The following is a 115,343-nucleotide window of genomic DNA, read 5'->3' on the forward strand; positions in this document are numbered from 1 at the left end:
TGAATTCTTCATTGTATCGTTGCCGTTGTTCTCCCACTCGCGGACACCTCTTCTTTTTCGTTACGTCTATTATTAGGCGTTCCTTAACGCTGTGTCCACTTTTTATTCTAGTTACATCCTGTCCGCTTGCGGCCTAAAATCCCTTCAAATGCCACAATAGCGGAACCTTAGTCCGTCAAAAATGAGGTAGCAGCACGATGCCGATTTGCATTCAAATCCTAGTTGAACTTGTAAGAAACACCCGTTAAGCTTTCTGAAATATTCCATAGCCGGTTTGAAATATCGGCAGCGTATAATTTATTAATGATCTCGTCACTCTTAGGGTAGCCTCTCCTGCCGCCTCTCCCATCTGGACCAATATACTCCCCGCCCTTGATTGACGATTCTGTAGCAGCATACAAGGTAGGCAAGGCCCCCATATGGGCTGGCTGACTTAATAATCCTGTAAGCATACGCATGAATGTGTTGGCCTGTTTTCCTGAACCGAAGGAAAATAAGTTCGTATTCGATATTCCAGGATGACAGGCTACGCTTACGGCATCTACGTGATTGGAAAGAAACTTGTTTTGAAGCTCTTTGGCGAACATGAGATTGGCCAGCTTGCTTTGTCCATAAAATTTTATAGCGCTATATCCCTTGGAACCGTCTAAATTGTCAAAATGGATAGCAGCGTTATGAGCAGCTATACTGCTTACGGTAACTACTCTCGAATTTGGGGTAGAAATAAGCTTTGGCAAAAGCAGGCCCGTCAGGGCAAAATGGCCCAAATGGTTTCCGCCAAACTGTGATTCAAAGCCATCCTTGGTCAAACGATGCGGAGGAATCATAATTCCAGCATTATTGATAAGAATAGATAAGGTGTCGTATTGATTCATAAAATCGGATGCGAACACCTTGATGCTATTCAAATCACCAAGGTCAAGCTGCATCGGTGACACATGTGCACCCGGGTAGACCGACTTTATTTTGCCAGCAGCCACGCTTCCCTTCTCCATGTTCCGAACAGCTAGTATAACCTTTGCCTTTCTTTCAGCTAGTGCTGCTGCTGTTTCAAAACCCAGCCCGCTATTCGCGCCTGTAATAATGACTACTTGATCTGACACATCTGTAATGTTGTCTTTGGTCCAAACAACGCTCATTTTAAATGCACTCCCTTTGGTATCAAATAGCAGAAAATGACTCGATTGGGTCAAGGTGAAACGGCTTTCGCCGTCCTCTGGCGGCGCGGCACGTTTCATTTCGAGAAATATAGAGAAAGGATGGGAAAATCGTATCCTTTCCTATATTTTGAAAATTGAAGTCATCCTAATGAAATTATAAGCACAGTTGGTGTTGTGAACATGTCCTATGTCTATTACAATATAATATGTTCTCTAATATGTTCTCAACTTAGTTACAGAAAGGAATTTGGCAATGAACAACCCTTCCAACTATCAGGTCTTATTGTATTATAAATTTGTTGCGATTCCCGAGGCGGAGCAATTCGCAGCCGAACATTTGGCTTACTGCAAGGAGTTAAACGTGCGCGGCCGGATTCTTATTGCGGACGAGGGCATCAATGGCACAGTTTCCGGAACGATTGAGCAAACGGAGCAATATATGCGTGACCTGCGCTCCAATCCGTTATTTGCCGATATCGTATTTAAGATCGATGAAGCCGATCAGCATGCTTTTCCAAAAATGTTCGTCCGTTACAAAAAGGAGCTCGTTACTCTCCGCTACGACAAACCGCTTGATCCCAATACGCTAACCGGCACGCATCTGTCTCCTAAAGAGTTCCATGACTATTTGCAAAGGGAAGACGTTATTGTGCTTGATGGCCGAAGCGATTACGAATACGATCTTGGACATTTCCGCAATGCGATCAGGCCTGATCTTAAAACCTTCAAGGAATTTCCAGAATGGCTTCGTGAAAATATGGCGGATATGAAAGACAAGCCGATCATTACTTACTGTACTGGCGGTATCCGCTGCGAGAAGCTGACTGGCGTCATGCTAAGCGAAGGCTTCAAGGATGTCTATCAGCTCGATGGCGGCATTGTCACCTATGGCAAAGACGAGGAAGTTCAAGGAAAGCTTTTCGACGGCAAATGTTATGTGTTCGATGAGCGGATTTCGGTGACCATTAACCGCACGGATGAAGCTGTCGTCGTCGGAAAATGCTATCACTGTGAAGCGCCAGCGGAAACCTACATCAACTGCGCGGATGATACCTGCCACCGTCAGCATATTGTATGCCCGGACTGCGAGGAAACCCATCACGGCTTCTGTTCTATGGAATGCGAGGAGCATGTGACAAGCGTTTAATTGGTTTTAGTTATGATTAAAAAAACTCTCTTTCAATTGCTATTAAAAGCAAATGAATGAGAGTTTTTTATTGATGCAGCACAGAGATACGCGCCCTGGAAGGCGTTGATGCAAGCGAAGCAACAGATTTTCAAGGAACGGTTCAAAGCGCTGTTCTCCATCTGGCCATATTCTGGTCGGATGGAAAGCGTTGACGACATGGCATAGATAGGTTGATAGCGTATTTGCAGTGCGTTCAAATAAAACCCGATATGGATGTTTCTCCCATAACATGCTATCCTATAGTAGCTTATTGATAAGCAAGTTCCTTACACGAAGGGAGATGATTTTAATGGCGACGACTTATATGGTGGTTTCGTCCTAAAACAGAATAGAAGGCATACATGAAAAAAGCGGGAAGAATGCCCGTATTATTTGGTATGCCATCTAAAGTAACCTTTCGTGAATATTGCTGTTTGCGGGATACGATGAAGGTCGTATCTTTTCTATGTCCTGATGCCGCGCGACAGCAGCTTCTTTAGAGGCTGCTTGTCCGCGGCATTTTGCGTCCAAAAAAACAACATTATGAGGAGCTAACAAAAAAACATGATTGATTTAGAAACCTATGGATATACAAAAATAGAAGAAATTCCAGGCGGGAGAGTTATGTTGCCCAGCAGCATGAGAACAAGTTTGTCCAAGACAAAACGAGCTATCGACAAGAGGGCTCAAAACAAATCGATCGCCATGTGGAGCAAGCAAACGAAAAAAACGGGAGCGTGAAGAAATGAATATCAAACTCGAAACGCTGAACTATGCTTTAAGCCAATTGTTCAAAACGAATATCATCTCCGCCGAATGCCAAACCGTGCCGTTACATGGCGGGACTGTGGGAGCTGTGTACCAGGTAACAGGGATAGCCGTAACTGCTGATGGAAAGAAATTGCCGTACCGTATTGTTCTAAAAATTCAGAAGAAATGGGAGCGTTACGGCGATCCTAGTTCATGGCGTCGGGAATTTGATCTCTATGCTTCTGATTTGGGAGCGACGTTCTCGGATTCCTTTCGCTGGCCGATATGTTATCACGCCGAAATCAATGACGATGAAAATGAATTCCAACTGTGGTTGGAATATGTAGACGGCGTGTCCGGCCTAGACTTGACCGGTGATATGTATGAACAGGCCGCGCTGGAATTAGGACGCTATCAAGGCAAGCTTTATGCGGAGCAGCCAGCCGTGCTTCAGAGTCTGACCAACCTGAGCCATGCTGATTTGATGAAAAATACGTATCTGCATTACAGGTCATGGCCTGTCGTCTACAATTATATACGCTCGGAGGACTGCGAATTTCCGATGCACGTGCGGGAAATGCTCATTGAAATTGATGAGAACGCAGATGAAATATTCACCCGTATTGAAAAATTGCCCCTCGTGCTATGCCACCGGGACTTCTGGGTAACCAACCTGATCTGTGCAGAAGGAAAAATAATTCTCCTAGACTGGGATACTAGCGGATGGGGCTACCTGGGCGAGGATCTTGCAAGCCTGATTGCGGATGAGGCGGATATTGATCATATGGTCGAATACTACCAGCGATGTGTCCCCGCGTATTACAAAGGATTTTCGGAATATGGAGATGTATCTCCTATCGCCGTTAATTGCGTCTACGAGTTGATCCTTCTCGTATTCGGGTACAGGCTTGTGGAGTGGTATCTCCACGCAGAGGACGATGACAAGAAGACGCAGCTTCTCCATACGCTCCAAAAAATCTATGAAATAAAAACCATTTCTGCACAGGGGTGACTTTATCCTCGTCCTTATATGAGTAAGCTATTCGAACACTATATCTAGCGATTATAAAAAAAGAACTCCGAAAACCCTCAAATGTAGAGGGATTTCGGAGTTTCTTTTCATTATTCCCATTCGATCGTAGCTGGCGGTTTCGACGTAACGTCATAGACGATACGGTTAACGTTGTCCACTTCGTTTACGATACGTACCGAAATTTTCTCAAGCACATCCCAAGGAATACGAGCCCAGTCCGCTGTCATTCCGTCAATTGACGTAACGGCGCGGATACCTACGGTGTAGGAATACGTGCGGGCATCGCCCATAACGCCTACGCTCTTCATGTTCGGAAGCGCAGTGAAGTATTGCCAAATTTCACGGTCAAGGCCAGCCTTGGCAATTTCATCGCGGAGAATCGCATCTGACTCGCGTACGATCGTCAGCTTCTCTTCGGTTACTTCGCCAAGCACGCGAATCGCAAGACCCGGACCTGGGAATGGCTGACGCCATACGATGGCATCTGGCAAGCCGCACTCGGAACCGACTTTACGAACCTCATCCTTGAACAGCGCTTTAAGCGGCTCTACAAGCTTGAACTTAATGTCGTCCGGCAGGCCGCCGACATTGTGGTGGGACTTGATCGTTTGGGCTGTAGCAGTACCGCTCTCAACGATATCCGTATACAGCGTGCCTTGCGCCAAAAATTCAAAGTCATCGAATTTATCCGACTCTTCTTGGAAAACGTAAATGAACTCGTTGCCGATAATTTTACGTTTTTGTTCCGGGTCGTCAACGCCCGCAAGCTTGCTCATGAAACGCTCTTGTGCATCGATTTTGACCACTTTCATATCGAATTTGCCCACGAACGTTTCCATAACGCCTTCTGCTTCGCCCTTGCGGAGCAAGCCGTGGTCAATAAACATACAAGTAAGCTGATCGCCGATCGCCTTGTGCAGCAAAATCGCAACAACGGAGGAATCTACACCGCCGGAAAGGGCGCATAGCACCTTCTTGTCGCCAACCTGGTCGCGAATATCGCGGATTGTATCCTCGATAAATGTCTCCATCGACCAATTGCCGTCACAATCGCAAATGTTATAGAGGAAGTTGCGAATCATTTCATTGCCGAATACAGAGTGACGAACTTCCGGATGGAATTGCACTGCATAGAAGTGCTTGTCCGGGTTGCTCATTGCCGCAATTGGAGCATGCTCCGTGCTTGCGTCAACGTTGAAGCCTGCTGGCGGCTCTACTACGAGGTCGCTGTGGCTCATCCATACGGTCTGGCGAGCGTCGAGGCCTTGCGTCAAACGGCTGTCCGGCGTAAAATCAACCTCTGCTTTACCGTATTCCCGTTTGCCTGCGCGCTCTACTTTGCCTTGCAATTGATGCGACATCAGCTGCATGCCGTAACAAATGCCAAAGATCGGAACTCCCAGATCGTAGATTGCCGGGTCAACAAGCGGCGAGTTCGTTTCGTATACGCTAGCTGGACCTCCTGAGAATACAATCCCTTTCGGCTGAATTTCACGAATGCGCTCAACCGATGTATTAAATGGCAGCAACTCGCTGTATACGCCCAAATCACGAATGCGGCGTGCGATTAGCTGGTTGTATTGTCCTCCGAAGTCCAGAACAATGATGATTTCATTTGGCTTGTTCATTACCGAGCCTCCCTCAATTAATGTAGTAATTATATATAAGGCGCTTTGAGCGAGTCAAGGCTGAGTGACGATAATCCACTTTTTTTAAAGGAGATACGCCTCATATGGATAAAATAGGAATTTAAATGCCATTAAAAAGGACCTTCCATGCCGGAAGGCCACCCTTTAAACATTTTGCGTTGCTTTAAGATTTAACGAGCGCCTTGAGCACATCGTCCAGCTTCATGCTATCAGCTGTTGGACCATTCAGCATCCAATGTCTCGCTGATACTTTGTGCACATTCCCTTTTTTAACCGCAGGAATTTCCTGCCACACTTTCATTTTCTCGATTTCATCCAATTCAGCCAAAGCCATCTGGGCTTCCTCCTCCGAATCAAACGATCCGCCAACCGTCACAAATAAATGGTCAGCCGTTAATTCGGGCAGCTTCTCCAGCGACTCGCCTACTCCCCAAATGCCCTCTTCTTCCTTCTGCTCCAATTCCGCGACAGATGCATCCATAGCCAAACCAACATCCTTGTAGACAAGGCTTGTATAGACGAACGCCGGGAAAAAGACTTGCACATCGCTTTGGGACGGGCGAATAAACGCGACGGAATGGTTGGCGCCTACAGCCTTCGCAACGGCTTCTTTCGTTTGCTCCAGCTTCTCATTGTACGCATCAATGACCGCCTGGGCTTGCTCCTCCCGATCAATGGCTTTGCCGATAGCTGCTATGGATGTTTTCCAGTCACCGCGGTCGTAAACGATCGTTGGAGCAATTTTGCTCAATTTTTCATAGCTTTCTTTATCGGTCGGCAGCAAATGCGCCATAATCAAATCTGGCTTCGCATCCAAAATAGCTTCGTAGTTCAAGCTGTCTGGCGTGTAGATGGCCGGAATATTTCTCTCTTGCAGCGTTTCATATAAATATTGGCCCTTCATCGCCTGTGCCTGCACAATAGGTGCGTCCAAAGCCAACAAAATATCCTCTAGGCCGCTTACCGCAATTCGCTGCGGGTTAACCGGAATTTCCGTCTCGCCCAACATATGCTGCACAACCTTGGTTTGCGATGCCTGCTGCACCGCGCTGTTTTCCCCCGTTGCCGCCGCTTCTGCCGTTATGGAGCGATCATTTACCGCTGCGGAGCCTGCACAGCCGCTGAACAATAGAGCCATGCAGAGCAGCATAACAGCAGCCACCGACAACTTTAATTCCTTATACATCGTTAAATCTCCCTCTCCAACTAGTTGATAACTATTATCACTGTAATTGTAGCTTTGCGTTGGATGGGGGACAATGGCTTGCCCTGAACGATGGAATGGATTATTCTGAACTGATTTGCCGCTTGCGGCTCGGGAGCGGAAGCGAAGCGGCGGCAGCCCGGTATGCTTTTTGAACACTCGGCTAAAATAATACACATCCGGATACCCGATGCTCGCCGCAATTTCCTGCAGCGTAGCTTGCGTCTCCGAAAGCAGGTGGCTGGCATGATCCATGCGGACTTTAATCAAATAGTCGTTCGGCGTCGTTGCCAACTGTTTTTTGAATAAACGCGACAAATAGCTGGCGCTGCATCCTAGCAGTCCGGCCAAACCTTCAACCGATATCGGCTCCGGGTAGTTGTTTTCAATATAGCGCATGGCTTGCCGCACCAGATCCGGCACAATTGGAGCAATTTCCTGATCTGAAAGCTGGCCCATCAGCTCATGCACAAACTGATAAAGCTGACCCTTAGCACCCAGCCTGTCCAGCATGCTTAGCTTGCCCCAGCTTTCTTCCATTTTCCGCACAATCGCATGTATCGCAAGCGGGTTTTGAGGAGCAAAGCCATATTGGATTTGAAACGGGTTGCTATGCTCCATGAGCTGCTGAAGCTTTCGATTGCCTTGCCCCGCCAGATTCCCTTTATAAAAGATCATATCGTATTCAAGTACATCCGCCGAAGGAATAATGTTTAAGCACATCCCCTTGCCGCCATGCAGAAGATGAAAGCGCTGGGCGGCATAATTCGTCCCATCCAGCGTCACCTGCGCTCGTCCGCGCGTTACCCATATGAAAACGCTGGATGGCAGTAGATAGCCGCGCAGCTCTTCATTTTTCCCCAGAGCTATATGCCGGATATCAAGCACTTTAACCGTCGCTTCATGCCACAGCAGCAGTTGGTCATTCCAATTTATACGACTCATTCGATTCACATCCCGTTACAGATAAACGTTATCTGTCCTATCAAACACCATTTTATTATATTTGAAAATGGTTCTCATCACTAGCTTTTTTGTCTGTGCGTCGTTTGAGCTTAAGGAGCACGCGGGATGCATGGGATTGGTGGGGACTGGCAGGATTGGATAGGAAAAAAAGAAGCAAGCAGCCGCATGGTTAGTGGACTGCTTGCTTCTTTGGGATGCGGAGCAAGCTGGTGAAGCTTAGCTTGCCCCTGGATGGTTATGTGCGCCGCGCGGAATGCCTGCGGACACATAATAGGGCGGCCGCTGCCGACAGCTCCTCCGGCAGCGGCGCTTGCCAGGCACGCCGCTGCTCATAGCGGGCGGCGTCATCCCATGTGACGAAGCGCTGCAAGGCTTCGGCCTGGGAGGGAGGCAGCAGAGCGGCTTGCGCTGCTGCGTATTGCCTTGCTGTTTGCTGCGGCTGCCTTTTGGCTACGCAGCGGTCCAACTGTGGCCAGATTGCCGCCGATACTGCGGCAAACTGCTTTTGGACGCCGCCGCTGCCCCGGGCCGGCGTCCCGCCGCGGGAGGCGGCGCTGTAGCGGCGCAGCGCCAGCCACAGGCGCAGCCGCCTGCGCTGCGCCGCAGCGCAGAGCACGGCTGCCAGCGCCAGCGCAGCCGCGCCTGCGGCGCCTTTAGCGGCGGGCGTCGCCCCCGCCGCTGCCTCGGCGGCGCCAAGCGCCGCACGCGCAAGGGCATCCGCCCCTTGCGCGAGAGCTGTGGCGGCCTGCTCAGCCGCCGCCACAGCCAGCGCTTGCGCGCGCTGCCCCATCGGGCGCGCAGCGGCGCTGGCAAACGCACCGGCGGCCCCTTCGCCGCCTGCCGCCGCACTGCCGGCTGTGCCGGCCAAGCCCGCGAGCGCTGCTCCCGCGGCTGTCCCTTCGCCGCCATACCCCGGCGTCGGATCAAAGGGCACCCACCCAGCGCCTGGGAAGTACACCTCCACCCAGGCATGGGCGTCCTTGCCCTTTACTTCATAAGCGGTCAGCTTCACGCCTGCATGTGCCGCATCATTTCGTGCATCCGGCTGCTCCGCGGACACGGCTCCGGGCGCAAAGCCTTTCACCCATCTAGCCGGAATGCCTTGTGTACGAAGCATAATGACCATTGCACTGGAGAAATGCACGCAATACCCTTCATGCTGCTTAAACAAAAAATCGTCCACGAAATCTGCTCCTGCCTCAGGAACCGCACTATTTTCAGCAGAATAAGTGTAGCTGCTTCGCAAATAAGCTTCAACCGCCTTCACCTGATCATAGCGGCTTGTTACTCCGCCTCCCGATACCTCTGCTGCCAGTGCAGCAACACGGCTCGGCAGCGATTCCGGCAGCTGCAAATATTCGGCCAGCGCTTCCTTCTCTCCCGCTTGAATACCGCCACTGCGCAAGGCAGCTTCATCCATCACGGGAAGCAGCGTCTGGACAGTGTACTGGTCTATAAGTACCTTATCCGAAGGAGCGTACAGCGTGCCCGTCGCTTCATTTTTCAAATAAGTGTTCAGCTTGCTTCTTGGCTGCGAAGAGGTTAAATCCAGCAAAGTGCCAGAGGTTCCGCCCATAAAAAGAGGGAAGCCGCGCTCCGCCTGTTTAAGCAGCACCGTCTGAACGACGATTCGATCCGGGCTGACGGTTGTCTCCGCACCTGTCCCTTGGCTTTTTATATCCCTCTCTTTGCCAGTCTCTGTATCTTTCTCTGTATCTTTCTCTATACCTTTCTCTGTATCTATCACTGTCTCTGCAACTGCCTCCGATTCTACCTCTGCAAGGGCTTCTACCGCCTCTACCTCCACACTTCCCTCTCCACTAGCGGACGCAATCCGTTCCCCGCCATTTTGAATGGGCAGCAGCACCGTACGCTGCTCCGTTTCCTGCCAGCCTTTACCGGTATAAAAAGCTTTCGTCTCCCCGCGCCAATACGTGCGAACAGGAGACAGACCCGTAAAAACAAGCCGTTCATCCTGCTTTAGGGGAGCGCCTAATGTGCTGTCATCAAATCCATAGCCTGTGGAAGCGTAGCTTCCGCTCGCGCCAGCCGAGACCAGCGCAGCCTTCGGATTGCCGTGCTCCAAACCAAGCACATACTGCTCCAGACTTGCAGTTAGCGGCTTTGTCCAAGCTGCGGGGCTATTTGCGGCGGATTTTCCTCCAGAGAATAGAAGTCCGGCGCCCAGGCACAGCCCCACAACGATGAAAGCAGAAGCCGACCAGCGATAAGAAGCCGTCTGCGCCTCCTCCTTGCTTTCTTCTCCCTGCAGCGTTCTCATGCGTGCAAACATGACAATCGCGCCAAGCAGCAGGCCTTCCGCCGTCACACGCAGCAGCGCATTCAGCACATCCATGCCAAGCCATGCATGCAGTAAAATCAAATACCCTGCTGTTATGCCGGCCAAAGCCAGCCCCAGCTGGCGCAGCCAAATTAAAGCCTGCAGCGCAGGCACAAGCAGCGCAAAGCCGGTAAACAGAAGCAGCGCCTGCAGCTCTGTTGACATCCCCCACGCTACTGCTCCTATGCTGAACAGCCCGCCAGCTTCCTCGGCAAAGCGGCTGGCAAAACCAGCTGCCCATTCCAGCGGTCCCACATCTGGGCCTCTGTAAAGACGCATCAAGCCTGTAATGCCGATGGCGGAATAAACGACAAGCATGATATACCAAGGTGCTCGCAGTAAGCCCGCTATAGCAATACAGCCTACAAATACAATTAGAGGCTGAGCCACATCAATATAATAACGGCTGCCAGCCTCCGACCATGGAAGCATCCACTCGGCAAGCAAGCCAAGCAGCAGCAAGCTCGTCCATAGGCGGTAGCCGAATGCCGGCTCCCCTTGCGCATTAAATATCGCCATAACGAATCCTTCCCTTCGTTAATTGCGGCTGTTCATTCATCCGCTCCGGATACGTCAGCCAATATGTGCGGACACCGAAGCTCTCCAGCCATTTCTGCTGCTCGCGCATCGCAAAAGAAGGCGTGCTTTGCTTGATCAGCATATACAGCAGCACTTGGCAGCCCTGCTCCGCCGCCCGCGAGGCCAGCTGCCCCCAGCTTGCGCTATTGCGCCAATCGGCGGTAAAACAGCGCAATATGCCTCCTCTAGGCATCTGGTCAAGCTCGCCAATTACCCTTGCAACAAATCGGCCATGCTGTACCAGCTTCAGCCGTGCGAGCTGTTCCAGCAGCTCTTGCATACTTGCGGCTGCGCTGTTGTCCTCGTATGCACCCGGTTCCATCCATACATTTCCCTCCGTGTTAGCCGAGCTTCCCGCTTCGCTAGACTGCTGCTCATTCGCTTCCGCTCCCAAAAGCTTTCCTGAGCCGCCAGCTTGCTGTGCTGACAACGAAGGCTGTATGGATTCCGTCTTCACACACGCATCGGTGGCACCATCGTCTAGAACCGCCTGGCCAGCAATGAGCTGCACCCGATTTCCCGCTAAATAATCCTGCTCCAGCACGCCGGCAGCCCACCCGGCGCAGGCATCAAAAAACCTTTCGTCACCATCATAAGCGCTCACCGTGTTATCAATGGCCAAAAGCACCAATGGGCGATGAAGCGCTGTGCCATGCTCCTTCGTGTGCAGCCCCCGCCCGCGCGCGGCGGCCTTCCAATTGACATGGCGCAGCGAATCCCCATCCCGGTACGGCCGCATCTCAGGACCAATTCCTCCCTGTCTGCCGGAATGCTGGCCTTCAGACGGCTCACGCCCTGATCCCGCCTCCTGAGCATCCATCTTGCCCGGATGCAGCCTAATGATAGTCGCTAAGCCGCTTCCCCGAAGCGCCGCCGCACCCGGAGCTGCTACAGCCTCCGGCAATGCGGGAACCGCAAGCAGCCCGCTGCGGCAAGCAAAGGTTCGGCTAACAGCCGTTAATCCTAAATAATCGCTTACCGTAACGGTAACCGCCTCAAAGCTATGTTCCCCGCGCCGAATAAGCTGCGCCCGATAGCTAAGCGCGAGTCTCGTTGCGAAATGAAGCTGTGCCGCATAGCGATAAGAAACTCGCTCCTGCTTTGCCGTACTCCCATTGACCATCGTATCTTCAAGCGCCAGCCAAATGAACGGAATAGGGAAAGCGCGGCCCAGCATCAGCTGCACCTCAACCTCTCCCCCATCGCGAATTGTGCCTTCGTCAAGCTGGCGGCGCACCTCCATGCCTCGCATAGCAAGCCAAGGCAATCCGGCACTTAGCAGCATGATGCAGCCAAGCACTGCGAACATAAACCACTCCACCGCCATTCCCCGCTGAATGACAGCAGCAAGAGCAGCGCACCATCCCGATAGCAGGAGCAGCCAGCCTCCCCACCTTATCCGGCCCAGCCTCTGCTGTCCCAACTCCTGCTCCGCTTCTGCCTCACGCTCAGTACCCGCCGCTTTCGCTTGCCATTCTCCAGCATCCGCTTGCCCTATTTTCACTGCCTCGTTATCCGCAATGGAAACCGCCATTAGCGCCGCCCTCCCGCCGCTTGCGGCAGCACGGCTGCAGGAAGCGGTGTAGTGCGCAGCAGCTGCTCTACGAGCTGTGCTGCTGTCATCCGAAGAGGTGCCCCCGGATATACCTCCAGCCGATGTGCAAGCACGGCTTCGCCTGTCGCCAGCAAATCATCCGGCAGCACATAACCTCTGCCTTCCAAATATGCAGAGGCCTGTGCCGCTCGCAGCCAATCCCTGCCGGCACGCGGGCTCATCGCCAGCGACAGCTCTGGCATTTTCCGCGAAGCGTCTGCCACTTGAACCATATATTCAATCAGGCCAGGATGCACATGAGCCAGCCGCACTTCCCGCTGCATCCGCAGCCATTCCTCCGGCATGACCACTGGCCTGATTTTATGAGGCTCCTGCCGCTGCCCATCGGCATACTGCTCCAGCAACTGCTTCTCAAACTGCGGCTCGGGATATCCAATGGACAGCCGCATCATAAAACGGTCCAGCTGCGCTTCCGGCAGCCTGCTCGTCCCTTCAAAACGCAGCGGATTTTGCGTAGCAATCAGCATAAACGGCGACGGGAGCGGCCTCGTCTCCCCATCCACCGTAATACGCCGCTCCTCCATCGCTTCAAGCAATGCGGACTGGGTGCGGGCGGAGGCGCGGTTGATTTCATCCGCCAGCACGACATTGCCCATAATCGGGCCTGTTACATACTTTAGCTCGCCTCGAGCCGCATCCCACACCGCTCCGCCCAGCACATCCGACGGCAGCATGTCCGACGTAAACTGAATGCGCTTGAACTCCCCGCCAATGACGCGGGCGCACGCTTCTGCAAGCACGGTTTTGCCGACTCCCGGCTTATCCTCCAGCAGCACATGCCCACCCGCCAGCAGCGCGGTGAACATTTGCTTTACCAGCTCCCGCTTGCCTAGCAGAACGCCTTCCACACGCTGGAGCATGCGATGAATAAGCATCTGCGGCAGCTCCTGCCATACATCCGTCTCCTCTTGCCGAGCGGTAGATTGGTATTTTGAATGAATCATCATTAGACAACCTGCCTTCCTCTCAAGCGTAAACGGCTGATGCCCTCCTCTGGCGGCTAAGCTACCGTTTCGCGGGTGAAATATAAGCCATTTATAAGTGTGTAACTTATAAATGCTTTTATTTTTAAAAATAAAATCTTCTCTAGCATTTATTCTCGCCATGCTTCTCTCGATTTAGACCTGTTTCAAGGCGGATAGATTGACTTTTCCGCTGACCATCCCTTGCACGGCAGCGATTCTAGCATTATCAGCTGTCATTTGGACGACACAAAACCTATTAAATTTTCCCATAAATGCAAAAGGAAATATCCCGTTTATAGAGAAATAGTAAAGCAGGCTCTAAACGGCTGAACAAGGTAACAAGACGGCAGTGAATGGGCGGCGGTTTAGGAAGTGTAAGCGTTTCACGTACGGATATTGATTGAAATATAGGAAAGTATGTGATTTGTTCATACTTTCTCTATATTTCTACGCGAAACGGAAGCTTTGCCGCCAAAGGGTGGCGACAGCCGTTTACGATCGAATGGAAAATAGTCCAGCACAGGAGGGATTAGAATGAACGTTTTGAAGGAGGTAGTCCTTACAGAGCGGGAAGCTTTTCACGTCGTAGGACTACAATGGGAAGGCACCTTTGCCGAAGCAGCAGCAGGCGGAATTAAGGAAATTCAGAAGCAATTCCAACAGCGTGTGACGGAAATCAACCATGTGCGGGAGCGCAATAAGCTGCTCGGGCTTTCTTTTCACACGACAAGCACAGGCTTTACTCATTATGCGGCGGTTCAGGCAGAAGCAGTAGGCTGTGTGCCCGAAGGCATGTACAGTCTCTCTATTCCCAGTCTGACCTATGCCACATACGATCATCAGGCGAACGAAAACATAGAGGCTTCCTACGAATACGTATATAACTGGATCAGACAAAACGGACATAGGCCACTTTCGGATGGCTTGACGCATTTGGAATTTTATCCAATGAGCCGTGACCCTTATGCACCGAACCCGGAATTCACCATCCTCATCCCGCTTGCAGAATAAGCTATCATTCATCCATATTCCTAGAAAAAAAGAGAAGGAACCGACCTGCGCAGCGCCACAGTGTCCGGTTCCTTCTCTTTGCATGCTGGAAGAGGCTCCCGCTCGAGCTAGAAAGCTGATATCCTCCCTATAGCAAGGAGGCTTGTTACTTCTGTTCAGCAAGCTGAACATATTGATAAAGACGGGAGCTATGAAGGAGCAATTGCTGCTCCTCACCGCCTCCCAGCACCATTTTGCGCCCTTCGCTGGCCACTTGCTTCAACAGCGTAGACAGAAAGTCCATCTGCAATCGGGCAGCTTCCTCCGCTTCGCGCTCCAGCCATTCGATATCCTTCAAGGCAAGCTGCGCGGTCCCACGAAGCAGCAGCTCCTCAAACCAGCTGCGCAGCCGCTGCAATCCATCGTAAACCTGCTCCAAAGCCATTCCACTGCTCCTTTTTCCACCTGCTTATTGGCCCTACATATCCAGCTTTAAGCTAATCAACTTCGTATTGTGCAAAAAGCTGATCGGATAAGCCTGGCCGCCCTCTATTCGCACAAATGCATAAAACTGTTCAAGCGACGCAGCGCCGTATCCGGCTTCCAGACGTTTGACGGTCTTTTCCCAGTCCGCTTGATAAGGAAGGATCAGCTCCAACTGTTCGCCTGTTTCATCCTCTACTTCGAGTAAGAGGCTCTGCGAGCTTTTATCGAACCGATTCCCTATGATCCGCGCCAGCTTAATTAAAACAAGCCGTTCCTTTGCGTCTGAAAATAATGCTGGTTCCCCCGCTCCAACACGCCGTAAAGCGGGCAAATCCGAGGCGAGCTGCCCCACATTAAGCTCGTTAATGGATCGACGGGCAACGAGAGTAAGGTTAGCCCCTTCGCCTGAGGATAATCTGCGCTCCTCGTTCACTTTAATGTGCTCGAACACCAGCTCTTCTCCTGCAAACTGGCGCATCGTCAAGCTCGCAAGCCAAGGCGAATAGCTGGCATAATGCTTGGCAAATGAAAAATCATTGCCTTCATAATACACAGCGCGCGCGTCACTATAGGTGTACATCTGCCCATCATCGAGCCCGTACATATAATAAGTGATGCCCCTAAAGCCTGAACGTGTCTCCCACGGCTCGGCGCCAAGACCGTATAGGCGCAGCTTCGGCAGCTCATAATATTTGCTGCGAAAAGTCCCGATAAGCTGCTCCTTCTGAGCAGCAGGAAGCGTCTCCCGTTCGAGCAGCTCCAGAGCAAGATACAGCTTGGTGACGCGATCCAGCAGCTCTATCATCGAAAATCGGACATGCCGGTTGAAAAACAGCTCGAGCTCGCCCTGAATGCCGCGCAAGCCGCGCTCCACGTCCGGCAGTTGGCCACTGCGTGCTGTGACAGCGAGCGTTTCCAGTTGTGCCATATACGACTGGGGTAGACGGGCAAGTCCCGTCCGCAGCATCGCAGTAAGCAGCTCTTTGCATTCCCTTACGGTATCGGGCGAAAAAGCGACCTTATACACTTTGCCGCGCAGCGCTTCCAGATCATCCAGTCCCTTTGAAGCTCGGTAACGCAAGAGGGCTTCCAGCTTTAACAGCTCTCCGGCCCTCTCCTTTATTTTGCAAAGCGCCTTAGCCGGGTTTGCTTCCTCAGTGAACGAAACCTCAGCACCTTGGAGCTTGAGACAGACCGTAAGAAGCGCATTTTGTGTCACTTCCAGCTCTTCCGGGTAGCGCAGCCGAAACAGCACTTCTTCCACAAGGGATACATTAAACGGCTTGATCAGCGGTGAAAGCTCGGCAGCCAGCAGCCAATTAAAGCGTTCCGCAGTGCTGCCTAGCTGTTGCATGCTGCCTTCTAACTCTCCTTCCTCGTGTGCAGAAGAAGTAGTAGTAGGCAGCTGCTGTGCGTAAAACAAAATGGCTATCAGCACATGCTTGCATAAGCTTTCTGATGGACACGTACATTTCCAATTTGTCAGCGTATTTTCCAATATGCAGATCGTTCCATCATTCAACTCACAGCTGACGGATGATTCTCCCCAAGCATATTTGACATCAGTGCCTTTGCTGATATCTTTTAACGCCCGATTATATAAGCCCTTGTTCGAATGCCGAACCAAATAATCCTCGGTGCATAGCTTGGCAAACTGCCCAAAGCTCGTCTCAAATGCGGCAGCTGACATGCTAGCGTCCTGATGCCCGCAAAATATCATAGATCGTCTCACTGAATACACGACCTGGAATTTTGCCTAAAGCTAGAGCCGGAATATCACTGTAGTAGCTGTATTGGCCTTTTTCATTCGCATGGAATTGCAGCAGCTCCAGCGTAATGTCCTCCAAGCCTTCGTAATAGGTGATGCTAGTCCCGCTAAAGCGCAGCTCGGCAAGCCAATCCCCGTAGTCCTTATACAGCTCGCTATACCAGCCGCCATCCTGGGCTGACCCTTTGTACCAGCCATATTTCTCAAGCGCCTTAGGGAACGCTGTAGGCGAAAGCTCTGATCTCGGCAAATCCTCATATACTGTGCTTTGCTGATTTTCTTCTTCCACGAGATGGATTTGACGATTCAACTGCTCAAATGGCTGCTTGATTTCATAATCGTCCAGCTGTGATTTCCAGCCCTCAAGCGCTTCCTGATCCAGCTCAAGCGGATGAACCAAGCCGACCTTGGCTCCATCAGCAAGCTCGTATTCATCTTCATCTACCGTATTAAAGGTGCCATCCTCCATATAACGGAACGTGTCTGTAAGACTGCCTTGTTCATACACGCCCCAGATGAGGCCCACAGCAAACTTCTGCATGACGATATTGCCCACGAACAGCGCCGTCCATTCTTCGGCGGACCATAGCCGCTGTTTAGACAACGATTCTTCCAGTCGCTGCGCTTGGATACCGACCATCGTTTTCAAATCTTTTTTGAGCAAATTGAAATCAGCCTTCGCTTTCGCAGCCAGCTCCGCATCATCCTTTTGCCCCGGCGCAGGCAAGCTTTTGAGCGGTTTGCCTGTTTCTTCATTGATGACGATAACCTCCAGACTCCGGTTCACCTTCACCTGGAAGGTGCGCTCGCCATAGCTGAATTGCTGAGCACCCTTATCATCAAAGCCAAGCGACGTGACCAGGCGGTCTTCGAGCTGCTCTGGCGTAAGTCCTTGATTTTCCGCTGCCAGCTGCAGCGCCTCCTCAGCCGCGCCCTTTACCTGGCGGTTTTTGACGGTTCGCTTGATTTTGTCAATGGCCATTAATGCGGCAGGCTCGCTTAAATAAGATAAAGCCTTGACCGCTTCCGCCGCCATTGCGCCGCGGCTATTTTCCGTCCATTCCTTAATTTGCGGAGCTAAAATTTGTATCAGCCTGCGATCACCGAACAATGCGCCTACATACAGCACCCATTTTTCCTTCGCAGGCGCTTCGCTTTGAATCCACAGCTGAATGAGCTCCGCTGCGAAATTTGAAAGCGAATCGCTGTTTACATAAGAACGCAGCTCGTTCAAGCGCTCATTCGGAGCCGTCGTATGATCCATCGATTGAAGCATCAAATACGACTTGATTCGGTCATCTATTTGCTGCCCCTCCAAATCCAGCAAGGCTGGCAAATCATTTACGGACAGCCAGCTGAGGCGGGCCGTTTTTTTGGCATCCGCTTGATCTGCAAGCGCTGCGTGCGCATGAACTGGGCTTAAATCAGCCGTATCCAGCAAAATTTGAATAAGCGTGCGCCAGTCCTCCGATTTTTCCGTTTCCAGCAATTGCTGGTATGCCGCCTTGCTGCCTGTTACGCTGCGCAGGGAGTTTAGTACCAGCTCTTTAATCGCTGCTTTTTTCTCGGTGCGATAAAGGGTTAAATATAATGTTTCGTCAGGCACTCGGCTGAATTCAGCCAGCGCAGCTCCGCTTGCCTTTTTCGATGAATCCAGCAGCCCCGCACGGATTGCTTCCGTCAGCTGTTCAAGGGTCAAAGCATCGCGATCCTCAAAGGCAATTTCAAGCACCGTCAGCCGAGAATCCGTAGGTAAATTCTTATATTGCTTCAATGAATCCGTTAAATTATTTCTAATAATGGATCGATATTCGCTTTGCGGCATCGAACGGTAGTAATAATCTCTCATGCCATTAAGCATCAGCAAGCCCGAAAGCAGACGCTCACGGCTCACCTCAGGATCTTCACCATAAAGCTCCAGCAGCTTTTGTCCGCTAAACGAATAGGAATGGTACATTTCCGACACGAGAGTCAGTGCATCGCATTCCGGTCGTGTAATCAAAATGGCCAGCCGCCTTATATAAGGCGAATCGGGAGGCAAGAAGCTTACAGCTACAAGCAGGCTTTTGCGTTTGCTGTCCCGGTTCCTTGGGTCAAACAACGAGCGATTCGTTTCATCCTTCCAGTAATCCTCGAAGGAAGTTTCCCCTTCCAAATAACGGGCGAGAAACAGACCATGACGTCCTCCCTCCGATTGTCCCCTTAATACAGCGAATACCGCTTGCGTAAGCGTGCCGGCTTCATCTGACAATGCAATCCCGCCATCTGTGAGCACCTTATGCAAATAAGCTTTGTAATACGCCGAACGTAAAATTTCATAAGCACGCAAAGCTTGATCCGGCACACTAAGCACATAGCTTTGCAGCGCGCTCCACGGCACCATATAGCTATTCAGCTCTCCGCTTAGCCGTTCAATTAACTCATAAGGCTCCTGGAAAGGAACGATGCCCTCCAGCAGCTCGTCCGGCTTTTTGGCGCGTCTGTCGAGGGCAAGCAAATGCTGGCGGACCTCAAGCGGATATACTTCATGCAGCGTTCTGACTGCATCAAGCAGCGCTAAGCCTACATCCCCCGGCTCGTCCAGAAACAGCTGCTTGCCGCCTTTAACGTTAATGACATATAACAAAGCGCTATGAATCTGGGTCAATGTCCGATTAAATTCGATGCGGGAAACTTCTCCGGTCTCCTGTGCTTGGAGATCAGGATAATGTGCCGCAATCGTTTTTTCGCGTTGGCTCGTTATAAAATCCGCGTTCAGCTCCCGAACAGAATAATTTTCCTTTGCTTTGAACGGGTACGCGATGATCGGCTTCACCGCAGCATTCAGCAGCTCGCGAAGCTGCTCCGTATTTTCGGCCAATACCGCTTGCAATATTTCCGGAAACTCGCTCGCGAGTCTTTGGCTGTTAAATTGATGGGGCGATGTAGGATCAAGCAGGGAATACAGCTTTAGAAGCAGCAGCGTATTAATAATAACGCCTGTATCTCCAGCATCCTTTTTGCCAAAATTGCATTTGCTAACCCTGCTTTTCAGCTCATCCATAATCGCCTTATCTCCGGCAAATTTATGTATTTTCTCCATTCGTGGCAGCAGCGACTGCAAGCGCTGGCTTCCCGCTTTGCTTTTTCCTGCCAGCCCTAAAGCATAATGCCCGTCGCCCAAGCAGATCGCGAGGCTGTATCCCTGCCAATAATAGCTTCGGCTAGCATTGAGTCCCATTCGCAGCATGAGTGCACCCGCACGAAAAAACACATCGCTGTCATCCTTCTTCGCAAGCTTCTCAAATAGATCCATCGAACGGTAGGCATATTGCATGGAATCAGGCAGCAAATCCGGGAATTGCTCTGTTCTGCCCATTACATAATCGATAATGATTGCGCTGCGGTCCGTATTCTTCGAATACTCCTGAGAGAGTGCTTCTCCAAACTTTTCAACCAAGGCTTCAACTTCACGGTTTTCCGTTATCATTTTCCGAGTCCTCCCAAAAATTAAGTTATAATATCGCCGATCCAGTCGGCTAGCTCATTTGGTGTAATCGCCGCAACATGAGCCCCCATATTGGTGAGCGTCTGCGCCGCATGTTTGTTATAAACAGAGTCCCCGTTAAAATCGAGTGCGGTCAGCACCAGCAGCTTGCAGCCTGCGTCCAAAATATCTTTGCAAGCCTTATACATATGTTGAATCGGGTAGCCTTCCTCCAGATCGCTGACCAAAATGTAAATCGTTTTGCCAGGGTTTTCAATCAGCGTCTCGCCATAGCGCAGCGCTTTGGCAATATGCGTACCGCCGCCTAGCTGAACGTTCATGAGCAGATCCACGGGGTCCTCCAGCCTGCTCGTCAAATCAACAACCTGGGTATCAAAAATAAACAAGTGCGTGCGCAGCGCATTCAGCTTGTAAAAAATGCTCGCCATCACCGCGCTGTAAATGACCGAGTCCAGCATGCTCCCGCTCTCATCCACGCCAATAATAATGTTCCATTTGTTATGCGGCTGCACATTGCCGTCAAAGTAAAGACGGTCGATCACAAATCTGCCTTTTGTGCGATCATAGTTTTTTAAATTTCGAGAAATGGTTTTCTTAAAATTTAAATTGCGCAGCGACTTCACAGAGCTGCTGGTGTAACGGCTGCGTTTGCCGAGTATGCTCGCTTTCGCCTGCGATTCGAGCTTCTGCCGCAAATCCTCCACTACTGCACGAACAATTTCCTTCGCGCTTCTTAACACATCGCCCTTCATCCGACCTTTGAATTGCAGGATGTTCTTGAGCAGATTCATGTTAGGCTCAAGCGATTGAAGCAGCTTCTTATCCGTCAGAAGCTCGGTCAGCCCATAACGGTCCAGCGCCTGCTTCTCCAATATTTCCACCGTCTGCTTCGGAAACAGCTCCCGCACTTTATGCAGCCACTTGGGAACGGTAAGCTCTGAGGCTCCCCGCCCTGCTGATCTTCTGTAGCCCTGCTCCTCGCCATATTCGCGATCGTACAAAAAGCCAAGCAGCTCATCCATTTCCGTATATGAAAAATGTTCGGGCGAATAGCCTTCGGCTTCGCTTAAGCCTTCCTCGGCAGCCTCCCCAAGGATGAGCCGCCAGCGATTTAAAGCTTCGGCCGATGTACGGCTGCCTGTAGCAGGGGGAGCAATCGGGGCTTGTCCCATCTCACCATGCTCATGCTCACTTCGCTCATTCTGCCTGTTCAAATCAGCTTCCATGCGGCAAACTCCTTCCGAATGGCTTCATCCAGCGCCTTGGCTTGTATAAGCGTCTGCTCGTCGATGGGCGGACGCTCCAGCTCTTCCGGCTCTGCTTGATGCCGTTTAGCGACCCGCTCTGCAATTAGCGACGTCTCCATTGGCGTAAAATAGGTGAACGCAAGCCGCAGCTCCGGCACCATCGCAATAAAATCATCAGGAGGAAGCTCCTCGATTAAATAATTCAATTCGCCCAGCAGCAGATCATCGTACAAAAAAGCATCGCGCGCGATTTCAAACATCCCTTGCAAATATTTTGCCGTCTGCTTGGCCTGCTCCGGCGTTCCGCGAACGTAGCTTCTGGCGCGCTTGACCATCTCTTCACGCGTCCTGTCACCAAGCCCTGCTAATATAGCCATCACCACTCCCTCCAATTGCGGAGAGAGCTTCCGGTCTGACAGCAGCTCGCTCAAATGCCCTCTGAACGTATCATTCTGAAAATGCGCTTCAGACGACTCCGACAGCATCGCCAGCAGCTTAAGCCCTTGTATAATCGCTGGATGCTCATCCGAATGGATGGCTGCAAGCCCCAGCAGCTTATCTACCGCATTGTTATAAGCTTCCGCTACGAGCAGCGGCAGTTGTTCGTCTGCCGCAAGTCCCAGCAGTCTGCCATGCTTGCGCAAACGATTTAATACCGTAAGCGTTTGGCACAGCGACAGAAAATTTCCGTCCTTGCGCAAAGCGGCCTGCACCTGCTCATATAACCGCCTCGCTGTATCCTGCAAGCCCATAAGAAGAGCCTGCAGCAGCGCATTCGCGATTTCGCCGCTATGATGATCGGGAAGCTCCTGTATCCGTTCCCCGATTTTGCGTGCTGCCGCCTCCTTGAGCGTTCCTCCATACAGCGAGTTTTCGATTAATCTCGCCTCAATGCGGGACGAATACGCGTAGACCCAAGTTTCACGAACGAGATTCATATGCCGATAGGCGACCCAATCTGGTCCAGACTCCCGTATTGCAAAATCTGGAACGAGGAAGCTCGCGCATTGCAGCAGTTGGCTAAGCAGACGATGCTCCGCCTTGGCGTACAGATCAAGCACCTTCTTGTGCTTGCCGGTCGTCTTAATCTGAAGCCCTGACGCAGAGCAGCGATTCTTAAAATCTTCAACAATTGGCACCGTAAACGGATTGGGAGCGACAATGCCGATTTTATCCCCTGTCAGAAGCAAGCGCAGCTCCTCAAGCGGCTTGTCCGTTGCAAGCGTGCTCTCCCCCTTCACGAAGGAGGAGAGCACGGCGTCCAGAAGCTCGTACACCCCGCCTTCCCTTTTGCCCCGAAGCACCGCAAGCCCTTGAATCATGCTGTATGCCTCAATCGCATCGCTCGTCGAAACCTCCTCTTGGCCTTTGCGCAGCTTGCGCATCAGCTCGGATAACAAGGAGAGCGCTGTCTGGTTATAGGGCTCTGTTTTATGCTGCAGAAGCTTATTCCAAATAAGCTCATAATAGTTCACATAAGGCATCCCGCTCGCATATCCATTCAAGCGATCCGCTTCTTCGAACGTGTAGACCATCGGATACAGCTGCTGTTGGACGGTTCCACCTTTTTTCCCCTGCTGCTCCTTATGCTGTTCTTCCCTCGCAGGCTTGTCTGCTTGGGCAGCTTCCAGCAGGCCGTACGTATGAAAGCCGCCAGTAATCACTAGAACACGCTTATGCTTAGACACAGCTTGCTTGATGCACTCTCTCATATACGCCTCTCTCGCCATATCTCCGGAGGCATGAAGCTGTTCCTCCGAATAGCACATACGAGATAACGCACAGTAAGTAAATACATTCCGTACAAAAGCTTCCGTCGTAGCTGCTTGCCCTTCGATTTCGAACAGCTTTTCCCACAGCTCATCAAAGCTGCGGCAGTTCATTTTACGGCATAAACGATTAATAAAATCGGAGCTGGCAAGCAAGGTTTCATCCTGGATGGACGTCTCCTGTTTTTCAGCTTTGGTTCTCGATTCATGACTAAAATCCAGATCAATAAACGCCGCCGGTATGCCAAGATGCGCCGCTTCCTTCATGGCCACATACTCCGGAGAATAACTTAACAGAGGATAATAGCAAGCCGATCTTCCGCCCTGTTCATCCTCGTAAGTGCAATACAAACTGACGGGCGTCTCCGTCGCCTCATCCGCAAGCACCGGAATGAGCGGAGTGCCGCTCGTTGGCCCTTCGATCAAAACAATGTCCGGCTTATATTGCTTCATCACCTTCAACAGATGAAAGGAACAAGCTGGACTATGGTGGCGAATGGGAAAATAAACGGTGCCGCTGCTCAGGTTAAACACCTGCTGATCAAATAAGGACGGCAGATCCTTGTCAGCCTCGCCCGTTAACCAATCCATTTTCTTTCCTCGTAATAGTCCTTCCATATCACATCTTCCTTGGAGCGTTCTTTGACGACCTTGGAGAAGTAGGTTTTCAGGATGGACAAATCCTTCTCATTTTCCTTGGCAATCGTTCCGAGCATATTTTGCACGAGCCGATCAAGCGAAATCGATTTATTTTCATAATAATAGGAGGTCATCGCGCTTTGAACATAGACAGAAACAGCTTCTGCCGTGCTCATGGAGGCTGCGGGGATGTCGATTTTGTAGCCTTCGCGCGTAATGCCGGAGCGGAGCTCCATAAATGTCGTCGCCAGCAGCTCGACCACATTCAGGTCAATTTCCGCGTCAACGCCACTATGCATAAGCAGGCTTCGGGCTTGATTTTTAATAATTTCCGCTTCCATCTTCATGCTGCTGACAGGCTTAATCGTCTCGAAATTGAATCGGCGCTTCAAGGCACCGCTCATTTCGTTGACGCCTTTGTCGCGAATATTCGCCGTTGCTATAACGTTAAAACCCGGCTTCGCAAATAATACGCCGCCGTCCAGCTCAGGAATATTCATCACCTTGTCGCTCAAAATGCTAATTAAACTGTCCTGCGCTTCCGCTGGGCAGCGCGTAATCTCTTCAAAGCGGGTCATAATGCCCTGTTTCATTCCATTATATAAAGGCGCTGGCACAAGCGCGGCCTCAGATGGGCCTTTGTCCAGTAGCATCGCATAATTCCACGAGTATTTGATCATATCCTCCGTCGTCCCGGCTGTGCCCTGAATCGTATTCAGGCTCGTCCCCGATATGGCCGCCGACAACAGCTCACTGAGCATCGTCTTCGCTGTGCCTGGATCTCCAACGAGCATTAAGCCCCGGTTGCCTGCCAAAGTGACAACGGCCCGTTCGATCAGCACATCATTTCCGTAAAATTTGCGGGTAATGGCGACTTCTTTGCCGTCCACGACAGCCGGCTTGTCTCTGCCAATTATAAAGTCACGCACATAGGCCGGAGACAGCAGCCACTCGGGCGGACGCTTTCCGGTATCCTCTTCACGCAGCGCCCGCAGCTCTGCTTCAAATAACATCTCAGCCGGCGGCTTGATCATATCCATCATTGTGATCTCCCTTTCGCAAAAACAGATCATATGTTCTTATTTTTTTATAATACCATAGCACACGCCGTTCTTTCAAAATATTGGACAAAAATGGTTGTTTCGAACCATTCATTTAGCACCATCGGTCTACATTTTCCGCTATAAAATAGGTCTCATCTTTGATAATATTTTGGGATTATATGTATTTGTAGTTGGGAGGGGCTGTAGCTTACGAACATTTCATTTATTTGTCTATGGGGAATTAACGTGGTTGAAAGCTTGTTTGATTCGGCAAAATGGAATGACCGCCCTCGCCCTGCCGGAAACGCTCAAGCGAGCGGCGGCCATCCCAAACTTCAAAATTACTGTTCTGCCGCCAGCTTATGCACCTGCTGCAGCAGCTTTGTCATATCCATGCCGGCGTGGTTGCCGAGCAAAATAACCGTCATTCCGCTATCCAAATTACGCAGCATTCCTGTTGCATAGCCACTACCGCTGCCATTATGGAAAACGCCCTTCTCGCCGTTCAAGTTAATTGCAATCCAGCCGTAACCGTAATTTTTATCCGAATGCGGCGTGTACATCGCTTCAAGCGACTGCTCGCTTACGACCTTGCCTGCCCGAAGCGCCTGATCCCATTTGAGCAAATCATCGACGGTCGAATACAGCGTTCCCGTTCCCGACTGCGATACATAATACGGCGCTGCGGCCCACTCGTTATTTTTTTGCAAAATATAGCCCTGAATGGTCGGGCTTTCAGGCGTAGCCGTCCCTGAATTTTTCATGCCCAGCGGAGTGAGAAAATGCTCGCTCACATAGTCGGCGTAGCTTTCGCCAGACAATTGCTCCAATATATAGGCCAGCAGTACATAGCCGTTGTTGCTGTATAAATAAGTCGTGCCTGGCTCATATTTCAGCTGCTTCGTCCGAAGCTCCGCAATCGTCTGCTCGATGGTAACGTCGCCGCTTCGTGTAAATTCAGATGGAAGCCCTGACGTATGCGACAGCAGCATATGAATAGTTATATCATCGCCGCGGGGAATACCCGTTACGAATTTGGACACCGGATCGGTTAGGCTCAGCTTCCCTTGCTCGACCAATTGCATAATCGATGCCGCTGTGAATGATTTTGTAATGGAAGCGATACGGGACTTGGCATCCGGACGATTCAATGTATTCGTTCCAGAAAAGCCATAGCCTTTACGAAGCAGCACCGCCCCGTCCTTCGCTACAAGCGCCATGCCCGAGAAGGCTGCTTCCTTCAAATAAGCGTCAATGGCTGCATCTTCTTTTCCATACTTCGTTACTGCATCCGTCTGAATCCGGATCGTCAGAAGCTCCTTCGTCTGTGAAAGCTGCAGCGATGCTTTGAGCGCATCCGTTACTGAACGCAGCGGAAGCATGAGTGTGCCTTTTATGTTTAGAGAAGGCGCGGACATGTTCATGACCAGCCCGTCCACCGTTACTACGGATGTTCCCGCCTGATGGACAATGACGTCTCCGTTCACTTTAATCGTTGCGGTTTGCGTCTTCCCATCCCATTCGATATTGCCCGCCGCTGCCTTGCCCGCTTCGCGAAGCGGCACGAATGTGGTGCCGTCCTTAATAAGCGGCTGTACGTTCCATGCCACCGCCTTGCCATTCACCTCGACTGCGATCGACTTGCTGCTTGCCGGCTGCACTGCCTCTACCTGGCTGCTTGGTTGTGCGGCCGCCGCTGCACTGCCAGCACCAGCAAACGCTGATACGGCAGCGATTCCGATCAGTGCACTACGCGCCACTGTGTGCCCGTTAAACCATCCTGCTATCTTCTTTCCTCTTATGCCTGTCATTTCATGCCAACTCCTTCTTCTCATTCACTTACGCTTACAGCTAAACCTATTCGTTAGCCAAGCCTGCAATCCGTTCAACAATCCTTCCTCTATTATAGACGCAGCAAATGGGAAAATGTAGCGGCGCCATAAATGAACAAAGGCGCGCAGGCAGGTTTAAGCTCCTGCTGCGCGCCACTTACTCTAGCGCTATATGATATATATAATAATAGGCCGATTTTATTAAGGCTCCTTCAGAGCCTCCACAACCTGCTCCACATGCCCCTTAACCTTTACCTTGCGCCATTCGCGGGCGAGCTTGCCTTCAGCGTCGATAAGAAAGGTCGAGCGTACGACACCCATATATTCCTTGCCATACAGCTTCTTAAGCTGCCAAACGCCGAACAGCTCGCATACTTCATGCTCCTCATCCGCGAGCAGCAGAAACGGCAGCTCCTTCTTCGCAATAAACTTCTCATGCGACTTCACGCTGTCAGGGCTAATCCCGATGACAACGGCGTCGCGGTCAACCATCCCTGGATAGGCATCGCGAAAATCGCAAGCCTGATCGGTGCAGGTGGGCGTATTATCCTTCGGATAAAAATAAAGCACAACCTTTTTCCCCGAGTAATCGCTAAGGCTCACCTGCGTCCCATCCGATGCCGGAAGCTTAAAATCCGGCACCGCTTGTCCCACTACTATCGTAGACATGTATTCAACCTCCGCTTCCCATTTCTATATGTATGTAGAACTATGAACATTACTTCGTGTATTGGACACTCTTGACTTACATTGAAACGGCGAGGAATAGTTCCTCGCCGCATTTAAACAACTATTCATTACGAACCAGCACCGCGATAACGCTTCACGCCATGGTTCCACAGCAGCAGGCCGAGCGTGAAGAACACGAGGCCTACGACCGGTGTCAGCAGCGCGAGCTGGGACAGGTCATCCGCTTTCTTTTCGAGGAAATACGAAGCGGGAATGACGCCGACGAATGCGAAGGGCAGCAGCCAGGTCAGCACGAAACGAATCATTTTATTATAAATGTTAACCGGGTAACGCCCATAGTTTTGAATATTGTACATGAGCGGCACAATGCCGGTCGGAGCATCCGAGTAGAAGGATATCGCCGACAAGGCCGTATAAATGCCCGCATACACGAGCACGGCCCCAATAACGAATACCGCCAGAAGCACAATATCCATGACATGGAACGGCAATCCCAGCTCTCCCCAGCATACGAACATAATAATTGCGCCGACGACGGAGCCAATAAGGGAAGGCGGATCGACATTTTCGAGCAGCACCTGAAACAAATTATGTGCCGGACGTGTCAAAATCCGGTCCATTTCCCCTTTAACAATATACCGCTCGCTGAAATTCCAGATGCTGAAGAAGGTGCTGAAAATGCCATATGGAATCATAAAGAAGCCATAGACGAACACGACCTCAGCCTCCGACCAGCCGCCAAGCGATGGCGTATGGCGAAAAACAATTAAAATAAAGATCAGGTTCATGAACTGGAACATCATATCGGACAAAATCTCGATCCAGAAATCCATCCGGTAGGTCAGCCGCGTCTTCGCGTAGTTTTTAATATATTCCCAAAATAATTGTGCGTACAGCATGCCTGACTTAACCTCCTTGCACGAACAGACGCTTGCGCGCTGCCCGCCATGTGAACCAGATTGGCACAAGCAGCACGACGAACCATACTACTTGCAGGCCAAACACGCCAGCTATTTCGCTGCCCGGCGTCCTGCCTGTGAATACAGAGCTCGGCAAATACGTGATGGCCTGAAACGGCAGCCATTTCATAATCGCTGCGAGCCAGCCTGGGAAAAAGGCAATCGGCACGACAACGCCGGAAAATAAATCGACCATTACGCGTTTCATCCGCATCATGCCCTCGTTATTTTCAACGAAGAAGGCAAACAGCCCCGTTAAAATGTTAATTTGTGAATTAATGAGAAAGCTGAACAGCAGCATAACTAAATAAATCATCCATGTCATCGGATCGGTCGGCAGTGTCACCGGAAAAATCAGGCAGACGATGATCATGCCCGGAATCATGAACAGCAGCAGGCGGAATAAGCCTTCGCCGAAGCCCTGCATCATTTTCACGAGCAAATAGGAATACGGCCTTGTCATTTGGGTAGCGACGCTGCCGTCCCTAATGTCATTGGCTATTTCACGATCGAGATTGTTAAAATAAAACGCCCTCGCCATCCACGATACGGCGACATACGTCGTCATCTGGGCGACGGTAAAGCCCGCCAGCTCCTGCTGCTCCCCGAAAATCGCTTTCCACAAAAAATAATACGCCCCGATGTTAATCGCATAAATAACGATACCACTGTAATAATTAACGCGGTATGCCAGCATCGTAATAAAACGGATGCGAATAAAATCCAGATAAGCGCCCATCATGAGACCGTCGTCTCCTTAAGCGCTGCCTGCTGCTCTGATTCTGTGCTAGCCGAGCCGGAGCGGTAAATTTCACGAACGATTTCATCCGTGTTCGTCTCCACAATTTTAATGTCCTGAATCGCAGCACCGCCTACGACTTTGGACAAGGCATCAGATACATTGATCGCATGCGGCAGCCACATTGTTGCCGTCAAATCATTGTCCATTTTCCACGTCACATCAAGATCGCCAGTAAGCGCTTGAAGCGTCGCCAGCTTCGTCTGCGAACTGAACTCAAAGTGAATTTCGCGTCCCTTGCTCCAGCGGTTTTTCAAGTCCTCCAGCCCGCCGTCATAGATAATGCGCCCATCATCGAGCATAATGACACGTGAGCACAGCGCTTCAATGTCTTGCAAATCATGGGTCGTGAGCAAAATCGTCGTGCCTTCCTCACGGTTCAAATCCTTCAGAAATTCGCGAATTTCTGTTTTCACAATAATATCCAGCCCGATCGTCGGCTCATCCAAAAATAAAATCGACGGATTATGCAGCAGTGAAGCGACAAGCTCGCAGCGCATCCGCTGGCCGAGGCTCAGCTTGCGGACAGGACGGTTGAGCAAATCGCCAAGATCAAGCCGCTCAATCAAATTGTTCAGCCGCTTGCGGAAATCGGCCTCCGATACACGGTACACTTTACGCAGCAGCTGGAACGACTCAATAACCCCGATATCCCACCATAGCTGCGAACGCTGTCCGAACACAACTCCGATTTCAGCGACAAACTTTTCGCGGTCCTTGTAGGGAACATAACCATTGACACGCAAATCGCCGGAGGTTGGCACTAAAATGCCGGTCAGCATTTTAATGGTTGTCGATTTGCCTGCGCCATTTTCACCGATATAGCCGCAGATCTCGCCTTGCGGGATTTGAAAGGAAATATCCTTTACGGCTGTAACCTCCGTATACTCGCGTTTGAACAGGTCTTTCAGCGCCCCGGACAGCCCTTCCCGGTTTTTCTGTACATTAAACTGCTTGCGCAGATCCTTAACATCTATTGCCAGCATTTGTTCGTCTAGCTCCTCTCCGTTAATACGGTCGACATTCCCCGGGAAATTATGCTAATCCCCCGTTTGCAAAAAGAGCGATGATTCACGGTCATCACACTTCATTATCCTATATTCTGATAAAACTTGCTTCCGTATGTCCTTCCGAATTATAATTTTACAATATGTAATCATACAGCAGATGGCAGGGCACGTAAATGCTATTAGAGAAACGTTTTACAATGGCAGTCAAGGGGAATGAATGGAAGACGGGGTACTGTGAAATTTTGAAAGGGGCATTACTAGCATAATGGAAAAACGGCCGAAGAAAGCTAAGCTATCAAAAACGTGGAAATGGATTCTGACAATTGTCCTTATTCTGCTGGGAATCGGTATTGCTTATGCAGGTTACTGGATTTATGGCGTTTATAATGCTACGTCGGATTTCAATAAACCTAAAGAGGAATCAAGATTTTCCAATTTTGAGGACACTGGACTCGAAGCACCTAAATGGGAAGGAACGGAGCGCGTCAACATTTTGCTGCTGGGCGGTGATGCTCGCGGTATGGATGAAGGACAAATTCCGCGTTCAGACTCTATGCTTGTTCTTTCCATAGATCCGACTACTAAGAAGGCACATCTCTTGTCGATACTCCGCGATACTTATGTCCCAATTGAAGGACATGGACGGGGAAGAATTAATACAGCTATTACACTAGGCAAGCCCGAGCTGGCAATGAAGACGGTCAGCGATTTGCTGGGACTGAACATTCAGTATTATGTTTATACCGACTTCGAAGGCTTTAAGCAATTAATTGATACATTGGGCGGCATCACGATCGATGTCGAGAAGGATATGCGTTATACCGACAATGCCGACGGCAACCGTTACGATATTGATTTGAAAAAGGGCGTCCAGCTGCTGGATGGCGATAAAGCGCTGCAATATGTACGCTTCCGCCACGATGCGATGAGCGACTTTACACGTACGGAGCGCCAGCGCAAGTTTCTGCAGGCTCTTGCCAAGGAGATGCAATCGGGCTGGAATATTCTCAAAATGAAGGAAATATTGGAGAATGTCTCTCCTTATATTGAGACGAATTTGACCGTCACCGATATGCTCAAGCTCGGACAGCTTGGCGTTGACTCCCATGTCGCTGGCACCGCTCAGGTTCCGCCGATGGATATGATTACGGATGAAGATGTTGGCGGCGCTTCTGTACTTGGCGTACGCAATGAGGACGAGCTTAAGTCCTATGTGGACACGCTGCTGGAAAGCGACGATACGCTTGCTTCGCCTGAGGGTTCACCTGGCGCTGATGGCGCTGATGCCAGCAGCAATCCTGAAGCATCGGCTACACCGTCACCGTAAGCCAAACCAAGCGCTTCGCAGCAACCGACAATTGAATAGAGTCAGTAGCATGTATTATTGCTGAAACTGGAAGTTCGCTGCTTGAATAAGCAGCAGATTGATGTTTGTCGTCCTCATTCCGAGTGGAATGAGGACGTTTTGATGTTAGATATTTAGGCTGGCAATCTCGCTTTATAAGCGGGATGCTGCACCATTTTTCAAGGGGGAATTATTGTTATGACGATTCACAGACCACGCTCCGAGGCGCTATATGCCGAAGCGCTTGAGCATATTGTAGGCGGCGTCAACAGCCCTTCACGTTCGTTCAAAGGTGTTGGCGGCGGCGCACCCGTCTTTATGAAGCGTGCCGAGGGCGCTTATTTCTGGGATGTCGACGACAATCGCTATATCGATTATTTGGCGGCTTACGGCCCCATTATTACGGGACATGCCCATCCGCATATTACCGAAGCGATCGTCCGCGCCGCGCAAAATGGCGTTTTGTACGGCACACCGACCGAGCTTGAGGTTCAATTGGCACGCATGCTCAAGGATGCGATTCCCTCTATGGATAAAGTGCGATTCGTCAATTCCGGCACCGAGGCGGTTATGACAACCATTCGCGTGGCACGGGCTTACACGAAACGCAGCAAAATTATTAAATTCGCCGGCTGCTACCACGGCCATTCCGATCTGGTGCTCGTCGCAGCAGGCTCTGGTCCTTCCACGCTTGGCATACCGGACAGCGCTGGCGTTCCGATTAGCATTGCCCAAGAAGTCATTACGGTGCCTTTCAACGATATTCCAGCCTTGAAGCAGGCGCTTGAACGGTTCGGCCACGAGACGGCTGCCGTTATGGTAGAGCCTATTGTCGGCAACTTTGGCATGGTGATGCCGCATGAAGGCTATTTAGAGCAGCTGTGTGCTTTGACGCGTGAGGCTGGAGCACTTGTCATTTATGATGAGGTCATTAGCGCATTCCGTTTCCATTACGGCTCCTCGCAAACGTTTGCTGCCTTCCCTGATCAAGCTGCCATTGAGCCGGACCTTACAGCGCTTGGCAAAATTATCGGGGGCGGACTCCCCATTGGCGCGTACGGCGGACGCCGCAGCATCATGGAGCAAGTCGCGCCGCTCGGCCCTGCTTATCAGGCTGGAACGATGGCGGGCAACCCTGCCTCTATTTCCGCAGGCATCGCCTGTCTGGAAGTTTTGAAGACGCCTAGTATTTATGAGCGTATGGATCGGCTTGCTGGTCAGCTTGCAGGAGGACTTAAGGCAGCAGCAGACAAACATGGCTTCGTGCTTACGATTAACCAAATTCGCGGATCGTTTTCGGCCCATTTTTGCAATCATCCGGTTACGAATTATGATGAAGCGCAGGATACGGACGGCGAGCTGTTTGGCCGCTTCTTTAAGCTGATGCTCGATCAGGGCATTAATTTGGCCCCATCCAAGTATGAAGCGTGGTTTCTGACCATCGCCCATACTGATGAAGATATCAATGCGACCATTGAAGCGGCGGAGCACGCTTTCAGTAAGCTTTAGGAGAGGTCAGCCCGATGCCTTCTGTAATAGAAAGGGACATGTTGATGAATCCATATTTGGAATTTGACCGTGCCGCTTGGTCGGCGCTCCGTGATCATACCCCTCTGCCGCTCACGGAGGAGGAACTGAATGAGCTGAAGGGCCTCAATGACCAAGTATCGCTTGAAGAGGTTGAGGCGATTTATTTGCCGCTTACCCATCTGCTGAACCTGCATATCGAAGCTGCTGAGCGGCTAAAGCAGGCTTCGGCTGCATTTTTGCATATGGAGGCGCCTAAAGTGCCGTTTGTGCTCGGCATTGCAGGCAGCGTAGCCGTAGGCAAAAGCACGACGGCGCGGCTGCTGCAGCGGCTGCTTTCCCGTCATGGGAATGGCCGCAAGGTCGATCTCGTTACGACAGACGGCTTCCTCTACCCCAAACGGGTACTGGAGGAACGCGGGCTAATGAAGCGCAAAGGGTTTCCTGAAAGCTATGCCGTCAAGACGCTGATGGACTTTATGGGGCAAATTAAATCGGGAAATCCCCGCGTGAAAGCGCCGATCTATTCTCATCTGACCTATGACATTATTCCCGGGCAATATCAGTTTGTCGAACAGCCGGATGTGCTGATTGTCGAAGGAATTAACGTTTTGCAGGTTAGCAAAGAAGCGCACTCTTTTGTAAGCGATTTTTTCGACTTCTCGATTTTTGTCGATGCGCCAGAAACGTTCATAGAGCGCTGGTATGTCGAACGATTTTTGATGCTGCGGCATACCGCTTTTAAGAACAAGGACTCCTACTTCCATCGCTATGCAAGCCTCACTGATGAAGAGGCTGTTGAGACGGCAGCAACGATTTGGAAAGAAATCAATGCCGTCAATTTGTACGACAATATTTTGCCGACGAAACGGCGGGCGATGCTGATTTTAGAAAAGGATGCCCAGCACCGCATTCAGCAAATCCAGCTGCGGAATTAACTCAGCGCAGCTGCCAGCGCCCTTTTGGATGAATGGCTGACATAGCAAAGCTGCCCTCCCTGATAAGAGGGCAGCTTTATTTTCTATTTTTGAATATAAAGGAGGCATCGTTATGGGCTGGGAATATGGCATAAAGACCACAAACCCTTCGATCCTGCCTGAGCTTGTGGTACGTCTGGCTGATGCTATTCATGTAACGGAACCATACAGGCTTGAGCGTTATGAGAACAGCTTCGCCCTGCTTCAGGATGATTCTTCATGGCCAAAAATACTGCAGGTATCGATAGAAACAGCAGCTGGAACCGAAGATATGACCGATGGTGAGGCTTATGTTTACTGTCTATTTCATATCCGCGGCGAGCTTGCGGCTGGCTGGTTGAAACACATGGAGCGGGAAATAGAAGCTCAGCGATATGCTGGCAGGCTGGAGTGGTTCGAGCTCTAAAGGTTAATATATTGCATTACTCGTTTTTGCCCAATAATCAATATCATAGTGTATTTCATCTACGGAAGAGCGTAGCGGCATCCCACTTATTGAGGATATCGAACTGCATTTCTTAGAGCTGCCGAAGCTGGATGATCGTGCAGTGCCCGCTCTACATGGCGGACTAGTCAATTGGCTGCTTTTTCTAAAGGGTACGCATAAATTCAATTGGGAGGTGCTTACTATGAACGAGCCTGTATTAAAGAAGGCTATGACTACATTAGAATTTCTTAGTCAGGATGCTGAGGCTCGCAGATTATATAAGACAGGCAAAAATCCCTTCATGATGAGGCATCTATGATTGAGGGAGCGCTTGCCGAAGGTAAGGCACGTGGAGAGGCACGTAGAGAGGCACGTGGAGTCCTTCAAGGCGAGCAAAAAAAAGCGCTCGAAGTTGCCCAGAAGCTTTTAGCACTCGGCATTGAAATTTCGATTATTGCAGAGGCCTCTGGTTTGTCTGAAGCTGAAATTATTTCGCTTAAGAAACAACAGTAATACGGTAGCACAAACGATGTGGTATTGCCTGATATCACATTGCTCTATATAAGACATTGAGAAAATGTTTGGATGCCATTAGCGCAGCAGCAAAGAAGCAGCCCTCAGAAGGCTGCTTCTTTGCTGCTGCGCTATAGATCGCTGCGCACTTATTTAAACAGATGACTGACCACATCCTCAGCCTGCTCTGCTCCTTGCTACTCCGTCGCCTCAGCATCCGCCAACGCCTTCAAAAACGGCTCATGCATAAGCCCATTTGAAGCCGCCACATTTCGGACGCCGAGGTGATAGCCTTTGCCCTGTGTATCTGTAACGATGCCGCCTGACTCCTGTACAAGCAAGGAGCCTGCCGCCAAATCCCAGCTGTTCAGCCCGATTTCCCAGAAGCCAGTCAGGCGGCCTGCTGCCACATAAGCCATATGGAGCGCAGCCGAGCCCGATGAGCGAAGATTGCGCACCTGCGGCGCAAGCGCCTGAATGCCCTTCAAATTCAGCGGCAGCGCATACAGATGGTCTGCCGGGAAGCCTGTCGCGATCAAGCTGCTGCTGAGCGTATCTTCCTTCGACACCTGCATCCGCTTGCCGGATACATAGGCTCCTTTGCCTTTCTCGGCAAGGAACAACTCGTCCTTCATCGGGTCATACACGACCCCGACGATGACCTCTCCTTTATAAGCAAGCGCAATCGATACGACGAAAAACGGAAAGCCATGGACGAAATTCGTTGTCCCATCAATCGGATCGACAATCCATAAATATTCCGCCTCGCTCTGATCGGCGAGCGCCTGTGCTGAAGCCTCAGGCCCGGGCTCAACCCCTTCCTCACCCAAAAACGAGTGATGAGGAAAATGAGTCAGAACAAGCTTCTTAATCAGCTGCTCCGAGCCTTTATCTACTTCCGTTACTAAATCATGAGAAGAATATTTCATATCCAGTCTATTATAGTTTCCTAGTTTCGTCTTGATCCATTCGCCCGCTTTGGCCGCGCAATTTATCGCAACCGCAGTGAAGCTTTTGCCGCTTACAACTGAAGGTTCACGCTGATCACTCACGGTGCATCACCCAACTCTCTTTAATAAGTTTAACTATTAACATTATCTATTATTACGCTTATAAATCAATATGCGTTCCTGTCTTTTTGCTAGATTCTAAAAATGGCTATAGCTGCCTAATACCTTCATAGACCAATTGGCAGGCCAGAACGAGCAGGGTAACCCTTAGCAGCCATAACAGCCCATTGCCGCTCATCTTGTTTGCAACATAGGCCCCAAGCTTTCCGCCAACCCATGCGCCCGGAATAAGCGCCAGCAAAATCCACCAGTTGATTTCCCCCAGCCATACATGCGTGGCACTGCCCAATATCGAGGATAAAAAAATGACAAACATCGACGTAGCAGTTGCCGCATGCGGCGGAAAACGGAATAACAGCACCATTAGCGGTACGAACAAGGAGCCACCGCCAATGCCAAACAAACCGGAAATGATCCCTACACCAAACCCAATTACAAGCATCGGCCAAATGGCATAGCCATACGTATGCTGCTCGCCAGCTGAATCCACCATCGTCCGCTGCACCGGCCACTCCCGCGCAACCGGTTTCAAATAATTTCGCACAATCAATAAAGCAGATATAAGCAGCATAAAAATGCCAAAGGACAAATTAAAGGCGGCGCCTTTCAAAAGCCCTGTCATAGCCGCACCCAGCATCGCAGCCGGACCGCTTGTCGTAAACAGCAGCCAGGCGCTGCGGTAATCGACGATTTTGCGCTTCGCATAGGATAGCGTCGAGGCAAGCGCCGTTACAATAAGCATCGTAAGCGAGGTGCCTACCGCTGTGCCATGGTCGATTGGCGCGCCCATGAGCGAAGGCCCCAAATACATAAGCGCGGGCACTATAATAATGCCGCCGCCCAGGCCGACAATACTTCCGAACATCGCTGCTGCCATCCCTAATAATACGAGTGCAATCCATTCAAACAAGGGAGTCACCGCCTTCTGTTCAATCATGATGCGTTACATGTTCCCCTACACCATCACTTTTCATTCCTAGTAGAAGAGCACCGTCAACGATAGCTGACGGTGCTGCATGCTTTTGAAAATCTTATAGCTCGGTTACCTCAATACTGCCGCCGTCCACAATCCGAACGCCTTCGCCTCTAGCCGCCAATATGCGGAAATCATCCATAAGCGCCAGCAGCGCTTTATCCTTGAGCTTCGCTTCGAGCATGCAGTCAAGCTGCGGCGTCACCGCCGCCACCTTCCGCAAAAACAACAGCAGCTCGCCTGCATTCAAATAGTCGGCATGACTGCGCGGATTCGGACCTTCCTTCGGACTGGAAAAATGGATTTTGGGCGGCAGGCTCATTTTTTCCGCACCGTCCGCAGCCTCTGCCGCTTCGCTATTAAGCCGCTGCTCTTCAAGCAGCCACGTTTCAGCAATTTGCGGCCAAAGGCTGCTGCACAGCTTGTCCAAGGAGACGCCGCCATCATTCACTTGATGGTGATGCACATCAAGCACCATCGGCACTTCCACGGCCTGAGCCGCCTCCAGCGTCTCCACTGCATTGAACGTCTTATCGTCGTTCTCCAGCGTTACGCGGTGCCGATAGCGCTCTGGGAGCGCATGAAACTGCCGGATAAAGCGTGCACCTGCGACCATCTTGTCGCCATATGCACCGCCAATATGTATGTTGCACTTGACTGACTCCGGCAGTCCCATCGCCTCTAGCATGCGGACATGATATTCCATGTCCCGTTTGGAGCTTTCCAGCACCTCGGGCCTTGGCGTGCTGAATACGCAAAAATGGTCGGGGTGAAACGAAACCCTCAGCCGATTATTTTGCACAAACAGACCAATTTCACGAAAAGCTTCACGCAGCGCCGGATACGCATCCCAATCTGCTACATCCTGATGGGTCGCCAGCGGAATCAGCTTTGAGGAAAAGCGATACATCTGAATATCGCTCGCCTTGGCATGCTTCAAAATCCGCAGCGTACTGTGCAAATTGTCCTCGGCGATCCGCTCCAGCTTGCGCAGAGCCGCTTCGCGGTCACCAAGCTTCGTAAAATTTGCAAACGTCATCGTCCGCGATGGCGAAGCATTTTCCAGCAGCATGCTCATGGCTACGAACCCGAATCTAACCAGCATCCGCTATTCACGCTCGCCAAAAAACATTTCGTAAGCTAGTGCAGTCTGCACTTTAGCTTCTTCCTCAGTCAGCTTTCTCACAAGCTCCATCTCCACTTCAGTCACTTCTTCGCCTTGAAAATTAATTTCAGCGATCGAAGCGAGGATGCGGACTATGGCAATGGCCTCATTGTTCGTCGTATACGCAATGACCTTCTGGCCGGTAGGGTATACGCGAAATCCGCTCTTTACCATCTTGCCCTTGCCGTATTCAAGCAATTCATGAAGCTCCTGCTCTGACTTGAATTTGCATACAGAATTAAACTCGGTTGAAAATCCCATGAACTCCCTCCTTTCTCTAGAGTGAATTTCCATTGCTTTTATTACGCTTCGCTAGCGCCGAAATTGATTTTTTGCTTCTCGCCATGCCGTCTCAAGGCAAGCTCAATCAGCTTATCCAGCAGCTCGCGGTAAGGCATTCCTGTTTCTTTCCACATAAGCGGATACATGCTGAAAGGCGTAAAGCCCGGCAGCGTATTAACCTCGTTAATAAACAGCTGGCCGTCCGACCTGCGCATGAAGAAATCTACGCGGGAAAGGCCCGATCCATCAATGGACAAAAAGGCGCGAATCGCCATTTCCCTGACCGACTCTGAAATTTCCTCCGAAAGCTCGGCTGGAATTTGCATGACCGATTTGCCATCCACATATTTTGCCTTATAGTCGTAAAATTCATTAGAAGCAATAACCTCGCCCGGCACAGAAGCTTTAGGCTCGTCATTGCCAAGCACCGCGACTTCGATTTCTCGCGCATCGACAAATTCCTCAACGATGACTTTGCGGTCATACTTGAAAGCGTAGTCGATTGCCGACATCAGCTCTTCGCGGTTGCGCGCCTTGGAAATGCCGACACTGGAGCCCAGATTGGCTGGCTTAACGAAGCATGGGTAGCCGAGAGCCACTTCACATTCCATTACAAAAAAGGCAGCGTCCTTCTCCCACTGCGTACGGTTGAAGTAGCGGAACACGCATTGCGGCAGCCCTTCTTGCGCAAATACCTTCTTCATCGTCACCTTGTCCATGCCTACTGCCGATGCCAGCACGCCTGCGCCGACGTACGGAATGTTAGCCATTTCGAACAAGCCTTGAATCGTGCCATCCTCGCCAAATGTGCCATGCAGCAGCGGAAATACGACATCAATTGCCGTTGCTCCAGCTGCTGCTGCACCTGATGTATCTAAACCGGCAAACAGCGGAGCAAGCGGAAAGCCCTCTCCGGAAGCGGCTGCTGCAAGACGCAGCTCGCTGACGGTTTGCGGCTTGCTGCCTAGCTTGCCGCCCACTCTCCACTCGCCCTGCTTAGTAATATAGAAGGGGGTAATTGCGTATTTATCGTAATCAAATTCTCCCATTACTGCGAACGCTGTCTGCAGCGAAACTTCATGCTCGCCTGATTTTCCTCCATAAACAAGTGCTACGTTTACTTTCGTCCCCATCGCATATCCTCCGGTAAAATAATAAATAATAACTTATAATTGATCTTCAATATGAAAAAAACGGTACCTGGTCTGTTCCGTCCAGGCATAAGAATCGCGATAGTCCCAGTAGCGATGGCGGCTGGGTACAGTATTCGCATTAACAAGCGGCATACCCGCTGCATCGAAAGCCGTTACAATCGTGCTGTGCTGAAAACGGTTGTCTCCGTTCCAGTCATAAGTGATCACATCGCCAAGCTGGAGCTCTTCAGCCGAGTCAACGACTCTGGCTCGAAGTCCTGACTGCCGGGGAGTGGATAAGTAGTTCGTCAGCGCATTCGACACCGACCAGCTGTAGCTCCACCATTCCCTGCCTCCGTTACGGCCTTTGTACCACCAGCCGCTGCCCCTGTTACCAGTATAATTCATCGGAGCATTGCCTGCAAAGACCGACTGGGAGATGTAATTTGTACAATTGACCTCAAACTCCTCATATGCAGGGTTTGGTACATTCCACCAACGGTCGGCATAAGCGGCGGCCAAATCGCGCCGATACAGCGCGCGGGCGCTTTGGGGCTGGAATGCTGCAAACAGGTCATAATTCAAGTAGGGCACCGAGCGAAGACGGAAATGCTCTTCTTCCTGCTGCTGCTCTTCCTCTCCAACCGAATTTTGATCCTGAAAAGCATGCTCGAAGCGTGGACGCCGTTCCGCAATGATCGGCTCAATGCGAACGATGTGCCAGCGTTCGCCAGCAGCAGCCAGCCATAGCCGCTCCACTTCTTTCCGCTCTTCTATATAACGCAATCCTCTATGCTCAATCTGCCGCTTAATATGCAGCCGAATGAGCACGGACGCTTCTGTACCAGACTCCTGCACCCTGACCAGCTCCGCCTTCGTCTCGCTGCGCGAAGGCAGGACGCCGCGCAGCAAATCCCGCTCGCGCAGCCGGTTCAGCCTGCCGCGGAGCCTGCCGCAATGATCCTTATCCGCGACGAAGCCATCTACCGCTGCTGCATGCTGCTCGGTTTCCGCCTGATTGTACAGGCTTACATACTGATGCACGGCAGGCTTCCAGCCTTGCTCTTCCTCTCCAAGCAGCGGCGGCGAATCGCCTGAGCGCATGAGCGAGGTCATGGAAGAAGCAGCCATTCGCGAATGCTCAGCAGCGGCTGTCTCTGGCTTCTGCTGATTCTGGTGCTTCTCCTGCTGAGCTCCGCCTTTCGTCGTTCCCTCTTGAGCATGCTGCTGCGCGTGCCGCTGGGCGGAGCGCGGCTGAAAGGCGGACAGGTTCAGCAGCGGCTGCCGCTCCTGCTTGCCTGCACGGCGGCCTGCCGTTTGTTTGTCTGATCGCAAGGACATCGGCTTTCCCTCCTAAAAAGCAAGCTTTAAATCCGCACGTGCTGCGGCGGACGCCAGGCAAGGGTGCGGAGCGCCTAATCATTTTATTTATATGTTCACATTCCTCCAAACATGAGGCTCTAGCCAAAAGCTCGCATAATAATCCATTATTAGGTTAAAACAAGCCTTGCGGATGGAGGTTACATTCGTCCATCAGCCTAAATGCCTAAAATGGGCGCCAATATTCGAGAAAGCGGGTACAATTGGACTTTACGAGAGCCCCTATTTAGCGATATACTAGAAGCATAGCAAATTTGAAATCGTGTTTCACAGAGCGAAACACCCACTGAAGAATATTTCCTTTTCTTTTTCAAAAGTAAAGCCACCTAAGGAGGAACTTGAACCATGTCTCAACAAAATCATTACTCCGTTCGCACCTCGCTTGACGTAAACGGCAAATCCTTTGCGTATTACCGTTTGTCCGGCCTGGAAGAGCAAGGCCTTGGAAAGATTTCCAAGCTTCCTTTCTCCATCAAAGTCCTGCTCGAGGCTGCTGTACGTCAATTCGACGGCCGCGCCATTACGCCTGAGCATGTGAAGCAGCTGACAACATGGGCAGATGGACGCGAGGACAAAGAAATTCCGTTTATTCCTGCACGTATCGTATTGCAGGATTTCACGGGCGTTCCCGTCGTAGTCGATCTGGCAGCTATGCGTGATACGGTTAAACGCGCTGGCGGCGACCCTAAAAAAATCAATCCGCTCGTACCGGTTGACCTCGTAATCGACCACTCGATCATGGTTGATGCATTCGGCAACGCGGACGCGCTTGAATACAACACCAAGGTAGAATTTGAGCGCAATGAAGAGCGTTACCGCTTCCTGCGCTGGGCCCAAACGGCGTTCGATAACTTCCGCGCTGTACCGCCGGGAACAGGTATCGTTCACCAAGTTAACCTGGAGTACCTTGCATCTGTAGCTGCTACAAAAGTCATCGATGGCGAAACGGTTGTTTTCCCGGATTCCCTCGTTGGTACGGATTCCCATACAACAATGATCAACGGTCTTGGCGTAGTCGGCTGGGGCGTTGGCGGTATCGAGGCTGAGGCAGGCATGCTGGGCCAACCGCTTTATTTTGTAACACCTGAAGTTATCGGCTTCAAATTGACTGGCAGCTTGGCAGAAGGCGCTACGGCGACTGACCTTGCGCTGACTGTTACGCAAATTCTTCGTAAAAAAGGCGTTGTCGGCAAATTCGTCGAGTATTTCGGTCCCGGCCTGTCCAACATCAGCCTTGCTGACCGTGCAACGGTTGCCAACATGGCTCCTGAGTACGGCGCAACCGTTGGCTTCTTCCCAGTCGACAGCGAGACGCTTAACTTCATGCGTGCAACTGGCCGTACAGAAGAGCAAATCGCTCTGGTTGAAGCTTATTACAAAGCACAAGATATGTTCCGCACAGATGAGACGCCAGATCCTGTCTTCTCCGATGTGATTGAGCTTGATATGTCGACTGTTGTTCCTTCCCTTGCTGGTCCTAAGCGTCCTCAAGACCGCGTTGAGCTGACAGCAATGAAAGATGAGTTCAACAACATCATCCGCACGCCAATCGATAAAGGCGGATACGGCATGTCAGATGAGAAGATCGAGCAGCTCGTTGACGTGAAGCACCCGAACGGCCAAGCTAGCAAAATGGGCACTGGCGCTGTTGTTATCGCGGCTATCACAAGCTGTACGAACACCTCCAACCCTAGCGTTATGCTCGGTGCAGGCCTTGTAGCGAAGAAAGCAGTAGCTCTCGGACTAACCAAGCCAGCATATGTGAAAAGCTCCCTGACGCCGGGCTCGCTCGTCGTAACGGAGTACTTGAAGAAAGCGAACCTGATGGAGCCGCTTGAAGCGCTTGGTTTCCACGTTGCAGGTTACGGCTGCGCAACTTGCATCGGCAACTCCGGTCCGCTTCCTGATGAAGTAGGCCAAGCCATTGCTGACAACGACATGACGGTAGCGGCTGTATTGTCCGGTAACCGTAACTTTGAAGGCCGTGTTCATGCTCAGGTGAAAGCGAACTATTTGGCTTCTCCTCCGCTTGTTGTTGCATATGCGCTTGCAGGAACGGTTAACATCGACCTATCCAAGGATGCAATTGGCTATGACAAAGACAACAACCCGGTCTATCTGAAAGATATTTGGCCAACTTCGAAAGAAATTCAGGAAGCAACTGCGGCTGCGCTTAATCCGCAAATGTTCCGTGATAAATATGAAAATGTATTTACGCAAAATGATCGTTGGAATGCAATCGACGTACCAGAAGGCGAAAGCTACGAGTGGGATCCAAAATCCACTTACATTCAAAATCCGCCATTCTTTGAAAACCTTGGTACGGAGCTTAACGACATTGCCGACATCCATTCTGCAAATGTGCTTGCGCTTATGGGCGACTCGGTTACAACTGACCATATCTCCCCTGCCGGCAACATTAAAGCAGATAGCCCAGGCGGCGAATATTTGATCGAAAATGGCGTAAAAAGAGAAGATTTCAACTCGTACGGCTCGCGTCGTGGTAACCACGAAGTCATGATGCGCGGTACATTCGCCAACATCCGTATCCGCAACCAAGTGGCTCCGGGCACTGAGGGCGGCGTAACGACTTACCTGCCTACTGACGAAGTAATGTCGATCTACGATGCTTCCATGAAGTATCAAAAATCCGGCAAAAACCTTGTCGTTATCGCTGGTAAAGAATACGGCACAGGAAGCTCCCGTGACTGGGCGGCAAAAGGTACATTCCTGCTCGGCGTAAAAGCCGTTATTGCTGAAAGCTTCGAGCGTATTCACCGTTCCAACCTGGTAGGCATGGGCGTACTGCCACTGCAATTCCAAGAAGGCCACGGCTGGAAAACGCTTGGTATTACAGGTCGCGAAACGTTCGATATTACTGGACTGTCCAATGATGTGACAGCTGGCGAGACGGTTACCGTAACAGCAACCCGTGAAGACGGCACAGCGTTTGAATTCCAAGCTATCGTTCGTCTGGACTCCATGGTTGATGTAGACTACTACCGTAATGGCGGTATTTTGCAAACCGTGCTTCGTCAAATGATTGCTAACATGTAGGAAGCATAAGCTTTCCCTTGATTCGCAGAAATTCAGAAAAGCAGCGATTTCCCCTTAACGGGAGAATCGCTGCTTTTTGTTTTAGGGGCACGGGAAAATATCCGACCTCAAGCCTCAAGCTTCAAGCTTCACTTTCGCACATACAGTGAAGCAGAAATCGCCGGAAACGCGTCGAACATAATGAAGCAGTCTGGCCTGCTCGTTCCCCATTCACTGACCGCTGCTGAGTCTCTTTTCTACTCCTGATCCAGAGGCTGCTTAATGCCATCCTCGTAGAAATCGAAGATGAGCTGCTGCTGCGTGCCTCTTACGGCGTAGAACACATCGGCCAGCGTTTTCCCCCTATGCTTCTGCCCCAACGCTTTTTCCAGCCACTCTCGGGTCAGCCCTTGCAGCTTAAGATTAGCCTCCACCACCATGCCATCCATAATCAGCTCCACCGGAAAAGCCTGCGCTTGCAGCGAAAGCCCCATATCCTGCTTGGTGATAAGCCGGTATGCATCCTTTTTCAGTATAGAGATTCTGCCATTGTCTTCGAGCAAGGCATACTCCACCTCTTCAATATTAAAAACGCCCCTTTCCCTTAGCGCTTGGTTCAGCGAATCCAAGGTATAGCGAATTTTACGCATGTTGGTTTCCATGACTTTGCCGTTTTCTATCAACACGGTAGGGGAACCCGAGATCCAGCTGCGCATCTTTCGGCTTTTGAGAGCGATCAGAGAAAGCAGGAAAGACATAGCTGTAATCACAACCAGCGACAGCACGATGTATGTGGGTTTCAGGGTGGCATTAAACGCCAAATTCGCCGCCAGAGAGCCCAGCGTAATGCTGGTTACAAAATCGTTAAACGTCATATTCGAAAGAGTCTGCTTTCCGAGAATCCGGGGAATGAGCAGCAGCAGTCCTACTGCGACAATCGTCCGGATCAAAATTTCCACATACGTCATCTTCAAACCTCCTCCCCCCATTATTTCCAAAAGGAATTAAAAAAAGCAGCGCCCGCTTCACTTTTCCTCAAGTGAAGCGGGCGCTGCTTTTCTATTCATCCGTTCAGCATGCAAGCATGCAGCTGCCTTGCTGAACGCTATTTCATCATCGTGCTCATCCGCTTGGACGCTTCCAGCAAAATAGGAGCGGCATCACGCATTTTATCCATCGTCATGCGGCTTGCCGGACCGGATACGGATAAGGCGGCGACAAGCTTGCCTTCCCGTCCAAATATAGGCGCGGAAAACGCCGCTGCGCCAGGCTCCCGCTCCTCAAAGCTCGTCGCATAGCCCTGCTCCGTAATGTCCGCAAGCTGCATCTTATATTGATCGAGATCAATCGTAAACAGCCACGACGGATCGCCAAAAATCTCTTCCCGCACGAGCGGATCGGCGTAAGCGATCAGCACCTTGCTGGATGCCCCTGCGTAAAGCGGGAGCCTCGCTCCGATTGGCGCTACCCGGCGCACAGGCTGATTGCTCTGCACCGCCTGAATGCGAATCCGCTCCGAACCGTCGCGCACGTAAATGCTTACGGTCTCGCCCAGCTTATCGCGCAGACGCTCCATCTCCGGCTGCCAAATGACCGCTGGATCATCAGTGCGGGATAAATGTGCAGACAGCTCCCATACTCGCATGCCAAGCCGGTAGCGCTCCGTTACCAGGTCGCGCTCGATAAAGCCTTTATCTTCAAGGGTGGCCAGCATCCGATGGACTGTGCTCTTATGAAGCCCTGTCCGCTCGGCGATTTCCGTCATAACCAGATCCTTTCCCGCTGTAAAACAGATCAAAATATCCAGCGCTCGTTCAACTGCGCGTACGGTTGATTTCCCTTCCTCCGCCATGATGTGCCACACCTCCCTCGTTTCATTAAGTGAAACTCATTCTCACACAGTATAACTCATCGAAGGCTTAATCGTAAAGAAAAGATCCTTTGATTACAAAAGCATTACAACACCTTAACAATACGTCGACATCAATTGACAGGCACTCCCGCTCCGCATACGATTAAAGTACTAGAAATGAGAAGCGTTTACATAGTTCGGGAGGAGGAGAAGGGTATGAGCACAACAATGATGACATCTGTTTCAATGGAGGGAACCTTCCCCCAGGGACTGCATCCCTTTCCTTCTCTGGATAAGCTCCAACTGCCGCGCCCGAGCGCAAAAACCAGGAGGTTGCACGCATTGGTTGCCCTTATTGCCTCACTGCTTGCTTTATGCATGATCATCGTCGTTATCTTCCACGCCTATGTGGCCTGGATGCTCGCCTATCCCTACGTCGCTCCGCTCACTTCCAATCCGAAGGCTGCAATCGGGCTTGATTACGAGGATGTGCTCATTCCAAGCATCAGCGGCAAAACCAACGTCAGCGGCTGGTACGTACCTGCCTACAGCGATGATTCGAACAGCGAGCCAGCTGCACGCACGATCGTGTTCAGCCATGGCTACGGCGCTAACCGCGAAGAAACGTGGGTACCGATGTATGATTTAACGAAGCTGCTTAATGGCCTTCATTATAATGTTATGCTTTTTGACTACGGCTACGCTTCTGCTACTGATAAAACGGCAGCAACTGGCGGTTTGGAAGAATCCCAGCAATTGCTCGCCGCCGTTCAATATGTGAAGGAGCAAGGCTCCAAGGAAGTGATCGTCTGGGGCTTCTCTATGGGAGCCGGAACCGCCATGCAAGCTGCGCTGCAATCCAAAGATATAAACGGCATGATTCTTGACAGCCTGTTCGTGCCAAGCGCTGATTCGCTGTTCAACAATGTCAGTCAGGTTGTGAGCCTGCCGCGTTTTCCGTCTGAAGCTTTGATCGGGGCACTGCTCCCGCTCTGGACAGGGGTAGGCATCGATTCCGTCCCAGCCGAGCAAATGATGAATACGAGCTACGATATTCCGATTTATATTATACATGGCACGCAGGATGTGAAGTCGCCATACACGACGGCTGAGCATATCGCAGACAAACAGACGAATCCATTGTCCCGCTCGTGGATCGTGCAGCAAGGACAGCATGAAATGCTGTTCCGCGAGCATCCGAGCGAATACATTCAGCGCGCCGCGCTTTTCCTCAGCCAAGTCAACCAGCAGGTGCTCGCTGATCAAGCTGATCCGGCAGCAGCCAGCGCCTAAACCCAGCGGCATGCCGCAAAGCAAATGCCCCGCACACTGGAGCTTTTCCAGCAGCGGGGCATTTGCTATGCATATAACTTTTACGATGAACCGTTACCGCAGCTCAAATTCCCGCCTCACCTTTGTAGCGCTTGCGAAACTCAATCGGCGAATAGCCTTCCTGCTTTTTGAACAGCCGTGAAAAATAAGAAAAATTGCTATAGCCCGTAATTTCCGCCACATCGCTCACCTTCAGATCCGATTGGCTGAGCAGCTTCTTCGCGTATTCCATACGCTGGCTTACGATATAATCCGTTAGCGAAGAGCCTGTCTCCTTTTTGAACAATCGGGATAAATACGCAGGGTTAAAATGCAGCAGCGAGGCGATTTCCTCCCGGCTGACCTCCTCGGACATTCGCGACTTTACGTATTGCTCGATTTGCTCTACTATAGTCGGCTCGCTCTCCTTCTGATTCGCCGCATGCTCAATGGCCATCTCAATGACCTGCCTCGTCCACAGGCGCAAATGGGCAAGCGACTTCGTGCATGGCGCACTTCCTTCCCGCTTAACGCTGACCGCATCGATAACGTAACCAATTGAGATACCGCTTTGATTGAAGGATTGATAGAGAGACGACAGTAAATGATAATAGAGCGCTTTCAAATCTTCTTTTGAAAGTGGATTTTCCTTGTCGTAGGATGCGAACCATTCATCGACAGCCTGATAAAGCTCCGCATGGCGGCCCTTCTGCAGCAGCAAGGCAATTTCCGCCGGCCAATCTTTACGGCCAAATAGCTGCTCCGGCATCTGGTGCGCTTGCTCGCCCTCAACCCACACGTCCTTCATGTCACCCGCGCACTCCCGCTCCAGTTTAAGCAAGGAGGCGCTGCGGCTCCCGAGCGTACATAGTGCTCCTGGCAAGCTGATATAGCATTTCACCCGGCTGTAAAAATAAACCCCGCAATCCTCGACCAGCCCCATGCATCGCCTGCGCAGCTCGGCAATGCTTCTCCCCTGCTCCTGTGCATGGTAGACGACGATGAACAGCTCGCCATTGCGGCTCTTGAGAACAGCGCCTGGCCAATTTTCCAACACGGTTTCCTCTGCACGGTTCATGACCGCGTACTCCAATATTTCTTCATCCTTTATGCCAAAACGCGCTTTCCAGCCGGAGATGCTGACGAGCACCAGCATAAACTCGCCGCTATCTGCTGCATCCGGCTCCATTAAGGACAATTGGCTAAGCAGCGCTTCATTATTTGGCGTTTTCCCCGCAGGATAAAGCACATCGTTCCAGAAGCGCTCGACCAGCTCCTGCTTGTGATGGCGCAGCACCTTCTCAAACTTGCCCATTCGCCGTTTCAGCAAATTATGCTCCCGATCCTGCTCCAGCTTGCGCAGCGAGCGTGCTACCGTTTCCAGCAGCAGCTCATGTCTGACAGGCTTGAGCATATAATCGAAGCAGCCTGCACGCAGCGCCGCCTGGACATATTCGAAGCGATCATGCCCCGTAACAAAAATGACGCTGGCCGAAAATTGCTCCTGGTTCAGCCATTCGAGCAGCTCCAATCCATTTTCACCCGGCATTTCGATATCGCAGATAACAACATCAATCCGCTGGTCGCAAAAGATGATTCGCGCCTCTTCTACATCCATCGCTCCATACACTTCGCTTATTCCGAGCGATCTCCAATTTACCGTCTCCATGATACTTTTCAAAGCATAAGCTTCATCATCTACCACGAGAAGGCGATACATGATAAGCACCCTCCTTTGCGCTTTGAAATGTTTATTGCAGCGGCCTGCTTCGCACAAGCCGACTATCGCTTGAATGCATCGCTTCCTTCCAAAAGTTTTCCAATTTAATCTTATCAAATTATGGATATTAACACAATATTTTCTCAATTGCCTGAGAGGGTTTTTCCATAAAGAAAAGAGGGCCGCGCAAGGCATATTCACCCAGCACGACTCCTCTTCCCTTCCGGCAAATTATTTACTTGGCCGCTGCTGCATTTTCTAAGGCTCAATGCCCCATACAAGCGTGCCGTTTTGGTAAAGCGTCACTTTATTCCAATCGACGAGCGAAGTTTTGGTCGCATCGAAGGAATAGTCATTGGCCTCATTCAAATTGGACCAATCATTTTTGGAGACACGCGTCTGGATTTGGCCGCTCGTACCACCAGCTGCAATGGAGCCTGCTGCAGCTGTGAAGCTGATTTCCATATACGTATCAGCTGTTGCAGTCGGCGAACTCATAGTCACAAAGGAGGCATGCACATTGCTGCTGCCCACTTGCGCATAGTCGCTCCAGAAGCTATGCTGCTGCGTGCCGTCCGCCGTGAAGTAGTAGCGGATTTTCAGCGTGCTCAAGTCTACTGCAGTCGTGCCATCGTTCAAAATATTAAAGTGCGCCATCATCGCATTGTTCGTAGCATTCGTATCAGCCGCTCTATACTGGACCTTGAGATTGCCGCCGACTGGAGGTGCGACAGGCGTCACGGCTACCGTGTTGGACAGCGTCGTTCCAGCAGCATTTTCAGCAACAATTCGGTACGTATAATTGGTGCCATTCACGGCACTCGCATCCGTGTATGCCGTCGTTGTCAGGCCAGTAGCTACAGATGCAAATGCGCTGCCTCCCGAGGAACGCTCGACATTATAGAAGTCTGCTCCAGAAGCTGCTGTCCAAGACAGTGCCGCTGATGCATTGCCTGCAGTACCTGTCACGGTGAATGCACCAGGTACGACGGCGCCCGGTGCAGTAGGCGTAACCGCCACCTGTGCCGAGTTCACGGATTCGCCTACTGCATTTACGGCAGTAACCACATAATAATAGGTTGTGCCATTCGTAACACTTGTATCGCTGTAGCTTGTGCCGCTAACCGCAGTCGCTACTGTCGTGTATGGCCCGCCCGTTGTTGCAGCGCGCTTCACATTGTAGCTCGTTGCGCCAGGCGTCGTGCTCCAGCTCAGGCTCGCCTGTGCATTGCCAGCTGTTCCTGTCAGTGTCGCCGGAGCGCCAGGAACGGTTGGAGCTGCTGGCGTACCCAGCAAACGGTCATACTCGGCATAAGCCGTTGCAATATCTACCTGCGACCAGAAACGGTGGTACTTGAACGTCGGTACGCCGTTATCCCATGTTTGCGTCGTATTGTTCCACGACGTGTTGTATAGATTGGACAAGTACGACCATTGCGGATCCTGCTGAATCAGTGGACGCAAATCAGCGTAGCCGATATAGACGCCATTGCCGCCTTTTGCCGGATCGGAGGCTACTGCACCGCTGCCCGGAAGCGCGTTGCCTTGGCCAAACGTCCCCGTCCATCCGCTCGGGAAGTAAATTTCCTTCGTGAAGTAGCGGTTGTAATCTGCACGCTGCTCTTCTGTGACGATACCAACGCCATCATTGAAAGTCCAAGCCGTATCAAGGAGCTTCCCAGCCATTTCCTTCGCTTCGGCTGCCAGCGGCGTCAGGCTTCCCGTCTCTGCCTGCGTACCCGCTGCGAAGAACGCGAGTGCTTTAACGTAAGTGCCGAGCGCGCCAACGTCCTGGCTCGGATTAATCGTAGTCGCATGGTAGGTCGGATTGCCTGTGTAGGAGCTAAAGCCATTCCATGTATCCGGCTGGCCATTCCACTCTTGGCCTCCCGGAATCCAGAACTCGCCTGGCGCAGATACAGTCGCTACGTTCACATTGGTTCCGCCCAGTATACGCTGGCCTTGCGCATTCAAATAGTAGCCGTCAGCGTCAGTAACCGGACGCTCATCAACGAATACATAATCCAATGTCCAGTCCACCCACTTCTGGATAACGGTTTTCGCCATTTGGAAGTTTTCCGAGCTAAGGTCGCCATTTTCAGCCAAAATATAATACAGCTCAGCTACGCGCTCAAGCGGCCATACTTGGAAGCCAAACCAAGTGTTCGAATCCGGATCATGATAAACCGGAGCTTCATCATAAGCCATGCCGTAGAATTTGCTCACGCCTGCCGGGTAAGCGGAATATTGGCCATTCCAGCTGTTCGTTGCACCACCGCCCATTGCGCCTTCAGACGATTGCAGCCACGTATAAAATTCCAGCTGGCGTTTAAGCGATGCGTTCCAGTCCGTCTGTGCCGTCGCAGACGAAGGGATAAGTCCGCCATCCTGAGTTGAAAGCGCATATGCGGCAACCGGGTTTTGGTAAGCCTGGTGCGCATGGCTTGCGCCGATACGCCAAGCCCAGTTTCCAGCGCCTTGCTCCAAGCCGCCGCCCCACGACGTATACCATGCCATCAAATACGAGCTGGCATCCTTGCCCGTTCCCGGAGTTGGCGTTCCGCCGCTAGCGCTTCCAATTTTTTGGAAGTATTTATCATACATGCCGTAACGGAGATAATCGCCCATCTTTTTCGCTTTATTCAAGTAAGCGGTATTGTTGTAGCCAAGCTCCTTCGCCCAATACATCACTTGTACGGCGCGGCCGTCCGCATCCGTCGCATTCGTGTAGCGCCACTGCTTAGCAGGCGCCTGATTTTCCTTCGTGAAGAGGGACATGAAGCCTTCGCCTGTTTTGCCGAAGGTCTGATTGTCCTGAGATGGATGCGGGATTGCCTCCCACACCGACTCCTGCTCGCCGCGCTGGAACGTATTAACGTAAGTAGATGTATGCGTTGGGTTTAGAAGATTCCCATAATTGTACCAATTGTCAACGTCGATCAACCAATGCATCAAATACGTTTGGTTGTTGCCGTACGTCGCTTTCAGCTCGGCATCCAGCGGATCTTTGCCCGCGGCATATTTGCCGGAAAGCTGCACCGGATATTGATCCGGGAACGGCTTTTCATCTGCATACGTCGCTGGGCTGTTCGGATTGTAAAAGCTCATCGTCGGCTGCTCTTCCTTGCCGTCTCCTTCATTGACTGGAATGATATACTTCTCCATATTGTCCCAGGCTGCTTCCAAATGGCTCCAGTCCTGCGTATAGTGGCCATACAGCGTCTCCAGCCATAGCCAGTAGCTGTAAGCCTCGGAAGTACTCATATGACCGTAATCCGGCGCTTCACTAATCAGCGTCTCAATGGAGTGATAAGGAATGCCTTCCGGTGAAAAATAACCGTTCGCCGGATTTTTGATCTGGTCGTACATTTGCAGGAAGCGCGACTGCTCAATGCTGACTGCCGCAGCAGCAGCCGCGGATACTTTGGGCGTAGAGCCCCAAAGTCCGGTGGACAGCGTGACGAGCAGCGTTGTTGATAGGACGAGTCCCGTTACTTTTTTCGAAGCTTTCAACGTAAAAATCGGTTTCATATCTTCTTACCTCCCTAATTTGGAATAGCAGCTAACGTCTATTACTAAGGTTCGATTCCCCATACAAGCGTTCCGTTCTGGTAAAGCGTCACCTTGCTCCAATCGACGAATGATGTTTTTGTTGCATCGAAGGAATAGTCATTCGCTTCGTTTAAATTCGACCAGTCTGTTTTTGAAATACGGCCTTGAATTTGACCGCTGCTGCCGCCTGCGCTGATCGAGCCTGCAGCTGTCGTAAAGGTGAGCTCCAAATACGTATCTGCCGTTGTAGTCGGCGTGCTCATCGTCACGAATGTGGCCTGCACATTGCTGCTGCCGATCTGTGCATAATCGCTCCAGAACTGATGAGACTGCGTGCCATCAGCTGTGAAGTAATAGCGAAGCTTAAGCGTATTCATAGCTACAGCGCTTGAACCGTTGTTGAAAATTTCAAACTGCGGCATCATCGCATTGTTCGTGGCATTCGTATCAGCTGCTCGGTACTGTACCTTCAGGCCATCGGCCGGAGTCTGCGTCGGCTGTGGCGTCGGACTTGGCGTCGACGACGGTGTTGGTGTTGGTGTTGGTGTCGGTGTTGGCGTCGACGTCGGTGTCGGCGTTGGCGTCGGTGTTGGTGTCGGTGTTGGTGTCGCAGATGGTGTAGGAGTTGGTGTTACGCCTCCTCCATCAGGTGTTTGACCGAACACGAGTGCTCCAGCATCGTAGACCGGAATTTTAGTCGTTTTTACGGTCTGGCTTGATGTAAGCCCTGCATACGAATAATCATTCGCTGGGTTCCATGCCCCTTGAGGACCGGAAATACGGAACTGGATTTCCTTGCGGAAATGCGGTTGGCCGCCAGGGTAGATTTTCGTGCCTGTAAAGTCCGCCAGCACATAATAAATGTGATTTGCCTCGTCAAATGGCTTCAGGCTAACGGCTGCGCCTTGATTATAGTTGGCAGTGACACTTACATTAGCTGCGGTGTAGCCAGCCGCATATACCTCACTTAAATCAATGAAGTAGCGGAAGGACAATTTGTCTCCCATACGGGCGGGCCATGCCGATTGATTATTCAGGAAAGCTTTGATTTCAGTAAAATTCGAGCTGGACTGATTCACTTGCGCTTCTACAAACATTTCATCGGCCTTTGTTTCGGCCGGAGGGAAGTTTGCAAGCGGCTGCTGGCCTGCGCCGTACAGCAGGTTCATTTTTGCAAGGGAAGCCGTAAAGCCTGCGTTGTAGTCCGTCGCTACCTCATTGCTGACGTAGTCGGTTATGGAATCGGTGTATTGATCCGATGCATTCGGTCCGCCTACCAATGCGCCATAAAGCGTATGACGGTGCGAGGTCGGGTTGCTTAGGCTGTCCGTCCACGAGCTGTGTGAAGTACGATGATGCGGGTGCTCCGGTGCATTGACGCCATATCCGACCACGTAGCTGCTGTTACGCGGATTATCGCCGAGCATATATTTAATCTGGCTAACGGCAAAATCGTTATAGCGCGCTTTTTTGACTGGGTCCGCTACAAAATCCGAATATACAAATGCCAGGAAAGAAGCATTCGCCGCATAGCGCAGGGAGCCCCATGAATCCAGCCATGCCAGGCCGCCCGGCGAATACGTAATTCGCGATCCGTTTGTTCCAACGGTCCAATAGTTCAAATTGCGCTCAGTCGATGCGATAAAGTCACTCGCCTCTGGTCTGCCAAGCTCAGACGTAATCCGGGCGAGCAGCAATTGCGCGCCATAACGCTTGTCATCCCAGCCGATTGTCCATTTGTAAGCCCAAGTGTTGCTTGAGCTGTCTGTATCCCAGTCATAAGCGGATTGAATGGCTTTATTCAAATAAGCGTTATCCTCTGTTGCCAGATACAGCCAAGTTGCTGCCCAAGTCAGCTCATCTTTATATCCGCTCCACGAATTGTAGAAAGAAGCAACATCGGTAATACAATCTGAGTATTTGCCCCGGTATGTGTCTGCAAAGCTGTAAAGCTCCTTCGCGTGCTGGAGCAGAAGCGCAGAATAAGCCGGATCTGATTGCTTAAACACGATAGATGAGGAAGCGAGTGCCGCCGCCGTCTCTCCTGCCAAGTCCGAGCCACGGCAGGTTTCCGTGATTTTAAAAGAAGGACGCGCCATTTGCATCACTTCTGCTGGTCCCCACCAAGCATGATCGGCATTGCCGGCTCCAACCTGCCCCCAAAGCTCATTAGGCGCTGTATGCGCTCTCACAAAATAATCGGTAGCCCACTTCAAATTGTCCAAAATCTCGTTCAACTGGCCAGCCTGCTCATAGCCTTCCTTATATTCATAAACCGACCATGCCAGCATAGTAGCTGAAAAAGCCATCGGAAGCCCAAATTTCACATGATCCCCAGCATCATACCAGCCGCCTGTCAAATCGACGCCATGATCGGCTCCGTCGAGCAAACCGGAATCGCCACGCCATTCGACACGGTTCGTGTCCGGAAGCGGTCCTGAACGCTGAGTCTCATAAAAATAAATCGCTTTCTGCAATGCCTCTGCATAATTATAATTACCTGCCGCCTGGACGCTCGAGATTGGCTGCAATGGCACGCTTCCTAGCAGCAGTGCGATTGCAAGCGCCTGAACGAGCACCCATTTGATCCGCATTTTGCGGTTTTTACTCAAAACCAACAACTCCTCTCATCTTTTTCACTGCCACTTGCTTCGTATTGGCCTTGTCTCTGTTCTCTCCTCCTCCCGCTTCTATTCCGTCGCCCTCCCCACTGTATAAACTAATACGAGGGTCTAATACCATTTTATAGGATCAAATTCAGGTGGCACTAGTCCTTTAAATGACTTCTTTACTGTCACTTTAATGACTTTTTTGACGTTTTTTTCGTACAACCCCTACTTAAGCCCTTCCTTTTTTAGGGATAATAGTACAAATTGTTCCATCATCTAGGAGCAGTTCCAGCCCACCGCTTGGGATGCCTAAAAAAACAAAAAAGACCCGAATGCCTTTCGCCTAGCCAGCGAAAACATTCAAGTCTTATGGAGTGTGTCCTTCCAGATCTATATGAGAACTTGAGGATTATTGCAAGCACGTTCTATTTTTTCTTTTTCAATAGCGGCCCAAACAAGGAGATCAAAATAATGATCAAGCTGACCGAGGCTATCCCATAAGCATAACCCCCATGAAACACGAGCTGCGGCTGAGCGGGCAGAAGACGATTAGCAAACACAACGAATCCAAAATACGCTCCCAGAGTAACCAGACTTATTGCACAAGTAATCCAAACGGATTGGCGCTTCGGCATGAAAGCTCCCTTTCTTAACGCGATCAACAGCCCACAAGCCAATGCAGAGGATAAAATGATATAAGCGATGGTTTCATATAACGGAATAATCAATTCCCCAGTGAAGCCCATTATAAAACGCCATAAAAGCAATAAAGGAAGCAAGAGGGCATACGTTTCAAGCTGCTCCCGCTTTGTTGGCTTAGGCAATTCCCGAATGATTTCATCACAATAGGACTTAGGATTTTGCCCAAAAACCTGCTCGAACGATTTCCCATCTTGTTGGGCCGTTAATAAATGGTCCTCCAGCTCCATAAGTATTTCACTGGCTTTCTTGTCAGAAACAGAGCTGCTGCGAACGTAAAACTTCATTTCGTTTAATAACGTTTCATTTCGTGGATTCAGCATCCTACACACCTTCATTTCCTAAAATTTGGTTTACTGCGACACTTAGCTCTTTCCATTTGCCGCGAAACAGCTCAAGCTGCTGCTCCCCTTCCGGGGTCAGACGATAATATTTGCGGTTTGGCCCAGATGCAGAGGGCCGCTGCGTACTCGTTATAATCTGCTCTTTCTCCAATCGAAGCAAGAGTGGATATATGCTGCCTTCCTTAGCGAACACGAAGCCATTTACGGCGAGCTTCTCCATAATTTCATACCCATATGTCTCCTCCTCAGCTATAACTGCCAGCAGACATCCTTCCAGTACCCCTCTAACCAATTGACTAGACACGATCAAACCTCCATTTCGCAGCCATCCCACTATATTGCAAAGCAAGGTAGCGGATTAAAAAAAGAACTAACTTGTATTGCAAGTTAGTGACTTAATCTTATAATGGTTCCCCATTTTTTGCAAGCCCAACATTTTTTGATCAAAAAAAACCGCTCCACAAGCTGGCGCATGATGCACACTGGCCTGTGGAGCGGTCTTTGGTTATCCAATCGCTACTACGAAAAAAATTAGGACTTGAGCAAAGCTAAAAATTCGGAGCGCAGAGCCGGATTGGAACGGAACTCTCCGCGCACCGCAGACGTCACCGTCATGCTGCCAGGCTTCTTCACCCCGCGGGAGCACATGCACAAATGCTCGCCTTCCACGACGACCATAACGCCATGCGGCTGCAATTCCTTGTCTAAAATATCCGCGATTTGGCTCGTTATCCGCTCCTGTACTTGCAAGCGTCTTGTAACGGCTTCTACTAGGCGAGCCAGCTTGCTGAGGCCAGCAATCTTGCCGCTTGGAATGTAACCAATATGTGCTTTGCCGAAAAATGGCGCCATATGATGCTCGCACTGGCTGTAATAGATAATATCTTTTACAATAACCAGCTCTTCATGCTGTTCATCGAACGTAACGCCTAGCACCTCGCTCGGATCAACCTCATAACCTGCGAAAATCTCTTCATACATGCGGGTGACGCGTGCAGGCGTCTCCAGCAGCCCTTCCCTTTCCACATTCTCGCCAACAAGCTTCAAAATTTCCTTCACATGAAATTCAATCTGCTCCCGGTTCTGAATGACTTTAGAGTTGACGTAATCTTTCTTTCCCGCCATGCGGACCACCCTCTTTTTCGCTAATCAACAGCTGATGCCGTTATCTGCGCGGCATCTTCTGATTTTTGTTCATATTCTGGTTCTGGTTTTTCATCATGTTCTGGGCACGCGTCATCTGCTGCTTATTCAGATTATAGCCCATTTGCTTCGCCATCTTTTGAATCATTTCTGGATCGCTTTGCATTTTCTCTAGCTGTTTGCGCAAGTAGAATACGCCGATGAAAAACCCACCGACTGCCCCCACGATTAATGTCACAATCGGAATAATGTAACTCCACATAAAAAGCAACTCACCTGACCCTTTCCCGACTTAAACTTGTCTATAATGACCCCTATAATAGCATGTAAACTTGACATTCGCAAACGTTGGAAGCGCAAACGGCGTACCCTATTCCAGCAGCCGCCAAACGCAGGCGGCGGCTGGATCAACGAGGGACCGTATCGGCTCCTTCTGCTAGCGAATGCAGCGCCTGCTCCATATAGCGCCGCGCGTCATCATCCGCCTCCTGCAGCAATGCCTGCCGGATCGCTTCCTCTGCCTCTGCGCCGCCAATGCGGCCCAGCGACCATGCTGCCGTTCCCCGCATAACCGGGCGGACATCCTGGCGCAGCACTTGAATGAGGTCCGGAACTGCACTGGGATCTTTAAAATTGCCCAGCGCAATAACGGCATTGCGCTGAATGGGCTTTTTGCCCCTCCAAGCAGAAGAGCTGCTCGCATATAGACGTTGAAATTCTTTATTGCCAATCGTCAGCAGTGGGGTAAGCAGCGGCTTAACCAGCTCATGATCCGGCTGAAGCTCTGGCTGATGCGTCCAGTTTTTGCCCCGGTTTACCGGACATACTGTCTGGCATGTGTCGCAGCCGTACAGGCGGTTGCCGATTTTTCGCATGTAGCCGTCTTCTACAAAACCTTTCGTCTGAGTAATAAACGAAATGCAGCGGCTCGAATTAAGCTGGCCTGGGCCCACGAGCGCATCCGTCGGGCAAGCATCAATGCATTTGGTGCATTCGCCGCAGCCATCGGTCACTTCCTCATCTGGCTCCAGCGGCAAATTCGTAATCATTTCGCCAAGGTAGATCCACGAGCCAAGATCCTCGGACAATATTGCACAGTTTTTGGCGCTCCAGCCTAGTCCAGCGCGCTCGGCAACGGCCCGATCGGATAAAGCTCCAGTATCGACCATGCTTTCAGCCCGAAAGCCCGGTACGCGCTCTACGAGCCAAGCTTCAAGCCGCCCAAGCCTGTTCCTCAGCACCTTATGATAATCCTCGCCCCAAGCCGAGCGGGACAAAATGCCCCTTCTCGCTCCCGGCTCCGATTTAGGTGGTTGATGGAGCTTGGAGGGATAAGCGATCGCGATGGCGATAATCGATTGCGGCTGGTCAAACAACAGCGCCGGATTGGTACGCTTGTCAAGGTCCGGCTCTTCGAAACCAGACTCGTAGCCAAGCTCACGGTGCGAAATAAGCCGCTGCTTCAAGGTGGTGAACGGATCAGCAGAAGCGACGCCAATTTTGTCGATGCCGAGGCTGCGCGCGGCGGCTTTCATTTCTTTTTTCAATGCAGCGTAATACGCTCGTTCCTCCATCCCTTCACCTCCCATAAGCTTAAGCCTGATGTTTGATTCGCCGTTCTCCAATCACTATGGCTGGGTCTATAAACGCTTTAATTAAATCTATAACGACTTTATTTGTTTGTATGGCCATACGATAAACTGCGCCTTGCCCTCAATCGCTGAAAGCGGAACCGTTCCAAACATCCGGCTGTCCTTGCTCGCCCGCGCATGACGGTTGTCGCCCATCACATAATAACTGCCTGCCTCAACGGTGAGCGGCATCATGTCCAAATCCTCAATGTCCGTATCAATATACGGTTCGTCCACAAGCTCGCCATTGCGATACAAATGCTTATCCGAAATTTCAATTTGGTCCCCTGGCAAGCCCACGACGCGTTTTACCAGCAGCTCCTGCTCTTTGCCAAACGCAGAGGGGTCCTCCAAAATAACGACATCGCCGATTTTGGGCGTACCGATCAAATAAACGAATTTATTTACAAACAGCCATTCCTTCTCCTGCAAGGTAGGCTCCATGGAATGTCCCTCTACGGTCGAAAGATTAAACACAAACAGATGCAGCACTGTAACGAGAATGAACGATATGCCAACGGTTTTTACCCATTCCCAAAGCTCCTTCGACCAGCCCGGGCGCTTAAGCGCTCCAAGCTGCTCCTGTCCTTCAGCTTCGCCGCTGCTGCCGCCGTCAAATGAAAATCTATCCATTCCTTAACCGCCTCCGCCCTATAAGCTTGTGCGCCATGTTTCATAATAAGCGATAATCACTTCGTCATCAAAAGGAACAGCTTGCTCGTCCATCCGCAAAAGCAGCTCATCCAGCCCTTGCAGCACATGCTCCTGCACATCTCGCGGGTAGTCGTACTTCGCTTTATGAAGCTCGAACTCATCCTCATCTACAACCTCTCGGCTGCCGTCTGGCAGTCGGATGACATCCAAATCGTAGTCGATATAGGTGAGCAGCTCACTATCCCAAGCAAATGGTGAAGCGAGATTGCAGTAATAGCGAATACCGCCTTCCTCAAGCAGCGCAACCACATTATACCACTGTCCGGGCAGAAAAAAAGAAACCGCAGGCACCTGGCTCATCCAAACCTTGCCGCTGGCCTCCACAATGGGTGTCTCAAAGTTGATCGTCACCTTAAAGCCAAGTGCGGCATGCTGCGGAATGAGCAGAGGTGCCGGAATAAGCCAATTATGCTGCCAAATGCGGTGGATGCTGCCATCGTGCTTGGAGCTCCTGATGACGCAATGCTGATAGGGATCCATGTTGTTCTCCTTCTTGCAGGCGCTAAGCGCAGCGCTTAAATAGCCCTCTTTATAAAATAGAAAAGCATATCCCATCGCCAAAAGCAATGGCGATGCAGATATGCCCTGCAAACGGTTATTGGACAGCCAGAGGCTTGTCCTAACCTGCTATAATACTTAGCTGTTGGAAAGAGCGGAAAAAATCTTTGGACACATAGCCCAGCGATTCATAAAGCGGCAAAACGGCTTCATTATGCTCATCAGCTGTAATTAAAATTTTCTTTACTTGGCGTTGTTGGAATCTTAGGCGCAAAGACTCGATAAGCGCTTTGCCAATTCCTTGACGCTGATGGTCCGCATGAACCGCAACACGATAATAGTAGCCCGTGTTATTATCAATCGTACCGATAATGACACCTACAACTTCCGACTCATAGAGAGCGACGAGAACAAGCTCGCTATCCCATGACAATTGACGCGCAAAAGCTTCCATTGTTTGCTCGTAACATTCTTCAGTTAATACATCCGCAAGAAGAGCCGTTAGCAACCTGTAATCTGATAATTGGAAGGAACGAACATTCATTATCGATACACACCTCTATACCATGTCATTGTGCTGCAATTTAATCATTATACTACATCTTCTATCGTTTTCCTTCACAAAATTTTAAAATTTGTTTAAAAAAATCTAAGAATTTAGCGAATTATGACTGAAAACGCTTTAAATTAAGCGCTTACATAAAGTTTTAGCCGATTTTCGTGCATTTGATTGGTTTTTCTCCCGCTTATGCATAATTACTTTAACAATATGACATGCTACTTAAGTCTACCTTATCTATTAAAATTCGACTTTTGAAACATCAATGTTGATTTATGTGATTGGATAGGGGATAATAAGAAGAGTAATTTACATATTCTAATTTTAGGAGGCTGTTTATATTATGGCACATCAATTACCAGCACTTCCGTATGCTAATAACGCTCTTGAGCCCCACATCGACGCTCTGACGATGGAAATCCATCACGACCGTCACCACAACGCTTATGTAACAAACCTGAACGCTGCTTTGGAGTCCGCTCCTGAGCTGCAAGGCAAATCCATTGAGGATTTGATTGCTGATCTGGCTAGCGTACCTGAAGCGATCCGTACAGCGGTTCGCAACAATGGCGGTGGACATGCTAACCACAGCCTGTTCTGGGAAACAATCGGTCCTGACGCTGGCGGCGCTCCAACTGGCGCACTGGCAGCTGCGATTGATAGCGAGCTGGGCGGCTTCGATACATTCAAAGCTGACTTTGCAAAAGCTGCTGCTACCCGCTTCGGAAGCGGCTGGGCATGGCTTTCCGTGAAAGACGGCAAGCTTAAAGTTGCAAGCCTGCCGAACCAAGACAGCCCGATCATGGAAGGCGAAACACCGCTTCTTGGTCTGGACGTTTGGGAGCATGCTTACTACCTGAACTACCAAAACAAACGCCCTGACTACATTGCAGCGTTCTGGAACGTTGTAAACTGGGCTGAAGTTGGCAAACGTTACGAAGCAGCTGTTAAATAATACAGCTTGCCGTTTAAAGCGGAGTCTCCACTTGGAGGCTCCGCTTTTTTTATATAAGCCGATTATAATTCCCCCCTTATAATGGGCTTATATTTCACCCGCGAAACGGCAGCTTTGCCGCCAGAGGACGGTGACAGCCGTTTACGCTTGGTTGTTTTCCAGCTTTCCAGTAAAACTATGCACAAGGATAGGCATTCGCCGCATAACATGAAGTAGGATAGTTAAATGCCTAACTCGACGTGCAAAGGAGTCTGACCTATCGCATGAACGATACTTACGGTTTCACCAATGAGCAAGTGCAGATTTATGTCCCGCCATCTCCGTCTTCCCGCGCAGGGCAAGACTGCGGCTGTGGCGGCCCGCGCATGCTGATGCCCGGAATGCCTGGCGGCGGCCCGGGACTATTCCCGCCTGGACCGGGGCCAGGGCCATTCCCTCCGGGGCCAGGGCCGTTCCCTCCGGGACCAGGGCCGTTCCCTCCGGGGCCAGGGCCGTTCCCTCCGGGACCAGGGCCATTCCCTCCGGGGCCAGGGCCATTCCCTCCGGGGCCAGGGCCATTCCCTCCGGGACCAGGGCCATTCCCTCCGGGACCAGGGCCATTCCCTCCGGGACCAGGGCCATTCCCTCCGGGACCAGGGCCATTCCCTCCGGGACCAGGGCCGTTCCCTCCGGGACCAGGGCCGTTCCCGCCGGGGCCGTTCCCACCGTTCCCATTCCCGATTCCGCTGCCGATTCCTATTCCGTTCCCTCCGGGACCACAAGGGAGGGTAACGGTCGTTATTAACGGAGGACGGGTGTTTCCAAACGTTACTCAGGCGTACCGAGTTATCCACCGTATCGGCATGACGATTTATCAGGCGCTGTGGGAAACCGGAGTTGTCCGGTTTGGCTTCAACGGACAAATTACTTCGATCAGCGGCATTCCGATCGGTGGCAATATCAGCTATCTGCTGCGCCTGAATGGCAGAGTTATCCCATCCACGCTGCTGAGCTTCCCGCTTCAGCGCAATGACGCCGTAGCTCTGGAACTGATTTACTCCCCTTCTGGCCGCCAGAGCGATGAGGATTTAGCTGACATTTCCGATGTCACACAGCAGTCCTAAAATAATGGATAAAAAAAGAGCGGGCCTACGAATAACGTAGGCCCGCTCTTTCCAATTCCTGACCAGCTTCAGCTCCCGCTGCAACAAGTGGACAAGCTTTCCTTTATTCCTTGACGCCGCCGAGCGTCAGCCCCGTAACGAAGTATTTTTGCAAAAACGGGTATACGATAATAATCGGCACGGTAGCTACAACTGTAATAGCAGCCCGGATCGACGCTGGCGTTACGATGTTCGCCTGAATATTTTTGCTGCTGGCGAAGGCCGACTCTGCTGTGCCTCCAACGCTCATATTGGCGGATTGCAGCTTTTTCATCAGCTCATATTGCAGCGTGCTTAAGTTAATATTCGAGGAATTATATAAAAAAGTATCGAACCAGCTATTCCATTGCCCCACCGCGACGAACAGCGCAATCGTAGCAATGACGGGCAGGCTGAGCGGCAATATGATCCGCATAAAGATCGAGAAATGCGTCGCCCCATCTATTTGCGCAGATTCTACCAGGCTCTCGGGCAAGCCTTCCATAAAGGATCGCATGACTATAAGGTTGAACGCGCCAATAAGTCCCGGGATGACATACACCCAAAACGTCCCGTACAGATGGAGGTTTTTAATGAGCATATAGGTTGGAATCAGGCCGCCGCTGAAGTACATCGTAAAGATGAAGATGAAGGAAATCGGCCCCCGCAGCACATAATCCTTGCGGCTTAATGTATAGGCCAGCATTGCTGTGCAGAACACGCTGCTTACTGTACCGAGCAGCGTCCGGGCAACGGAAATAAAGAAAGCATGATAAATGAGCCCATCCTGAAACAGCGTGCTGTAATTAAGTGTCGTGAACTCTCGCGGCCACAGAAAGGTGCTGTCCCGAACCGTATCCTGCGCCTGATTAAAGGAAACGGCGAGCGTGTTCAAAACCGGATAAAGCGTAAGCACGAGCAGTGCTAGCAGAAATACGGTATTGCATAGGTCAAAAAGCAAGTCAGCTGCCGACCTCTTTGACCTGCTGAGTGTCGTCGTTGTCATCGTCTCCTCCTGTTCCCTATCGCCTAGCATGAGTGTAAAACAGGCTTTTGCCCTCCAGGACCGGGCGGCAAAAAGCTCATTTTTTCTCCGATTAAAACAGCCTCTCCTGCCCCATCCGCTTCGCCATGCGATTCGCGGCCAGCAGCAGCACGACGCTGATAACCGTCTTGAAAATGCCGGCGGCGGTTGCAAACGAGAACCGCGACAAATTAATGCCGTATTTTAGTACAAATATATCGATCGTCTCGGAATAATCCACCACCATTGGTGTTTGCAGCAAATATTGCTGTTCAAAGCCCGCATCCAAAATATGCCCAATATTCATAATAAGCAGAATAACGATGATGCTGCGAATGCCGGGCAGCGTAATATGCCTTATTTTTCGAAACCGTCCCGCTCCATCGATGCTTGCCGCCTCATAAAGCGAAGGATCAATCGTCGTCATCGCCGCCAAATAAATAATGGCACTCCAGCCGATCTCCTTCCACACATTTGAGGCGCCAATAATCCACCAAAAATAATGCTGCTCGGAAAGCCACATGATCGGCTCCTTAATAATATGCAGGCTCACTAGCAGTTTGTTGACAGCCCCATCTATGGAAAGCACGTTCATAATCAAGTTCGCGGCCACAACCCACGATAAAAAATGCGGCAGGTAGCTGACCGTCTGGACGATACGCTTGAACATGATTTTGCGCACCTCATTGAGCAATAGCGCCAGACCGATCGAGCTGACGAAGCCGAACACAAGATTAATCAAGCTCATCGCGAGCGTATTGCGTATGACGCGGATAAAGTTCTCATCTTGAAACAATTCGCGAAAGTTGGCCAGCCCCACCCATTCGTTATCCAGCATCACCGAGCCAAGCTTATAATTTTGAAAAGCCATCATCCACCCATACAGCGGCAAGTATGCAAAAATAATGACGTACACCACAAAAGGAATCGACATGACCATTAGCGCCTTCTGGCTGCGCAGCTTGCTCCACTTGCCCCGACTTTTTTTGATTCCGGCATGCTCTTTCACACGCTCTACCGTTACTGACATGGCATGCTCTCTCTCCCTCCTCGCCGCGAGCTCCTTACCAATTCTCTTGGCGGTCCTTCACCTTCGTCGTCAGCTCATCGAGCCAGCCTTGAACGTCCAGCTTCTCTACGGCAGCGACATATTCATTCCAATATTTTTCGAAGTCATCGGCGTTTTTGGCAACGACCATTTGCGGTGGATATTTTTTATTAATATCGTTAAGCTTCTGGTTGAATACTTTGTTTGTCTCCGTCAGCTCGATGCTCCAGAGCGGGAAATATTTGCGGTTCAGATTCGGGCCGTCGAACAGCTCCTCGTAAGTCGTTGCGCCGTAAGCCTTCAGCAGCTCCTTATCCATTTCATCATATCCGGCGGCAATCTCTTCCGGCTGCTGATACTGCTGGTAGCTGTTTCCGTCAGCCATCGTGCCCGAAGAGCCTGGCCAGTACCAGAGGATGTTGCCGGTTGTTTTCAAGCCGTTTTTCGGATCGGCAAAAAAGTCCCGCTGCTCCTGATTGCGATAAAACCGCCCGGTGTCGCTGACCGTATAGTCTTCGCCCGCCACGCCCCAGTTGCGCAGCAATTGTCCTTCTTCGCTTGCCATGTAATCGGCATATTTGATCGCCGCTACAGGATCCTTCGCATTTATCGTAATCGAGAAGCCCATATTGTAATTCATCGAAGGCACATCCAAATAATCCGGCTGAATGGTATCATCGAAGGTAAGCTGGAGCGGCACAAACATCCGGTTCGCCTTGCCCTGCTGCTTCAGGGAGTCCAGCGCCGTCTGGAACTGCCACTTCTGGTCAAACATCCCCAGCACCCGGCCGCTGGACAGCTTAGCCAAATACTGCTCATAGTTCATCACAAAGGCTTCCTTATCGATCATGCCTTCCCGGTACATTTCATGCAGCTTGGCGTAATACCGCTTCGTAATGTTTTCGTCCGTCTGATAGAAGGCCAGCTTGTTCGCCACCGGGTCAACAATAGCCCGAGAATCGTTAGGGCCGCCGGCCAAAAATTGCATCGCAGTCGTCAACGTGAAATTGCGGTTGTCATAGGTCAAAATTTCAAAAGGAATCGTATCCGCGCCATCGATTTGCGGGTATTTTTTATAATAGGCGCGCAAAACATCGACGTATTGGTCAAACGTCGTAATTTTCGGATAGCCTGCGTCCTTGAGCACTTCCTTCTGTATCCAGAAGGCTGCGCTAATGCCCTTAATCGGCGTCCCCGTAGGCGCAACCTGCGGCAGCGCATAAATATGTCCATCTGCTGTTTTCAGCCGTTCCCAATAGGGCCCATAGATGCGCTTAATGTTCGGGGCATGCTGCTCAATTAAATCCTCCAGCGGGATAAGCGCATTCGCATCCTCGAATTTAACCGTCTGATCCGTATTGATGAGGTCAGGGTAATCGCCTCCGGCGATCATTACCCCTACCTTCTGCTCCTTCTCGCCGACGAGCCGCTCATATTTGATCTTTACTCCTGTTTTCTGTTCAATCATGTCGCCAATTTTTGTATGCTCGGGAACATTGTCGCCGGGATCAAAGATGAAATAGCTGAATGTGGTCAGTTCCTCGCCGCTGTTATTTTTGCTGGTGCCAGCAGCCGTATTCGTACTCTCCGTGCTGCATCCTCCTACTATCATCGACAAGGCCAAAGATGCCCCCGTGATCCATGTAAGCGCTATTTTTTTACTCAAGATCGTTGCCACCCTCCCTTTAATATAAATTAACTGTATCAAACAGGAAGCTGCCCAGGTACCCGAAAAACCTTAACATCATACCCCGCAAATCTAATGAGATTGACAGCTATTGCTTCAGCTATGGGCTGGGAAATTACCAAATTCTCTTAATTTAGGGTAGCTATTTCAACAAATAAGTGTTAATTTTACTAATGAAAACGCTTAATTAGCTTTCAAATGACACTATTATACTAACAGAATGGTTTTGTTAGTTTTTAGCCAAAGGAGCAGCACGCGATGAAAATGATGCAAAACCTCCGTCCCTTCCGCTGGAACGACTTGCGGCTGCGAAACAAGCTGATGATTTTATATTTTGCCGCTGTTTTTATTCCGGTCATGCTGACGAATACGTTTTTCTATACGATCACCGCAGGCAATGTCAGAACGGAGAAGGTCCAGGACCTTCGGCAATCGCTTGAAAGAAACAAGGATAACTTTCGCAAAATGCTGGAGGGCGTCATCAGCTTCTCCTCGGTCATCTATAATGATGGCGTCCTCTATAGCGCATTGGATCGCACTTATGCGAGCGAAAGCGAAGTTATTGCAGCCTATGGCGAGGTGCTGAACAACTCGATTAACCGCTTCGTGCCACTGAATAAGCAGTTTTATAATGCGTATTTGTTTACCGACAACGACAGTCTGATTCACTCGGGCCTCCTGCAATTCATCGACTTGCAGACGAAGCAGGAGGGCTGGTATCAAGCGACTACCGATCAGGCGCGAAGCCGAAAATGGCTGCTTTATACGAACACGCCGACCGCGACTTGCAGGCAAACTGGGGCAACAGCTGCTTCGTTAGCAGCCAGCGAGGAGACAGGCGCGGGAGCAGGGTCGGCCGAATGCGGCGCTCCTTATTTGAGCGTGATTCGCGAGCTTGATTTTTACAAAGCCTATTCCAGCTACCATAAAATTCTCAGAGTAGATATTTTGCCGCATTATTTGGAAAACACATTGTTCGATCATTCGTTTCCCGGTGAAATTTATTTACTGAATCCTCAGGGCGATGTCATTTATTCGTCGGAGGCAGAGCCGCCAGCTTTCATCCATGAAGAAGCTCAACGGGGCAAAACCATTATCGCCAGCGCGTTTGAAGGCGTCGATTATCTGAAAGGCTGGGAGATGGTAGGCATCTACCCTAATGAGGTTGTCAATCAAAGCCTGCTTGATTCGCGCAAATTTATTATTTATTTGACGTGCGCAAATCTGCTATTTCCGAGCATTATTATTTTGCTCATTGCCCGGTCGCTCAATCTTAGGCTGGGCATGCTGCTCGGCGGCATTAAACGGGTGAAAAACCAGCGCTTTGAAATGCTGAAGGCCAAACCGGCATCCGATGAAATCGGGCAGCTGACCGAGGAATTTAACCGAATGACGCAGCAGATCAACGGCCTCATCCAAGATGTGTACGTGGCGGAGCTGGACCGGAGGCAGGCGCAGTTTAATGCTCTGCTAAGCCAAATTAATCCGCATTATTTGTTTAATACGCTTGATGCCATTCGAATGAATTGCGTCATTAAAGGTGAAGAGGAAACGGCATCGGTCATTAAGCTGCTCGGCCGCGGCTTTCGCCGATCGCTGAGCTGGGGCGAGGATATGATTCCGCTTCAAGAGGAGATGGCATTCGTCACCGACTATTTGGACATTCAGCATTTCCGCTTCGGCCACCGTCTCTCCTATCAGCTCGATATTGATGAGGAGGTGCTGGAGCTGCCCCTGCCGAAAATGAGCATCCTTCCGCTCGTTGAAAATGCCTGCATTCATGGCATTGAATATTCCGAGCAGCCCGGCAGCATTACCGTATCGGCTAAGCTTCACAGCACTCGCGTAGTCATTCGCGTGTCGGACAATGGCATTGGCATGGAAGAGGAGAAGCTCAGACACTGGCTTGCCCGACTGGAGCAATCCGGCGTGCAGCATCAGCAGGGCAAGCATGTGGGGCTGAAAAATGTATATGACCGGCTCAAGTGGCATTTTGGGAGCGAGTTCAGCTTTAGCCTCGATTCCCGTTATGGGGAAGGCACAACGATTGAACTGCAAATGCCCGCTGCCTTCGCTAAGGATGAATCTATAGGTGAAAGGAGAATCGTCGATGTTGAAAACGTTGATCGTTGAAGATGAGCCGCGGATGCGTGAAGGGCTAAAAAGAATTATTTTTTGGGAAAAGTACGGCTTTAATGTATGCGGGGATGCGGAAAATGGACGGCAGGCGCTCGAATTAATCGAACGCGAGCAGCCCGCGCTAGTCATTACCGACATTCGCCTGCCCGGCATTACAGGGCTTGAGCTTATGAAAGAAGTAACAGGGCGCATGGATACCTGCTTTATTGTCATATCCGGCTATGACGAATTTGAGTATGTGAAGACGGCGCTTATCTGTGGCGCTGTTGATTATATTTTGAAGCCAGTGGAGGAGGAGCAGCTGATTGGCGCTCTGCTGCGGGTGAAAAAACGGCTGCTCAAGGCTTTGCCCAGCACAGCCTCCAGCGCAGGCGGCACTGCGGAACCGGAGATAGGAATTGAGATGGGGATGGGGATGTCTTCGGATGATCCTATCGCTTTTGTCAAAGAGTATGTAGCCTTGCATTATCAGGAGCAGGTGACGATGAAGGAAATTGCCGGCAAAACGTATCTCCATCCCTTCTATCTCGGGCAATTGTTCCGCAAGGCAACCGGTATTTATTTCAACGATTACGTCCATCAAATTCGCGTGGATAAGGCGCAGCTGCTGCTCGCCACAACAAGCAGCAAAATAGCCGACATCGCTGCTGGCGTCGGCTATCCAGATCCGGATTATTTTGTGCAGCAGTTCAAGAAGATTACTGGCTGCACCCCTTCCCATTTTCGAAAAAACCAGCTTTAGTGTGTCATTTCCGTAATGTTAATTTGGATACCTGAAAAATATGCTCCAAAAAGCTATTTTTATTCGAAATTTTATTCAGAACCTTATATGAGATTACACTAAATATAAGATGAATAGCGTAACCTAATAAAACACCTAAGAAGTTCGCAATAGCATCATCAATATCTATCGTCCTATAGTTAAAATTTGTTGCTAATGAAATCAATGTTTGTGCTGCTTCAAAAAACAACCCCCAAAAAATAGCGTGAATAAAAATGTTACCTTTTCGAGTCAAATACCGAATAAAAAATCCATAGGGAACTAAAAGTATAATATTAAGCAGCATATTTTTATCAAACGCTCTAAAAGGAATATAGTTCAGATTATAAAAAAATTGAACAGTCTCTCCTTTCATTGCCGCAATAGCCCTCGGATCAATAGGTATAGGCAGAAGCGTCAATTTAAAAACATTAATCATGTAGACGTAGAAAATTAAAAACAAAGTCATATAAGTAAACGAGGATTTTTTATTGAATTTCAAATATAAAAGCGAAATAATTAACACCAATATTGCGATCACTTTAAGATATATATTATTTTCATTAATCATTATTTCCCTCCACATATAAAATTTTAAAAATACATTTAAATTAATAACATCAACCAAAGATATCAATGCTTTTCGGTTATTCATACAAAAAAATACAATTTGAAAATGAAAATCTAAAGGTGATGTAGATTCATTAAAAGGAATCTACATCACCTTTAGTAATTTTCAAAAAGGTTAATTCGTCACTAATGTTCCTTGTCCGCTAAGATCCCATCCATCATCTTCTAGTCTGGAGATATACAAATAATATTCAGTTTCGGCGCTTTGAGTACCTAAACTTTGACTAAAAGATGTTGAAGTATTCAACTTCGCAACTGGAGTAACATTTGCAGTTCCAACATAAGTACCTGATTTTTTATATACTGCAATAGAAATTTGGTTTATTTTAGCAGGAGCTCCATTTGGATTATCATAAGGAGTTACTGTCCCACTAATACTTAAATTACCTTTACTTAATTTGTGATATTTACCATTAGCCGCACCGTCTACTACTCGGAATGTCAAATCAAAAGAAAAAGAACTACTGTTTGCAGATGCAATAGGAGCAATTAATACACATAATAATATCAAACCAAACATTGCACTAAGTAACTTTTGTTTCATTCAGAAATCACACCTATCTCTTTTATTTATTCAATATTGAATATTTTCCCTTATAGGATATTCTTTTAATATTTTATCATTTTTATCTTTTTTTGTAAATATGTTTTCAATTATACCAATTACTTAATTCCATTTTAAATTAATTTAAGTCGAATACGGATTTTAATTTTAGATATTTCTGAATATTCAATTTATTTAGACTCCAGCAAATTATCAAATAGATTTTTCACATATCATCTTTTAAAATAAGAAAGCCAGCATTCCTCATTCGGTATGCTGGCTTTCTCTGCAATTAGCGTTAATGCTGTTCTTTCTCATGTGCGGCCTGCTCAATGACCTTGCCTCTGCCGGTTATCAGCTTGAGCTGATCGTTCTCATAGCCGACCTCGTAAATCACCTGATATTTGCTCAGCTTGTTTTTGCCGCTTACTCGTTCATCTACTGAAATAATCGCCGTTACAGTCGCTTGCTGATCGTTGTTGACCGTGACATGCATATCGTCGATGACGACATTGCGCGTTGGCATATAACCTTCCCGAAATGCGTCATAGCTTGTACCCTCTTTCCAGCTGCCGCCCAGCAAGGAATAGGCATAAACATAATCGGCATTGTTCAAGCTGTCGTAAAAATGAGTAACCAAGTAGCTGGCATATTCACTCATCGTCGCTTCCTGCTTTGCCATGCCCGTGCTATTCGTGCCCTCCTGCTCAGGCAGCACCTCCATCGGCTTCGTCGACCAGGCTTCCACCGTTGCCAGCACATTGACGATTGGAATGCTGAACCCGATCGAACCTTGCTCAATGCCTGCTGAATTAATCCCGAGCACTTCGCCTGTCTCTCTTCTGACCAGAGGGCCACCGCTGTTTCCTGGCGCAATGGGCGCAGAAATTTGATACAAATCCTTATACGAATACGGTTCAATCGTAAAATTACGGCCCAAGCCGCTAACGATGCCAGTCGTTACTGTATTTTGAAAACCAAGCGGACTGCCGATCGCCATCACTTCATCGCCGATTTCCGCTTTTTTATTGCGAACCATCTTAAGCGGCTTCTCGCCAACCAATCCTGGGACGCGGACAACCGCGACATCCGTCTCCGTGCTGATGCCAATTACTTCGCCATCAAGCTCCCGTGCATCAGACGTGTGGATTTTCACCTTATGAACGCCGGATACGACATGCGCATTGGTGATCAAATCACCTTGATTATTGTACAAAAAGCCTGATCCCTGCTTGCCATTGCCGCTTTCAATCATGACGACCAGCTTCTGCGTTTCATAAATGACGTCTTTAAGCGGCTTGCCTGTTTTCTCCGAGCGCGTATCTGACACGGCAAGCAGCGGCTTGCCACTGAGCTGCTTGGGAATTTCGGAACGGATAAATACGACCGCTCCAGCTCCAAAAAGCAGAAAAGCAACGGACATTATAAGGCTAAGCCAAGTTCCTTTTCTCATCAATATCTTCTCCTAGTCCAAATACCATGTGACATGATCGATGACGACAGTAGCATCGGTCTCTTCAATGCCTTCCACAGTTGCGTCGAAAGTAAAGGATTCGTTAGGCTCTATATAGTTAGGCATGGCGATAGACGTACCCTTCTTTAAAATCTGTTTATCCTTGCCGCGCACCGAATATTGGATTTCAACGGAATAAATCGGCCTAGTGGCAGCATTTTTGAGCAAGGCATGGATTTTGAAGATGCCCGTTTCATCAAAGCTCGTATCCACCTTCACCACTTCAACGGCCGCCGTTTGGTTAAGCAAATCCTCTTCCGCCGCTTTCTGCATCGCACGCTCAATTCTTTCCTGCTCCGCCTGCTCAAAAGCCTGCTTCTCCGCATGAATGCTTTCAAGCAGCTTCGTCAAGTTCGTATCCTCCGGGGCATAGGCCATTCCCTTCTGTACCATGGCGATCGCCTCGGAGAAGCTTTTTTTCTGAAGCAGCTCCTTCGTTTGCTGCTGGCATACAATCGCGATTTTGTCCACAATCTGCTTGCGCACAGCTACCGCTTCTTCGCCGCCTAAACCATTAACGGTATTAAGCTTCACCGCCAAAGCATCCAGCGAATTTATTTGGTCCAGCTCATTTTGCACCTGTACAACGACCATTCTAACATTTAAATCGGCAAACGCCTCGCGCAGCGGAGAAAAAATCTGCTCCTCCCGGCCTGCAAGCAGCGTATTCAGCTGCTTCACTAGCGGTCCAGCCTCCGTCAAAGATCCATTGTCCAGTTCGCTGGCAAGGAGGTTAATTTTATTTTCGATCGCAACCGCCTCGTTGACAATATCCATATCATCCTGAAGAGCACCGTAGGCTGGACGCACCTTCGCTGCTTTCTCAAGCTGGACCATCGCTTCGTGATATTTGCCTCCCCAAGCTTTCTGCTTCGCTTGCTCGTGCCATTCGGCGACATGATCATTCAAATCGCTTTCATATATGTAATAAGAAAATACCCCGGCAGAGGTCGAAATGAACACAACAACAGGCACAAGCGCAATAATAAACTTACGCCCAGCTCCGGCACGGGTTCTTCTGTTTCGTACTGGCGCTTGCTCTGGCACTAATGAGGCGCTTGCCTCCCGAATGAATAATTCATGCTCTTGAATGACAATGGCCTGCGTCTGCTCATTTGCCTGCGCGTCCTGAAGCAGCGGTTTCCCGCATTTGCTGCAGTAAACGGCACTAGGCTCGTATTTATTTCCGCAATGTTGGCAATGCACCTGTGCTCATCTCCTGACGCAATCAAACTTTAATCGTCCTTCCCTCTATTCTATATGAAATAGTAAATGATCTCCATTTTTAAATGATGGGAAATTTAAAAAATTTAATAAGCTTAATATACTTATGGTTGAATTAGGCGAGCATGCCTGCTCGCTTCACCCGCATCAGCTTTAGCCTATCATAACATTCCTTTTGAATTAGCCAAAATAAGATAATTACCTTATTGATATATGTTTACGTTTCCTTCTCCATAAAAAAAGCAAGAGCAAGGCCTAAGCCCTGCTCTTGCTTAAAGAAGATACCGCTTGGCGGCTCGCCAATCGCGTGTTAGGCATTTTGCGATAGAGTAAGGCGCAGCTGCACGGTAACGTTATTTTCGGTATCCATCACGACGTTATGCGGATTCTGCATGCCGAAGTCCTCAAACGTGACGACCGTCTCGCTCTCCACATTCAGCTTGCCGTCGCTGTATGCCGCTTGTCCTGTAAAAGTAACTTCCTTCGTTATCCCTTTAATCGTCAAGTCGCCAGTCATGATGAGCGGGAACGTTTCGCCGTCCTTCACTTCCGTTGGCAGCGCCTCAAATGATGTCGCCTTGAACGTGGAGTTCGGGAAGTTGGTCACATCGAGAAAATCCGCTCCCTTCACATGCCCATCGCGCTGGCTATTGCCCGAATCTAGTACGTTCATATCGAGGCTTGCATCCGCCGCATTAGCTGCCGCATCCGCCGTATCTACATTCCAAGTGCCTGTTACACCATTTACTTCGAAGTTAACTGTCTCACGGGAAGTCGTAACCGAGAAATACACATTGGAGGTGGAATCAATGGTCCATGCTCCGTTTATATCCGCCACAGCGCCAACAGCAGCCGTCTGCGTACCACTTGCACTATTAGTAGAGCCAGAACCTGTGCTAGTCGTACCTGCTGCACTGTTTGTAGCGGCCGCTTCCGTGCCAATAACACTTTTGATTTCCTTGTTGTTGCCCGTAAACGAATCATACATGGCATATGCACCTGCTCCACCTAGCAAAACAACCGCAACGACAGCACCAATAACCACATTTTTCTTCTTCATTGTAAAATCCTCCTTTGTTTTTAAAACTACATTGTGTAGTGTTGTAAGTTATATAAAGGCGAAGCGCGCCTTCCCCTGAAGGGAGCTATGCGCTTCGCATAAAGCTTGCATTTTGAAAGATTAGTATGGCGTCAAGCTTGAACTTCTACAGCATAATAGGAAGATACATGACGGAAATCGATCCGAAGGTCAGTATGGATAATACCAATGCCACCACTGGACAACGCATGCTTAGCTCTTGCGACTCGGGATTCAGCAGCCTCATTAACCGATAATTAATCGAATGGTCGGCGAAAGAAGCATGGACAAAGGTCCGGCTGCTCCGTTCCCCACGGCTGTATTTCACAAGCTTGAGCAGCGCGCTGCCAAGACTATGCTCGCTCACCTGGCGCTGCAATGCGAATTGGTCGGCTAACAGCTCACGGGTCGTTTTGTACTGCTCGACTCCAAAGCGAAGAATCGGCATGTACCACAGCACCGTTGCGCCTACCTGCAAAATCAAAATCATCAGCGGATCGCGATTTCGGTAATGAAAGTGCTCATGCTCGATGACCGCCTCAAGCTCTTCCTTATCAAGCAGACCGAGAAGCCCAGTAGATAAAATGATTTTGGGACGAAGAAAACCAAGCGTCAGCGCAATCGGTTCTTGATGCGAAACGACCATGATCGCTTTGCTGCCTGCAAAATACCGCGCATTCAGTTCCTCCGTTAAACCGCCATGCTCTAAAATGCTCATTTTACGGTTTGCAGCCCGTACGCCGAGACAATGCTTCACCGTAACGTACAACAGATGCACGAACGTCCCAAAAACGGCAAGCTTCATAATGTAGCTAAGGAGCAGCAGGCTGTACCTCTTAATGAGGCTCTCGCAAATTTCAAATACATTAAACGCCGCCTTCTCCCAGCCGAACAGCGTATGCGTCGCATACATGCCCATTTGCAGCAGCGTGAACCCAATCAGCATCAGGCACAAGCCAAACATCCATTTCGACCTAAGACTCCAGCTCATGGCGTCTGCCCTCTTTAAGCGATTTGATTTTTTGCTCCAGCTTATCCAGCAGTTCCTCATCAACCTCTTCCATCGCATCGAACATATAGTTGACGACGAGCGGGCCAAGATCTTCAAGAAGCTCCCTGGATTGAATGCTCAGAAACTGCTCTTGCGTATGCACAGGCGTATATTTCGAAGGCTTGCCTGATGATTTCACGAGCAGCCCCTTGTCTACAAGCCGATTCATGACGGTCATAACAGTGTTGAAATTTAATGGCTTGTCCTGTTCGAGCTTATGCTGTACATCCTTGATGTAGCTATCAGGCTGCGACCACAGGATGGTCATAATCCTTGCCTCCAGCGGGCCAAAAAACCTCTCCAGCCCTTTTGTCTGAATGTCACTTGTTCCCAAGACTGCCTCACACCTTGCTATAACTACTTAATGTAGTGTTATTATAAAACCGATTTATGAAAATAACCTTAAAAAAAGATGAGCAGGAAATTAATTTACTAAATTGACACAAAAATACATCATCGCCTCATGCAGACTAGCTATGCGTATAGGCAGCCAGACGCTCCAGCACATAGCGGCGGACGTCTTCCCGCAAATCTTCGCGCTCCAGCGCAAAATCAATCGTCGCCTGGACAAAGCCCAGCTTATCTCCAACATCATGGCGCTTGCCCGTAAAGCGATGCCCAATAATCGGCGACAGCTCGTTCAGCCGTTGCAGGCTGTCCGTTAATTGAATCTCCCCGCCTTTGCCTGGCTCGGCCTTAGACAAGAGGTCAAAAATAGCCGGCTCCAGCACATAGCGCCCAACAACAGCCCAATTCGACGGCGCCTGCCCAGGCAGCGGCTTCTCGATCAGCTCACGGATATGTCCCGCCTCGTCCCGAATATCGGCAATGCCATACTTGTGCGTCTGATTCCATGGCACTTCCATAAGAGCCACGACGGAGGAAGAATACTGCTCGTAACGATCGATCATTTGCTTCAGGCACGGCGGCTCAGATGTCAAAATGTCATCTCCGAGCAGCACCGCAAATGGTTCGTCGCCAATAAAACGCTGCGCGCACAGCACCGCGTGTCCCAGACCAAGCGGCTCCTTCTGGCGAACATAATAAATGTCAGCCAGCTGCGAAATTTCTTTCACAACTTTGAGCATTTCCTCGTTGCCGCGTTCCTCCAGTTCTCCTTCAAGCTCAACCGACTTGTCAAAATGATCCTCAATCGCCCGTTTATGGCGGCCGCTCACAATGACGATGCTGTCGATGCCCGACTGCACCGCTTCTTCTACAATATATTGAATCGCTGGTTTATCTATTATCGGCAGCATTTCTTTAGGCTGCGCCTTCGTTGCTGGCAAAAACCTTGTGCCAAGTCCGCCTGCCGGGATAATCGCTTTGCGTACCTTTTTTCCCATACGTCGCCGCCTCCATCTTTCGCTAATTATTCGTGTAGAGCTCTCCTCATCATACCTTGTCTTGGCTCCTGTTTCCAGCTAGCCAACGTCATTTTCACCGCTGGCGGTCGGAGCCGCTTGCAGCAGTGCTGAATGAAGCGGCAGCATAACCCGAATCGTCGTGCCGGATGGTGTCCCTTTGCCCCCGCCGGCTAAGACGCTGGATTCGATTTCAATTAAACCTTCGTGAATATCGACGATTTTCTTCACAATCGACAGCCCCAGTCCGCTGCCGCCTTTCATCCGGTCCCGCGCCGCATCCGCTTTATAGAAGCGTTCGAATACCCGCTCCTGATCAGCGAGGGAAATGCCGCTACCGTTATCGGCAATACGCACGATTGCGCAGCCGTTTTCCTCGGACAGCGTAATGCGGATATGCCCATTATCCGGCGTAAACTTCATGCTGTTCGCCAGCAGATTGTTCCAAACCTGGCTCAGCTGATCTTCATCCGCGACGATGACCGTCTCCTCCATCAGCAGCTCAACCGTGAGCCGCTTCGCCATCCACTGCGGCTCGCATGAAAGCACAACGTCGCGCAGCTGGCGGTCCAGCCTGATCGCACGCGGCTCAAAGGGATGCTGCTTCGAGTCCAGCGAAGCCAGCTTAAGCAAATTCTCGCTCAGCCGGGACAAGCGGCTGCTCTCCTGCTTAATAATGCCGACGTACCGATCGCGTTCCTCATCGGTCAGCTGCTCGCTGCGCAGCACCTCGGCGAACCCGCCGATTGAGGTCAGCGGCGATTGAATTTCGTGGGAGACGTTGGATACAAAATCCTGCCGCATCGTCTCCAGCTGCGACAAGCCTACCGTCATGCGATTGATGCTGTCGGCCAAATTGCCGAGCTCATCCCGGCGCTGCACAGGCAGCTGCACAGTAAAATCTCCGGTGGCGATGCGCTTCGTCGCTTCGGTCATCATTTTCAGCGGCTTGACCAAGTAGCGGGCCGCAATCGGAATTAGAATACAGCCGACGACCAGCAGGGTGATCAATATGGTGTAGGTGTTGCGCTGAAAGCTGCGAATTTCCGGCACGCGATCGGGCCGAACGAAGAACGCCCAATCACTCTCGCCAAGCACAGCTTTGCGCCCCAAAGCCGGAGGCGACGACGGCCGGCTGGTTTCGCCCTCCTCCTCGCTGGACAGCATTTGCAATTGTCCAGCGAAAACATTTTCGATAATTGCCGGGGTTAGAAGCTGTGTGATTTCCGCACTGGTCTTGCCCACCTCAATGATTTCGCCTTCATGGCCAACGGCTACAATCGCTAAATTTTGCATTTCTGCAACCTGCTTGATGAAGATGCTCAAGGACTTCGGCGAGGAAGCGGCATACAGCTGCTCAATTCGCACAATCGAGCGATCCAGCTGGGCAGGAAATTGTCCGCTTAAATCCCTTGTAAAAATTTGATCCGCCATCCAATAGGCGATGCCCATGCTGATGACCACAATGACCAGAAACGTCCAGGTCACGCGAACATACAGGCTGCGAATCATTCAAGCTCCTCCATTCGATAGCCGAGTCCGCGAATCGTGACGATCCGAATGCCCGCCTCTTCCTCGGTAAAGCGCTCGCGCAGCCGTTTGATATGCACATCCACCGTCCGCTCATCCCCTTCATAGTTCATGCCCCATATTTGCTCAATCAACTGTTCCCTTGAAAACGTTTTGTCCGGGTAGCTTGCCAGCTTGAACAACAGCTCAAACTCTTTAGGCGGCAGCATTATCCGCTTGCCAGCCATCGTGACATGAAATTCACTCAAATTGAGAATCAGCTGCCCCAGCTCCACGGTCTGTGAAGCCGCGATGCGGTAGCGCTTAAGCAAAGCCTTAATGCGTACAGCCAGCTCCAGCGGCTCAAATGGCTTAACCATATAATCATCGGCTCCGAGGCCGAAGCCTTTTACTTTATTCGCCGTTTCGCCTTTAGCGGTCAGCAGCAGCAGCGGCATATCATACGAGGCGCGCAGCGTTTCGCATAAGGTCCAGCCGTCCATGCGCGGCATCATGACATCAATAACAGCCAAATCCGGCAGCACCGTCTCCAGCCGCTCCAGCGCATCTTGTCCATCCTGTGCTTCTATAATTTGAAAACCTTCACGGCGCAGCAAAATGCTGACTAGCTCACGAATGTTTGGATCGTCATCTACGACTAATATTTTCGGCATGCGGATCACCCCTGTTGTTCGACTTTCCCTTACCATAATACATATAGATGAATTTAAGATGAACATGTTTGACAGTACCCGTTAATTGTAATAATTTTAAACTAGAATTTATGATCAGAAGCTATCGAATGGAGGCAATCATTTATGCATAAAACAATTATTATCGGTACTGGACCTGCGGGACTAACCGCTGCTATTTATTTGGCTCGCGCCAACATGGAGCCGCTCGTTATTGAAGGCTGGCAGCCAGGCGGCCAACTGACGACAACGACCGAAATCGAAAACTTTCCCGGCTTCCCTGACGGCATTCTCGGCAGCGAGCTGATGTCCAATATGCGCAAGCAAGCGCAGCGCTTCGGCGCTACGTTCCGCACAGGCTCTGTAAAAAGCGTTGATTTCAGCAAACGCCCTTATACGCTTGATGTTGAAGGAATCGGCGAGCTGCAAGCTGAATCGGTCATTATTTCAACCGGCGCTTCGGCGAAATATCTCGGCATTCCCGGCGAGCAGGAGAACATTGGACGCGGCGTCAGCACATGCGCAACCTGCGATGGTTTCTTTTTCCGTGGCAAAAAGATTCTCGTTGTCGGCGGCGGCGACTCCGCCATGGAGGAATCGGTGTTCCTGACTCGCTTCGCGTCGGAAGTAACGGTCGTTAACCGCCGCTCCGAGCTGCGCGCTTCGAAAATCATGCAAGACCGCGCTCGCGACAATGACAAAATCTCCTGGAGCCTCGATCGCACCCCGCTCGAGGTAGCAGCCGGAGATACCGGGCTTCAGGGCCTGAAAGTCCGCAACAATGAAACAGGCGAAGAAGAGCTGATTGAGGCAGACGGCGTGTTCATTACGATCGGGCATACGCCGAACACAGGCTTCCTTGGCGGTCAAATCGACACCGATGAGCAAGGCTACATTATTGTGAAGCCCGGAACTTCCGAGACGAACATCCCTGGCGTATTCGCCTGTGGCGATGTACAGGATCGCCAGTATCGCCAAGCGATTACTGCTGCTGGCAGCGGCTGTATGGCGGCGCTCGACGCCGAGCGTTTCCTGGAAGCCCAGGCTCATGCCGCTTCGGTCCATGCTTAAGCTCTTTTTCCCTAAATAAATGATGGCATGATTTCCCTTTTAGATGTATAATCAAAGCTGAAGATAAAGGCAATGCTACCCAACACATTACGATCGAATACGGATCGATTATGGAGAAGGTACAACCTCGCTGAAAAGGTGCGGGTTGTACCTTTTTTGCGTTCTTCTTGCTCGTTTAAGCCATTAAACTTGAGGAGAGTGGAATGATGTTATTGGAAGCTATTTATCATCGACCAAAGCAAAACTGGGCGTATGCCTACGACGGAAAAACGCTGCATATCCGCCTGCGCACCAAAAAAGGCGATATGGACCAAGTCCACGCCATCGTTGGCGACAAATATGCCTGGAAGGAAACCCAGGAACTGATTGAGATGTCGCTGCTATCCTCCGACGCCTTGTTCGACTATTGGGAAGCTGCGGTAATACCGCCTTTTCGCAGGCTGCGATACGCCTTCCAGCTGACTAGCGGCTTGGAGCAGCTTATTTTGACGGAAACAGGCTTTCATGGAGCGATGCCAGAAAACTCGAACAGCTTTTTTGACTATCCGTATATTAATCCAATTGATGTATTTGCCCCTCCTGCATGGGTGAAGGATGCTGTATTTTATCAAATTTTTCCCGAGCGGTTCGCAAACGGCGATGCTGCTTTGAATCCTAAAGTGACTGAGGCTTGGGGCGGCGATCCGACTCCACGCAATTTTTTTGGAGGCGATCTTCAGGGGGTCATTGACCATCTGGACTACCTCGGCGAGCTTGGAATAAACGCTATTTATTTCAATCCTTTATTTGAAGCTACGACTAACCATAAATACGATACCGCGGATTATATGAAGGTAGATGCGCATTTCGGTACGAATGAGAAGCTCAAGGAGCTGGTGGACGCCTGCCATCAGCGGGGCATACGCGTGCTGCTGGATGCGGTCTTCAATCATTCCGGAAGAACATTTCCACCGTTCGTGGATGCGCTTGAGCGCGGTGCGGAATCACCTTACGCTGATTGGTTTCATGTGCGGGAATGGCCTTTGCGTGTAGTTGACCGCATACCGACCTACGAGACGTTCGCCTTCGAGCCGCTGATGCCAAAGCTCAATACCGAGCATCCCGATGTTAAGGAATACTTGTTTAAGGCCGCCCGCTACTGGATTGAAGAAATCGGAATCGACGGCTGGCGGCTCGATGTCGCTAATGAGGTGGACCATCAGTTTTGGCGCGAGTTCCGAGCCGTTGTGAAAAAAGCGAATCCCGAAGCCTACATCCTCGGTGAAATTTGGCATGATTCGATTATGTGGCTGCAGGGCGATCAATTCGACGCCGTCATGAATTACCCGTTCACGAATGCTGTACTCGACTTTTTCGCTTATCAGACAATGGATGCTTCCACCTTCGCTAATGCGCTTGGCGCTCAGCTCGCCGCTTATCCGCAGCAGGTAACCGAGACGGCTTTCAATTTGCTAGGCAGCCACGATACGCCACGACTATTGACAGTTTGCGGAGATGAGCTTGGCGCGATGAAGCTGGCCACCCTGTTCAAGCTGACCTATCCCGGCGTCCCGTGCATTTATTATGGCGATGAAATCGGCTTAAATGGCGGCGGCGATCCCGAATGCCGCAAATGCATGGTGTGGGAGTCAGAGGGACAGAACGCTGCGCTGCTTGATTTCTTTAAGCAAGCGATCGCTCTGCGGCGCAGCCATGCCGCTCTTCGCGGTGCGGACATTCGCTTCATCCAAGCCGATGAAACAGGGCGCATCATCGTTTATGAGCGCCGTTCAGGCGACGAGCGAATCGTTATCGCGATGAATGCCGGAGCCGAACCGGCTGAGGTTAGCATTTGCTTAGACGATAAAGCGGTCAAGGAAGCTTCGCGGGAGGTCGCCGCAAGTGCAGACGAAAGCAGCGTAGATCGGAGAGCGGCAAGCACGAGGAGCAGTAAGGCCAGCAGCACGTTAGAAAGCACATCAGTGAACGGAATAACGAGCAGAATTGGCGATTTGCCTGCAGCAGGAGCCTCAGCAGAAGCAGCAACAGCAACAGAAGCCGCCCAAGCGCTAAGCGGGCGTTATGAGTGGGTGCCTCTGCTTCATCATACCGAACAAACCCGATATGCAGAGTCCAGCAGTATCACACTGCAGCTGCCAGCTTATGGCTATGAGGTGCTGCTGCAACAAAAGCTGTAATAGCAGCAGGCGAATAGCAGCAGGCGTAAGCTTTATTTTTAACCTTAAAAAGGAGAAAGACAGGCAGCAAACTCGCCTGTTTTTCTCCTTTTTCACAGTTTCGCTTCAAGCGCGGTTACGTTTCAAGCAAGGCTGCCTTAAACTCAGCCCCACTCCAGTCGCCTCATTTTACAATAATCACACTGTATGGCGGCAAGCTTATGAGCCCTTCTTGAATCTCCACCTCTTTATGGCTCGCGCGTATCACCTTATCGAATAAGCCGAACGGCTCCTGCTCATGCAGCTCGGCAATCTGCTGCTCATTGGACAAGTTAATAAGCACGAGCACCCGTTCCTTAGCAGTTGCCCTTATATACGAGCTAATCTGCCTCAATGGCGGATCAAGACGATATTCCTCTATGCCGCCGTCCCGCAGAGCCGGCAGCTCATTGCGCCAGCCAATCAGCATTTGATAATGCGCCAGCAGCGATTGTTCGTCGTTGAGCTGTGCTTCCACAGATATTGCATTCGGGTTGGCATTTGAGCTGGAACGTTCCCATGTCGTTTGCCCTTCACCGCCACTTAATGCGGAGTACCAAAGCATCGGCTCGCGAATATGCTCATCTGGCTTCATGCCCTTCATGCCGATTTCTTCCCCATAATAAATGAAGGGATTGCCGGGCAGTGTCAGCAGTAAAGAGGCCGCCGTTTTGGCATGCGCTGCATTTCCGTTCAACAGTGACATCACACGATTTTGATCATGGTTGCTCAGAAAAGGAGCATCAGCAAACGCCCCTCCAGAGGCATCTCCATACAGCTTATAGGCCCGATTCAGGGAAAAAGCAGCATCCGGGTCACTCTCATAACTCGCTGCGCGCAGCAAGCTCCCCGCCAAGTCAAAGTTAAAAGCCGAATCAAATGCCCGATCCAAATAGGGCGCAACAATCGTCACTGAATCCCATACCTCGCCAATGAGAAAGACGCCTGGGTTCACCTTCGCAAGTCCGCTGCGAAATTGCTGCCACCAGCGCTGGTTGTTATTTTTCACAGCATCACGGTTAACCGTCGAAGCAAAATCGCCATAAATATGTTTGGCTGCGTCAAGCCGAAAGCCATCAAGGCCCTGCTCGAGCCAAAACTGCCCAATCTGGATTATCTCGTCCCTTACGGCAGGCTCATCAAAATTCAAATCCGGCATCCCTTCCCAAAAAACACCCAAATAACGGCCGCTCCCGGCAGCGTGCCAAGGATTGCTCCCAACGGCCCCGTCCAACTGCACCCGCTCATCCTGTTCAGCAAAATGATACCAGCTGCGATAAGGGCTTGCAGCATCTGCCACTGCTTCCTTAAACCACGGATGCTCCGTGCTTGTATGGTTTACGACCAAATCCATAATGACCTTAATATTTCGCTCATGTGCCTCTTCCAGAAGCTTGTGCAAATCCTCCATCGTCCCATAATCGGGATTTATCGCATAATAGTCTGTCACATCATAGCCATGATAGCTTGGCGAGGGCTGAATGGGCATAAGCCAAATCCCCCCTATGCCAAGCTGCTTCAAATAATCCAGCTTTGCGGTTACACCGTTCAGATCGCCAATGCCGTCGCCATTCGTATCATAGAACGACCGCACGAATATTTCATAATACACAGTGGAGGGCTGTTCATCCACTTCATAGCTGCCTACTTCTGAGCTGGGCGTGGGGCTGGGGCTGTCGCTGTCACTAGAACTAGAACTAGAACTAGAACTAGAACTAGAACTGGGGCTGGAGCTGAAGCCAGAGTCGGAGCTGCAAGCGGCAACGAGCAACAGCAGCGGCAACAGAATAAGAGCAGCTAGACATGCCTCTTTAACGCTGGCGTACTTTCCATCATCGGCTCTAATCCCCATCGCCTTACCCCTTCGAAGCGCCAGATGTGAGTCCCTGCACGAGAAACCGCTGGAGAAAGATGAAGAGCAGCGTAATCGGTATCGCAATCAGCACGGAGCCAGCAGCGAACATCGTGAAATTGCTATTTTGCAGCGAATTGACCAAATCCCACATTCCCACTGCCACTGTCCAGTTTTCCTTCGTACGCAGCACCAGCCTTGCGAAAATAAAGTCGCCCCATACGCCAGTAAACGAGGTCAGCGCCACGTAGGTGAGCATTGGCTTTGACAGCGGCAGCATGATTTTCGCAAATACCTGCAAATGCGATGCTCCATCGATTCTGGCCGCTTCATCCAAGCTGCGGGGAATCGTATCAAAAAAGCCCTTTACAATAAATCCGCCTAGCGCGGCCCCAGCCGAATAGACGAGAATAAGCGCCATATGCGTATCAAGCAAATTTAATTGCAGCAATATAATGTAGATCGCAATGAGGCTCATAAAGCTCGGAAACATCCCGAGCACCAGCATAACCGTCAATGCTGTCTTGCGTCCGCGAAAGCGGAAACGCGATAAGGCGTACATGCTGAGCGTAACGAGTATCGTCGATAAAATCATCGTGACGACGGCAATTTTCAGCGTATTCAAATACCATGTGCCATATAGATAGGCCTTGCTCGTAAACAGCTCCGCATAATGGACAAGCGTAAATTGTCTGGGCCAAAAATGCTCACTGTACAGCGAGCCCCCCGGACGCAGCGAAGACAACACGACCCATAGCGCCGGATAAATTGCGACTGCCGAGATCAACAGCAGCAGCGCATAGCTCAAGGTTAGACGGACGTTATTTTTCCATTTCCTCATTGGATCATATCCTCCTCTTTGAACGATTTCGAGCGTCGGAAATTCCAGATCGAGAAAATAGCTACGATTAAAAAGATAATAATGCCAACGGCGGAAGCCACATTATATTTATTGTTATCGAGCGTCAGCTTATACAGCCAAGTAATCAGCAGATCGGTCGCCCCGGCAAACTGATAATCACCCTTCGCTGGATTGCCTCCCGTCAGGAGGAAAATCACATTAAAGTTATTAATATTGCCTGCAAACTGCATGATCAAAATCGGCATCGTTGAAAACAAAATAAACGGCATCGTAATAATGCGGAATTTTTGCAGCGTCGACGCCCCATCCACATCAGCAGCCTCGTATAAATCACGCGGAATTGAAGTCAAAATGCCCAGAATAAGCACCATGCTGACAGGTATGCCAATCCACATATTGACGGTAATGACCGTCACCTTGGCCCAGAAAGGATCGGTCAGCCACGGCAGTCCGCCAAGCCCAAAGTAGCCTAAATATTGATTAATCGGCCCGAATTGGCCATTAAACAAATTTTTCATCACCAATAAGGAAATGAGCTGCGGAATCGCATACGGAATAATAAAAATCGTGCGCCACAGCTTCCTGAAGCGAATACCTTTCTGCTCGATTAACAGAGCAACGAGAATTCCGCCAAAATAAGTCGTAACCGTCGCCAGCACGGCCCAAATAATCGTCCAGATTAGCACGCCAACAAATGTGTGGCTCCATGACTTCATTTTCACAAGATCGACAAACGTCTTGAACCCTACCCAATCGACAAGCTTCGCCGGCGGAATATGATCAGGAGCAGAATAGTTTGTAAAAGCGAGCATGACCGTAAATACGATAGGCATAATCGTGAAAAAAAGGACGCCCAGCGCCGGAAACGCCAGCATAAAATAAGGAAAATAAAAGGTCGTAGCATGCTCATACGATTGCCTGAACGTGTTTACAGCCTTCTTCTCATCCCGCAGCTTGCCATTGCGATATGCATCCGCGATATTCCACACGTACACGCCCAGCAGCACAAATACGAGAAATAAAATAATCAACCCGTCCAATATTAAAAAAATCGAGTGGTCGCCCTTGACCATTTGCGCCACTTTGCCAACCTTTACGAATTTCTGCGTCTTCTCTCCTAATGTAACAAGGCCCCAGATCGCCCCACCAAGTCGTGGAGCAATATAGATGCAGCCCGCCACTTCTATCAGCATAAAAAGAATGCCCTTTAACCACTGCCGGTTATAAATTTGTCCTAAACCTTGCAGCACGATCGATAATAGTACAGCAATTGTGCGATGCTGCTTCATTGCGCTCCGGCCTCCCTCCGACTAAAAATCACCCGCCGCTGCTCCTCCGGCGGGTGAAAACAAGCTGTCGCTATCGTTCTATTGATTGGCAATAGCATCTTTAATTTGCGCTACCGAGTTGTCGAGAGTCGCTTTCACATCTTTTCCCCCGTCCCAAATATCAGCGATGCCTGCTGTAATCGGCCCCCATACACTTGCCATTTGCGGGATAGCTGGCATTGGCGTAGAATGCGAAAATTGCTCATAGAAGGCTTTCGTAATTTCATCGTTTTGAATTTTAGGATCCTGAACAGCTTCTAAATTTGCCGGAATCGTGCCGTTCATTTCAAAGTTGCGAAGCTGCGACTCTTTCGTAGACAGGAATCGTGCAAACAGCTTCGACGCATTCGGATATTTCGTAAACGCGTTTACATAATAGCCTTGAACGCCAGAGAAAGAGCTCATCGGCTTCCCGCCAATCGATGGCAGCGGCGCTACGCCAAGATCCATTCCGGCCGCCTTGTAATCCGCGAGTGACCATGGTCCATTAATATCCATCGCCAAGGAGCCTTCGATGAACAGTCCCTTTTTTATATCAAAAGTAATATCTCCTGTATTGAGCGGCAGCAGGCTTTCTTTCAACGAAGCAAGGAACTTGGCGCCCTCGACAGCCGCCTCATTGTTTAGGCCAATGTCCTCTTTATCTGTATTATTACTGCCGAACATATATCCCCCCGTAGTAGCAAGGAAAGCATAATCATAATAAAATTGCTGAAGCTCCCACATAATCGTATATTTATTTTTTTTCGGATCATTAAACGTTTTGCTGAAAGCGATGACCTCGTCAAACGTTTTCGGAGGGGTTGAAACGAGCTTTTTGTTGTAAAGCAGCGCATACGTTTCAACGGAACGGGGATAGCCATATAGGATGTCCTCAAAAGTTACCGCGCTTACTGCATTGGGATCATTTTCGCTTGCCGTTTCTTCTCCGAACCAATCATTCGGCAGCACGAGACCCGCAGAAGCGGCGCGCCCGATCTGATCATGCGGGAATACAACGATGTCCGCTCCCAGCCCTGCCGGCCCATCCGTAGTCAGCTTCGTCACCTGATCGGGATTTTCGACCTCCTCCAGCTTGACTGGAACGCCGTATTGCTCCGTAAACTCTTGCGCTAACGCTTCTACAAAATTGCGCTGGGATTTGCCTTCCCAGATGATGAGACTTGCTCCATCCTCCGGCAGCAGCTCGCCTTCTTCCTCAGTCACCGCATTATTTCCACCAGACTCTGCAGGCGGCGAAGAAGCTTCCGGCGTAATCGCATTATTGCTGCCTTTTCCCGTATTGCCGCATGCCGCCAAAGTAAATACGAGCACACAGACGATTAATACTCCCAACCACTTTTTCATCATTAAAAATCCCCCTCCATAATGTGTTGCCTCTGTTGCACGCCTACCGATACCGATGCTTCAAACGTTTCCTCCTGTTTTGTGCAAACGTTTGTACAAATGATCGTGCGAAAAGTATTCAAGCAGCTTGAAATCAATAAAATAGCTTGAGTCTATTCGATAATTGCGATGTAAGCGCTTGATTAATGAATTCATCATACAATATGGACAAAGGTTTGTTAAAACGTTTGCACAGCTCAAATTGCTGGAATTATCCATTTGTTTCGCTTGTTCACTGCATTTTCCTTCCATTTGCTTATAATTTCATCATTTTTCCACTTTTGTGATGCAGGCGTATTTACTTTTCGATAGCGCTTGCATTAACATGTAACTGTAGTGTTCAAACGATTGCATAGTTCAAGTGACAGGAGCCCGATTAAACGATGGTAACGATAAAAGATATTGCAAAAGCGGCAGGAGTGTCTCCTTCGACCGTTTCAAGAGTCGTCTCCAAGCACCCTCGCATCAGTAAAGAAACCGCAGATAAAGTAAAACGCATTATGGCGGAAATGGGCTATCATCCGAATGCAATGGCTAAAAGCCTCGTCTCCAAGACAACCAATACACTGGCTATTATGCTGCCAAGGCCTGCGGAGGAGCTGTTCCAGGACTTTTTCTTCGGGGAGCTACTGCGGGGCATACTGACCCATTCCACCAGAGCCGGCTATGACATGCTGCTTACCACCGCCACAGGCGAGCATGATGAAATTGAAACGGTATCCCGGCTCGTCCTAGGGCGCCGGGTTGATGGCGTCATTCTTTTATCCGCCCGCGTGAAAGATCCGCTTATTCAATATTTGAATGAGCAGCGATTTCCGAGCGTGCTAATTGGGCGTACAGACGATTCGAATCCGCATATTTTAACGGTCAACAACAATAATGTGCAGGCGGCTTATGATGCGGCCCAGCATTTGATTTTGCAGGGCCATGAGCGAATCGGCTTTGTCAGTGGACCGCGGAATTTGACCGTTTCTTACGACCGAATGGAGGGGTATCGCCAAGCTTTAGCTAACGCTGGGCTGAAGCTGAACTCGGAATGGGTCGTTGAGGGGGAGTTTTTGCAGGAAAGCGGTTTTCGAGCGATGTCTTTTCTGATGGAAATGCCTGATCGCCCTACCGCGCTCATCGTCATTGATGATGTAGTCGCCTTCGGTGTTCTGCGTGGATTAACGGAGCTTGGCTATTCCGTTCCAGACGATATCTGCATCGTAAGCTTTAACAATATCGCCCTCTCAGAGCTTGCCACGCCTCCGATCAGCTCCACCGATATCGGCACTTATCAGCTTGGCTACACCGCCTCGCAGAAGCTTGTCCGCCTCATCCAAGACGAGCCGATTCACCAGTCCAGCACCATTATTCCGCATCGGTTGATCGTCCGGGAATCCTCGATGCATGTTCCTGTAAAGAAGGGCTGAATGAAGGATAAAAAAGCATGATGGCTAGAAAGTGGCACTACCTTAAGCTTTCGACAGAAACCAGCTTATTTGAGCATACGTAGTGAAACTTGTTTTTCCAAGATGGTTAATTCCATTAAAAATTAAGCAGGTTTCATTTTGATTTAAGTGCTGATAGCTGAGCTTGGGGCGCGCACTTTATTTTTGAAGGACAGAGATTCCGCTATTATGGATTTTTATTCGATTTCAGGGTTTAAGCGGACAGGAGATCCGTTATCGCCCTAAAAATCCCGTCAAAATGGGGATGGACAGCGCATTAGCGGCTCCTGTGTCCACGTAATATCCTAAACCCGTGATTCTGTTGAAATAGCGGCTGCTGTGTCCACCAAAGTCTATCTTCCGCAGGGCGGAAGCCACTACAACGAAAATATGAAGCTGCCTTTTCGCACGTAGGATCAAATCCGGATCACATCCATAAGGGGTTTCATTCCTGGTTGATGCGGGAATACGCTTGATGCTAATTCCGATCAGTATCTGGCTCGCTCATGCTCGCATACACGCCCTTGTAATGCCCGTTCGTTACAAAATACATATTACGGATTCAGCGGCGTATACCCCGTTTTCTCAATCAAATATTGCCCCTGCGGCGATAAAATCCAGTCAACAAGCGGCTGTACTTTAGGGTTGTCAGTGCCTGCGGTAATCGCATAAAATGGCGCCGTAAGCGGATATGTACCGTTTCTAATATTCTCGCGGTTCGCTTCCACGCCGTTTATTTTCAGCAAATGGATTTGCTGCTCCTGCACCATTTCGGTGGCGTAGAAAAGGAACGAAAAGCCGATCGCATTTTTATAATTGCGGTAGTTTGCGGTTTGTTTAATGATATCACCCATTCCGGAATTTATATCCTCTTTCGCAGGCTCCATCAGCTGCTTATCCTTCATGATTTTTTGCAGCATCGTCTGGCTGCCGCTATTCTCTCGGCGCTGGAACGGCCGTATCTTCTCATTCACTCCCCCAACCTGCTTCCAGTTCGTCACTTCTCCGGCATATATGCTTTGAATCTGTTCCAGCGTCAAGTCCTGCACCTCATTGCGGCTGTTTACGAAAAAGATAAAAGCCTCATAGCCAATCGGCGTCAGCGCAAGCTCCACACCCGCCGCTTTCGCCTGAGCTTCCTGATCCTTGGACGGTGCAGGTGCAAAAATAAGATCGACATCACCTTCAATTAGACGATTATACGCATCCTCCGTGCCGTTCACCTGAACCTCGCTGTCTTGCTCATAGTAGGAATATTCCTTTTGCTTATATACCGCCTGAACGAATGCCGCATACATCGGATATAGGGCGGTTGAGCCATCCAGATGCGGCAGCTTGCTGCGGATTTTGAGCGTTGCCAGCTCTGGCAGCGATACCACCTTCGTTCCCTCTCGGAAAGGTTCATAATCTCTCATATTTATCGCCTGATCATCGATGATTTTCAGCTTCTCTATGTATTGTTCATAACGCCAGCCGATGACAAATGAAATTGCAATGATTAGAATAGCTGAACCGCACAATGACCAGAAAACCTTTTCTTTTAGCACATCAATATAAGCTAGAAAATAAAAGATACTTATAAGCGCAGAAGCCGTGATGACTAATGCTCCATATATCTTAGAGCCTGTTAAAAAAATGACGACTCCAGAAGTGAGCCAAGTAAAGAACATAATTGGAAAGCTAATAAGTATCGTAGCTAAAATAATCGTACTCCAATCTCTCTCTTTCAACGAATGCTTCCCCTTTTATGCCTCATAGGCTTTTTCCCCTTATTTTAGCGAAAGGCCAGCATCCAGCTAGTACCAAGTTTATGTAGTACTGGCGTTTGCACACTATCCTTTGTTGCACCCGTTACTATGCAAAGGCTAAGATTAAAGAAGTACCGCTTAGGACATGCTAAAGGAGATAGTTATGTTGAAATGGGTTTCCGCCATTATTTATGCTTTACTGCTCGCCACCGTTTTTATATACAAAAACAATCTGCTCGATTGGCTGCAAAATGACACGCCCTCTGTATTTATCGTCTTTCTCGTCGCTCTGTTTCTCGTACTCGTGCCTGTCGTTCCGTTCAAAATCATGATTGCCTTACTCGGTTTTATGTACGGTCCGCTGCTCGGGGCATTGATTAGCTGGCTGGCTGCTTCACTTGCTGCTATCATCGTTTTTTTGCTAGCTCGCTATCTCTTCCGCGAGCAAGGACAAGCTTTCCTCCATAAATTCAGCCAACTGGACAAGCTTCAGGCCACGATGGAAAAACGGCCGTTTCTGACGATTTTGACAGCACGATTAATTCCGATCATTCCGCATATGGTCGTCAATATTTATCCCGCGGTTACTTCTGTACGGCTGCTTCCTTATGCCGTTGCCTCGGCTCTTGGCAAAATCCCGTTTATGCTGCTATTTGCTTATATGGGACAAAATATGTTTAAAGATTGGGCCAGCTTCACCTTATTCGCGGGCGTGTACGCCGCTTTTTTCGCCTTGTCTTATGGCGGATACCGCCTTTGGTTAAAAAGACAATGAAACGCATAAAATAGCCCTGTTTGTTTAGCAGCTTGTTTAAAATAATGCCCGGACGTTTATAGTATGTTATCGGATGAATGCAGTGAGGCGAGCTTGACAAAACGCTTGTTATTTGTAATAATTATAAATAAGTAATTATTATAAATTAAACAACAGCCATTCCAGCCGTTGCGTTCTCGCCAAACAAGCTGCTCTTTACGAAACATAAAATCAGGAAACGAAAGGATGAACGATCATGAAAAAAACACATGAGGTCTTAAATAAACAAATCGCTAACTGGAGTGTCCTTTATATTAAATTGCACAACTTCCATTGGTATGTGAAGGGCTCGCAATTTTTCACCCTGCACGTGAAGTTTCAGGAATTTTATGAAGAGGCCGCTTTGAATGTGGATGAGCTGGCTGAGCGCCTGCTTGCACTGGAAGGCAAGCCTGTCGCAACAATGAAAGAATATATGGAGACGGCTTCCATCAAAGATGCTACAGGCAAAGAAACCGCTACTGCTATGGTTGAGTCTCTTATAACGGACTTCTCGACGATTATCGAGGAGCTCAAAGCCGGCATGTCGATTGCGCAAGAAGCGAATGATGAGACGACAGCCGATATGCTGCTTGCGATTCACACCGCGCTTGAGAAGCATGTATGGATGCTGAAAGCTTTTAACGCTTAATTCAAAAAAAATCAGGCCGCCTAAACGTATAGGCGAACCACATAATTAGCTGTCACAGCCTCTCCCCCAAGGGCAGGCTGCGACGCAAAAAAACCTTCAAACTCTGCGACCTGCGCGGGTTTGAAGGTTTTTTAGTTGCTTGAATCCGACCGATTATTTGAGCTTAATTGAACAGCTAGCCACTTCTTTGCCTTGCCACAATGCCGAGAGTTTGTCGCCATCCTGCAAGGCCGCAACACCTGCTGGCGTTCCGGTAAAAATAAGATCACCGGGCCCAAGTCCGTAGTTGTCATTAATATGCCGGAGCAGCGTGCCAATATCAAACAGCATATCGGAAGAATTGCCATGCTGTGCTTCTTCATTATTGCGAAGCAGCGCAAAATCATGCGCCTTCAGCGCTTCCGCACCAGGATACGGCAGCCATGCGCCAAGGGGAGCGGAGCCTTTGAAGCCTTTGGCCGGAAGCCATGGCTGGCCTTTGGCCTTGATCTTGCTTTGCACATCGCGAAGCGTCATATCAAGCCCCAGCGCTAAACCGTCGATGCATGCATCAGGTTCCATGCCCGGCTCAAGCGCCCGGCCCACTCGCAGCACCAGCTCCAGCTCGAAATGCACCTCGCCTTGATCGCCCGGCAGCTCCACTACGCTGCCATCCATCGGCACAAGCGCATGAGTCGGCTTTGTAAATACCATTGGCGATTCAGGCACCTCATTGCCCAGCTCTAATGCATGCAAACGATAATTCCGCCCAATACAATAAATGTTGCGTACTTCTGAAAACATCTCCATCTCCCTCTCCCGTTTTATAGGCTCGCTTTTAATTAAACCTTCTTCTGAGCAGCAATTTGCTCCGCAAGCTCGTTAAGCTCAGTCCAGCGCTCCATGAGCTGCTCCAGCTTTTCTTCAAGCTGCTGCTGCTCCTCCGATAGCTGCTGAATCAGCACCGAATCGCTGCCGGATTCCTCCATGCGCTGTACAATGTGCGCAAGATCATTTTCAGCCTGCTCAATCCAACCGTCAATTTGCTCAAAATCCTTTTGATCCTTGTAGGACATTTTGAGCGCACGTTCCTTGCCGCCGCCCGTTCCGGCTTTTGCGTTTGATTCCCCCGCCGCACTCTTGCTTCCAGCAGCGCTCGCCGAGCCTGCCCCAGCAGCAGATTTCGTACTTCCGCCCGCCGAGGCGCCACCTGTTGCTGGCGATGTACCAGCCGCCGCCGAGCCATACTTTTCTACAAACTCCTGATATTCGCTATAGTTGCCTGTATGCTGCGTAATGACGCCATCCTCAAAGGATAAAATTTTATCGACTGTCCGGTCAAGGAAGTAACGATCATGGGATACGACGAATACGACGCCCGGAAAATCATCCAAATAATCTTCCAATACGGCCAAAGTCGCAATGTCCAAATCATTCGTCGGCTCATCGAGAAGGAGCACGTTCGGCGCCTTCATCAGCACGCGAAGCAGTTGGAGACGGCGCTTCTCGCCGCCTGACAGCTTGCTGATCAGGCTCCATTGCATCGCAGGAGGGAACAAAAACCGCTCCAGCATTTGCCCTGCTGAAATGAGCGAGCCATCCGCCGTCTTCACCTGCTCCGCACCTTCGCGGATAAATTCAATGACGCGCAGCGACTCGTCCATCTCTTCATGCTCCTGCGAGAACCAGCCGAGATTAACGGTGAGGCCCAGTTCAACTGTACCTTCATCCGGTTGCAGCCTGCCCTCAATCAGCTTAAGCAGCGTAGATTTGCCGCTGCCATTGCGTCCGATAATGCCTACACGGTCCTCCGGTACGGCAATATAGCTGAAATCGCGAATGAGCGTCCGCTCGCCAAAACGTTTCGTCACCTTTTCAAGCTCGACGATTTTGCGTCCGAGGCGAGTCGAGGCAACCGATACATCCATTTTTCCCGCGCTTTGCTTAGGCGCCTGCGCCTTCAAGTCCTCGAAGCGATCAATTCTCGCCTTCTGCTTCGTCGTTCTCGCCTTGGCTCCGCGCCTAATCCAGGCCAGCTCGCTGCGCAGCAGGTTTTTGCGTTTGCTTTCTGTTGCCGCCTCGCGCTCTTCCCGCTCCAGCTTAAGCTCTAGAAAGCGGCTGTAGTTCGCTTCATAGAAATAAGCACGTCCGCCGTCCAGCTCAATAACCCGATTACTGACCCGATCAAGGAAATAGCGATCATGGGTAATCATAAGCAGTGCGCCTTTGCGCTTTTGCAGCATGCCTTCCAGCCAAGCGACCGAATCATTGTCAATATGGTTCGTCGGCTCGTCCAAAATCAAAATGTCCGAAGGCTGGAGCAAAGCCGCCGCCATCGCTACCCGCTTGCGCTGTCCACCGGAAAACGTCTCGACCTTCTCGTCAAAATGAAGAATGCCAAGCTTAGCGAGCGCAATCTTCGCTTCACTCTCCAGCGTCCAAGCGTCGAATTCATCCATCCGCTGGTTCGCTTTAATCAACCTTTGCTGGAGCGCCTCGTCACTTGGATGAAGCTCCAGCGCTTCAAGCGCCTCCACATGCTCGCGCACAGCACGCTGCTGCGGCGAATCGCCGCCGAGCACATGCTCAAGCGCCGTCTCTCCCGGCGCAAACACCGGATCCTGCGACAGCATGCGAATGGTCACCCGATTCCCGATGGAAATGTTACCTGCATCGGCCGGCTCAAGCCCGGCAATCACTTTAAGAAACGTCGATTTGCCCGTTCCATTGACGCCGATAATGCCGATTTTGTCACCCTCCTCGAGACCGAAGGTAACGTCCTCGAACAGCATTTTTTCCCCGTAGCTTTTCGTAATATGTTCGACTGATAATAAATGCATCGCAATAACCTACTTTACATCAGAAATAGTTGTTCCAAGCCAGCTTCTCCTACCATATAACACTTGGAAAAGCCGCCCTTTCCAACTATCATATCATAATCCGCGCCCCTCCACCCCGCTTAGCGGCCACCTCATTTGTATATTGACAAAAATATTTTTATATGGTATAATATAATATTTTATTATTTACACCCCTGTATTTATCCCTTATGATATAAAAGCTTGGCCAAGCACAATCTGAGCTGATGTTGATCGGAGGGATCGTATGCTACTTGCAAAAGGCATTGCCATGCTGGAGATTACAGCTGCCATCATGGGAAAATCCACAACGATTTACCCTACCCTTATTTGGGATAATGATCGCCAAATCCTTATAGACACTGCCCACCCTGGGCAGCTTCCATTGATTCAGGAGGCCGCAGCACAAGAAGGCGTTCTCCTCGAGCAAATAACCGACATCGTACTTACCCATCAAGATATCGATCATATTGGCAGTCTGCCAGCTGTCATTGAGCAGGCTGATTACGCTCCGCGTGTATGGAGCAGCGACATCGAGAAGCCCTACATCGAAGGACGCAAGCGTCTGCTCAAAATAACCGACGAGGCGCTCGCGAACCTCGACCTGATGTTTCCGCCGGAAACGCCCGCTGCATTCCGCGCCGCTTTTCGAAAAATGCTCGAGCATCCGCCCCACGCAAATGTGACAGCGGAGCTGCTGGGCGGCGACAAGCTTGATGTATGCGGCGGCATCAGCATTATTAATACGCCGGGACATACACCCGGACATATCAGCTTATATCATCACGCGAGCCAAACATTAATAGCCGGAGATGCGCTGATCGCAGAAAATGGCAAGCTTGCCCCTCCTGCATTTGCTGCCACGCTCGATTATGGAATGGCGCTGCAATCGCTCAAAGCGCTTGCAGATTACCCCATCCAGCATGTTATTTGCTATCATGGCGGTTTATGCAGCGGTCAGCTTAATGAACAAATTGCTCAAATTTCTGATGGAGCTGCTGTTTAATCAAAACAAAGGCCGTCCCAAAGCAGTGTAAATACTGCCTTGGGACGGCCTCGCTTATTTCATTAACTGCCTTTTACTTATTTGCTTGCTTCAGCGTATTTCGTTGCATTCAGCAGCAAGGTGACAACCTCAGCCCTCGTTGCCTTAGCATTTGGATTGAACTTATTGTTCGCCCCTTGTACAATGCCTGCTTTGGCTGCCGCAGCTACATAAGGAACTGCCCAAGCCGGAATCTCTTTCGCATCGGCAAAATCTACCTTTGCAGCCGGATCAACCGGAAGGTCTAGTGCACGTACCATAATGGCCGTCATTTCAATTCGGGTCAATGGGTTGCTTGGTCGGAACGTATTGTCCGCATAACCGCTAATGAGTCCCGCTTCTAACAGCTGTGCTACGAAGGAGCGTGCCCATACAGGAATTGCATCCGCATCGCGGAAATTCGGCACTGTCGTTGCAGCTTCCAGCTTAAATGCACGGCTTACCATCGTTACAAACTCTGCACGAGTCGCATTCGCCTCTGGACGGAACGTACCGTCGGTGAATCCTTTTACAATTCCTTGCTCTACCGCCTGCTTAATCGACTGCTCTGCCCAATGTCCTGCTACGTCCTTAAGCACAACCGGAGTTGGCGTCGGGCTCGGATCTGGACTCGGGGATACAGAAGGTGTTGGACTCGGGCTAGGTGTGCTTGTTCCCGGATTGCTCGTGCCAGGATTTCCTGTGCCCGGGTTTCCAGAGCCTAACAGATCAGTAATTCTTCCTTGAATACCGATATCTACTGTACCAATTTTCTCCAAATAGTCGTTAAATACTTCGTAATCAACTAAATTCATTTCGTAGAAGCGTCCAGCATCCTTCGCCGCCTTCATAGAAAGGTAGAAGTCACCGCCGTTTGCCATGAATGAGTTTGTCGCTACGATGTAATACGCATTTGGATCAATTGCTACATAATTCCCTTGCTCGTTCAATACTTCTACTTTCACGATTCTTTCACCATTTTGAGTTATAACACCAGTAACGGAGTTATAAATCTCAGGTTTTTTTGTCGAATCGAAGGAGAAGCGCATGCCTGCTACTTGCGGGAATCTACCTTCTTCACTCGTTGGCGTAGATCCGCTGACGCCGTTTTCCAGTGCCGCGGTAATTTCCGCACCTGTCATCTTCAGTGCTGTCAGATTATTGCCAAAAGACATAACCGAAAGCAAATGGCCGAGCGTAATGTCACCCGCCGGAATGGACTGGCGGATACCTCCAGCATTTTGAATTGCAACAAAACCGGCAATGCCTGTTTTGTCGATTAGCGCACTATTTTTCACCTTGTCCAGCATACCGTCCGAAACCAGGTTACCCAAATTTGTTTCCTGTCTGCGAACGTTTTTGCGAAGCCCATCAAGATCGACAATCGTTTTGCCTACTACTGTTTTCGCAATCTCTTTAATTGGGGCCTCGTATTCAGCCAACTTTGCAGCACCATCAGGATCGGCAGCAAATACATATTGGGAATTCACTTGCTGATCCACATTGACCAGCTTGCCGTCCCAAACAACAAGTTCGCCATGGTCATCAAACAACACATCCAGCTTGCCCAGATACACGCCATACTCACCTGTTTGCACGATAAGCGTAGCTGCTGCATCAGCTGTTTTACGGTACACGGTTGGTTCATCCAGCTTCGTATGTGAGTGACCGCCGATGATAATATCCAGACCCTCCACACTTGCTGCAAGCTTCTGATCCTCTGTGTAGCCTAGATGCGACAGGGCAATAATTTTATTGACTCCCGCTTGCTCAAGAGCTGTGATCGTTGCTTGCGCGCTCGCTACCGCATCCTTGAAGGTAACTTTGCCCGGCGATGCAAGCAATACTGTATCCGGCGTCGTCAGACCGAAAATACCAACCTTCTGGCCATCGATCTCTTTAATGATAGCCGGAGATATTTTACCGTTCTCCGAGTCATCCGATATCGTCTTAATTCCTTGCGAGAACAGGGAGCCCAATTCAGCCTCGCCGCTAAAATCAACGTTTGCGCTAACGAAAGGAAATTCTGCACCGGATATGAACGCAGCCAGCGTTGCCGCATCCTTGTCAAACTCATGATTTCCAAAAGTCATAGCGTCATAACCCATTTGGTTCATAAACCATTGATCCGCCAGCCCTTTGAATTGGTTGAAGTAAAGCGTGCCCGAGAACACATCACCTGCGTCTACCAGTAGAGTATTATCATTTTTCATCTGGTCGACAGCTGTCATGCGGCGCGGCGCGTTGTCAAGATGGGCATGGGTATCATTAGTATGCAGTACGCGCAGATCAAATGCGCCTTGCACATCAGTAATACGTCCCTCTACACCAATGTTAACCGTACCGATTTTCGTCAAGTATTCATTAAATACTTCATAGTCTACAAGGTTCATTTCATAGAAGCGTCCAGCATCCTTGGCTGCCTTCATCGACAGGTAGAAGTCGCCACCGTTTGCCATGAAGGAATTGGTCGCTACGATATAATAGGCATTTTCGTCGATATCCGTATAAACGCCCTTATCGTTCAGTACTTGAACCTTCATAACCCGCTTACCTACTTGCGTGATTTCACCTGTCACCGAATTATAAATCTCCGGCTGCTTCGTCATATCATAGTAGAAGCGCATGCCCGCTACTTGCGGGAATCTACCTTCTTCACTCGTTGGTGTAGATCCGCTGACGCCGTTTTCTAGTGCCGAAGTAATTTCCGCACCCGTCATCTTCAGCGCCGTCAGATTGTTACCAAAAGACATAACCGAAAGCAAATTGCCGAGCGTAATGTCACCTGCCGGAATGGACTGGCGGATACCTCCAGCATTCTGAATTGCAACAAAACCAGCAATGCCTGTTTTGTCGATTAGCGCACTATTTTTCACCTTGTCCAGCATACCGTCCGAAACCAGGTTACCCAGATTTGTTTCCTGTCTGCGGACGTTTTTACGAAGCCCATCGAGATCGACAATCGTTTTGCCTACTACTGTTTTCGCAATCTCTTTAATTGGGGCCTCGTATTCAAGCAGCTTGGCTGCCGCCACAGAATCGGCAGCAAATACATATTGGGAATTCACCTGTTGATCCACATTGACCAGCTTGCCAGCCCAAACGGTAAGTTTGCCAGCCGCATCAAACTTAACGTCCAGTTGGCCTAAATTCACACCGTATTCACCAGTCTGCACAATCAGCGTCGCCGCTGCATTGGCATCCTTGCGGTAAACAGTCGGTTCATCCAGCTTCGTATGGGAGTGGCCGCCGACAATAATATCAATGCCGTCTACCGCAGCCGCAAGCTTTTGATCCTCGGTATAACCAATATGCGACAAAGCAATAATTTTGTTGATGCCCATTGACTCCAGCTGAGCAACCGTTGCTTCTGCGCTTGCTTTAACATCATTAAACTTCACACCGCCAGGTGAAGCAAGAAGCGCTGTATCCGGTGTCGTCAAACCGAAAATACCAATTTTCTCGCCATCCACCTCTTTAATGATAGCCGGATAGATGTTAGCATCATTCGCCGTACCATTCACTTGCGGAATGCTGTTGACGAACTGACTACTAAGCTCCGCTTCGCCGCTGAAATTCACATTCGCACTTACGAATGGAAAATTCGCACCTCTAACGAAAGCAGCAAGCGTCGCCGCATCTTTATCAAACTCATGATTGCCGAATGTCATCGCATCGTACTTCAAGTAATTCATAAGCCATAGATCAGCAAGACCCTTGAACTGATTGAAATAGAGCGTACCCGAGAATACATCGCCCGCATCCAGCAGCAGTGTGTTTTTATCGCGCAAGCTATTGATTGCCGTTGCACGGCGAGCCATATTGTCGAGATGCGCATGCGTATCGTTTGTGTGCAGCACACGCAGCGAGAGGCTATCATCATCCACGGATGGCTTGCTGCCAAGATCAAGCTGGGCAAGCAGCGGATCATGGTCACTCACGCGTCCCATTGAATCTGTATAGTCTGCATTGACATGGACAACTTCTATATTGGAATAGTCTTTCAGAGCATCATTAACCAGAATGTGGTCAAGCGTCTGGGAGTTGCCATCGTAAATATAAGAATAACGATCCTTCTCCGGCATTGTCTCAACCAGATTAGTCAGAGCGTCCTTCTTCAAAATATCAAGCGTCTTCGAAAACTGGAAGTCATTCAAATCGCCTAATACCGCAACGTTCACATTAGGATCGCTAGCCACAAGCTGCGATACGAAGGAATTTACGATTCCAGCTTGCAGAGCACGCTGTGTTTCACTGCTGCGGATAACCGGCTGGATCGTTCCCCAAGGAAGGCCGTCCCCGCCTTTGGAATTAAAGTGATTTGCAATGACTACAACGCGTTTGCCTTGGAAATTAAATTCAGCGGCAAGCGGTTTGCGCGAAGCATTAAAGGCTGTATCCGTCGGGCTGATTCGGCCCGGGTTCACAGACAGGCTGCCATCGCCTTTCACCTGTACAGCAGTTGTCGAGTCGCCTTTCGTTCCAGTCGCAAGTGTTACACGCGCTGTATTGTACAAGTACCCTACGCGGATATTTCCGCCCGGAGCTCCGCCATCAAGCCCATCTACCGGAGCAATGTCCGTATAAGCATAAGTCGGGCCGCCTTTGGCAACAACAGCGTCGATTAACGCTTGGAAGCTTTGGCTCGCATCCGTAACGCCATTGTTTGTTTCGCCATTATTATCCTGAACCTCCATAAGCCCAATAATGTCAGGCGTTTTGAGGTTGTTTACAATAATGCCGCCGATTTTTGCAGCTTTAGCCGTTTGGCTGCTGCTGAAATTTTCTACGTTGAACGTTGCAATTGTCAGCTTGTCAGCCGCAGCTACCGTGGACGCAACACCCTGCGCACGGGAAGAATACGTAATAGCTGGCAATGAGCCATCCGGAATGAGCTTGAATAAATTGCTCGTATAATTCAGTACACCTGTAATCGGGCCATTAAATTGGTCGCCTGTTTTAATATCCTGGCCAGCCGGCTTAGCCGCAATATACATTTTCTGCGGATTCAGGCTGCTGTCGAATGGCTGCGTGCCATCACCTGTAAGCACAATGCCGCCTGCATCGGTTTTAATCGGATTGTTAGCACCATTGTCGAAAGTCACTGGCGTAACCGAGTTGGCATAAGGGCCAGTAATGCGGGCATCATTCAACTGGATGCGCATGCCTTCCAGGCTTTTGAAGAAATCAATCGCATCGCCATCGGGATTAAATGCTCCAAAGCTGTCGGTATCAATGGCGTTCGGTACGATACGTCCATTTGTACCAATAACAATTGGCGCAGGCAATGTCTGCGAAGGAAGTCCCTTCGTAACATTTGTAGCGGTAATTTGCGTAACTGTCAGAGCCGGGCTCGTGCCATATTCGACAACAGTGCCATCTACCGTGACCGCATCTCCTACGGCAACGCCGTGAGCCGCTTTATACACTTGGATCGCTTCTGAAGTAGCAGGATCGCTATCGATGCTGCTATCTGGCTCCTGCATGTAGAAGCTGCTTGCGCTTACCGATGTAACGATACCGGAAACATTGGTTACCGCTACATTTTCATAAATAGAACGATGGGTTTTGCCTTGAATCGTATGAATTTTGATGCCGTTTGTGTTTTGCAGCACCGTATACTCGAATGTATATACAGAGCTCGTGTCGGCACCCGCCACTACGATTGCTTTAATCGTTGTATCTGCATTAATGACAATTGGCGCACTGTAGACTGCGCTTGCCGCTGTCGGCGTAGTGCCATCCGTTGTAAAATGAATGACGCCGCCATCCATCAGCGTGCTGAGCGCAACCGTTCCGCCCGTGGCAATACCGCCAGAAGGTACGCTGGCATTTACAGACAGCTTGCGCTCTACGATATCGGAAGAGTTTCTTGGAACAAGCTCCATACCGACACCCGTGTAATACGTCATTACGCCAGTTACTTGCTCAAACGTTTTGTTCAGAGCAAACGCCGCATCCGAGGAATAAATTGCAATTTCCTGGCTGCTGGCAGCATCCGTCGCATAAAACACGCCGCTTGCCGCACGTTTGATTGTAATATCATTGATTTGCACCAGACGGCCTTCGGACAAATTGCGAACCGCATCACCCGTGCCAAAAGCCGTTGAAGTAATGACCGTTGGCCCAGGAACCGCACCCTGACCGTTAACTGTCACATAACCGCCTGTTACCAGATCCGTGTCCAGCTGCAGCATGCCATTGTACAGCGAGGTTTGACCGTAAACTTCAATGTCATCGCCTGGCTGCGCACCTGAATCCGCGCCTCTAACAACGACAGCAGAAGTGGCATCCTGAACAAACAGATTTACTTTGCCGCCAGATTCTGTGCGATGGGAAACTGTCCCATGCGTCACAAGCTTAGAGCCTACTGCCGCGCTTCGCACATCCGAAATCGCAACCGGTGTAAGGTTCGCAAGCGTATAGGCAAATTCAGTCAGGCCGCTAATCGTGCCTTCTGCATTTTTCACATACGCATGAATGGTCATTGGAGCTGTAACTTCGATAGGCGAAGCATAAGCTGCAAAATTTTCCGGAGCAACCGGCGCATCCGGGCTGTAGACGCTGTAATAAACGCTGTATCCAACCGTTGCTGTAGACAAGGTTACATATGTTCCTGCTGGAACCTCGCCCGCCGCTGGACTAGCCGTTACGCTTGCAACCGCGCCGTAAGAAGAATTTCTAGGGCTTGGAGCAGCTACTGTAAAGTCGGCGTTATTGTTATCCGTATCCAGCGCGCGGTCACCCGGATTTAGCGCTTTGCGGATAGCTGCTAATGCAGCACCCAAATCGCCAGTTGGAGCACCTTCTCCACCAGTCGCTGTTGAACCGTAAGCAACTAGATCAATCACTGCGCTGCTTGCATTAAGCAGCCTAACTTTACCAGCGGTACCACCCATATTAAGCGTACCAATTGCATCTGGCGATTCCAGATCAGCAGCCGTCGTGCTTGCTCCCGCCGCCTCTTGAATAAGGAAGTAGCCTTTAGCGGCAATTGTTCCGCTTAAATTGTGTATATTCGCTGTAAAAGCTCCTGCAGCCGAAGCATATTGCACACTCCAGCCTGCGAGGGAAATCGGTGAATCGGTTGGATTGTATAATTCTATAAAGTCCTGTTTGAGTGGCGCGCCTCCATTGCCGCCGCCCCCATACACTTGTGAAATGACAATGTTGTCATTGCTTACAGCCGCTTGCACAGGTGCACCAAAACCACCCAATATCGTTCCTACAAGCAAAATAGCAGCCAAAAACAGGCTTACTGGCCGCTTAAACGCCTGAAACTTTCGCCTCATAGACAATCTCTCCTTTTTTCCTAGGTTAATTCCATAGATAGTTCTTTTTTCTCACATACATGTGACATTAAGATCATTTCGTCGATAATTGTTGTCATTTCGTGCAATAAATCAGATGAAAATAAGAAAAACCCACAATTAGTTTGCTATTTGTGCATTTTTCACTCATCAACCCCTTATCAAAATTTCATATTTTTATGAATCAATGAAAAAAAGAAACCTTTTTCTCTCTATTTAATATTTAATATAAAGTAGAGTAGGCCCATTGTAAACATTTTGACAAAAAAATATTGTTAAGCTATCTTTAATTGTTATCTAAATTTACATTGTCTTAACATTCGGTCATGAAAATGAATATAATATCTTAACATTTCGCTTGTCGCCTCCCTTATTTGATCAAATGTTCAATATGTTTAGAATCAATTGTTCACCCTGTTTCCATCCCTTTCCATAGCAAAAAGCCCCTGGCATCCTATACTTCTTAGGACACTAGAGGCTAAATTTTATACCTATTTAAAATTTTATCGTACCGCTAGCAAGAACAATGCAGCACTTGCTGCTGTGTCACTGGCTTAGCGTTTGCCAATCATTGCTTCCGGCTTCACAAATTCGTCGAACTGCTCGGACGTCAAGAGGCCGCTCGCAATTGCCGATTCTTTCAGCGTCAGCCCTTTTTTATGCGCGTTTTTCGCAATGGCTGCTGCATTTTCATAGCCGATATGCGGATTAAGCGCTGTTACGAGCATGAGCGATTGATCGAGATTGCGCTTGATCACGGCTTCGTTCGGCTCAATGCCAACCGCACAGTTGTCATTGAAGGAAATCATGCCGTCCGCCATCAAAGCAACGGATTGCAGGAAGTTGTAAATGATAACCGGCTTAAATACGTTCAGCTCAAAATTGCCCTGGCTCGCCGCAAAAGCAATCGTTGCATCGTTGCCGATAACTTGGCAGACCGCCATCGTAATCGCTTCGCTTTGCGTCGGGTTAACTTTACCTGGCATAATCGAGCTGCCCGGCTCATTTTCAGGAATCGAGATTTCGCCAATTCCGCAGCGCGGACCGCTTGCCAGCCATCTAACGTCATTGGCGATTTTCATCAAATCAGCCGCCAGCGCTTTAACAGCACCGTGTGTATAGACGATTTGGTCGTGGCTCGTTAGCGAGTGGAATTTATTTTCTGCTGTAATAAACGTTTTGCCCGTAAGCGTCGTTACTTCCTCCGCTACCTGCACCGCGAAATCCGGATGCGCGTTAAGGCCTGTGCCGACCGCTGTGCCGCCTAGCGCCAGTTCGCGCATTTCGTCTACGCTTTGCACGATCATTTTGCGAGTTTTAACCAGCATGGCGTACCAGCCGCTAATTTCTTGGCCAAGTGTAATCGGAGTCGCGTCCTGCAAATGCGTACGGCCTATTTTCACAATATCGTTGAAACGCTCAGCCTTGTCCTGCAGCGTTCTTGCCAGCACATCAATAGCCGGAATCAGGCGCTGCTCCACCGCTACTACGCCAGCAATATGCAGCGCCGCAGGGAACGTATCATTAGAGCTTTGGGAGCGGTTAACATCATCATTTGGATGAATGCGAACGGCGCTGCCGCGCTCCTCAAGCAGTTGATTGGCGCGATGAGCTACAACTTCATTGACGTTCATATTCGTTTGCGTACCGCTGCCCGTCTGCCAAACGACGAGTGGGAAATGCTCATCCCAGCGGCCAGTCAAAATTTCATCTACCGCTTCACCGATAACCGCAGATTTCTCTGCATCCAGCACGCCCAGCTTCTCATTGGCGATAGCTGCAGCTTTCTTAATAATAGCCATAGCATGAACGACCTCAATCGGCATCTGCTCTCCGCTGATTTTGAAGTTTTGCAAGCTGCGCTGCGTTTGAGCGCCCCACAGCTTGTCCGCAGGAACCTGAATTTCACCCATTGTGTCCTTTTCAATCCGATATTCCATCTTTTAAGTAGCCTCCTTAAAAATCTTGAACAACCTACTCCTACTTTATCAAACGCAAACGGCTTTCGCCATCCAAATGCGTCAAAAGCCCTTTAATTGCTTGCGAATAGGCTGCCCACTCGCCTTGCAATAGCCGCTTTCTGCCGCTTTTCGCTAATGCGCTTACATAAAAAGCAGCGGCCGAACGTTAATTTTAGCGCTTCGCGCTGCGGTAAGCTTCCATATAAGCGCGTGCTTTTGCCTCAATTAAGGTGTAATCGCCTGTTTTCACAGCTTCCTTCGTCAAATCGGAGCCGATGCCAACAGCAACCGCGCCCGCTTTCACCCATTCGCCGAGATTATCCAGCGATACGCCGCCAGTCGGCATGACATTCGCTTGCGGCAAAGGCCCTTTAATCGAAGGAATAACGCTTGGCGAATACAGATTGCCAGGGAACAGCTTCACAACATCAACACCCAGCTCCAGCGCATGTTGAATTTCATTAACGGTCATCGTGCCCGGCATAACTGGAATGGCATAACGATGGCACAGCTTTATAGTATCAGGGTTAAGTGCCGGAGAAACGACAAATTCCGCGCCGCTCAAAATCGCCGCGCGTGCCGATTCTGGATCAAGTACCGTTCCCACTCCGATAATAGCAAATTGATCCGATTGCGGGTCCGCATCTACCGAATATTCCTTGCTGAGCTGCTCGATCGCACGCAGCGCAAACGGTACGGTCAGCGTAATTTCAATCGCTTTAATCCCACCTTTTATCGCATGGCGGGACATTTCTACAACTTCCTCCGGCGAATCAGCGCGAAGTACAGCGACGACGCCAGCATCTACAATTTGTTGAAGCACCTTGATTTTCTTCACAAGTACAGCCTCCCCTAATGTTCATATTTGTACGAAAAAGTACGATGTTTGCCGTTTTAATTATATGCCTTTCTCGTCCACTCGGCAATGCATGACAGGCAATTGTCAAATTATGCGGAATAAAAGAGCCACCTCACAGCATAAAGCTGTGTAGATGGCTCCCCTTGTTCATTCATTTATTCATTCATTCATTTATTAAACGGTTTATGTCATTTGATTAACCCGTATGTTTATCCAAGCTTGCGGCTTTTCCCGATCCATCTCCATGCTCGCCTTCCACTTTGCTGCGGCCCGACAAGAACCAGCCAACAACAGCAATCAGGACGAGTACGATGTAGAAGGTCGCTTTCCATACAGAGCCTTCTACAAAATCATGCGACAGCCAGTGGATGGATGGATGCGCCATCGTATGCACGGCCAGCTTAACGCCGACCCAGCCGACGATAACGAATGCTGTCAGCTCCAGCGCGGGACGGGAATGCAGCAGCTTCACGAAATAGTTCGCCGCGAAACGCATAATGACAAGCCCGATAAAACCGCCGAGGAAAATAACGATAAACTGTCCGCCGTCCATGCCGCCGATTTGCATCAGACCGCTTGGAGGCAAGGCCACTGCCAGCGCTACCGCTGCCAGAATAGAATCGATCGCAAAGGCGATATCAGCGATTTCGACCTTCAGAACCGTCCACCAGAAGCCAGCTTTGGAGTTTTTCTTCTCCTTCTGCTCCTCTGTCTCCTCTTCCTCTTCGGCCTCTTTGGACCTTCGTAAAAATTTAATGATATTGCTTATTGAAATAAATAAGAGATACAGCGCTCCGAGTGCCTGAATTTGCCATACATTCACAAGCAGCGAGATAACGAACAAGGAGGCTAGACGGAAAATAAATGCGCCGAACAATCCGTAAAACAGCGCCTTCTTCCGGCTTTTCTCATCAAGATGTTTAACCATTACAGCTAGCACGAGCGCATTATCTGCTGCCAGCAAACCCTCCAGAACAACCAAGACCACTAATACCCAGCCATATTCCAACAGCAATTCCAACGTTGTCTCCTCCTTCTAAACGACCGTGACATGTTTCTGATAATCAATTTCCAGAAACTTCTCTACTTCCGTAACCCAGCGCTCCTCAACAAACTTTACATGCATTGGATGCGCATTATAAGCTTCATAATCCTCATTGCTTTCGAATACCATGGAAAAGCCGAAACGATAATCGTTTTTAGGGCTTACCTGCAAATACACCTCAAAATCGCGAACGACCGGAATCGAACTCAAAATGGTACGTCCATCCTCCAGAAAGCGCTGCTCCTCATCGGAGCCCTCCGCGTGCTTCAAGCTAAAAATAACCGAATGCTGAATCCAAACACCTGACATTTTTTCTCCTCCTTATCATGTTCCGTTTCTATACCTATTAACCACATTTCTCCTTCCTTGTACGTGGCATGTACGGCTCGCGTTTCAAAAACAAATCCATTTCTAGAGACTTATTTTTAGAGGAAAATAGTCCCAGTGGGCTTGTCCCTATGTTGCACCGCACCTATAATAGGGTAAGCATTTCCAAGCATTAGATATGCGTACGACCATTTTTTCAAACCAGAACAGGAGAGTGGCCTATTTTGAAAAAGCTCACGATAGCTGTAGTTCTTGGCACGACGATTGTTGCAAGCATGGCAACAGGTGCTTACGGCGCAACGAAGCTGCAAGAAATTAAAGCTTATTTGAATAAAGACATTGCCTTTAAGGTGGATGGCAAGCCTGTGCAGCTGCGGGATGGCAATAATAATACCGTTGTTCCGATTAGCTATAAAGGCACAACCTATCTTCCAGTAAGATCAATTTCCGATGCGCTTGGCGTTGCGGTTGACTATGATGGCAAGACGCAATTGATTCAGCTTGGTGAAAAAGTAGAAGGCGTTTCCATCTCAAGCTCCTTGACCACCAATACGTACCGCACGAAAGATTCTGCGCAAACAACCTATAACGGCAAAGATTATAAAGAAGCCCTATTTGATAATGCAGAAAGCTCCCGTTCAAGCTCGTTTATTTTGGAGCCTAAGAAAAAGTACCAAAAGCTGTATCTTCAAATCGCAGCCGTTGGGCAAGACCTGGGCAAGTTAACGGTGAAGGACACGGGTACGGATACGATTTTGAAAACGACAGAAATTAACGTGGCCGACGGCCTTGTCACGGTTGAAGTGGATATCGGCGGCGCAAACCAGCTGTACGTTTATGCCGATGCCAAAGAGGACGGAGCTGTATTCGTTCCGCTCACAACCTCCTATTACAAATAAAGGGTCATAAGAAAAACGCCTGGCGGCGTCCTTTCTATTAGACGCCATCGTTTTGGCGAAACGGCTGTCGCCGTCCTTTGGCGGCAAAGCTGCCGTTTCGAGGGTGAAACTTATAAATCCTTATATTTTAAACAAGCCTCTAAATACGCTATTGCAGCGTATTTAGAGGCTTGTTTGTCGGTATGCTGATTTTTTGTCTCTTTTTGGCGAAAACGCAGCCTTCAGAAGCAGCATCTGTCTTTGTTCCACCACACGAATATGTTATGATACTTTCATCATATACAGCTGGGAGCCGTTCATCGTGAGAACAAAAATGCTGCGAAAATTCAAATATTATTGCTTGCGCCTGCTCCGTATAAAAAAAAGCGACCATGTCGTTGCGCTTGGCAGCGTACTCGGTTTTCTGCACTGCTGGTTTCCGACTTTTATCGTCGGACTGCCGATCTCCCTGCTGCTGACTCGGCTGCTTCGCGGCAATTTGGCCGCCTGCGTTATTTTTTCGACGATCGGCTCTTTTACTTGGCCGGGACTGTTTTATTTGAATTATAAAGTCGGATTTTGGCTGAATCGCCTCGTCGGCGCTCCAGCCGCCAACCATCCCGCCCATATGGCGCTTGCGCCGCCGGTTACGCATAAGGTCGGACATTTTGCTTCCTTCGGCCATTTGGGCATGAATTTTCTGATTGGCTCCATCGTCAATAGCATTGTTTTTTCCTTAATCGGCTATTTTGTCATCCGCTTTATCCTCAATCGCTATAGACCCACTCTAATTACCAAGCTCAAAAGCCAAGGCAAAGGCGTTCGCCGCAGTCTATCTGTCGGTTAAGAACACCTCCGGCGGTGATTCAGCCTTATTTCGGCATATCGGCCAGCCAGACCGCTCCCAGCTTGCCCACTGAATCGCTCGGCCAAGCACTGTCGTTCCAATAGATGGGCTTGCTTGCGCCGGACGATCCATCTATGATTTTCACCTCAAAACCAATTTCCCGCCCATTTGAGCCCTTGACTGCTTGCCAAGGAATGACCGTTTCCACCATATAGCCAGTGGCAAGCGCTCTAGTTACATAAGAATAGCTGCCCTTTTGATGATTCAGACGAGGGAAAATCAGCCGTCTTGCTTCTTGTGCATTATCGCTGCCCTCCTGCCCATTTTCCTGAACATACAGCTCTACCTGATCAGCGTCATCGCGGGTTTTGTCCGCTACAACGACCTGTACATAAAGATTTGTCCCATCCCATAGCGTCTTAAAGCTCGTCTTCTCGTTGCCCAATTGCGTAAGCTGAGAGGAGACCGCTTGATCCCAAATGGGATCGGCTGTCTGCTGCACTCTTGGCGAAGCCCTTAGAGCAGCCGTCCGGCTTTGTGGATCTGACGGCAGCTGGGACGAATCTGCCACTCCCCAATAAGCTGGCTTAGCTTGCAGCTCCGTATCAAATAAAAGCGCTTGATTGTTGTACGTCTTCTCATCCTGCACACCCCAGAAGGTCACAGATGAGATCGATTTGCTGTATTTTTTATAAAGCTCCAGCAGTTCCTTGTAACGGTAGGCCTGCTGTACCGCAATCGCCTCCGGTATTGCCGTGCCGAAGCTGATCCGGGTATCAATATCCAGCTCCGTAATTTGAATGTCCAAGCCGAGCCCAGCATACAGCTTGATCGTTTTCTCGATCTCCTGCGCCGATGGCGACTCCAGCTTATAATGGGATTGCAGCCCTACGCCGTCAATCAGTCCTTTGCTCTTCAGGCGCTTAAGCAGCTGATAAATCTCCTGACGCTTCTGCGGCGTTTCCGTACCATAATCATTGTAATAAAGCTTGGCGGACGGATCGGCGGCGCGAGCAAACTCAAACGCTTTTTCAATGTAATCCGGTCCTATCGTTTTATACCATGACGTTTGGCGAAGCCCGTTTTTATCGCCGCCGGTGTCCGCAATCGCCTCATTCACGACATCCCATGCATACACCTTGCCCTTGTAGCGCTTCATGACCTTCTCGATATATTGCTTCATACGCGATAGCGCCAGCGTTCGGCTAGCTGGCTTGCCATTATTGTCCCAATACATCCATTCCGCCGCATCCGTATGCCAAATCAGCGCATGGCCGCGCACCACCATATCATTCGCCTGTGCAAAACGGACGTAACGATCGGCTGCCGCGAAGGCATATTGCCCCTGCTTCGGTGCCAGAAATTTCGGCTTCATCTCGTAGGTTGCGGTTAAGCTGTTGAAATGCTTTTTGAGCAAATCGCCATAAATGCCTTCCATTTGCCACGGATATACCGCCGCTCCAATCGTAAAATCGTCTTTATAAACCTCCTTTATTGCCGGAATATCGTCCTCTATCGCCATGTCAGAAATAACCGCAATCGATACATCATCCACATAAAAAGCTGTCGTATCAACTGTATCATCCGTTATGTATGGCGTTTCCAGGTACAGCTTCAGCTCGGATGGGGTGTCTCCATGAAGAAACGTTCCCTTGAGCTCATGCCACTCTTGCCATTCCTCCTTCTTGATTGTCATTTGCTTCAGCGGGCTCCAGCTTGCCGCCCCTGAATTTTTATAAACGGTCAACTGCATCGTTATATCTTTGGCAGGCTTTTCCTTCAGCCTAATGTACGCCGATATTTCATATTCTTTATTAGGGAGCAGCTGCTTCCTAAGATCGAGCATGGGGCCATTGTAGGTTCGCTTTCGCCCCTCTACCAGCATGCTCCCGCTGCCGGTGTTCGCCTCTTGCTTGCTGAGGCTAAGCTTCTCATGTCCGATTCTGGCTTTCCAGCCTTGCAGGCTGCCATCTTCAAAATCGCTGCCGAGCACAATCTGTGGAACCTTGTCCGCGATAACAGCATTGGAGAAGGGAATGGCCGCGCCTATGAAAAGCGACATCACCATCCATGAAGCCAATATTCGTTTTTTGAACTGCATTTTTTTCCTCCTTCTAGTCGTTAGAGACTGCGACGAAAAAAGTACCGCTAATTTCCTCGCAGCTCCTTAGCATCGGGTTATTCCCCTTGGAGCTTGGGGTAAGTTACTATTATAAGATAAATGATGCAACCAGATGGGCAAGATGAAAGATTATTAACCTGAGGAGGATGAATTTGCTAAAGGAACGGGTTGAGTTTCTATGTAAAAAACGCAGTTTAGCGCGCAAGGATTTGGTCGAGGGGCTGGTGACGCAAGCGCATTTCGCCAATATTTTGGCGGAGCGTTATCCGTTTGCCGACGATTTGGCTAAGCTGATTGCTGCCCGCCTTTCCGTCTCGCCCGAGTATTTAACTCAAGCCGCCTTGCAGGATGAGGTCACGCTTGAGCGCGCTGAGGAGATTTTCACCCGGCTGTCGCAGCCTGTTCCAGCGCTGGCTGAGGCTGATGTCAATGAGCTTGATGACAAAAATGACGCGCTGACGATTGAGCTGACTACCGCTTTAATGAAAGCCGTCTATTATCAACAGATAAATAATGGCGATGCTTATGAATATATTCACCGTACTTATCTTCACTATTATTTAGAGAAGTTTGGGCGTGAGGATGACCCGGATTTGCCCATTCCGCTCAAAAAGGCGCTATTTTTGTATAAGATTCAGCATTACCGCTCCAAAAATCAATATTTTGAAGCATTAAATAATAGCCAGCGTTTAAGCACACTTGTGGAAAAAGGCTCTGAAATTTGGTTAACGGTGCAAAACTTTTTAATGGAAGCCTCTGTTTACAGCAAGCAATATGAATCGGCTAAAGCGATTTATGAGCAAACGATGCAGTATGTGTACAGCGAACGGCTGTATCATCGATTATCCGGCCAGCATCTGGCCTACAGCGGCTGCTGCTTTGCGATGGGACGTTATGAGGAAGCTCTGCTCGCTTTGTCGATGGCGGAAGCCCATCTCGTCTATACGCCTAGCCCTGGCGACCTGTTTCCGTCCATTATGAATAATCGCATCATTATGCTGACGCACCTCGGCGAGCTGGATAAAGCATCCGATGAAATCGCACGCTTTGAAGAGCTCGCGCAGCAGGAAACGGACGAGATGAAGCAGCTGCTTGCGCCGCTTCTACTGATCTATCGCTGCGAGGTGGCCTTCGCCTCCAAAAACTGGGGCCTGCTCTCGCAAGGGCTTAGCTTGCTTGCCAGCTACCCGCTGACGGAGGATCAGCAAAGGACCGCCGTTTTTTATGAAAGCCAGCTTGCCCTGTCGAGCGATAAAAGGGAAGCTTTTATAGAGGCCGCCTTATCCTGCCTGCCCTATTTCGAGCAGACCCAGCAGACGATGCGTCTGGAGCAGCTTTATGAAACGCTAGCTGTCGCCTCCGAAGACAGTCGCCGCTACAAGGAATCAGCGCTGTATTACCGCAAGCTGGTCTATTTATTGCGAAATAAATAGGCGAAGCAAGGGGACAGCCGCAGCGAATACCGCAAAACAATGGGCGATGTGGCTCATTGAATCGCCGAAACGGGCTGTTTTTTTGCTCAAAGCGCCTTCCGGCACAAAAAAACGACCCATTTTCGCTGCTCAAGCATCGTTTTTTAAGATTTGTTTACATGTGCCCGATTGTATTGAAAGGATTTCCAGTCTGCCTCATACTTAAATTAAGCTACAAAATACGATGAAAATGAGGTGTTGTTATGTTTAACTTATTCGGAAAGAAGAAAAGCGAAGAAGAGGCTTTGGAGTATGCGGATAAGAAGCTTAACAAGGGGTTCACTGGCATGATGATGAAAGGTTTTGTCCCTAAGGAGCATCGTGACATGATGAATCAAAGCCTCAATCAAGCCAAGCAGGCGCATATGGCGTCCACTGGCGCAATTCCTATAGCCGCAACTGCGACCGTGCTTTCGATTACCGATACAGGCAAGCTCGTCAACTTTGATCCGATTGTCATTCTTGCACTTAACGTCACCGAGCCAGACGGTCGCAGCTATCAGAAAACGATGGAAACCCTCGTCTCCAAGCTGCAAATCCCGCGCCCCGGCGATCTAATCGGGCTTGGCCAAAACCCTGCTAATCCTTCCGAGCTGATTTACATGGGCTTGCTGACGCCTTAGAAAAGGACGAAGGGGGAACCCGCGATGCATAAATGGATGAGATGGATTGGCATTTTGCAAATGGTCGCTCTTGGCCTGTATGCCGTTATCGCCAACTATATTTGGCAGGACCCTTTTTATTGGCTTGGCATGCCGCTGTTCATTCTCTTAATGGCCGAAGGCTTCGGAATCATTATATTGTCGAGGCTGTTTCCTTTCAGAATGGGGCAGCAAAAAATAAAAGACGGCGAACATGCCTATGCCAAAGTGCTGGATGCCACCCCGCTCTGCAGCACGCCGAACGACAAGCTCAAGCTGCGGCTGGATCTGGCGATAACGAAGGCGGACGGGGACACGTTTCAAGTGACCACGACGAAGGAGATAAGGGATACAATGCTAGCCCGTCTGCAGCCGGGCACAGTCATTAAAGTTACCTATTCTACGTCCGATCCGTCTAAAATCGTCCTCGCCCTGCCAGCAGAAGCCGCTGATTTAAAGCAAACGTTCGGCTTCTAAATCAAAGCCTATTTAAGCACCTTAATCGATTCGCCAGCCAGCGCCAGCAGTTCCGCTTTCGTTAACTTCTTATTCCCGAGATCTGTAAGCAAATAAAAAGCATCCTGCTTCTCGTCGTACCACTGGGCATAATGATAGTTGTACTTCTCGCTAATAGTCCGCTTATTATATATTACTTCTATTCCCTCTACCTTGATCTTCTCGGCATTTTGACCGGAAGGCAGCGATAAATATATTTCACCGCCATCCAAAGGGTTCTTGGTTAATTCCGATTTATAATGCCCCTTGGTATAAACCGCGCTTAACACGCCCGATTTATTCCATGGCACAGCTTTCATGAACAGCTTCTTTCCATCTGCTCCGGCAGCAGCCTGTGCCTTCAGCTCCGACAGCACTTGCTTATAGGCTGCCGTCTGCTTGTCCGCATCGGTACTAGGCATATAAGGAGCTACTTTGCCGGAAACAAAGCTGTAGCCGCTCAGCTTCTGGGGCAGCAGCTGCGCGCCAGTCCGATTTGCCTCCTGTTTAAAAGCGGCATATGTGCCCAACCGCTTTTCTTTGTAGGTGTACAGTGCCTCATCTTCTTTCCCTAACACATAAAAAGCAACCAGCTCGCCCGGCTTGGCAAATTTTTGGGCTTTATTTAAATAGTTTTGGTACGCCTTGTTGTCTGCACTGTCTGTTTGCGGCGTTATTTCCTCGATCGTCTTCACCTTAATTTCGCCAGCCGAATTGCGAATTTCAATATACTGGCTTGCCGCATAGGCACTAACCGATAGCAAGAGCAGCAGCATGAGTGCTCCGCTGAATGCCGTCGTACGCTTCATTACGGGGCGCATAAAGGACGTCTGTCCCTTCCTGCCTGACGCAGCTTCCCCTGTAATTCGCTTCATTACCGCTTCAGTGACATCGATAGCTGGAAGTCCTCCATTTGCTGCGGCTCTGCTCGTTATATCGTTGTATTCATGATCGAAGCGGATTCGCTCCATGCCTCTTCCCCCTTATTTTGCAGCTGCTGTTTAATTTTTTGCTTAATGCGGCTCATCCTCTTTTTCAGCGCATCCGGTTTTTTTCCCATAATGACACCAAGCTCGGCATACGATTTTTCCTCAAACACTCGCAAAACAAGCAAATTCCGCTCCTCCAGCGACAATGCTGCAAGAGCTGCCGCAAGCGCAGGCGTATACAGCCGATTGTCCAGCTCCTCTTCCGCGCTTGCAGCCGTCATCTCGCTCGGACGAAACAAACGCAGCCACTGCTTTTGCAAACGCCGCC

At 49.9% G+C, this 115,343-nt stretch carries 89 protein-coding genes and 1 pseudogene (1 of these 90 running past the window's edge); 26 read left to right on the forward strand and 64 right to left on the reverse strand.

The window, feature by feature from the left end:
- Positions 1–218: 218 nt before the first annotated feature.
- A complete protein-coding gene (locus AC50X8_RS03745) occupies positions 219–1,139 on the reverse strand; it encodes an oxidoreductase (RefSeq protein ID WP_494879061.1) in 921 nt (306 codons plus the stop codon).
- Between the two features lie 274 nt (positions 1,140–1,413).
- Here AC50X8_RS03745 and trhO point away from each other — a divergent pair, with 274 nt between their 5' ends.
- From trhO to AC50X8_RS03760, 3 genes are all read left to right on the forward strand, one after another.
- Positions 1,414–2,307, forward strand: coding sequence for an oxygen-dependent tRNA uridine(34) hydroxylase TrhO (gene trhO, locus AC50X8_RS03750; protein WP_494878710.1), 894 nt, complete (start codon positions 1,414–1,416; stop codon positions 2,305–2,307).
- 585 nt (positions 2,308–2,892) lie between these two features.
- Positions 2,893–3,069 (forward strand): hypothetical protein, encoded by a 177-nt coding sequence (locus AC50X8_RS03755; RefSeq protein WP_235533050.1) that lies wholly within the window; start codon positions 2,893–2,895, stop codon positions 3,067–3,069.
- A 4-nt stretch (positions 3,070–3,073) separates the two neighbouring features.
- Complete coding sequence (locus AC50X8_RS03760) at positions 3,074–4,090, forward strand: phosphotransferase (protein ID WP_056030797.1); 1,017 nt, start codon at positions 3,074–3,076, stop codon at positions 4,088–4,090.
- Positions 4,091–4,200: 110 nt separating this feature from the next.
- On the opposite strand, the gene guaA is transcribed toward AC50X8_RS03760, so the two are convergent.
- The 5 genes from guaA to AC50X8_RS03785 all read right to left on the reverse strand — a co-directional run bounded on the left by guaA (position 4,201) and on the right by AC50X8_RS03785 (position 13,412).
- Positions 4,201–5,739: a glutamine-hydrolyzing GMP synthase gene (guaA, locus tag AC50X8_RS03765; RefSeq protein ID WP_056030800.1), complete on the reverse strand. Its 1,539-nt coding sequence runs from the start codon at positions 5,737–5,739 to the stop codon at positions 4,201–4,203.
- A gap of 184 nt (positions 5,740–5,923) precedes the next feature.
- Positions 5,924–7,909 carry a helix-turn-helix domain-containing protein gene (locus AC50X8_RS03770; protein ID WP_494878713.1) on the reverse strand — a complete coding sequence of 662 codons (1,986 nt, stop codon included), beginning with the start codon at positions 7,907–7,909 and terminating at the stop codon, positions 5,924–5,926.
- Between the two features lie 256 nt (positions 7,910–8,165).
- Complete coding sequence (locus AC50X8_RS03775; protein WP_494878715.1) at positions 8,166–10,790, reverse strand: transglutaminase-like domain-containing protein; 2,625 nt, start codon at positions 10,788–10,790, stop codon at positions 8,166–8,168.
- The gene (locus AC50X8_RS03780) at positions 10,777–12,384 is read right to left on the reverse strand and encodes a DUF58 domain-containing protein (protein WP_494878717.1); all 1,608 of its coding nucleotides are present in this window, start codon (positions 12,382–12,384) and stop codon (positions 10,777–10,779) included. The genes AC50X8_RS03775 and AC50X8_RS03780 overlap by 14 nt, the downstream gene beginning before the upstream one ends.
- Positions 12,384–13,412, reverse strand: coding sequence for an AAA family ATPase (locus AC50X8_RS03785; RefSeq protein WP_494878719.1), 1,029 nt, complete (start codon positions 13,410–13,412; stop codon positions 12,384–12,386). The genes AC50X8_RS03780 and AC50X8_RS03785 overlap by 1 nt, the downstream gene beginning before the upstream one ends.
- Positions 13,413–13,964: 552 nt before the next feature.
- Here AC50X8_RS03785 and AC50X8_RS03790 point away from each other — a divergent pair.
- A complete protein-coding gene (locus AC50X8_RS03790; protein WP_056030812.1) occupies positions 13,965–14,441 on the forward strand; it encodes a GyrI-like domain-containing protein in 477 nt (158 codons plus the stop codon).
- 145 nt (positions 14,442–14,586) lie between these two features.
- Here AC50X8_RS03790 and AC50X8_RS03795 read toward each other — a convergent pair whose 3' ends face one another.
- The 11 genes from AC50X8_RS03795 to AC50X8_RS03845 all read right to left on the reverse strand — a co-directional run bounded on the left by AC50X8_RS03795 (position 14,587) and on the right by AC50X8_RS03845 (position 30,125).
- Positions 14,587–14,865, reverse strand: a complete 279-nt coding sequence (locus AC50X8_RS03795; RefSeq protein ID WP_341281016.1) for a hypothetical protein — start codon at positions 14,863–14,865, stop codon at positions 14,587–14,589.
- A 33-nt stretch (positions 14,866–14,898) separates the two neighbouring features.
- On the reverse strand, positions 14,899–16,596 hold the full coding sequence (locus tag AC50X8_RS03800) for a hypothetical protein (RefSeq protein ID WP_494878722.1): 1,698 nt from the start codon (positions 16,594–16,596) through the stop codon (positions 14,899–14,901).
- A 1-nt stretch (position 16,597) separates the two neighbouring features.
- Positions 16,598–20,143, reverse strand: coding sequence for a DUF4132 domain-containing protein (locus tag AC50X8_RS03805; protein ID WP_494878724.1), 3,546 nt, complete (start codon positions 20,141–20,143; stop codon positions 16,598–16,600).
- Positions 20,144–20,163: 20 nt separating this feature from the next.
- Positions 20,164–21,333, reverse strand: coding sequence for a VWA domain-containing protein (locus AC50X8_RS03810; RefSeq protein ID WP_494859695.1), 1,170 nt, complete (start codon positions 21,331–21,333; stop codon positions 20,164–20,166).
- Positions 21,334–21,371: 38 nt separating this feature from the next.
- A complete protein-coding gene (locus AC50X8_RS03815) occupies positions 21,372–23,768 on the reverse strand; it encodes a DUF5682 family protein (protein WP_494878726.1) in 2,397 nt (798 codons plus the stop codon).
- The gene (locus tag AC50X8_RS03820; RefSeq protein ID WP_081418625.1) at positions 23,756–24,856 is read right to left on the reverse strand and encodes an ATP-binding protein; all 1,101 of its coding nucleotides are present in this window, start codon (positions 24,854–24,856) and stop codon (positions 23,756–23,758) included. The genes AC50X8_RS03815 and AC50X8_RS03820 overlap by 13 nt, the downstream gene beginning before the upstream one ends.
- Before the next feature lie 344 nt (positions 24,857–25,200).
- Complete coding sequence (locus tag AC50X8_RS03825; RefSeq protein WP_494878729.1) at positions 25,201–26,670, reverse strand: serine hydrolase domain-containing protein; 1,470 nt, start codon at positions 26,668–26,670, stop codon at positions 25,201–25,203.
- A gap of 222 nt (positions 26,671–26,892) precedes the next feature.
- Positions 26,893–27,360: a thioredoxin-dependent thiol peroxidase gene (bcp, locus tag AC50X8_RS03830; protein ID WP_494878731.1), complete on the reverse strand. Its 468-nt coding sequence runs from the start codon at positions 27,358–27,360 to the stop codon at positions 26,893–26,895.
- Positions 27,361–27,488: 128 nt separating this feature from the next.
- Positions 27,489–28,280 carry an ABC transporter permease gene (locus AC50X8_RS03835; RefSeq protein WP_046232135.1) on the reverse strand — a complete coding sequence of 264 codons (792 nt, stop codon included), beginning with the start codon at positions 28,278–28,280 and terminating at the stop codon, positions 27,489–27,491.
- A gap of 7 nt (positions 28,281–28,287) precedes the next feature.
- The gene (locus AC50X8_RS03840) at positions 28,288–29,082 is read right to left on the reverse strand and encodes an ABC transporter permease (protein ID WP_056030839.1); all 795 of its coding nucleotides are present in this window, start codon (positions 29,080–29,082) and stop codon (positions 28,288–28,290) included.
- Positions 29,079–30,125, reverse strand: a complete 1,047-nt coding sequence (locus tag AC50X8_RS03845) for an ABC transporter ATP-binding protein (RefSeq protein WP_056030842.1) — start codon at positions 30,123–30,125, stop codon at positions 29,079–29,081. The genes AC50X8_RS03840 and AC50X8_RS03845 overlap by 4 nt, the downstream gene beginning before the upstream one ends.
- 289 nt (positions 30,126–30,414) lie before the next feature.
- On the opposite strand from AC50X8_RS03845, the gene AC50X8_RS03850 reads away from it, so the two are divergent.
- The 5 genes and pseudogenes from AC50X8_RS03850 to AC50X8_RS03870 all read left to right on the forward strand — a co-directional run.
- Entirely contained in the window at positions 30,415–31,476 is a 1,062-nt protein-coding gene (locus AC50X8_RS03850) for an LCP family protein (RefSeq protein ID WP_494878733.1), read from the forward strand.
- A gap of 216 nt (positions 31,477–31,692) precedes the next feature.
- Complete coding sequence (locus AC50X8_RS03855) at positions 31,693–33,003, forward strand: glutamate-1-semialdehyde 2,1-aminomutase (protein WP_494878735.1); 1,311 nt, start codon at positions 31,693–31,695, stop codon at positions 33,001–33,003.
- A 44-nt stretch (positions 33,004–33,047) separates the two neighbouring features.
- Positions 33,048–33,959, forward strand: coding sequence for a type I pantothenate kinase (gene coaA, locus AC50X8_RS03860; protein WP_494879062.1), 912 nt, complete (start codon positions 33,048–33,050; stop codon positions 33,957–33,959).
- A 112-nt stretch (positions 33,960–34,071) separates the two neighbouring features.
- Positions 34,072–34,404 (forward strand): hypothetical protein, encoded by a 333-nt coding sequence (locus tag AC50X8_RS03865; protein WP_494878737.1) that lies wholly within the window; start codon positions 34,072–34,074, stop codon positions 34,402–34,404.
- Positions 34,395–34,938 (forward strand): annotated as a pseudogene (locus tag AC50X8_RS03870) (Rpn family recombination-promoting nuclease/putative transposase); the annotation flags it as partial. The gene AC50X8_RS03865 and the pseudogene AC50X8_RS03870, both read left to right, overlap by 10 nt.
- A gap of 197 nt (positions 34,939–35,135) precedes the next feature.
- Here AC50X8_RS03870 and AC50X8_RS03875 read toward each other — a convergent pair.
- The 6 genes from AC50X8_RS03875 to AC50X8_RS03900 form a co-directional block, all read right to left on the reverse strand.
- Positions 35,136–35,990, reverse strand: a complete 855-nt coding sequence (locus tag AC50X8_RS03875) for an inositol monophosphatase family protein (protein WP_056030855.1) — start codon at positions 35,988–35,990, stop codon at positions 35,136–35,138.
- Positions 35,991–36,096: 106 nt separating this feature from the next.
- Positions 36,097–36,945, reverse strand: coding sequence for a sulfite exporter TauE/SafE family protein (locus AC50X8_RS03880; RefSeq protein WP_056030857.1), 849 nt, complete (start codon positions 36,943–36,945; stop codon positions 36,097–36,099).
- A gap of 94 nt (positions 36,946–37,039) precedes the next feature.
- The gene (gene uvsE, locus AC50X8_RS03885) at positions 37,040–38,086 is read right to left on the reverse strand and encodes a UV DNA damage repair endonuclease UvsE (RefSeq protein WP_056030859.1); all 1,047 of its coding nucleotides are present in this window, start codon (positions 38,084–38,086) and stop codon (positions 37,040–37,042) included.
- 3 nt (positions 38,087–38,089) lie between these two features.
- Positions 38,090–38,407, reverse strand: coding sequence for a hypothetical protein (locus tag AC50X8_RS03890; protein WP_046232147.1), 318 nt, complete (start codon positions 38,405–38,407; stop codon positions 38,090–38,092).
- A gap of 41 nt (positions 38,408–38,448) precedes the next feature.
- The gene (locus tag AC50X8_RS03895; protein WP_494858840.1) at positions 38,449–39,561 is read right to left on the reverse strand and encodes a D-alanine--D-alanine ligase; all 1,113 of its coding nucleotides are present in this window, start codon (positions 39,559–39,561) and stop codon (positions 38,449–38,451) included.
- A gap of 33 nt (positions 39,562–39,594) precedes the next feature.
- On the reverse strand, positions 39,595–40,902 hold the full coding sequence (locus AC50X8_RS03900) for an amidase domain-containing protein (protein WP_327204897.1): 1,308 nt from the start codon (positions 40,900–40,902) through the stop codon (positions 39,595–39,597).
- A 384-nt stretch (positions 40,903–41,286) separates the two neighbouring features.
- Between AC50X8_RS03900 and acnA the strand changes: the two genes are divergently transcribed.
- The gene (gene acnA / locus AC50X8_RS03905) at positions 41,287–43,998 is read left to right on the forward strand and encodes an aconitate hydratase AcnA (RefSeq protein ID WP_056030865.1); all 2,712 of its coding nucleotides are present in this window, start codon (positions 41,287–41,289) and stop codon (positions 43,996–43,998) included.
- A gap of 236 nt (positions 43,999–44,234) precedes the next feature.
- Here acnA and AC50X8_RS03910 read toward each other — a convergent pair whose 3' ends face one another.
- Together AC50X8_RS03910 and AC50X8_RS03915 are read right to left on the reverse strand one after the other, a co-directional pair.
- Complete coding sequence (locus tag AC50X8_RS03910) at positions 44,235–44,945, reverse strand: DUF421 domain-containing protein (RefSeq protein ID WP_494878741.1); 711 nt, start codon at positions 44,943–44,945, stop codon at positions 44,235–44,237.
- Positions 44,946–45,082: 137 nt separating this feature from the next.
- A complete protein-coding gene (locus AC50X8_RS03915; RefSeq protein WP_056030872.1) occupies positions 45,083–45,829 on the reverse strand; it encodes an IclR family transcriptional regulator in 747 nt (248 codons plus the stop codon).
- Positions 45,830–46,045: 216 nt separating this feature from the next.
- Between AC50X8_RS03915 and AC50X8_RS03920 the strand changes: the two genes are divergently transcribed.
- Positions 46,046–47,122, forward strand: coding sequence for an alpha/beta hydrolase (locus AC50X8_RS03920; RefSeq protein WP_494878743.1), 1,077 nt, complete (start codon positions 46,046–46,048; stop codon positions 47,120–47,122).
- Positions 47,123–47,225: 103 nt separating this feature from the next.
- On the opposite strand, the gene AC50X8_RS03925 is transcribed toward AC50X8_RS03920, so the two are convergent.
- From AC50X8_RS03925 to AC50X8_RS03975, 11 genes are all read right to left on the reverse strand, one after another.
- Entirely contained in the window at positions 47,226–48,860 is a 1,635-nt protein-coding gene (locus AC50X8_RS03925) for a response regulator (protein WP_494878745.1), read from the reverse strand.
- Between the two features lie 258 nt (positions 48,861–49,118).
- Positions 49,119–52,391 carry a glycoside hydrolase family 48 protein gene (locus tag AC50X8_RS03930; protein ID WP_494878747.1) on the reverse strand — a complete coding sequence of 1,091 codons (3,273 nt, stop codon included), beginning with the start codon at positions 52,389–52,391 and terminating at the stop codon, positions 49,119–49,121.
- A 44-nt stretch (positions 52,392–52,435) separates the two neighbouring features.
- Positions 52,436–55,006, reverse strand: a complete 2,571-nt coding sequence (locus AC50X8_RS03935; RefSeq protein ID WP_494879063.1) for a glycoside hydrolase family 9 protein — start codon at positions 55,004–55,006, stop codon at positions 52,436–52,438.
- Between the two features lie 440 nt (positions 55,007–55,446).
- A complete protein-coding gene (locus tag AC50X8_RS03940; protein WP_494878749.1) occupies positions 55,447–56,058 on the reverse strand; it encodes a DUF1129 family protein in 612 nt (203 codons plus the stop codon).
- The gene (locus tag AC50X8_RS03945) at positions 56,045–56,371 is read right to left on the reverse strand and encodes a PadR family transcriptional regulator (RefSeq protein WP_056032881.1); all 327 of its coding nucleotides are present in this window, start codon (positions 56,369–56,371) and stop codon (positions 56,045–56,047) included. The genes AC50X8_RS03940 and AC50X8_RS03945 overlap by 14 nt, the downstream gene beginning before the upstream one ends.
- Positions 56,372–56,595: 224 nt before the next feature.
- Complete coding sequence (gene folE / locus AC50X8_RS03950) at positions 56,596–57,189, reverse strand: GTP cyclohydrolase I FolE (RefSeq protein ID WP_056030885.1); 594 nt, start codon at positions 57,187–57,189, stop codon at positions 56,596–56,598.
- 40 nt (positions 57,190–57,229) lie between these two features.
- Entirely contained in the window at positions 57,230–57,469 is a 240-nt protein-coding gene (locus AC50X8_RS03955; protein WP_046232156.1) for a YneF family protein, read from the reverse strand.
- Between the two features lie 145 nt (positions 57,470–57,614).
- Positions 57,615–58,781: a tRNA epoxyqueuosine(34) reductase QueG gene (queG, locus tag AC50X8_RS03960; RefSeq protein WP_056030887.1), complete on the reverse strand. Its 1,167-nt coding sequence runs from the start codon at positions 58,779–58,781 to the stop codon at positions 57,615–57,617.
- A gap of 87 nt (positions 58,782–58,868) precedes the next feature.
- On the reverse strand, positions 58,869–59,471 hold the full coding sequence (gene lepB / locus AC50X8_RS03965; protein WP_056030889.1) for a signal peptidase I: 603 nt from the start codon (positions 59,469–59,471) through the stop codon (positions 58,869–58,871).
- A gap of 18 nt (positions 59,472–59,489) precedes the next feature.
- Entirely contained in the window at positions 59,490–60,107 is a 618-nt protein-coding gene (locus AC50X8_RS03970; RefSeq protein WP_494878751.1) for a DUF402 domain-containing protein, read from the reverse strand.
- Between the two features lie 64 nt (positions 60,108–60,171).
- A complete protein-coding gene (locus tag AC50X8_RS03975) occupies positions 60,172–60,594 on the reverse strand; it encodes a GNAT family N-acetyltransferase (RefSeq protein WP_046232160.1) in 423 nt (140 codons plus the stop codon).
- A 358-nt stretch (positions 60,595–60,952) separates the two neighbouring features.
- Here AC50X8_RS03975 and AC50X8_RS03980 point away from each other — a divergent pair, with 358 nt between their 5' ends.
- Both AC50X8_RS03980 and AC50X8_RS03985 read left to right on the forward strand, forming a co-directional pair.
- Entirely contained in the window at positions 60,953–61,564 is a 612-nt protein-coding gene (locus AC50X8_RS03980; protein WP_056030892.1) for a superoxide dismutase, read from the forward strand.
- A 263-nt stretch (positions 61,565–61,827) separates the two neighbouring features.
- Positions 61,828–62,667, forward strand: coding sequence for a hypothetical protein (locus AC50X8_RS03985; RefSeq protein WP_494878754.1), 840 nt, complete (start codon positions 61,828–61,830; stop codon positions 62,665–62,667).
- Between the two features lie 103 nt (positions 62,668–62,770).
- Here AC50X8_RS03985 and AC50X8_RS03990 read toward each other — a convergent pair whose 3' ends face one another.
- From AC50X8_RS03990 to AC50X8_RS04000, 3 genes are all read right to left on the reverse strand, one after another.
- The gene (locus AC50X8_RS03990) at positions 62,771–63,691 is read right to left on the reverse strand and encodes a carbohydrate ABC transporter permease (protein ID WP_056030900.1); all 921 of its coding nucleotides are present in this window, start codon (positions 63,689–63,691) and stop codon (positions 62,771–62,773) included.
- Positions 63,692–63,782: 91 nt separating this feature from the next.
- Positions 63,783–64,739, reverse strand: a complete 957-nt coding sequence (locus tag AC50X8_RS03995; protein ID WP_494878760.1) for an ABC transporter permease — start codon at positions 64,737–64,739, stop codon at positions 63,783–63,785.
- Between the two features lie 34 nt (positions 64,740–64,773).
- Positions 64,774–66,423: a type 2 periplasmic-binding domain-containing protein gene (locus AC50X8_RS04000; RefSeq protein ID WP_494878762.1), complete on the reverse strand. Its 1,650-nt coding sequence runs from the start codon at positions 66,421–66,423 to the stop codon at positions 64,774–64,776.
- Positions 66,424–66,702: 279 nt separating this feature from the next.
- Here AC50X8_RS04000 and AC50X8_RS04005 point away from each other — a divergent pair, with 279 nt between their 5' ends.
- Together AC50X8_RS04005 and AC50X8_RS04010 are read left to right on the forward strand one after the other, a co-directional pair.
- Positions 66,703–68,577: a sensor histidine kinase gene (locus AC50X8_RS04005; RefSeq protein WP_494878764.1), complete on the forward strand. Its 1,875-nt coding sequence runs from the start codon at positions 66,703–66,705 to the stop codon at positions 68,575–68,577.
- The gene (locus AC50X8_RS04010) at positions 68,555–69,325 is read left to right on the forward strand and encodes a response regulator transcription factor (protein WP_056030912.1); all 771 of its coding nucleotides are present in this window, start codon (positions 68,555–68,557) and stop codon (positions 69,323–69,325) included. Before AC50X8_RS04005 ends, AC50X8_RS04010 begins: the two co-directional genes overlap by 23 nt.
- Positions 69,326–69,329: 4 nt before the next feature.
- On the opposite strand, the gene AC50X8_RS04015 is transcribed toward AC50X8_RS04010, so the two are convergent.
- The 10 genes from AC50X8_RS04015 to AC50X8_RS04060 all read right to left on the reverse strand — a co-directional run bounded on the left by AC50X8_RS04015 (position 69,330) and on the right by AC50X8_RS04060 (position 78,930).
- Entirely contained in the window at positions 69,330–69,914 is a 585-nt protein-coding gene (locus AC50X8_RS04015; RefSeq protein WP_494878766.1) for a VanZ family protein, read from the reverse strand.
- Positions 69,915–70,088: 174 nt separating this feature from the next.
- A complete protein-coding gene (locus tag AC50X8_RS04020; RefSeq protein ID WP_494878768.1) occupies positions 70,089–70,517 on the reverse strand; it encodes a hypothetical protein in 429 nt (142 codons plus the stop codon).
- Positions 70,518–70,815: 298 nt separating this feature from the next.
- A complete protein-coding gene (locus AC50X8_RS04025) occupies positions 70,816–71,970 on the reverse strand; it encodes a S1C family serine protease (protein ID WP_056030920.1) in 1,155 nt (384 codons plus the stop codon).
- A 12-nt stretch (positions 71,971–71,982) separates the two neighbouring features.
- Entirely contained in the window at positions 71,983–73,236 is a 1,254-nt protein-coding gene (locus AC50X8_RS04030) for a zinc ribbon domain-containing protein (protein ID WP_056030923.1), read from the reverse strand.
- A 328-nt stretch (positions 73,237–73,564) separates the two neighbouring features.
- Positions 73,565–74,314 (reverse strand): YceI family protein, encoded by a 750-nt coding sequence (locus tag AC50X8_RS04035; protein ID WP_056030926.1) that lies wholly within the window; start codon positions 74,312–74,314, stop codon positions 73,565–73,567.
- Between the two features lie 145 nt (positions 74,315–74,459).
- Positions 74,460–75,323, reverse strand: coding sequence for a M56 family metallopeptidase (locus tag AC50X8_RS04040; RefSeq protein WP_056030928.1), 864 nt, complete (start codon positions 75,321–75,323; stop codon positions 74,460–74,462).
- The gene (locus tag AC50X8_RS04045; protein ID WP_056030930.1) at positions 75,307–75,717 is read right to left on the reverse strand and encodes a BlaI/MecI/CopY family transcriptional regulator; all 411 of its coding nucleotides are present in this window, start codon (positions 75,715–75,717) and stop codon (positions 75,307–75,309) included. Before AC50X8_RS04045 ends, AC50X8_RS04040 begins: the two co-directional genes overlap by 17 nt.
- A gap of 136 nt (positions 75,718–75,853) precedes the next feature.
- A complete protein-coding gene (gene galU, locus AC50X8_RS04050; protein ID WP_056030933.1) occupies positions 75,854–76,729 on the reverse strand; it encodes a UTP--glucose-1-phosphate uridylyltransferase GalU in 876 nt (291 codons plus the stop codon).
- A gap of 78 nt (positions 76,730–76,807) precedes the next feature.
- Positions 76,808–78,259 carry a sensor histidine kinase gene (locus AC50X8_RS04055; protein WP_494878772.1) on the reverse strand — a complete coding sequence of 484 codons (1,452 nt, stop codon included), beginning with the start codon at positions 78,257–78,259 and terminating at the stop codon, positions 76,808–76,810.
- Positions 78,256–78,930 carry a response regulator transcription factor gene (locus AC50X8_RS04060; RefSeq protein WP_056030939.1) on the reverse strand — a complete coding sequence of 225 codons (675 nt, stop codon included), beginning with the start codon at positions 78,928–78,930 and terminating at the stop codon, positions 78,256–78,258. Before AC50X8_RS04060 ends, AC50X8_RS04055 begins: the two co-directional genes overlap by 4 nt.
- Before the next feature lie 144 nt (positions 78,931–79,074).
- Between AC50X8_RS04060 and trxB the strand changes: the two genes are divergently transcribed.
- On the forward strand, positions 79,075–80,019 hold the full coding sequence (trxB, locus tag AC50X8_RS04065) for a thioredoxin-disulfide reductase (RefSeq protein ID WP_056030942.1): 945 nt from the start codon (positions 79,075–79,077) through the stop codon (positions 80,017–80,019).
- A gap of 206 nt (positions 80,020–80,225) precedes the next feature.
- Positions 80,226–82,196: a glycoside hydrolase family 13 protein gene (locus AC50X8_RS04070; RefSeq protein ID WP_494878774.1), complete on the forward strand. Its 1,971-nt coding sequence runs from the start codon at positions 80,226–80,228 to the stop codon at positions 82,194–82,196.
- A gap of 163 nt (positions 82,197–82,359) precedes the next feature.
- Here the strand turns inward: AC50X8_RS04070 and AC50X8_RS04075 are convergent, their stop codons facing one another.
- The 4 genes from AC50X8_RS04075 to AC50X8_RS04090 all read right to left on the reverse strand — a co-directional run bounded on the left by AC50X8_RS04075 (position 82,360) and on the right by AC50X8_RS04090 (position 87,603).
- Complete coding sequence (locus tag AC50X8_RS04075) at positions 82,360–84,066, reverse strand: alpha-amylase family glycosyl hydrolase (RefSeq protein ID WP_494878776.1); 1,707 nt, start codon at positions 84,064–84,066, stop codon at positions 82,360–82,362.
- Positions 84,067–84,070: 4 nt separating this feature from the next.
- On the reverse strand, positions 84,071–84,907 hold the full coding sequence (locus tag AC50X8_RS04080) for a sugar ABC transporter permease (protein ID WP_494864851.1): 837 nt from the start codon (positions 84,905–84,907) through the stop codon (positions 84,071–84,073).
- Entirely contained in the window at positions 84,904–86,217 is a 1,314-nt protein-coding gene (locus AC50X8_RS04085; protein ID WP_494878778.1) for a carbohydrate ABC transporter permease, read from the reverse strand. The genes AC50X8_RS04080 and AC50X8_RS04085 overlap by 4 nt, the downstream gene beginning before the upstream one ends.
- 78 nt (positions 86,218–86,295) lie before the next feature.
- The gene (locus AC50X8_RS04090; protein WP_494878781.1) at positions 86,296–87,603 is read right to left on the reverse strand and encodes a maltose ABC transporter substrate-binding protein; all 1,308 of its coding nucleotides are present in this window, start codon (positions 87,601–87,603) and stop codon (positions 86,296–86,298) included.
- A 422-nt stretch (positions 87,604–88,025) separates the two neighbouring features.
- Here AC50X8_RS04090 and AC50X8_RS04095 point away from each other — a divergent pair, with 422 nt between their 5' ends.
- Entirely contained in the window at positions 88,026–89,057 is a 1,032-nt protein-coding gene (locus tag AC50X8_RS04095) for a LacI family DNA-binding transcriptional regulator (RefSeq protein ID WP_056030954.1), read from the forward strand.
- 572 nt (positions 89,058–89,629) lie between these two features.
- Here AC50X8_RS04095 and AC50X8_RS04100 read toward each other — a convergent pair.
- Positions 89,630–90,805: a PstS family phosphate ABC transporter substrate-binding protein gene (locus AC50X8_RS04100; RefSeq protein WP_494878784.1), complete on the reverse strand. Its 1,176-nt coding sequence runs from the start codon at positions 90,803–90,805 to the stop codon at positions 89,630–89,632.
- A 181-nt stretch (positions 90,806–90,986) separates the two neighbouring features.
- Between AC50X8_RS04100 and AC50X8_RS04105 the strand changes: the two genes are divergently transcribed.
- Complete coding sequence (locus AC50X8_RS04105; protein ID WP_494878787.1) at positions 90,987–91,598, forward strand: TVP38/TMEM64 family protein; 612 nt, start codon at positions 90,987–90,989, stop codon at positions 91,596–91,598.
- 235 nt (positions 91,599–91,833) lie between these two features.
- On the forward strand, positions 91,834–92,268 hold the full coding sequence (locus AC50X8_RS04110) for a Dps family protein (protein ID WP_056030961.1): 435 nt from the start codon (positions 91,834–91,836) through the stop codon (positions 92,266–92,268).
- Positions 92,269–92,421: 153 nt separating this feature from the next.
- On the opposite strand, the gene AC50X8_RS04115 is transcribed toward AC50X8_RS04110, so the two are convergent.
- Together AC50X8_RS04115 and AC50X8_RS04120 are read right to left on the reverse strand one after the other, a co-directional pair.
- A complete protein-coding gene (locus AC50X8_RS04115; RefSeq protein ID WP_494864885.1) occupies positions 92,422–93,051 on the reverse strand; it encodes a fumarylacetoacetate hydrolase family protein in 630 nt (209 codons plus the stop codon).
- A gap of 38 nt (positions 93,052–93,089) precedes the next feature.
- The gene (locus AC50X8_RS04120; protein ID WP_494878789.1) at positions 93,090–95,087 is read right to left on the reverse strand and encodes an ABC-F family ATP-binding cassette domain-containing protein; all 1,998 of its coding nucleotides are present in this window, start codon (positions 95,085–95,087) and stop codon (positions 93,090–93,092) included.
- 265 nt (positions 95,088–95,352) lie between these two features.
- Between AC50X8_RS04120 and AC50X8_RS04125 the strand changes: the two genes are divergently transcribed.
- Entirely contained in the window at positions 95,353–96,111 is a 759-nt protein-coding gene (locus AC50X8_RS04125) for an MBL fold metallo-hydrolase (protein ID WP_494878791.1), read from the forward strand.
- 77 nt (positions 96,112–96,188) lie between these two features.
- On the opposite strand, the gene AC50X8_RS04130 is transcribed toward AC50X8_RS04125, so the two are convergent.
- The 5 genes from AC50X8_RS04130 to AC50X8_RS04150 form a co-directional block, all read right to left on the reverse strand.
- Positions 96,189–103,421: a 5'-nucleotidase C-terminal domain-containing protein gene (locus tag AC50X8_RS04130; RefSeq protein WP_494878793.1), complete on the reverse strand. Its 7,233-nt coding sequence runs from the start codon at positions 103,419–103,421 to the stop codon at positions 96,189–96,191.
- A gap of 572 nt (positions 103,422–103,993) precedes the next feature.
- Complete coding sequence (gene fumC / locus AC50X8_RS04135; protein ID WP_056030976.1) at positions 103,994–105,379, reverse strand: class II fumarate hydratase; 1,386 nt, start codon at positions 105,377–105,379, stop codon at positions 103,994–103,996.
- Between the two features lie 193 nt (positions 105,380–105,572).
- Positions 105,573–106,238, reverse strand: a complete 666-nt coding sequence (locus AC50X8_RS04140; RefSeq protein ID WP_046232188.1) for a bifunctional 2-keto-4-hydroxyglutarate aldolase/2-keto-3-deoxy-6-phosphogluconate aldolase — start codon at positions 106,236–106,238, stop codon at positions 105,573–105,575.
- 217 nt (positions 106,239–106,455) lie between these two features.
- Positions 106,456–107,280: a TerC family protein gene (locus AC50X8_RS04145; protein ID WP_056030979.1), complete on the reverse strand. Its 825-nt coding sequence runs from the start codon at positions 107,278–107,280 to the stop codon at positions 106,456–106,458.
- Positions 107,281–107,295: 15 nt separating this feature from the next.
- Positions 107,296–107,613, reverse strand: a complete 318-nt coding sequence (locus tag AC50X8_RS04150; protein WP_494864835.1) for a Dabb family protein — start codon at positions 107,611–107,613, stop codon at positions 107,296–107,298.
- A gap of 242 nt (positions 107,614–107,855) precedes the next feature.
- Between AC50X8_RS04150 and AC50X8_RS04155 the strand changes: the two genes are divergently transcribed.
- Together AC50X8_RS04155 and AC50X8_RS04160 are read left to right on the forward strand one after the other, a co-directional pair.
- Complete coding sequence (locus AC50X8_RS04155; RefSeq protein WP_056030985.1) at positions 107,856–108,530, forward strand: stalk domain-containing protein; 675 nt, start codon at positions 107,856–107,858, stop codon at positions 108,528–108,530.
- Between the two features lie 301 nt (positions 108,531–108,831).
- Positions 108,832–109,356 carry a DUF2062 domain-containing protein gene (locus tag AC50X8_RS04160; RefSeq protein ID WP_150131510.1) on the forward strand — a complete coding sequence of 175 codons (525 nt, stop codon included), beginning with the start codon at positions 108,832–108,834 and terminating at the stop codon, positions 109,354–109,356.
- 25 nt (positions 109,357–109,381) lie between these two features.
- Here AC50X8_RS04160 and AC50X8_RS04165 read toward each other — a convergent pair whose 3' ends face one another.
- On the reverse strand, positions 109,382–111,457 hold the full coding sequence (locus AC50X8_RS04165) for an endo-1,4-beta-xylanase (RefSeq protein WP_494878795.1): 2,076 nt from the start codon (positions 111,455–111,457) through the stop codon (positions 109,382–109,384).
- Positions 111,458–111,624: 167 nt separating this feature from the next.
- On the opposite strand from AC50X8_RS04165, the gene AC50X8_RS04170 reads away from it, so the two are divergent.
- The 3 genes from AC50X8_RS04170 (at position 111,625) to AC50X8_RS04180 (ending at position 114,068) form a co-directional block, all read left to right on the forward strand.
- Positions 111,625–112,911 (forward strand): XRE family transcriptional regulator, encoded by a 1,287-nt coding sequence (locus tag AC50X8_RS04170; RefSeq protein ID WP_494878796.1) that lies wholly within the window; start codon positions 111,625–111,627, stop codon positions 112,909–112,911.
- Between the two features lie 242 nt (positions 112,912–113,153).
- Complete coding sequence (locus AC50X8_RS04175) at positions 113,154–113,573, forward strand: hypothetical protein (RefSeq protein WP_494878798.1); 420 nt, start codon at positions 113,154–113,156, stop codon at positions 113,571–113,573.
- Between the two features lie 24 nt (positions 113,574–113,597).
- Positions 113,598–114,068: a hypothetical protein gene (locus AC50X8_RS04180; protein WP_494878800.1), complete on the forward strand. Its 471-nt coding sequence runs from the start codon at positions 113,598–113,600 to the stop codon at positions 114,066–114,068.
- Between the two features lie 8 nt (positions 114,069–114,076).
- On the opposite strand, the gene AC50X8_RS04185 is transcribed toward AC50X8_RS04180, so the two are convergent.
- On the reverse strand, positions 114,077–115,057 hold the full coding sequence (locus AC50X8_RS04185; RefSeq protein ID WP_494878802.1) for a hypothetical protein: 981 nt from the start codon (positions 115,055–115,057) through the stop codon (positions 114,077–114,079).
- On the reverse strand, positions 115,018–115,343 hold the 3' portion of the coding sequence (locus AC50X8_RS04190; RefSeq protein WP_494864823.1) for an RNA polymerase sigma factor. The gene runs 286 nt beyond the window's last position; the window shows 326 of its 612 coding nt (coding positions 287–612); its start codon lies off the right edge, out of view — the gene reads right to left on this strand; it ends in the stop codon at positions 115,018–115,020. Before AC50X8_RS04190 ends, AC50X8_RS04185 begins: the two co-directional genes overlap by 40 nt.

Source organism: Paenibacillus sp. JT22N15 (assembly GCF_059383755.1).

Coding starts and splice junctions, on each gene's coding strand:
- AC50X8_RS03820 (WP_081418625.1), bottom strand. CDS start 24,856: ATGGATATGATCAAGCCGCCGGCTGAGATGTTATTTGAAGCAGAGCTG.
- AC50X8_RS03800 (WP_494878722.1), bottom strand. CDS start 16,596: ATGTCAGCTGCCGCATTTGAGACGAGCTTTGGGCAGTTTGCCAAGCTA.
- AC50X8_RS04095 (WP_056030954.1), top strand. CDS start 88,026: ATGGTAACGATAAAAGATATTGCAAAAGCGGCAGGAGTGTCTCCTTCG.
- AC50X8_RS03920 (WP_494878743.1), top strand. CDS start 46,046: ATGAGCACAACAATGATGACATCTGTTTCAATGGAGGGAACCTTCCCC.
- AC50X8_RS04115 (WP_494864885.1), bottom strand. CDS start 93,051: ATGTTTTCAGAAGTACGCAACATTTATTGTATTGGGCGGAATTATCGT.
- AC50X8_RS03795 (WP_341281016.1), bottom strand. CDS start 14,865: ATGGCTTTGGAGCAGGTTTACGATGGATTGCAGCGGCTGCGCAGCTGG.
- AC50X8_RS03975 (WP_046232160.1), bottom strand. CDS start 60,594: ATGAATGTTCGTTCCTTCCAATTATCAGATTACAGGTTGCTAACGGCT.
- AC50X8_RS04090 (WP_494878781.1), bottom strand. CDS start 87,603: ATGAAAAAGTGGTTGGGAGTATTAATCGTCTGTGTGCTCGTATTTACT.
- galU (WP_056030933.1), bottom strand. CDS start 76,729: ATGGGAAAAAAGGTACGCAAAGCGATTATCCCGGCAGGCGGACTTGGC.
- trxB (WP_056030942.1), top strand. CDS start 79,075: ATGCATAAAACAATTATTATCGGTACTGGACCTGCGGGACTAACCGCT.
- AC50X8_RS04125 (WP_494878791.1), top strand. CDS start 95,353: ATGCTACTTGCAAAAGGCATTGCCATGCTGGAGATTACAGCTGCCATC.
- AC50X8_RS04130 (WP_494878793.1), bottom strand. CDS start 103,421: ATGAGGCGAAAGTTTCAGGCGTTTAAGCGGCCAGTAAGCCTGTTTTTG.
- AC50X8_RS04120 (WP_494878789.1), bottom strand. CDS start 95,087: ATGCATTTATTATCAGTCGAACATATTACGAAAAGCTACGGGGAAAAA.
- AC50X8_RS04005 (WP_494878764.1), top strand. CDS start 66,703: ATGAAAATGATGCAAAACCTCCGTCCCTTCCGCTGGAACGACTTGCGG.
- AC50X8_RS03915 (WP_056030872.1), bottom strand. CDS start 45,829: ATGGCGGAGGAAGGGAAATCAACCGTACGCGCAGTTGAACGAGCGCTG.
- AC50X8_RS03810 (WP_494859695.1), bottom strand. CDS start 21,333: ATGGGACAAGCCCCGATTGCTCCCCCTGCTACAGGCAGCCGTACATCG.
- AC50X8_RS03835 (WP_046232135.1), bottom strand. CDS start 28,280: ATGCTGTACGCACAATTATTTTGGGAATATATTAAAAACTACGCGAAG.
- AC50X8_RS03825 (WP_494878729.1), bottom strand. CDS start 26,670: ATGACAGGCATAAGAGGAAAGAAGATAGCAGGATGGTTTAACGGGCAC.
- AC50X8_RS03910 (WP_494878741.1), bottom strand. CDS start 44,945: ATGACGTATGTGGAAATTTTGATCCGGACGATTGTCGCAGTAGGACTG.
- AC50X8_RS03850 (WP_494878733.1), top strand. CDS start 30,415: ATGGAAAAACGGCCGAAGAAAGCTAAGCTATCAAAAACGTGGAAATGG.
- bcp (WP_494878731.1), bottom strand. CDS start 27,360: ATGTCTACGATAGTAGTGGGACAAGCGGTGCCGGATTTTAAGCTTCCG.
- AC50X8_RS03925 (WP_494878745.1), bottom strand. CDS start 48,860: ATGTATCGCCTTCTCGTGGTAGATGATGAAGCTTATGCTTTGAAAAGT.
- AC50X8_RS04060 (WP_056030939.1), bottom strand. CDS start 78,930: ATGCCGAAAATATTAGTCGTAGATGACGATCCAAACATTCGTGAGCTA.
- lepB (WP_056030889.1), bottom strand. CDS start 59,471: ATGGATAGATTTTCATTTGACGGCGGCAGCAGCGGCGAAGCTGAAGGA.
- AC50X8_RS03760 (WP_056030797.1), top strand. CDS start 3,074: ATGAATATCAAACTCGAAACGCTGAACTATGCTTTAAGCCAATTGTTC.
- coaA (WP_494879062.1), top strand. CDS start 33,048: ATGAATCCATATTTGGAATTTGACCGTGCCGCTTGGTCGGCGCTCCGT.
- AC50X8_RS04175 (WP_494878798.1), top strand. CDS start 113,154: ATGTTTAACTTATTCGGAAAGAAGAAAAGCGAAGAAGAGGCTTTGGAG.
- AC50X8_RS03935 (WP_494879063.1), bottom strand. CDS start 55,006: ATGCGGATCAAATGGGTGCTCGTTCAGGCGCTTGCAATCGCACTGCTG.
- uvsE (WP_056030859.1), bottom strand. CDS start 38,086: ATGCTGGTTAGATTCGGGTTCGTAGCCATGAGCATGCTGCTGGAAAAT.
- AC50X8_RS03845 (WP_056030842.1), bottom strand. CDS start 30,125: ATGCTGGCAATAGATGTTAAGGATCTGCGCAAGCAGTTTAATGTACAG.
- AC50X8_RS04055 (WP_494878772.1), bottom strand. CDS start 78,259: ATGATTCGCAGCCTGTATGTTCGCGTGACCTGGACGTTTCTGGTCATT.
- AC50X8_RS03990 (WP_056030900.1), bottom strand. CDS start 63,691: ATGACAACGACGACACTCAGCAGGTCAAAGAGGTCGGCAGCTGACTTG.
- AC50X8_RS03785 (WP_494878719.1), bottom strand. CDS start 13,412: ATGATGATTCATTCAAAATACCAATCTACCGCTCGGCAAGAGGAGACG.
- AC50X8_RS04010 (WP_056030912.1), top strand. CDS start 68,555: ATGTTGAAAACGTTGATCGTTGAAGATGAGCCGCGGATGCGTGAAGGG.
- AC50X8_RS04020 (WP_494878768.1), bottom strand. CDS start 70,517: ATGAAACAAAAGTTACTTAGTGCAATGTTTGGTTTGATATTATTATGT.
- AC50X8_RS03815 (WP_494878726.1), bottom strand. CDS start 23,768: ATGGATTGGTTAACGGGCGAGGCTGACAAGGATCTGCCGTCCTTATTT.
- fumC (WP_056030976.1), bottom strand. CDS start 105,379: ATGGAATATCGGATTGAAAAGGACACAATGGGTGAAATTCAGGTTCCT.
- AC50X8_RS03895 (WP_494858840.1), bottom strand. CDS start 39,561: ATGGGGACGAAAGTAAACGTAGCACTTGTTTATGGAGGAAAATCAGGC.
- AC50X8_RS04150 (WP_494864835.1), bottom strand. CDS start 107,613: ATGTCAGGTGTTTGGATTCAGCATTCGGTTATTTTTAGCTTGAAGCAC.
- AC50X8_RS04180 (WP_494878800.1), top strand. CDS start 113,598: ATGCATAAATGGATGAGATGGATTGGCATTTTGCAAATGGTCGCTCTT.
- folE (WP_056030885.1), bottom strand. CDS start 57,189: ATGGCGGGAAAGAAAGATTACGTCAACTCTAAAGTCATTCAGAACCGG.
- AC50X8_RS03980 (WP_056030892.1), top strand. CDS start 60,953: ATGGCACATCAATTACCAGCACTTCCGTATGCTAATAACGCTCTTGAG.
- AC50X8_RS03880 (WP_056030857.1), bottom strand. CDS start 36,945: ATGATTGAACAGAAGGCGGTGACTCCCTTGTTTGAATGGATTGCACTC.
- AC50X8_RS03775 (WP_494878715.1), bottom strand. CDS start 10,790: ATGGCGATATTTAATGCGCAAGGGGAGCCGGCATTCGGCTACCGCCTA.
- AC50X8_RS03900 (WP_327204897.1), bottom strand. CDS start 40,902: ATGTCCTTGCGATCAGACAAACAAACGGCAGGCCGCCGTGCAGGCAAG.
- AC50X8_RS03790 (WP_056030812.1), top strand. CDS start 13,965: ATGAACGTTTTGAAGGAGGTAGTCCTTACAGAGCGGGAAGCTTTTCAC.
- AC50X8_RS03865 (WP_494878737.1), top strand. CDS start 34,072: ATGGGCTGGGAATATGGCATAAAGACCACAAACCCTTCGATCCTGCCT.
- acnA (WP_056030865.1), top strand. CDS start 41,287: ATGTCTCAACAAAATCATTACTCCGTTCGCACCTCGCTTGACGTAAAC.
- AC50X8_RS04170 (WP_494878796.1), top strand. CDS start 111,625: ATGAATTTGCTAAAGGAACGGGTTGAGTTTCTATGTAAAAAACGCAGT.
- AC50X8_RS03755 (WP_235533050.1), top strand. CDS start 2,893: ATGATTGATTTAGAAACCTATGGATATACAAAAATAGAAGAAATTCCA.
- AC50X8_RS04165 (WP_494878795.1), bottom strand. CDS start 111,457: ATGCAGTTCAAAAAACGAATATTGGCTTCATGGATGGTGATGTCGCTT.
- queG (WP_056030887.1), bottom strand. CDS start 58,781: ATGGAGGAACGAGCGTATTACGCTGCATTGAAAAAAGAAATGAAAGCC.
- AC50X8_RS03985 (WP_494878754.1), top strand. CDS start 61,828: ATGAACGATACTTACGGTTTCACCAATGAGCAAGTGCAGATTTATGTC.
- AC50X8_RS03995 (WP_494878760.1), bottom strand. CDS start 64,739: ATGTCAGTAACGGTAGAGCGTGTGAAAGAGCATGCCGGAATCAAAAAA.
- AC50X8_RS03855 (WP_494878735.1), top strand. CDS start 31,693: ATGACGATTCACAGACCACGCTCCGAGGCGCTATATGCCGAAGCGCTT.
- AC50X8_RS03745 (WP_494879061.1), bottom strand. CDS start 1,139: ATGAGCGTTGTTTGGACCAAAGACAACATTACAGATGTGTCAGATCAA.
- AC50X8_RS04015 (WP_494878766.1), bottom strand. CDS start 69,914: ATGATTAATGAAAATAATATATATCTTAAAGTGATCGCAATATTGGTG.
- AC50X8_RS03890 (WP_046232147.1), bottom strand. CDS start 38,407: ATGGGATTTTCAACCGAGTTTAATTCTGTATGCAAATTCAAGTCAGAG.
- AC50X8_RS03970 (WP_494878751.1), bottom strand. CDS start 60,107: ATGGGATATGCTTTTCTATTTTATAAAGAGGGCTATTTAAGCGCTGCG.
- AC50X8_RS04035 (WP_056030926.1), bottom strand. CDS start 74,314: ATGAAGAAGAAAAATGTGGTTATTGGTGCTGTCGTTGCGGTTGTTTTG.
- AC50X8_RS03840 (WP_056030839.1), bottom strand. CDS start 29,082: ATGATGGGCGCTTATCTGGATTTTATTCGCATCCGTTTTATTACGATG.
- AC50X8_RS03930 (WP_494878747.1), bottom strand. CDS start 52,391: ATGAAACCGATTTTTACGTTGAAAGCTTCGAAAAAAGTAACGGGACTC.
- AC50X8_RS03955 (WP_046232156.1), bottom strand. CDS start 57,469: ATGTGGAGTTACATTATTCCGATTGTGACATTAATCGTGGGGGCAGTC.
- AC50X8_RS03805 (WP_494878724.1), bottom strand. CDS start 20,143: ATGATAACGGAAAACCGTGAAGTTGAAGCCTTGGTTGAAAAGTTTGGA.
- guaA (WP_056030800.1), bottom strand. CDS start 5,739: ATGAACAAGCCAAATGAAATCATCATTGTTCTGGACTTCGGAGGACAA.
- AC50X8_RS03940 (WP_494878749.1), bottom strand. CDS start 56,058: ATGAAGGTGTGTAGGATGCTGAATCCACGAAATGAAACGTTATTAAAC.
- AC50X8_RS04075 (WP_494878776.1), bottom strand. CDS start 84,066: ATGGGGATTAGAGCCGATGATGGAAAGTACGCCAGCGTTAAAGAGGCA.
- AC50X8_RS04040 (WP_056030928.1), bottom strand. CDS start 75,323: ATGAGCTGGAGTCTTAGGTCGAAATGGATGTTTGGCTTGTGCCTGATG.
- AC50X8_RS04070 (WP_494878774.1), top strand. CDS start 80,226: ATGTTATTGGAAGCTATTTATCATCGACCAAAGCAAAACTGGGCGTAT.
- AC50X8_RS04185 (WP_494878802.1), bottom strand. CDS start 115,057: ATGGAGCGAATCCGCTTCGATCATGAATACAACGATATAACGAGCAGA.
- AC50X8_RS04025 (WP_056030920.1), bottom strand. CDS start 71,970: ATGAGAAAAGGAACTTGGCTTAGCCTTATAATGTCCGTTGCTTTTCTG.
- AC50X8_RS04105 (WP_494878787.1), top strand. CDS start 90,987: ATGTTGAAATGGGTTTCCGCCATTATTTATGCTTTACTGCTCGCCACC.
- AC50X8_RS03770 (WP_494878713.1), bottom strand. CDS start 7,909: ATGAGTCGTATAAATTGGAATGACCAACTGCTGCTGTGGCATGAAGCG.
- AC50X8_RS04080 (WP_494864851.1), bottom strand. CDS start 84,907: ATGAGGAAATGGAAAAATAACGTCCGTCTAACCTTGAGCTATGCGCTG.
- AC50X8_RS03780 (WP_494878717.1), bottom strand. CDS start 12,384: ATGGCGGTTTCCATTGCGGATAACGAGGCAGTGAAAATAGGGCAAGCG.
- AC50X8_RS04110 (WP_056030961.1), top strand. CDS start 91,834: ATGAAAAAAACACATGAGGTCTTAAATAAACAAATCGCTAACTGGAGT.
- trhO (WP_494878710.1), top strand. CDS start 1,414: ATGAACAACCCTTCCAACTATCAGGTCTTATTGTATTATAAATTTGTT.
- AC50X8_RS04085 (WP_494878778.1), bottom strand. CDS start 86,217: ATGAAGCAGCATCGCACAATTGCTGTACTATTATCGATCGTGCTGCAA.